General features: G+C 72.9%; 104 protein-coding genes, 2 tRNA genes, 1 pseudogene and 1 riboswitch (2 of these 108 running past the window's edge). Of the genes and pseudogenes, 46 read left to right on the plus strand and 61 right to left on the minus strand.

Annotated features, from left to right (window positions below; translation table 11 throughout):
- On the minus strand, positions 1 to 1361 hold the 5' portion of the coding sequence (locus tag ASC60_RS07125) for a glycoside hydrolase family 3 protein (RefSeq protein ID WP_055547925.1). Its footprint begins 211 nt before the window's first position; 1361 of the gene's 1572 nt are visible here — the first part of the coding sequence; it begins with the start codon at positions 1359 to 1361; the stop codon falls past the left edge of the window.
- 353 nt (positions 1362 to 1714) lie between these two features.
- Here ASC60_RS07125 and ASC60_RS07130 point away from each other — a divergent pair, with 353 nt between their 5' ends.
- From ASC60_RS07130 to ASC60_RS07145, 4 genes are all read left to right on the plus strand, one after another.
- A complete protein-coding gene (locus tag ASC60_RS07130) occupies positions 1715 to 2488 on the plus strand; it encodes a GntR family transcriptional regulator (protein ID WP_055547927.1) in 774 nt (257 codons plus the stop codon).
- Positions 2489 to 2656: 168 nt separating this feature from the next.
- On the plus strand, positions 2657 to 2911 hold the full coding sequence (locus ASC60_RS07135; RefSeq protein WP_055547929.1) for a DUF3311 domain-containing protein: 255 nt from the start codon (positions 2657 to 2659) through the stop codon (positions 2909 to 2911).
- Positions 2908 to 4539, plus strand: a complete 1632-nt coding sequence (gene mctP, locus ASC60_RS07140; RefSeq protein ID WP_055547931.1) for a monocarboxylate uptake permease MctP — start codon at positions 2908 to 2910, stop codon at positions 4537 to 4539. Before ASC60_RS07135 ends, mctP begins: the two co-directional genes overlap by 4 nt.
- A 259-nt stretch (positions 4540 to 4798) precedes the next feature.
- A complete protein-coding gene (locus ASC60_RS07145) occupies positions 4799 to 5332 on the plus strand; it encodes a hypothetical protein (RefSeq protein WP_055547933.1) in 534 nt (177 codons plus the stop codon).
- A 154-nt stretch (positions 5333 to 5486) separates the two neighbouring features.
- Here ASC60_RS07145 and ASC60_RS07150 read toward each other — a convergent pair whose 3' ends face one another.
- Positions 5487 to 6368: an IPT/TIG domain-containing protein gene (locus ASC60_RS07150; protein ID WP_055547934.1), complete on the minus strand. Its 882-nt coding sequence runs from the start codon at positions 6366 to 6368 to the stop codon at positions 5487 to 5489.
- Positions 6369 to 6768: 400 nt separating this feature from the next.
- Between ASC60_RS07150 and ASC60_RS07155 the strand changes: the two genes are divergently transcribed.
- From ASC60_RS07155 to ASC60_RS07160, 3 genes are read left to right on the plus strand one after another with little or no spacing between them, the layout of a single operon-like run.
- On the plus strand, positions 6769 to 7056 hold the full coding sequence (locus ASC60_RS07155; protein ID WP_055547936.1) for a hypothetical protein: 288 nt from the start codon (positions 6769 to 6771) through the stop codon (positions 7054 to 7056).
- Positions 7057 to 7071: 15 nt separating this feature from the next.
- A complete protein-coding gene (locus ASC60_RS42085; protein WP_199830886.1) occupies positions 7072 to 7233 on the plus strand; it encodes a hypothetical protein in 162 nt (53 codons plus the stop codon).
- A gap of 37 nt (positions 7234 to 7270) precedes the next feature.
- Positions 7271 to 7771, plus strand: coding sequence for an N-acetyltransferase (locus ASC60_RS07160; protein ID WP_055547938.1), 501 nt, complete (start codon positions 7271 to 7273; stop codon positions 7769 to 7771).
- Positions 7772 to 7790: 19 nt separating this feature from the next.
- Here the strand turns inward: ASC60_RS07160 and ASC60_RS07165 are convergent, their stop codons facing one another.
- From ASC60_RS07165 to ASC60_RS07175, 3 genes are read right to left on the minus strand one after another with little or no spacing between them, the layout of a single operon-like run.
- Entirely contained in the window at positions 7791 to 9245 is a 1455-nt protein-coding gene (locus ASC60_RS07165) for an FGGY-family carbohydrate kinase (RefSeq protein ID WP_055547940.1), read from the minus strand.
- Between the two features lie 47 nt (positions 9246 to 9292).
- Positions 9293 to 10072 carry a DeoR/GlpR family DNA-binding transcription regulator gene (locus ASC60_RS07170; protein ID WP_055547943.1) on the minus strand — a complete coding sequence of 260 codons (780 nt, stop codon included), beginning with the start codon at positions 10070 to 10072 and terminating at the stop codon, positions 9293 to 9295.
- Positions 10069 to 10701, minus strand: a complete 633-nt coding sequence (locus ASC60_RS07175) for a histidine phosphatase family protein (RefSeq protein ID WP_055547945.1) — start codon at positions 10699 to 10701, stop codon at positions 10069 to 10071. Before ASC60_RS07175 ends, ASC60_RS07170 begins: the two co-directional genes overlap by 4 nt.
- A gap of 112 nt (positions 10702 to 10813) precedes the next feature.
- Here ASC60_RS07175 and ASC60_RS07180 point away from each other — a divergent pair, with 112 nt between their 5' ends.
- The 4 genes from ASC60_RS07180 (at position 10814) to ASC60_RS41515 (ending at position 16358) form a co-directional block, all read left to right on the plus strand.
- Positions 10814 to 12283, plus strand: coding sequence for an FGGY-family carbohydrate kinase (locus ASC60_RS07180; protein WP_055547947.1), 1470 nt, complete (start codon positions 10814 to 10816; stop codon positions 12281 to 12283).
- Positions 12284 to 12380: 97 nt separating this feature from the next.
- A riboswitch (cobalamin riboswitch) is annotated at positions 12381 to 12521 on the plus strand.
- 126 nt (positions 12522 to 12647) lie between these two features.
- Positions 12648 to 15044, plus strand: coding sequence for a ribonucleoside-diphosphate reductase subunit alpha (locus ASC60_RS07185; RefSeq protein ID WP_055547949.1), 2397 nt, complete (start codon positions 12648 to 12650; stop codon positions 15042 to 15044).
- Positions 15045 to 15061: 17 nt separating this feature from the next.
- Positions 15062 to 16093, plus strand: coding sequence for a ribonucleotide-diphosphate reductase subunit beta (locus ASC60_RS07190; RefSeq protein ID WP_234356833.1), 1032 nt, complete (start codon positions 15062 to 15064; stop codon positions 16091 to 16093).
- A 100-nt stretch (positions 16094 to 16193) separates the two neighbouring features.
- On the plus strand, positions 16194 to 16358 hold the full coding sequence (locus ASC60_RS41515) for a hypothetical protein (protein ID WP_159043218.1): 165 nt from the start codon (positions 16194 to 16196) through the stop codon (positions 16356 to 16358).
- A gap of 56 nt (positions 16359 to 16414) precedes the next feature.
- On the opposite strand, the gene def is transcribed toward ASC60_RS41515, so the two are convergent.
- From def to ASC60_RS07230, 8 genes are all read right to left on the minus strand, one after another.
- The gene (gene def, locus ASC60_RS07195) at positions 16415 to 17047 is read right to left on the minus strand and encodes a peptide deformylase (RefSeq protein WP_055547953.1); all 633 of its coding nucleotides are present in this window, start codon (positions 17045 to 17047) and stop codon (positions 16415 to 16417) included.
- Between the two features lie 106 nt (positions 17048 to 17153).
- Positions 17154 to 18140, minus strand: a complete 987-nt coding sequence (locus ASC60_RS07200; protein WP_055547955.1) for a hypothetical protein — start codon at positions 18138 to 18140, stop codon at positions 17154 to 17156.
- A gap of 239 nt (positions 18141 to 18379) precedes the next feature.
- Positions 18380 to 19642, minus strand: a complete 1263-nt coding sequence (locus tag ASC60_RS07205) for an HD-GYP domain-containing protein (RefSeq protein WP_055548742.1) — start codon at positions 19640 to 19642, stop codon at positions 18380 to 18382.
- A 287-nt stretch (positions 19643 to 19929) separates the two neighbouring features.
- Entirely contained in the window at positions 19930 to 21387 is a 1458-nt protein-coding gene (locus ASC60_RS07210; RefSeq protein ID WP_055547957.1) for an HD-GYP domain-containing protein, read from the minus strand.
- 172 nt (positions 21388 to 21559) lie between these two features.
- Positions 21560 to 21895 (minus strand): mycothiol system anti-sigma-R factor, encoded by a 336-nt coding sequence (gene rsrA, locus ASC60_RS07215; RefSeq protein WP_055547959.1) that lies wholly within the window; start codon positions 21893 to 21895, stop codon positions 21560 to 21562.
- Positions 21892 to 22584, minus strand: coding sequence for a sigma-70 family RNA polymerase sigma factor (locus tag ASC60_RS07220; protein ID WP_055548745.1), 693 nt, complete (start codon positions 22582 to 22584; stop codon positions 21892 to 21894). The genes rsrA and ASC60_RS07220 overlap by 4 nt, the downstream gene beginning before the upstream one ends.
- Positions 22585 to 22859: 275 nt before the next feature.
- A complete protein-coding gene (locus ASC60_RS07225) occupies positions 22860 to 23528 on the minus strand; it encodes an alpha/beta family hydrolase (protein WP_055547961.1) in 669 nt (222 codons plus the stop codon).
- Positions 23528 to 24367: an SOS response-associated peptidase gene (locus ASC60_RS07230; RefSeq protein ID WP_055547963.1), complete on the minus strand. Its 840-nt coding sequence runs from the start codon at positions 24365 to 24367 to the stop codon at positions 23528 to 23530. The genes ASC60_RS07225 and ASC60_RS07230 overlap by 1 nt, the downstream gene beginning before the upstream one ends.
- Before the next feature lie 48 nt (positions 24368 to 24415).
- Here ASC60_RS07230 and ASC60_RS07235 point away from each other — a divergent pair, with 48 nt between their 5' ends.
- The 4 genes from ASC60_RS07235 to ASC60_RS07250 all read left to right on the plus strand — a co-directional run bounded on the left by ASC60_RS07235 (position 24416) and on the right by ASC60_RS07250 (position 28101).
- Positions 24416 to 25129 carry a M50 family metallopeptidase gene (locus tag ASC60_RS07235; protein WP_055547965.1) on the plus strand — a complete coding sequence of 238 codons (714 nt, stop codon included), beginning with the start codon at positions 24416 to 24418 and terminating at the stop codon, positions 25127 to 25129.
- 115 nt (positions 25130 to 25244) lie between these two features.
- Positions 25245 to 26621, plus strand: coding sequence for a 3-phosphoshikimate 1-carboxyvinyltransferase (gene aroA / locus ASC60_RS07240; RefSeq protein WP_055547967.1), 1377 nt, complete (start codon positions 25245 to 25247; stop codon positions 26619 to 26621).
- Positions 26622 to 26633: 12 nt separating this feature from the next.
- The gene (gene rsgA / locus ASC60_RS07245) at positions 26634 to 27641 is read left to right on the plus strand and encodes a ribosome small subunit-dependent GTPase A (protein ID WP_055547969.1); all 1008 of its coding nucleotides are present in this window, start codon (positions 26634 to 26636) and stop codon (positions 27639 to 27641) included.
- Positions 27642 to 27777: 136 nt separating this feature from the next.
- A complete protein-coding gene (locus ASC60_RS07250; protein ID WP_055547971.1) occupies positions 27778 to 28101 on the plus strand; it encodes a multidrug efflux SMR transporter in 324 nt (107 codons plus the stop codon).
- Here the strand turns inward: ASC60_RS07250 and ASC60_RS38875 are convergent.
- Positions 28058 to 28733, minus strand: a pseudogene (locus tag ASC60_RS38875) (TetR/AcrR family transcriptional regulator). The gene ASC60_RS07250 and the pseudogene ASC60_RS38875 overlap by 44 nt on opposite strands.
- Positions 28734 to 28837: 104 nt before the next feature.
- Between ASC60_RS38875 and hisN the strand changes: the two are divergent.
- Both hisN and ASC60_RS07260 read left to right on the plus strand, forming a co-directional pair.
- A complete protein-coding gene (hisN, locus tag ASC60_RS07255; RefSeq protein ID WP_055547973.1) occupies positions 28838 to 29629 on the plus strand; it encodes a histidinol-phosphatase in 792 nt (263 codons plus the stop codon).
- A gap of 189 nt (positions 29630 to 29818) precedes the next feature.
- Positions 29819 to 30211: a cyclic nucleotide-binding/CBS domain-containing protein gene (locus ASC60_RS07260; protein WP_055548747.1), complete on the plus strand. Its 393-nt coding sequence runs from the start codon at positions 29819 to 29821 to the stop codon at positions 30209 to 30211.
- A gap of 98 nt (positions 30212 to 30309) precedes the next feature.
- Here ASC60_RS07260 and ASC60_RS07265 read toward each other — a convergent pair whose 3' ends face one another.
- Positions 30310 to 31776, minus strand: coding sequence for a catalase (locus ASC60_RS07265; RefSeq protein WP_055547975.1), 1467 nt, complete (start codon positions 31774 to 31776; stop codon positions 30310 to 30312).
- 142 nt (positions 31777 to 31918) lie between these two features.
- Here ASC60_RS07265 and ASC60_RS07270 point away from each other — a divergent pair, with 142 nt between their 5' ends.
- Positions 31919 to 32332, plus strand: a complete 414-nt coding sequence (locus ASC60_RS07270) for a Fur family transcriptional regulator (protein WP_055547977.1) — start codon at positions 31919 to 31921, stop codon at positions 32330 to 32332.
- Positions 32333 to 32446: 114 nt separating this feature from the next.
- On the opposite strand, the gene ASC60_RS07275 is transcribed toward ASC60_RS07270, so the two are convergent.
- From ASC60_RS07275 to ASC60_RS07290, 4 genes are all read right to left on the minus strand, one after another.
- Positions 32447 to 32520: transfer RNA gene (locus ASC60_RS07275), tRNA-Met, on the minus strand.
- A gap of 69 nt (positions 32521 to 32589) precedes the next feature.
- Positions 32590 to 34413: a tetratricopeptide repeat protein gene (locus tag ASC60_RS07280; protein ID WP_107097002.1), complete on the minus strand. Its 1824-nt coding sequence runs from the start codon at positions 34411 to 34413 to the stop codon at positions 32590 to 32592.
- 170 nt (positions 34414 to 34583) lie between these two features.
- Positions 34584 to 34657, minus strand: a tRNA-Met gene (locus ASC60_RS07285).
- 68 nt (positions 34658 to 34725) lie between these two features.
- Positions 34726 to 37656 (minus strand): UPF0182 family protein, encoded by a 2931-nt coding sequence (locus ASC60_RS07290; RefSeq protein WP_055547982.1) that lies wholly within the window; start codon positions 37654 to 37656, stop codon positions 34726 to 34728.
- A 154-nt stretch (positions 37657 to 37810) separates the two neighbouring features.
- Between ASC60_RS07290 and ASC60_RS07295 the strand changes: the two genes are divergently transcribed.
- Positions 37811 to 38377: a PPA1309 family protein gene (locus ASC60_RS07295; RefSeq protein ID WP_055547983.1), complete on the plus strand. Its 567-nt coding sequence runs from the start codon at positions 37811 to 37813 to the stop codon at positions 38375 to 38377.
- Positions 38378 to 38492: 115 nt separating this feature from the next.
- Here ASC60_RS07295 and ASC60_RS07300 read toward each other — a convergent pair whose 3' ends face one another.
- From ASC60_RS07300 to ASC60_RS07315, 4 genes are all read right to left on the minus strand, one after another.
- The gene (locus ASC60_RS07300; protein WP_055547985.1) at positions 38493 to 39581 is read right to left on the minus strand and encodes a PDZ domain-containing protein; all 1089 of its coding nucleotides are present in this window, start codon (positions 39579 to 39581) and stop codon (positions 38493 to 38495) included.
- Between the two features lie 65 nt (positions 39582 to 39646).
- Positions 39647 to 39826 carry a hypothetical protein gene (locus ASC60_RS07305; protein WP_055548749.1) on the minus strand — a complete coding sequence of 60 codons (180 nt, stop codon included), beginning with the start codon at positions 39824 to 39826 and terminating at the stop codon, positions 39647 to 39649.
- 360 nt (positions 39827 to 40186) lie between these two features.
- Positions 40187 to 40645 carry a molybdenum cofactor biosynthesis protein MoaE gene (locus ASC60_RS07310; protein ID WP_055548751.1) on the minus strand — a complete coding sequence of 153 codons (459 nt, stop codon included), beginning with the start codon at positions 40643 to 40645 and terminating at the stop codon, positions 40187 to 40189.
- 230 nt (positions 40646 to 40875) lie between these two features.
- Positions 40876 to 41985, minus strand: coding sequence for an NAD-dependent epimerase/dehydratase family protein (locus ASC60_RS07315; protein WP_055547987.1), 1110 nt, complete (start codon positions 41983 to 41985; stop codon positions 40876 to 40878).
- 191 nt (positions 41986 to 42176) lie between these two features.
- On the opposite strand from ASC60_RS07315, the gene ASC60_RS07320 reads away from it, so the two are divergent.
- On the plus strand, positions 42177 to 43643 hold the full coding sequence (locus ASC60_RS07320) for a zinc-dependent metalloprotease (RefSeq protein ID WP_055547989.1): 1467 nt from the start codon (positions 42177 to 42179) through the stop codon (positions 43641 to 43643).
- Entirely contained in the window at positions 43640 to 44167 is a 528-nt protein-coding gene (locus tag ASC60_RS07325; protein WP_055547991.1) for an NUDIX hydrolase, read from the plus strand. Before ASC60_RS07320 ends, ASC60_RS07325 begins: the two co-directional genes overlap by 4 nt.
- A 48-nt stretch (positions 44168 to 44215) precedes the next feature.
- Here the strand turns inward: ASC60_RS07325 and ASC60_RS07330 are convergent, their stop codons facing one another.
- The 4 genes from ASC60_RS07330 to ASC60_RS07345 form a co-directional block, all read right to left on the minus strand.
- A complete protein-coding gene (locus tag ASC60_RS07330) occupies positions 44216 to 44974 on the minus strand; it encodes an AIM24 family protein (protein WP_055547993.1) in 759 nt (252 codons plus the stop codon).
- 15 nt (positions 44975 to 44989) lie between these two features.
- Entirely contained in the window at positions 44990 to 45673 is a 684-nt protein-coding gene (locus tag ASC60_RS07335; RefSeq protein WP_055547996.1) for an AIM24 family protein, read from the minus strand.
- 11 nt (positions 45674 to 45684) lie between these two features.
- On the minus strand, positions 45685 to 47319 hold the full coding sequence (locus ASC60_RS07340) for a TerD family protein (protein WP_055547998.1): 1635 nt from the start codon (positions 47317 to 47319) through the stop codon (positions 45685 to 45687).
- Positions 47320 to 47421: 102 nt separating this feature from the next.
- The gene (locus ASC60_RS07345) at positions 47422 to 48033 is read right to left on the minus strand and encodes a M48 family metallopeptidase (protein ID WP_055548000.1); all 612 of its coding nucleotides are present in this window, start codon (positions 48031 to 48033) and stop codon (positions 47422 to 47424) included.
- 211 nt (positions 48034 to 48244) lie between these two features.
- Here ASC60_RS07345 and ASC60_RS07350 point away from each other — a divergent pair, with 211 nt between their 5' ends.
- Together ASC60_RS07350 and ASC60_RS07355 are read left to right on the plus strand one after the other, a co-directional pair.
- The gene (locus tag ASC60_RS07350) at positions 48245 to 49390 is read left to right on the plus strand and encodes a ThiF family adenylyltransferase (RefSeq protein ID WP_055548002.1); all 1146 of its coding nucleotides are present in this window, start codon (positions 48245 to 48247) and stop codon (positions 49388 to 49390) included.
- 75 nt (positions 49391 to 49465) lie between these two features.
- Positions 49466 to 50917, plus strand: a complete 1452-nt coding sequence (locus ASC60_RS07355; RefSeq protein WP_055548004.1) for an AarF/ABC1/UbiB kinase family protein — start codon at positions 49466 to 49468, stop codon at positions 50915 to 50917.
- 102 nt (positions 50918 to 51019) lie between these two features.
- On the opposite strand, the gene ASC60_RS07360 is transcribed toward ASC60_RS07355, so the two are convergent.
- The 4 genes from ASC60_RS07360 to ASC60_RS07370 all read right to left on the minus strand — a co-directional run bounded on the left by ASC60_RS07360 (position 51020) and on the right by ASC60_RS07370 (position 54453).
- The gene (locus tag ASC60_RS07360; protein WP_055548006.1) at positions 51020 to 51271 is read right to left on the minus strand and encodes a hypothetical protein; all 252 of its coding nucleotides are present in this window, start codon (positions 51269 to 51271) and stop codon (positions 51020 to 51022) included.
- Positions 51268 to 51633 carry a WhiB family transcriptional regulator gene (locus ASC60_RS07365; protein WP_055548008.1) on the minus strand — a complete coding sequence of 122 codons (366 nt, stop codon included), beginning with the start codon at positions 51631 to 51633 and terminating at the stop codon, positions 51268 to 51270. The genes ASC60_RS07360 and ASC60_RS07365 overlap by 4 nt, the downstream gene beginning before the upstream one ends.
- A 116-nt stretch (positions 51634 to 51749) precedes the next feature.
- Positions 51750 to 52025: a hypothetical protein gene (locus ASC60_RS38880; protein ID WP_079038238.1), complete on the minus strand. Its 276-nt coding sequence runs from the start codon at positions 52023 to 52025 to the stop codon at positions 51750 to 51752.
- 142 nt (positions 52026 to 52167) lie between these two features.
- Positions 52168 to 54453, minus strand: coding sequence for an ATP-dependent DNA helicase UvrD2 (locus ASC60_RS07370; RefSeq protein WP_055548011.1), 2286 nt, complete (start codon positions 54451 to 54453; stop codon positions 52168 to 52170).
- A 157-nt stretch (positions 54454 to 54610) separates the two neighbouring features.
- Here ASC60_RS07370 and ASC60_RS07375 point away from each other — a divergent pair, with 157 nt between their 5' ends.
- Positions 54611 to 54853: a mycoredoxin gene (locus tag ASC60_RS07375; RefSeq protein WP_037952302.1), complete on the plus strand. Its 243-nt coding sequence runs from the start codon at positions 54611 to 54613 to the stop codon at positions 54851 to 54853.
- A gap of 29 nt (positions 54854 to 54882) precedes the next feature.
- Here the strand turns inward: ASC60_RS07375 and nudC are convergent, their stop codons facing one another.
- The 5 genes from nudC to ASC60_RS07400 form a co-directional block, all read right to left on the minus strand.
- Positions 54883 to 55818 carry an NAD(+) diphosphatase gene (gene nudC / locus ASC60_RS07380; RefSeq protein ID WP_055548013.1) on the minus strand — a complete coding sequence of 312 codons (936 nt, stop codon included), beginning with the start codon at positions 55816 to 55818 and terminating at the stop codon, positions 54883 to 54885.
- A 51-nt stretch (positions 55819 to 55869) separates the two neighbouring features.
- Positions 55870 to 57273 carry a dipeptidase gene (locus ASC60_RS07385; protein WP_055548015.1) on the minus strand — a complete coding sequence of 468 codons (1404 nt, stop codon included), beginning with the start codon at positions 57271 to 57273 and terminating at the stop codon, positions 55870 to 55872.
- Positions 57274 to 57347: 74 nt separating this feature from the next.
- On the minus strand, positions 57348 to 60896 hold the full coding sequence (locus tag ASC60_RS07390; RefSeq protein WP_055548017.1) for an ATP-dependent DNA helicase: 3549 nt from the start codon (positions 60894 to 60896) through the stop codon (positions 57348 to 57350).
- A 38-nt stretch (positions 60897 to 60934) separates the two neighbouring features.
- A complete protein-coding gene (locus tag ASC60_RS07395) occupies positions 60935 to 64237 on the minus strand; it encodes an ATP-dependent DNA helicase (RefSeq protein WP_055548019.1) in 3303 nt (1100 codons plus the stop codon).
- 87 nt (positions 64238 to 64324) lie between these two features.
- Complete coding sequence (locus ASC60_RS07400; RefSeq protein WP_370592899.1) at positions 64325 to 64747, minus strand: MGMT family protein; 423 nt, start codon at positions 64745 to 64747, stop codon at positions 64325 to 64327.
- A 188-nt stretch (positions 64748 to 64935) separates the two neighbouring features.
- Between ASC60_RS07400 and ASC60_RS07405 the strand changes: the two genes are divergently transcribed.
- The 3 genes from ASC60_RS07405 (at position 64936) to ASC60_RS07415 (ending at position 71071) form a co-directional block, all read left to right on the plus strand.
- Entirely contained in the window at positions 64936 to 67749 is a 2814-nt protein-coding gene (locus tag ASC60_RS07405) for a lysylphosphatidylglycerol synthase transmembrane domain-containing protein (RefSeq protein WP_055548023.1), read from the plus strand.
- Positions 67750 to 67821: 72 nt separating this feature from the next.
- On the plus strand, positions 67822 to 69363 hold the full coding sequence (locus ASC60_RS07410) for an alpha/beta hydrolase (RefSeq protein ID WP_055548025.1): 1542 nt from the start codon (positions 67822 to 67824) through the stop codon (positions 69361 to 69363).
- Between the two features lie 79 nt (positions 69364 to 69442).
- On the plus strand, positions 69443 to 71071 hold the full coding sequence (locus tag ASC60_RS07415) for an alpha/beta hydrolase (RefSeq protein ID WP_055548027.1): 1629 nt from the start codon (positions 69443 to 69445) through the stop codon (positions 71069 to 71071).
- A gap of 53 nt (positions 71072 to 71124) precedes the next feature.
- On the opposite strand, the gene moeZ is transcribed toward ASC60_RS07415, so the two are convergent.
- From moeZ to ASC60_RS07450, 7 genes are all read right to left on the minus strand, one after another.
- Positions 71125 to 72303 carry an adenylyltransferase/sulfurtransferase MoeZ gene (gene moeZ / locus ASC60_RS07420; protein WP_055548029.1) on the minus strand — a complete coding sequence of 393 codons (1179 nt, stop codon included), beginning with the start codon at positions 72301 to 72303 and terminating at the stop codon, positions 71125 to 71127.
- 87 nt (positions 72304 to 72390) lie between these two features.
- On the minus strand, positions 72391 to 73161 hold the full coding sequence (locus ASC60_RS07425) for a spherulation-specific family 4 protein (protein WP_370592891.1): 771 nt from the start codon (positions 73159 to 73161) through the stop codon (positions 72391 to 72393).
- Positions 73149 to 74174 carry an NAD-dependent epimerase/dehydratase gene (locus tag ASC60_RS07430; RefSeq protein ID WP_055548031.1) on the minus strand — a complete coding sequence of 342 codons (1026 nt, stop codon included), beginning with the start codon at positions 74172 to 74174 and terminating at the stop codon, positions 73149 to 73151. Before ASC60_RS07430 ends, ASC60_RS07425 begins: the two co-directional genes overlap by 13 nt.
- Complete coding sequence (locus ASC60_RS42090) at positions 74171 to 75463, minus strand: hypothetical protein (protein WP_063787082.1); 1293 nt, start codon at positions 75461 to 75463, stop codon at positions 74171 to 74173. The genes ASC60_RS07430 and ASC60_RS42090 overlap by 4 nt, the downstream gene beginning before the upstream one ends.
- Entirely contained in the window at positions 75460 to 77175 is a 1716-nt protein-coding gene (locus ASC60_RS07440; protein WP_063787083.1) for a DUF3492 domain-containing protein, read from the minus strand. Before ASC60_RS07440 ends, ASC60_RS42090 begins: the two co-directional genes overlap by 4 nt.
- 204 nt (positions 77176 to 77379) lie before the next feature.
- Positions 77380 to 78825: a DUF3152 domain-containing protein gene (locus tag ASC60_RS07445; RefSeq protein ID WP_063787098.1), complete on the minus strand. Its 1446-nt coding sequence runs from the start codon at positions 78823 to 78825 to the stop codon at positions 77380 to 77382.
- Positions 78818 to 79897 (minus strand): alpha/beta fold hydrolase, encoded by a 1080-nt coding sequence (locus tag ASC60_RS07450; RefSeq protein ID WP_055548033.1) that lies wholly within the window; start codon positions 79895 to 79897, stop codon positions 78818 to 78820. Before ASC60_RS07450 ends, ASC60_RS07445 begins: the two co-directional genes overlap by 8 nt.
- A 132-nt stretch (positions 79898 to 80029) precedes the next feature.
- Between ASC60_RS07450 and ASC60_RS07455 the strand changes: the two genes are divergently transcribed.
- From ASC60_RS07455 to ASC60_RS07470, 4 genes are all read left to right on the plus strand, one after another.
- Positions 80030 to 80260 (plus strand): hypothetical protein, encoded by a 231-nt coding sequence (locus tag ASC60_RS07455; RefSeq protein WP_055548036.1) that lies wholly within the window; start codon positions 80030 to 80032, stop codon positions 80258 to 80260.
- Between the two features lie 134 nt (positions 80261 to 80394).
- Complete coding sequence (locus ASC60_RS07460) at positions 80395 to 81036, plus strand: TetR/AcrR family transcriptional regulator (RefSeq protein WP_055548757.1); 642 nt, start codon at positions 80395 to 80397, stop codon at positions 81034 to 81036.
- A 115-nt stretch (positions 81037 to 81151) separates the two neighbouring features.
- Entirely contained in the window at positions 81152 to 81379 is a 228-nt protein-coding gene (locus ASC60_RS07465; RefSeq protein WP_055548038.1) for a DUF3107 domain-containing protein, read from the plus strand.
- 197 nt (positions 81380 to 81576) lie between these two features.
- Positions 81577 to 81846, plus strand: coding sequence for a hypothetical protein (locus ASC60_RS07470; RefSeq protein WP_055548040.1), 270 nt, complete (start codon positions 81577 to 81579; stop codon positions 81844 to 81846).
- A gap of 107 nt (positions 81847 to 81953) precedes the next feature.
- On the opposite strand, the gene ASC60_RS07475 is transcribed toward ASC60_RS07470, so the two are convergent.
- The gene (locus tag ASC60_RS07475) at positions 81954 to 82688 is read right to left on the minus strand and encodes a ferritin-like fold-containing protein (protein WP_055548041.1); all 735 of its coding nucleotides are present in this window, start codon (positions 82686 to 82688) and stop codon (positions 81954 to 81956) included.
- Between the two features lie 459 nt (positions 82689 to 83147).
- On the opposite strand from ASC60_RS07475, the gene ASC60_RS07480 reads away from it, so the two are divergent.
- Positions 83148 to 85043 carry a DEAD/DEAH box helicase gene (locus ASC60_RS07480; protein WP_234356836.1) on the plus strand — a complete coding sequence of 632 codons (1896 nt, stop codon included), beginning with the start codon at positions 83148 to 83150 and terminating at the stop codon, positions 85041 to 85043.
- A gap of 121 nt (positions 85044 to 85164) precedes the next feature.
- The gene (locus ASC60_RS07485) at positions 85165 to 86028 is read left to right on the plus strand and encodes an alpha/beta fold hydrolase (protein WP_055548043.1); all 864 of its coding nucleotides are present in this window, start codon (positions 85165 to 85167) and stop codon (positions 86026 to 86028) included.
- Here ASC60_RS07485 and ASC60_RS07490 read toward each other — a convergent pair.
- Entirely contained in the window at positions 86025 to 86954 is a 930-nt protein-coding gene (locus ASC60_RS07490; RefSeq protein ID WP_055548044.1) for an NYN domain-containing protein, read from the minus strand. The two genes, ASC60_RS07485 and ASC60_RS07490, sit on opposite strands and share 4 nt — an antisense overlap.
- A 220-nt stretch (positions 86955 to 87174) precedes the next feature.
- On the opposite strand from ASC60_RS07490, the gene ASC60_RS41520 reads away from it, so the two are divergent.
- Positions 87175 to 87330 carry a hypothetical protein gene (locus tag ASC60_RS41520; protein ID WP_159043219.1) on the plus strand — a complete coding sequence of 52 codons (156 nt, stop codon included), beginning with the start codon at positions 87175 to 87177 and terminating at the stop codon, positions 87328 to 87330.
- Between the two features lie 69 nt (positions 87331 to 87399).
- Here ASC60_RS41520 and ASC60_RS07495 read toward each other — a convergent pair whose 3' ends face one another.
- The 3 genes from ASC60_RS07495 to ASC60_RS07505 all read right to left on the minus strand — a co-directional run bounded on the left by ASC60_RS07495 (position 87400) and on the right by ASC60_RS07505 (position 89740).
- Positions 87400 to 88275, minus strand: coding sequence for a PHP domain-containing protein (locus ASC60_RS07495; RefSeq protein WP_055548045.1), 876 nt, complete (start codon positions 88273 to 88275; stop codon positions 87400 to 87402).
- Between the two features lie 134 nt (positions 88276 to 88409).
- Positions 88410 to 89048 carry a DUF6758 family protein gene (locus ASC60_RS07500; RefSeq protein ID WP_055548047.1) on the minus strand — a complete coding sequence of 213 codons (639 nt, stop codon included), beginning with the start codon at positions 89046 to 89048 and terminating at the stop codon, positions 88410 to 88412.
- A gap of 89 nt (positions 89049 to 89137) precedes the next feature.
- Positions 89138 to 89740 (minus strand): suppressor of fused domain protein, encoded by a 603-nt coding sequence (locus ASC60_RS07505; protein ID WP_055548048.1) that lies wholly within the window; start codon positions 89738 to 89740, stop codon positions 89138 to 89140.
- Positions 89741 to 90195: 455 nt separating this feature from the next.
- On the opposite strand from ASC60_RS07505, the gene ASC60_RS07510 reads away from it, so the two are divergent.
- Together ASC60_RS07510 and ASC60_RS07515 are read left to right on the plus strand one after the other, a co-directional pair.
- On the plus strand, positions 90196 to 91296 hold the full coding sequence (locus tag ASC60_RS07510) for a magnesium and cobalt transport protein CorA (RefSeq protein WP_055548049.1): 1101 nt from the start codon (positions 90196 to 90198) through the stop codon (positions 91294 to 91296).
- A 104-nt stretch (positions 91297 to 91400) separates the two neighbouring features.
- Positions 91401 to 91964 (plus strand): hypothetical protein, encoded by a 564-nt coding sequence (locus ASC60_RS07515; RefSeq protein ID WP_234356837.1) that lies wholly within the window; start codon positions 91401 to 91403, stop codon positions 91962 to 91964.
- A 250-nt stretch (positions 91965 to 92214) separates the two neighbouring features.
- Here the strand turns inward: ASC60_RS07515 and ASC60_RS07520 are convergent, their stop codons facing one another.
- On the minus strand, positions 92215 to 92928 hold the full coding sequence (locus ASC60_RS07520) for a hypothetical protein (RefSeq protein ID WP_055548759.1): 714 nt from the start codon (positions 92926 to 92928) through the stop codon (positions 92215 to 92217).
- 205 nt (positions 92929 to 93133) lie between these two features.
- Between ASC60_RS07520 and ASC60_RS07525 the strand changes: the two genes are divergently transcribed.
- The 3 genes from ASC60_RS07525 to ASC60_RS07535 are packed head-to-tail and all read left to right on the plus strand — an operon-like array spanning position 93134 to position 96108.
- A complete protein-coding gene (locus tag ASC60_RS07525) occupies positions 93134 to 94417 on the plus strand; it encodes a magnesium transporter MgtE N-terminal domain-containing protein (protein ID WP_055548051.1) in 1284 nt (427 codons plus the stop codon).
- Entirely contained in the window at positions 94407 to 94910 is a 504-nt protein-coding gene (locus tag ASC60_RS07530) for a DUF1003 domain-containing protein (protein WP_055548052.1), read from the plus strand. Before ASC60_RS07525 ends, ASC60_RS07530 begins: the two co-directional genes overlap by 11 nt.
- Positions 94911 to 94953: 43 nt before the next feature.
- Complete coding sequence (locus ASC60_RS07535; RefSeq protein WP_055548053.1) at positions 94954 to 96108, plus strand: Mrp/NBP35 family ATP-binding protein; 1155 nt, start codon at positions 94954 to 94956, stop codon at positions 96106 to 96108.
- A gap of 47 nt (positions 96109 to 96155) precedes the next feature.
- Here the strand turns inward: ASC60_RS07535 and ASC60_RS07540 are convergent, their stop codons facing one another.
- The 5 genes from ASC60_RS07540 to sigE form a co-directional block, all read right to left on the minus strand.
- Positions 96156 to 96815, minus strand: a complete 660-nt coding sequence (locus ASC60_RS07540) for a hypothetical protein (protein WP_055548054.1) — start codon at positions 96813 to 96815, stop codon at positions 96156 to 96158.
- A 118-nt stretch (positions 96816 to 96933) separates the two neighbouring features.
- Positions 96934 to 97404: a sec-independent translocase gene (locus ASC60_RS07545; protein WP_055548056.1), complete on the minus strand. Its 471-nt coding sequence runs from the start codon at positions 97402 to 97404 to the stop codon at positions 96934 to 96936.
- Between the two features lie 462 nt (positions 97405 to 97866).
- Positions 97867 to 99483: a S1C family serine protease gene (locus ASC60_RS07550; protein WP_055548057.1), complete on the minus strand. Its 1617-nt coding sequence runs from the start codon at positions 99481 to 99483 to the stop codon at positions 97867 to 97869.
- 226 nt (positions 99484 to 99709) lie between these two features.
- Positions 99710 to 100621, minus strand: coding sequence for an anti-sigma factor (locus ASC60_RS07555; protein ID WP_055548058.1), 912 nt, complete (start codon positions 100619 to 100621; stop codon positions 99710 to 99712).
- Positions 100618 to 101421 carry an RNA polymerase sigma factor SigE gene (gene sigE / locus ASC60_RS07560; protein WP_079038243.1) on the minus strand — a complete coding sequence of 268 codons (804 nt, stop codon included), beginning with the start codon at positions 101419 to 101421 and terminating at the stop codon, positions 100618 to 100620. Before sigE ends, ASC60_RS07555 begins: the two co-directional genes overlap by 4 nt.
- 131 nt (positions 101422 to 101552) lie before the next feature.
- Here sigE and ASC60_RS07565 point away from each other — a divergent pair, with 131 nt between their 5' ends.
- A complete protein-coding gene (locus ASC60_RS07565; RefSeq protein WP_055548063.1) occupies positions 101553 to 102221 on the plus strand; it encodes an O-methyltransferase in 669 nt (222 codons plus the stop codon).
- Between the two features lie 133 nt (positions 102222 to 102354).
- On the opposite strand, the gene ASC60_RS38885 is transcribed toward ASC60_RS07565, so the two are convergent.
- Entirely contained in the window at positions 102355 to 102522 is a 168-nt protein-coding gene (locus tag ASC60_RS38885; protein WP_003966491.1) for a DUF3117 domain-containing protein, read from the minus strand.
- Positions 102523 to 102747: 225 nt separating this feature from the next.
- Here ASC60_RS38885 and ASC60_RS07570 point away from each other — a divergent pair, with 225 nt between their 5' ends.
- Complete coding sequence (locus ASC60_RS07570; protein WP_055548067.1) at positions 102748 to 103566, plus strand: enoyl-CoA hydratase/isomerase family protein; 819 nt, start codon at positions 102748 to 102750, stop codon at positions 103564 to 103566.
- Here ASC60_RS07570 and ASC60_RS07575 read toward each other — a convergent pair.
- Together ASC60_RS07575 and ASC60_RS07580 are read right to left on the minus strand one after the other, a co-directional pair.
- Positions 103553 to 104191 (minus strand): DNA-3-methyladenine glycosylase I, encoded by a 639-nt coding sequence (locus ASC60_RS07575; protein ID WP_063787084.1) that lies wholly within the window; start codon positions 104189 to 104191, stop codon positions 103553 to 103555. The genes ASC60_RS07570 and ASC60_RS07575 overlap by 14 nt on opposite strands.
- Positions 104188 to 104547 carry a DivIVA domain-containing protein gene (locus ASC60_RS07580; RefSeq protein ID WP_055548071.1) on the minus strand — a complete coding sequence of 120 codons (360 nt, stop codon included), beginning with the start codon at positions 104545 to 104547 and terminating at the stop codon, positions 104188 to 104190. Before ASC60_RS07580 ends, ASC60_RS07575 begins: the two co-directional genes overlap by 4 nt.
- 136 nt (positions 104548 to 104683) lie before the next feature.
- Between ASC60_RS07580 and folP the strand changes: the two genes are divergently transcribed.
- Complete coding sequence (gene folP / locus ASC60_RS07585; protein ID WP_055548072.1) at positions 104684 to 105544, plus strand: dihydropteroate synthase; 861 nt, start codon at positions 104684 to 104686, stop codon at positions 105542 to 105544.
- Between the two features lie 25 nt (positions 105545 to 105569).
- Here the strand turns inward: folP and ASC60_RS07590 are convergent, their stop codons facing one another.
- Entirely contained in the window at positions 105570 to 106316 is a 747-nt protein-coding gene (locus tag ASC60_RS07590; RefSeq protein WP_055548074.1) for a TIGR00730 family Rossman fold protein, read from the minus strand.
- 181 nt (positions 106317 to 106497) lie between these two features.
- A complete protein-coding gene (gene dapE, locus ASC60_RS07595) occupies positions 106498 to 107568 on the minus strand; it encodes a succinyl-diaminopimelate desuccinylase (protein ID WP_055548076.1) in 1071 nt (356 codons plus the stop codon).
- 108 nt (positions 107569 to 107676) lie between these two features.
- Between dapE and ASC60_RS07600 the strand changes: the two genes are divergently transcribed.
- Both ASC60_RS07600 and ASC60_RS43975 read left to right on the plus strand, forming a co-directional pair.
- On the plus strand, positions 107677 to 108594 hold the full coding sequence (locus ASC60_RS07600; protein WP_107097005.1) for a hypothetical protein: 918 nt from the start codon (positions 107677 to 107679) through the stop codon (positions 108592 to 108594).
- 214 nt (positions 108595 to 108808) lie between these two features.
- The gene (locus ASC60_RS43975) at positions 108809 to 109387 is read left to right on the plus strand and encodes an ATP-binding protein (RefSeq protein ID WP_370592892.1); all 579 of its coding nucleotides are present in this window, start codon (positions 108809 to 108811) and stop codon (positions 109385 to 109387) included.
- A gap of 63 nt (positions 109388 to 109450) precedes the next feature.
- On the opposite strand, the gene dapC is transcribed toward ASC60_RS43975, so the two are convergent.
- Both dapC and fdxA read right to left on the minus strand, forming a co-directional pair.
- Complete coding sequence (gene dapC / locus ASC60_RS07610) at positions 109451 to 110572, minus strand: succinyldiaminopimelate transaminase (RefSeq protein WP_055548079.1); 1122 nt, start codon at positions 110570 to 110572, stop codon at positions 109451 to 109453.
- A 181-nt stretch (positions 110573 to 110753) separates the two neighbouring features.
- Entirely contained in the window at positions 110754 to 111080 is a 327-nt protein-coding gene (fdxA, locus tag ASC60_RS07615) for a ferredoxin (RefSeq protein ID WP_014054705.1), read from the minus strand.
- Between the two features lie 112 nt (positions 111081 to 111192).
- Between fdxA and ASC60_RS07620 the strand changes: the two genes are divergently transcribed.
- Positions 111193 to 112218: a GNAT family N-acetyltransferase gene (locus ASC60_RS07620; RefSeq protein WP_055548081.1), complete on the plus strand. Its 1026-nt coding sequence runs from the start codon at positions 111193 to 111195 to the stop codon at positions 112216 to 112218.
- Positions 112215 to 112508: the beginning of a transglutaminase-like domain-containing protein gene (locus ASC60_RS07625; RefSeq protein ID WP_055548083.1), read on the plus strand. Its footprint extends 534 nt past the window's final position; 294 of the gene's 828 nt are visible here — the first part of the coding sequence; the start codon lies at positions 112215 to 112217; the stop codon falls past the right edge of the window. Before ASC60_RS07620 ends, ASC60_RS07625 begins: the two co-directional genes overlap by 4 nt.

Below are 112508 nucleotides of genomic sequence, written 5' to 3' on the forward strand. Positions count from 1 at the left end.
TGGACGTCGCGTACCACAGCGACGATCCTACGGTCCGCCGCGGCGTCGAGCATCTGTGCGACCACGGCGGCCGCCCCCCGGCCGGCGACGTCCTCGGGGCCGTAGGCGGTGGTCGTGGTGCCGGGGAGCAGCCGGATCAGCTCGGCGGCGACGCCCCAGGGGGTCTCGTCGCCGACGGCGATGCCGGCCACCGGGGTGAGGGCGGCGACGAGGACGGGCCCGGTCGGCGGCACGTACGCGTCCTCCGCCGGGGTGATCCGCAGGGCGCGGCGGGCGGCGGTGAGCCCCGCCTCCGGGGCGGGCGCGATCCGCCGCGCCGCGTCCGGCCCTCCGGCGGACTTCGCCCACTCCCCCAGGGCCCGGACCCGCGCCGCGGCCTCGGCCAGCCGCTCCTCGGCGAGCCGTCCGTCCGTCACGGCCGCGACCAGCGCGTCGCGCAGCCGCAGCACGGTGTCCTCGTCGGCCAGGCCGCCGCCGACGCAGATCGCGTCGGCACCGGCGGCGATCGCCAGCACGCTGCCCCGCTCGATGCCGTACGCGTCGGCGACGGCCCGCATCTCGATGCCGTCGGTGACGATCAGGCCGTCGAAGCCGAGCCCGCCCTCGTCGGCCGGGGCGCGCAGCAGCCCGTGCAGGGCGGCGCGGCTGAGGGTGGCGGGCCGGGCCGGGTCGAGGGCGGGCAGCAGGATGTGCGCGCTCATCACGGCCTTGGTGCCGGCGGCGACGGCCGCCCGGAAGGGCACCAGTTCGCGGACGGCCAGGGTGTCGGGGCCGGCGTCGATCCGCGGCAGGGCGTGGTGGGAGTCGACGGCGGTGTCGCCGTGCCCGGGGAAGTGCTTGGCGCAGGCGGCGACCCCGGCGCCCTGCAGCCCCTCGATCCAGGCGGCGGTGTGCCGGGCGACGAGCGGGGGCGAGGCGCCGAAGGAGCGGACGCCGATCACCGGATTGTCCGGGTTGGAGTTGACGTCGGCGGACGGCGCCCAGTTGAGGTTGACGCCGCAGGCGGCGAGCCGGCGGCCGAGTTCCCGGGCGACGGCGTGGGTCAGCCCGGTGTCGTCGACCACGCCGAGGGCCAGATTGCCGGGGAAGGAGGAACCGCCGCGTACCTCCAGACGGGTGACGTCGCCGCCCTCCTCGTCGATCGCCACCAGCACGTCGTCGCGTTCGGCGCGCAGCCGGGCGGTGAGCGCGGCGAGCTGTTCGGGCGAGGCGATGTTGCGGCCGAACAGCCCGACGCAGGCCAGCCCCTCGCCGAGCCGGCGCAGCAGCCAGTCGGGGGCGGAGGTGCCGGTGAAGCCGGGCTGGAGGACGGTGAGGGCGTCCCGGGTGAGGGTGGCCGGTTCGCGCGCGAGGGTCGTCATGGACGTGGATCTTCCCTTCACCGCGCCCGGGGCGAGGCGACCGACACCGGCGGCGCCGCGACACCCGTCGCCGCCACGCGCGCACACTTCACGGCCGCCTACTCCCCACATCGCCGAATGAGAGGTTTAATGGTTTAGACCACTTTACGCAGCGTGGCTCTCGACCTGGAAGGGTGTCAAGGGTGGACAAGGCCGCTTCCGGCTCCGTTACCGGACCGACATCTCTCGACATCCGGTCGGGGAAGCCACCACGGACCCAGGCCGTGCCACGATGTGAGCCGCTGAAAACGTCAGAGGCCGGTCACGGCAGCAGACCAGACGTCGGAAAGGGCGCGATGGAGACCGAGGGGGCAATGGCGGCGACGGCCACGACGGCCGCCGCCGAGAGCGGCAACAGCTCCGGCGGGGCGCGCACCGCGCGCGTCCCGAAGTACTACCGGCTCAAGCGCCACTTGCTGGAGATGACCGAAACCCTGCCGCCCGGCACCCCGGTTCCCCCGGAGCGCACCCTGGCCGCCGAGTTCGACACCTCCCGCACCACCGTGCGGCAGGCGCTCCAGGAGCTGGTCGTCGAGGGACGGCTGGAGCGGATCCAGGGCAAGGGCACCTTCGTCGCCAAGCCCAAGGTCTCCCAGGCCCTGCAACTCACCTCGTACACCGAGGACATGCGCGCCCAGGGCCTGGAACCCACGTCCCAGCTGCTGGACATCGGCTACGTCACCGCCGACGAACGGCTCTCCGCGCTGCTGGACATCGCCACCGGCGGCCGGGTGCTGCGCATCGAGCGGCTGCGGCTGGCCAGCGGTGAGCCGATGGCGATCGAGACCACCCACCTGTCGGCCAAGCGGTTCCCCGCGCTGCGCCGCAGCCTGGTCAAGTACACCTCGCTCTACACCGCCCTGGCCGAGGTGTACGACGTGCACCTGGCCGAGGCCGAGGAGACGATCGAGACCTCCCTGGCCACTCCGCGCGAGGCCGGGCTGCTGGGCACCGACGTCGGCCTGCCGATGCTGATGCTCTCGCGCCACTCGCTGGACGCGGCGGGCGAGCCGGTGGAGTGGGTGCGCTCGGTCTACCGCGGCGACCGCTACAAGTTCGTGGCCCGGCTCCAGCGCCCGAACGGCTGAACCGGACGCCCGACTTCGCTTCTTTCTCATACCGATATGCGGACGGGTAGTGACGACCGCCGGTCCACGGGCTTAGATTCCTGCGCGTCGCACAAATGATCAGCACCGGTGATCAGCACGGATGCGCCGATCAGCACGGATGCGCCGAGGGGACGGGAGCCCGCAGCCATGTCAGACACGTCCGCGGACAGGAGACCGGTCGTCACGCCCTCGCGTGTCGTGGCCGCCCTCTGTCTCATCGCGCCCTTCGTGGCGATGCTGTGGGTCGGCTCGTACGCGAAGATCGAGCCCACCTTCATCGGCATACCGTTCTTCTACTGGTACCAGATGCTCTGGGTGCCCATCTCGGCCGCGCTGACGACGCTCGCGTACATCCTGGTCCGCCGTGAGCAGCGGGCACGCAAGGGAGGCGGTTCCGCATGAAGGACGGCGTGAACGGCGTCGCGCTCGCCGTCTTCATCATCTTCTTCCTCGCCGTCACGGTGATGGGCTTCCTCGCCGCCCGCTGGCGGGCCGCGGAGAACGCCGACAACCTCGACGAATGGGGGCTCGGCGGCCGCAGCTTCGGCACCTGGATCACCTGGTTCCTGCTCGGCGGCGACCTCTACACCGCGTACACCTTCGTCGCCGTCCCGGCCGCCATCTACGCGACGGGCGCGGCGGGCTTCTTCGCGGTGCCGTACACGATCCTCGTGTATCCGCTGATCTTCACCTTCCTGCCCCGGCTGTGGTCGGTGTCCCACAAGCACGGATACGTCACCACCTCGGACTTCGTCCGCGGCCGCTTCGGCTCCAAGGGGCTCTCGCTGGCCGTCGCGATCACCGGCATCCTCGCCACCATGCCGTACATCGCCCTCCAGCTCGTCGGCATCCAGGCGGTGCTGGACGTCATGGGCGTGGGCGGCGGCGAGGACACCAACTGGTTCGTCAAGGACCTGCCGCTGCTGATCGCCTTCGGTGTGCTCGCCGCGTACACCTACTCCTCCGGGCTGCGCGCCCCCGCGCTCATCGCCTTCGTCAAGGACACCCTGATCTACATCGTCATCGCGGTGGCGATCATCTACATCCCGATCAAGCTGGGCGGCTTCGACGACATCTTCGCCAAGGCGGGCCACGCCCTGTCGCAGCCGGGCCCGACCGGCGCGCCCAAGGGCGCGCTGGCCAGCGGGGACAAACAGCAGTGGGGCTACGCCACCCTCGCCCTCGGCTCGGCGCTGGCGCTGTTCATGTATCCCCACTCGATCACCGCCACGCTCTCCAGCCGCAGCCGCGAGGTGATCCGCCGCAACGCCACCATCCTGCCGCTGTACTCGCTCATGCTCGGCCTGCTGGCGCTGCTCGGCTTCATGGCGATCGCGGCGGGCGTGAAGGTGGACAACGGACAGCTGGCGATCCCCCAGCTCTTCGAGGACATGTTCCCCGACTGGTTCACGGGGGTCGCCTTCGCCGCCATCGGCATCGGCGCCCTCGTCCCGGCGGCCATCATGTCCATCGCCGCGGCGAACCTGTTCACCCGCAACATCTACAAGGACTTCCTGCGGCCGGACGCCACCCCGGCACAGGAGACGAAGGTCTCCAAGCTGGTCTCGCTGCTGGTCAAGGTCGGCGCGCTGGCCTTCGTCCTGACCATGGACAAGACCGTGGCCATCAACTTCCAGCTGCTGGGCGGCATCTGGATCCTGCAGACCTTCCCGGCCCTGGTGGGCGGTCTGTTCACCCGCTGGTTCCACCGATGGGCGCTGCTCGCCGGATGGGCGGTCGGCATGCTCTACGGCACGCTCGCGGCCTACGGCGTGGCCAGCCCCACCCAGAAGCACTTCGGCGGCAGCTCGGACGAGATCCCCGGCATCGGCGAGATCGGCTACATCGGTTTCACCGCCTTCGTCCTCAACGTCGCGGTCACCGTGGTGCTCACGGTCGTGCTGCGGGCCCTGAAGGCCCCCGACGGCATCGACGAGACGTCCCCGGCCGACTACACGGCGGACGCGGGCGACCCGGGCGTCCAGGCCGACCTCCCCCCGGCCACGGCGGGCGCCCCCGGCGGCCACTGATCCCGGCAGCGTCACATGACAGGGCCGCCGTCTCCCCCACGGGAGGCGGCGGCCCTCTCATGCCGCTCAGTGCCTCAGCTTCAGGCCCACGTCTCGTCGTGACCGGGTACGACGCGCTCGTCCGGGGTGCCGGGGACACCGCGCCCCGGCCTGACACCGGGCCGGGGCGACCGGGCGTGGCTGGTTGAGGTGGTGGTGGATGGGCACTCCGTAGGGGCGCGTCGGCCGGTACGACGTTGCCCGATCCGGGAGGGCGATCATGAGCGAGCCCAGGACGAGCCCCCACATGCTCGGCATCTACCTCAACGACCACCTGGCGGGAGCGACGGGCGGAGCGGAGCTGGCCCGTCGGATGGCCCGGCAGCTCCGGCGGTCGGCCATCGGCGCCGGCCTGGAGAACCTCGCCGTGCAGATCATGGAGGACCGGGAGGCGCTCCGGACCGTCATGGCCGCCCTCGAGGTGCCCGTACGCCGCTACAAGCTCTGCGGTGGCTGGCTGGGCGAGAAGGCCGGGCGGCTGAAGCTCAACGGCCGGGTGCTGCGTCGTTCGGGGCTCAGCACGCTCATCGAGCTGGAGGGGCTGCGGATCGGGGTCGAGGGCAAGGCGATGCTGTGGCACACGCTGCTGGTCGCGGCGGGCCAGGACGCACGTCTGGAGCCCGACCGGCTCACCGAGCTGCTGGACCGGGCGCGGCGGCAGCGCACGGCGCTGAAGTCGCTGCACGACACCGCGGCCGCCGCGCTGTTCGCCACCGCACGGCCGGAGGAGCGGGAATCAGTGGTCGGCCCGTGACGGCTCCGCCGGACGGCGCGGCCGGGATCCTCTTCGTCGGCAACGCCACGCTCCTCATCCGCGTACGAGATTCCGGTCAGGGCGACGGTGTCATCCAGGTCATACGTGACACCGGCAGCCCGGGGGCGCACCCGGGCTGCCGGTGCCGTACGGATCACGTGTAGATGAATCCGCCGGGGACGGTAGTGGTTCCGGTGGCCGTCACCAGGGTGACGGTCGCGGGGCCGACCAATCCGGGCGGAGTGACGCCGGTGACCGTGCCGGCGGTGGCGACCACGGTGGTGGCGGGGACGCCGTTGAACAGCACACCCAGGACGCCGCCGAGGTTGGTGCCGTTGATGGTGAACGCCGTACCCCCGGCGGCCGGTCCGGTGTGGGGAACGATGTTCGTGGCCACCGGCGGAGGCGGCGCCACGAAGTAGGTGAAGCCGCCCGGAACGGTGACCGCACCACCGGGGCCGGTGACGACCACGGCGGCGGTGCCGGGCGAGCCCGCCGGGGTGACGCCGACCAGTTGGGTCCCCGCGGGGTTCACGGTCACGATGGTCGCGGGGACGCCGGCGAAGGTGACGCTGGTGACGGTGTTCAGATTGGTGCCGTTGATCAGGAACACCGTGCCGCCGGTGGTCGGGCCGAAGGCCGGGGTGATGGAGGTGGCGGTCGGCGGGGGCGGCGCCACGTACGTGTACGGCTGGCTGTTGCTGGTGCCGGCGGTGGTGGTGACGAGGACCTGGACGGACCCGGCCGCGTGCGGCGGGGCGATCACCACGGCGACGTCGGTGGTGGGATACCCCGGCCAGCCGCCGCCCCAGTCACCGCCGCCCGAGGAACTCTGGCTGACGATGGTGGCGGGGACGCCGCCGAAGGTCACGCTGATGACGTTGCGCAGGTTCTGCCCGGTCAGCTGGACGAGGTTGCCACCGCTGGTGGGGCCCGAGTTGGGCACCACGGACAGCAGCAGCGGCGGGCCCACCGGCGTCGGGGGCCAGTAGCCCGCGCTGGGCGCGGCAGTGGACACGAGATCGGTCGAGGTCATGATCGGTCCTCCCGGGGAGGGATGGGGTGAGGTGCGCCGGTCGGCGTACAGGCTCACGCGGACCGGCAGCGAGAAAAGGGAAAGCTGGTGGGACCGCCGAGCAGAGTGCGGAAGCGGTGCACGGGGCGCGGCGGAGAAAACGGGGCGAACGCCCGACTCCTGGTGGCTGACGAGGTATGGGGCGGCCCCGGCAGCCACGTTTCCAGTTATCCAGGCACCTTCGCGTCGCTCAAGACCCGGGAATCGCCATCACTCGTTTGGCGTATCCCAGCGCATCTGGCGACACATTCATATGACGAACGCTCGGCTATTCGGGGGAACCCGCTCACGGAGTATCGCCCAGGGCCGCCTGTCGTGCCTGTAATGAAAGGCATCGATCGAACCGACGGGGAACGATCCGATGAGCCTTGAAGCGTTCCTTCTCGCCCTCGGCACCACCTGCCGCGTCACCCGCTTCATCACCAAGGACACCCTGGCGGCGGGTTTTCGGATGTGGATCGCCGACCGCTTCGGTGATGATTCTCCCGCCACCTATCTGGTCAACTGCGGCTGGTGCACCAGCACATGGGTGGCCGGAGTCACCGCCGTCTACGCCTTCTCACTGGACACCACCGCCTGGTTCCAGATCCCGGCCACCGCCCTGAGCCTTTCCTATCTCGCCGGTGTGGCCTCGCGGTGGCTCGACTGAAAGGAAAAAGCAGCCATGGCCTGCAACTGTGCTGGAACAACACCTCAACCCGTCGTCGTCCTCTACCAGTTGACGCTGCCGGACGGCACCGTCCGGCGCTACGTCACCTACAGGGAAGCCGAGGCGGCCAACAAGCGCGCCGGTTCCACCGGAGTGATCAGCACCGTCACCCGGTGACGGCCCGGCTGTCGGTGCCGTCCGGCAGACTGCGGCCATGGATGTCACGATCAGACGCGCGCGGGACGAGGAACTGGACGACATCGGTGAGCTCACCGCCCGGGTGTATCTCGAGGACGGGCTGCTGGACTTCGGGGACGACGACCCCTACCTGGCCACGCTGCGCGATGCCCGGCGGCGGGCCGCGGAGGCCGAGGTGCTGGTCGCGGCGGACGCGGCGAGCGACGCGGTGCTGGGGGCGCTGGCCTTCGTCGTGCACGGCGGGGCGTACGCGGAGCTGGCCCGTCCGGACGAGGCCGAGTTCCGGATGCTGGCCGTGCGGCCCGAGGCGCGGCGGCGCGGCGCGGCCGAGGCCCTGGTGCGGGCCTGCATGGACCGGGCGCGGGAGCTGGGGCTGCGGCGGATCGTGATCAGCAGCCACCGGAAGATGACGGCCGCCCACCGGCTGTACGGGCGGCTCGGCTTCGTCCGGGCGCCGGAGCGGGACTGGGAGCCGGTCCCGGGGATCACGCTGTGGGCGTTCACCGTGGAGATATAGCGCGGCTCACCGGTTGACGTCACGGCAGCCAGCCGCGTGCCCGCAGGGCGGCGGTGAACGTGGCGTACGAGGCGTCGAGGGCGGCCTTCTCGCGCGCGTCCGGCTCGACGTCCCGGCCGGGGCGGACCATCGTGGCGGCGCTCGCCGTGAGGTCCGGATGGAGGGTCCCGGAGGCGGCCAGCAGGGCGGCGCCGAACGCCGTTTCGGCGTGCTCGGCGACGCGCAGCGGGCGGCCGAGGACGGTGGCGCGGATGCGGGACCACAGCGGGCTGCGGCTGCCGCCGCCCGCGGCCCACAGCGGGCCCTCGACCGTCACGCCCAGCTCCGCCACCCGCTCCAGCGCGAGGCGTTCCAGGAAGGCCACGCCCTCCAGCGTGGCGCGGTGCCGGTCGGCGTCGTCGGCCGGTGTGCCGAGGACGAAGCCCCGGGCCGCGCCGCTGACGAACGGGAACCGCTCGCCCTCACCCCTCAGCAGATACGCGACCACCGAGGCCGGGCCGCGCTCCGCGGCGGCGCGGTCGAGCGCGGGCAGCCGCTCGGACGGGAGGTGGGCGACGGCCTCGCCACCGGTGTTGGAGGCGCCGCCCGGCAGCCACCAGCCGTCGGGGTGGCGGTGGCTGTAGAGCGCGCCGGAGGGGTCGGCGATCAGGTCGCGGGTGACGCCCTTGAGGACGTACGTGGTGCCGAGGATCCCCACGAACTGCCCGGGCCGCACGGCCCCGGTGGCGAGTTGCCCGGCGCAGCCGTCGGTCATGCCGAGACGGACCGCGCAACCGGTGGGCAGCCCGGTCTCCGCCGCGGCGTCCGCGCACACCGTGCCGGCCGGGGTGGCCGGTGCCCGGACGGACGGCAGCCACCGGGCCGGTACGCCGAGCGCGTCGAAGACCTCGTCCGGCCACTCCCCGGCGCGCGCGTCGTAGCCGCTCTTGAGCGCGTGCGACCAGTCGGTGGCGACGGGCCCGCCGGTGAGCCGCCATCCGACGAGGTCGGGGGTGTGGAGGAGGTGGCGGCCCCCGTCGTGGGCCGCCGGACCGCCGCCCGCCAGCCAGGCGATGCGGCCCAGGGCGGCGGTCGGGCCGACCGACAGGCCGAGGGCCCGCCAGCGCCCGGCGCCCGCCTCCTGGGCCCGGGCGTTGAGCGCGGCGGCGCGGCGGTCGTCGTACATCAGGGCGGGGCCGAGGGGTTCGCCCCGGCCGTCCGCGAGGACGATCGTGCCGGAGGTGGCGGCGACGGCCACCGCCACGACCTCGCGGCCGCCCGCCGGAAGCGCCCCGGTGGCCTGGCGCAGGGCCGCCGCGACGGCGGGCCACCAGGCCGTGGCGTCCTGTTCGCTGTGGCCGCCCGCGCCCCGGCGCGGGGGCGGGAGTTCCGCACCGCCCCGCGCCCGTACACGCCCTTGTGCGTCGGCGCACACCACGCGCACGGCCGCCGTGGCGATGTCGATTCCCGCGACGACCTCGGGCCGGTCGGACATCACGTATCACGCCCCTCATGCGTGGAGTTAAGTTAACACCAATGGCGTTAAGAAGGTCCGGGCGCGATCCTCACGTCCGTACGCTCCCGCCACTCCCCCACCAGCCGGGCGTCCGCCGCGCCGTCCACCACCAGATGGTCGAAGTCGGCCAGCGGGCGCAGCCGGTGCAGCGCCGTGCGCCGGGTCTTGGACGCGTCCATCAGCAGCGCCGTGCGGGCGGCGGCGGCCAGCATGGCGCGCTTGACCAGCACCACGTCCTGCTCCTGGTGGTACGTGGTCGCCGCGTCCATGGCCGAGGTGCTGACCAGGGCCAGGTCCACCGAGAGCGCCGCGATCGCCTCCGCGCACGGCACGCCGAGGAAGGAGTCATGGGTGTGCGAGTACTCCCCGCCGAGCCCGATCAGCCGGATCCGGGGCACCCCGGCGAAGACCTCGATCACCCGCCGGGCGTTGGTCACCACCGTCAGCGGGGCGGACTCCACCAGCAGCCGGGCGAGCGCGAGGACGGTCGTGGAGTCGTCCAGCATCACCGACATCCCCGGCTCGACCAGCTGCGCGGCGGTGGCGGCCACCGCCTCCTTCTCGGCCCGGTGGGCGCCCATCCGGTAGGCGAGGCTGGACTCGAAGACCGACGAGGGCAGGGCCGAGACCCCGCCCCGGAACTTGCGCAGCACGCCGAGCCGGGCCAGCTCGTCCAGGTCCCGGTGCACGGTCATCAGGCTGACCCCGGTCAGGTCGGCCAGCTCCGCCGCGGTGGCGGTGGAGCGCGCGAGGACGTGCTCGGTGATGGTCTGCCGGCGGGCGTCCTGGGAGCGGACCGTGGTCATGGGCGGGGACCTCCCGCGGCGCCGTCCGTGGGCACGTTCAGGGAGCGCAGCGCCGTGCGGTCGCCGTCGACCCCGATCTCGGTCACCGCCGCGTTGTCCAGCCGGGGGAAGACCGCGCGGTAGCGGCCGACCGGGATGCCCAGCAGGGTGCACAGCGCCACCCGCAGCAGACTGTTGTGCGCGACGACGAGCACGGTGCGGTCCGGATGCGCGGCGGCCAGCCGCCGCAGCGCGGCGACGGCCCGGGCCGCGGCCTCGCCGGGCCGCTCCGAGCCGGGGAAGGCGCCGGACTCCGGGTCGTCGCGGAACGCCCGGACGGCCGCCGGGTCCTCCGCCTCCATCTCGGCGAGGGTGCGGCCCTCGCCCCAGCCGAAGTCCATCTCGCGCAGGTCCTCGACGACTTCGGGGGCCAGGGACAGGGCGGTGGCGGCCGGTTCGGCGGTGTGCCGCGCCCGGCCGAGCGGCGAGCAGGCCACCGCGTCGATCCCGCGGCCCCGCACCCACTGGGCGAGGGCCCGCGCCTGCCGGTGGCCGCGCTCGGTCAGCGCGATGTCCGAGGTTCCGGCGTACCGGTTCTCCGTATGCCACACGGTCTCCCCGTGGCGTACGAGCAGCAGTCGGGCGGTCATCCGGGGCCTTTCGATGCGTCAGCCATTGCCTGATCTCGTCTCAGATGTTAAATCTAGCATCGCTCATGTGATGGAGTGCCGGGGTTCCGAGGTTTCCGGAGGACAGCAGGCCATGCGCGTGATCATCGGAGTGGATGTCGGCACCTCCGTCACCAAGGCCGTGGCCTTCGGCCCCGACGGGGCCGCGCTCGCCTCCGCGGCCCGCCCCAGCCGGCTGAACCGGCTGCCCGGCGGCCGGGTCGAGCAGGATCTGGAGAACGTGCTCGGCACGGTCGCCGAGGTGGTGCGCGAGGTGGCCGCGGCGCTCCCCGGCCCGCCCGCCGCGCTCGCGCTCACCGGCCAGGGCGACGGACTGTGGCTGCGCGACGAGGCGGGCCGGGCGGTCCGTCCGCCGATCTCCTGGCTGGACGGGCGGGCAAGCGGGACCGTCACCCGTTGGCGCGCCGACGGCACGCTCGCCGCCCTCCACGCCCTCACCGGCTCGGGGTTGTTCCCGGGCTGCCACGCCCCGCTGCTGCGCTGGCTGGCCCAGCACGAGCCGCGGGCGCTGGAGCGGGCCGCGGTCGCCGGCTACTGCGTGGACGCGGTGGCCCAGCGGCTGACCGGCGTCATCACCGTGGACGCCTCCGACGCCTCCCTGCCGTTCCTCGACGTCACCGCCCGTACGTACGTGCCGGGCGCCCTGGAGCTGTGCGGGCTGGCCGAGCACGCCCGGCTGCTGCCCCCGCCCGCCGCGCCCGGCACCGTCCTCGCGCTGGACGAGGAGGGGGCCCGGCTGACCGGGCTGCCGCCCGGACTGCCCGTCGTCTCCGGCCCGTACGACCTTCCGGCGTGCGCCATCGGCAGCGGGGTGCGGGACGTCGGTGACGGGCTGCTCATCGTCGGCACCACACTGGCCTGTCAGGTGCTCACCGACCGCGCGGTGGTGGACCCGGCCGCCGATCCGGCCGGCATGTGGCTGTGCACCCCCGACCCGGACCGCTGGCTGCGCGCGATGCCCGCGATGGTCGGCACCGCCGCCCTGGAGTGGGTGCTCGATCTCACAGGGACGACCACGGCCGCCCTGGACACCCTGCTCGGCCAGAGCCCGCCGGGCGCGAACGGCGTGACCGCGCTGCCCTTCCTGTCCGGCGCCGGGGAGCGCGCCCCGTTCGTGGAGCCCGCCGCCCAGGGGCGGTTGGACGGCCTCACCCTCGCCTCCACCCGCGCCGACACCGTACGGGCCGTGTGCGAGTCCGTCGCCTACGCCGCCCGCCACTGCCTGGAGGCGGCCGGGCTCTCGGGGCGGCTCGCACTGTGCGGCGGTGGCGTGCGCTCCGCCGCCTGGACCGAGATCTTCGCGAGCGTCATCGGCCGCCCGGTGGCCATTCCCGACGAGCCGGAGGTCGGCGCGCGGGGCGCGGTCGCGGTCGCCCGGCGGTCGCTCGGCGGCCCCGGGGACGCGTCCCGCCGGCGCGCGGCGTCCCGTACCGTCGAACCCCGAAGCGGGCTTCGCGACGCCTACGAGGACGGCTACGCCGACTACCGCGCCCGCCTCGCCCGTGCCCTCGACGAATGGCGGGCGAGCGGCCCGGGAAGCTAGTTTTCCCTGGGATTCCGGCGTGCCCAAAGCCCATCGTGACGAGCACATCCATACGAATTCGCCCAGCTGACGACACAACATCTGGGGGCGCGTGCGCAGCACGACACAAGATGTATGCTCGTCCTCGCTGTCGCCGCAGGGGAATCCGGTGTGAATCCGGAACTGTCCCGCAACGGTGTACGTGTGCGCTTTTGCGTACCCGTGAGTCCGATGACCTGCCGATGGCCGTCTGCATACGTCCGGGCCCCGCGGGTTGGGTCGATGGACGCTGCGTGGAGTGCCGTGGAGCGGAATCGGCATGCCCGTGAGCGGCCATCGCGCTCCGCCCTCGAAGGCCCCCAGCCGAGCGAGGGAGAACACTTCAGTGACCATCGCGCCCGCCGATCCGGTTTCAAAGGCAGCGGATTCATCGGCAGCGGCCGACGCGCCCGGGACCGCCCTGCTGCGGACCCTGACCGCGCTCACCGCCGATCTGCCCGCCACCGACCCCGGCAAGGTCGCGGCCGCCGCCCTGCGCGGCCGCCATCCCGGTTCGGACGAGGCGGAGTTGCGCTCCCTGGCGACCGAGGCGGCGGCCGGACTCATCGGCGAGGAGCCGGAGTACTCCAGGCTCGCCGCGCGGCTGCTGACCCGCGCGATCGCCGAGGAGGCGGCTGGGCAGGGCGCGGACTCCTTCTCCGCCTCCGTCGCCGTGGGCCACCGCGAGGGCCTGATCGCCGACTCCACCGCCGAGTTCGTGACCGCCCACACCGCCCGGCTGGACGCGCTGGTCGAGCAGGCCCTGGCCGACGGCGCCGACGACCGCTTCGGCTACTTCGGGCTGCGCACCCTGCACAGCCGCTATCTGCTGCGCCACCCGATCACCCGTCAGGTGATCGAGACCCCGCAGCACTTCCTGCTGCGGGTGGCCTGCGGGCTCGCCGAGGACCTGTCGGAACGGGCGCTGGCGGACGTCGCCGAGCTGTACCGGATGACCAGCACGCTGTCGTACCTGCCCAGCTCTCCCACGCTGTTCAACTCCGGCACCCGGCACCCGCAGATGTCGTCCTGCTATCTGCTGGACTCGCCGCTGGACGAGCTGGACTCGATCTACAACCGCTACCACCAGGTCGCGCGCCTGTCGAAGCACGCGGGCGGCATCGGCCTGTCGTACTCCCGCATCCGCGCCCGCGGTTCGCTGATCCGCGGCACCAACGGGCACTCCAACGGCATCGTGCCGTTCCTGCGCACGCTCGACGCCTCGGTGGCGGCCGTCAACCAGGGCGGCCGGCGCAAGGGCGCGGCCTGCGTGTACCTGGAGACCTGGCACGCGGACATCGAGGAGTTCCTGGAGCTGCGGGACAACACGGGCGAAGAGGCCCGCCGCACCCACAACCTCAACATCGCGCACTGGATCCCGGACGAGTTCATGCGCCGGGTCGAGGCGGACGCCGACTGGTCGCTGCTCTCGCCGGTGGACGCGCCCGAGCTGGTGGACCTGTGGGGCGAGGAGTTCGACGCCGCGTACCGCAAGGCCGAGGCCGAGGGGCGGGCGGTCAAGCAGGTCCCGGCGCGCCAGCTGTACGCCCGGATGATGCGCACCCTCGCGCAGACCGGCAACGGCTGGATGACGTTCAAGGACGCCGCCAACCGCACCGCCAACCAGACCGCCGAGCCGGGCCGGGTGGTCCACTCCTCCAACCTGTGCACCGAGATCCTGGAGGTCACCGACGACGGCGAGACCGCCGTGTGCAACCTCGGCTCGGTCAACCTCGCCGCCCACCTCGGTGAGGACGGCCGGATGGACTGGGAGCGGCTGGACCGCACCGTCCGCACCGCCGTGACCTTCCTCGACCGCGTGGTGGACATCAACTTCTACCCCACCGACGAGGCCGGGGCCTCCAACTCCCGCTGGCGCCCGGTGGGGCTCGGCCTGATGGGCCTGCAGGACGTCTTCTTCCGGCTGCGGCTGCCGTTCGACTCCCCCGAGGCGCAGGCCCTGTCCACCCGGATCTCCGAGCGCATCATGCTCGCCGCGTACGAGGCGTCCTGCGACCTCGCCGAGCGCCACGGCCCGCACCCGGCGTGGGCCGAGACCCGCACCGCGCGCGGCGTGCTGCACCCGGACCACTACGCCGACGCCCAGGTCACCTGGCCCGAGCGCTGGGAGGCGCTGCGGCGGCGGATGGCCACCACCGGCATGCGGAACTCGCTGCTGCTGGCGATCGCGCCGACCGCCACCATCGCCTCCGTCGCGGGCGTGTACGAGTGCATCGAGCCGCAGGTCTCCAACCTCTTCAAGCGCGAAACGCTCAGCGGCGAGTTCCTCCAGGTCAACAACTACCTGGTGAACGACCTGAAGAAGCTCGGCGTCTGGGACGCCCAGACCCGTGACGCGCTGCGCGAGGCCAACGGCTCGGTCCAGGACTTCTCCTGGGTGCCCCAGGAGGTACGGGACCTGTACCGGACGGCGTGGGAGGTCCCGCAGCGCGCCCTGATCGACATGGCGGCGGCCCGTACCCCGTACCTCGACCAGAGCCAGTCGCTGAACCTCTTCATGGCGGCGCCGACCATCGGCAAGCTCAGCTCGATGTACGCGTACGCCTGGAAGCGCGGCATCAAGACGACGTACTACCTGCGCTCCCGCCCGGCGACCCGGATCGCCCAGAGCGCCCGCGGGGGCGCCGCCACGGCCACCGTCCCCGCTCAAACGGCGCCCGCCGACGACGACGCGGTCGCCTGCTCCCTGGAAAACCCCGAGTCCTGCGAGGCCTGCCAGTAATGCCCACCGCATCCGAGATGACCACCGTGAACACCGCGCCGGGCCATACCAAGAACCTGCTGGACCCCGGGTTCGAGCTGACCCTGCGGCCGATGCGGTACCCGCAGTTCTACGACCGCTACCGGGACGCGATCAAGAACACCTGGACCGTGGAGGAGGTCGACCTCCACTCGGACGTCGCTGACCTCGCCAAGCTCTCCCCCGGGGAGCAGCACCTGATCGGCCGCCTGGTGGCGTTCTTCGCGACCGGCGACTCGATCGTGTCCAACAACCTGGTGCTGACGCTCTACAAGCACATCAACTCCCCCGAGGCGCGGCTGTACCTGTCGCGGCAGCTCTTCGAGGAGGCCGTGCACGTCCAGTTCTATCTGACGCTGCTGGACACCTACCTGCCCGACCCGGACGACCGGGCGGCGGCCTTCGCGGCGGTCGAGAACATCCCCTCCATCCGGGAGAAGGCGGAGTTCTGCTTCCGCTGGATGGACTCGGTGGAGAAGATCGACCGGCTGGAGTCCAAGGCCGACCGGCGCCGCTTCCTGCTCAACCTGATCTGCTTCGCGGCGTGCATCGAGGGGCTGTTCTTCTACGGCGCCTTCGCGTACGTGTACTGGTTCCGCTCGCGCGGTCTGCTGCACGGCCTGGCGACCGGCACCAACTGGGTGTTCCGCGACGAGTCCATGCACATGGAGTTCGCGTTCTCGGTCGTGGACACCGTCCGCGAGGAGGAGCCCGACCTCTTCGACGACGAACTGGAGCAGCAGGTCACCGACATGCTGAAGGAGGCCGTCGAGGCGGAGCTGCAGTTCGCCCACGACCTGTGCGGCGACGGGCTGCCGGGCATGAACACCGAGTCGATGCGGGCGTACCTGGAGTGCGTGGCCGACCAGCGCCTGAAGCGCCTCGGCTTCCCCGCGGTCTTCGGCTCGGAGAACCCGTTCTCCTTCATGGAGCTGCAGGACGTCCAGGAGCTGACCAACTTCTTCGAGCGCCGCGCCTCGGCCTACCAGGTCGCGGTCGAGGGTTCGGTCTCCTTCGACGACGACTTCTGACCGTCGCCCATTCCCCCCTGGCTTCCAGCCCACGGTCGCGCTCCCCGGAGCGCGACCGTGTCGTCGCACCATGGCACGAGCGCCGCGCGCCCATCCTGAAGTGGCTGCCAAGGCGGACCGGTTCGCCCGCTTCGCGAACGACCAGTACCAGGATCTGACGGCGCTGCTCGCCGCGCTTTCCACACGCCTGCGGGAGACCGGCGGCAGCTACGTCGACTTCGACGGAGATGTCGCGGACGGCCTCATGAACGCCCTCCTGGAATGACGTACGTCGCGCAGTACTACCCCCAGGCAGCGAACGGCTCCTGACCCGCGCTGACGTCAGTCGTTCGGCACCGTCTCATAGCGCGCCGTGCCCTCGGCCATCTGCCGGAGCACGTCCTTGCGGTCGCGCTTGGAGAGCCGGTCGATGTAGAGGTAGCCGTAGAGGTGGTCGGTCTCGTGCTGCAGGCAGCGCGCGAAGTAGCCGGTGCCGCGCACCGCGATCGGCTTGCCCTCGGCGTCCTGGCCGCGCACCACCGCGTAGTCCGGGCGGGCCAGCTCGCAGTAGGCGGTGGGGACCGACAGGCAGCCCTCGTTGGAGTCGTCCAGCACCCGGCGGTCGGCGGGCAGCTCCTCCAGCACCGGGTTGCAGACCACGCCGACGTGGCGCACGCCCTCGTCGTCCAGGCAGTCGTAGACGAAGACCTTGAGGTCGACGCCGATCTGGTTGGCGGCCAGGCCCACGCCCTCCGCCGCCCGCTGGCTGGCGAACATGTCGTCGATCAGCGCCGCCAGCTTCTCGTCGAACTCGGTGACGTCCTTGCACTCCCTGTGGAGCACCGGATTGCCGACCACGGTGATCGGGCGGGCGGTGCCGCGCTCGCGATAAGCCCGCTCGCGCTCCTCGCAGTCCTCCGTGTCCACGACGAACTCGTCGTCCACCTGCTGCTTCGTGGTCCCTTGCTGCGACATCGTCCGCCGTACGCCTTCCCTGTAACCGTGATGCGTCGCCCTACAGGGTACGGCCCACCCGGAAGGCAGCGGGATCAGCGCCCGGTCAGCCGCCTTCCCCGGGCGTTCAGCAGACCTCCTCCAGGTCCCGCCACTCCCGGGTGTCCGGGCTGTCGGCGACCCAGCCGTCCAGCAGCCCCCGCACCAGCCCGCTGGGCGCCGCGATCCCGCATTCGCGCTCGGCGACCCACAGCGAGCCCGAGCCCGCCGTACGGTGCCCCAGCGGCCCGGGGTGGCCCGGCTCGCTGTGGTCGTGCGGGTCCAGGTGCTCGCCCTCGCCCTCGTCGCTCGGCATCCGGCTCTCCGAACAGGAGCGGCACAGCAGCCGCACCGACGACGACCAGTCCTCGGCCGCGAAGCCCGCGTCCGCCGCCAGCCGCTCCAGGGCGTCCCGGTCGGCCTCGGTGGCCGCCTCCAGCAGCACCACCCAGGTCGGCACCGGGGACGGCGCCCACAGCTCGATCTCGTCGAACACCGGATACGCGGGCCCGGCGGCGGTGACGCGCTCCCCGTGCGGAACGCCGTCGTGCAGCACCACCTCGCCCCAGCGCCGCCCGGAGGACGGCAGCGGGATGGACAGCACCTCGATCCGGGCCGGGTCCAGCCGGCGGCCCCACACCACCTCGGCCTCGCCCTCCGGCGACAGCCGCACCGCCGCGCTGCCCAGCTCCATGCCGAGCGGCTCACCGGACGCGGACGCCTCCCCGGGCACCTTCAGCCCGTACGCCTGCCAGGCGCGGCGGGCCAGCGGCCAGTCCTGGAGGGCGGTCGCGGCGATGCCCACGTTCCACCAGTCGGGAGCGCCCGCCTCGCGGTCCAGCAGCGCGACCGCGCGCAGCCCGGCGGCCCGGGCCTGCTCCCAGTCGTGCCGGAACTTGTGCAGCAGCGCGAGGTTGAACCAGGACTCCGACAGCCACGGCTCCAGATCGGCGGCGCGCGTCAGCAGCGCGCCCGCGTCCTCGTACCGGCCATCGCCGATGAGCGTGAACGCACGGTCCGTGGCCTGCCGCCATGAGGCGGATGGCCGGTGCCGTACCTTGCCGAAGATCTTCACGATTCCCGCCTGCCGGTATCGAAGTAGTCCCGTACCAGAACCTTGCGCGGACGGCGTCGCCCTCCCTGGGAGACAACCTGCCACACATCCGCGGACATCTCAGCCCAGCCCCTCACCCTTCGGCCGGGGGACGATGCCCACCACACCTCCTTGCCACCGGCCATCGGCCCGACACCCCTCTCTCGCATCCAACCATGCCTTTTGGGAGACCCGCTCATTACCCGCGAGTTCCGGGTTCCTCACCGGGGACGGTCGTACGCCGGGCGGGACAGCACCGTCGCCAGCGCCTCGACCACCGCCGGGTCGAAGTCCCGCGCGGTGCCCAGCCGCAGCCGCTCCAGGGCGCGCAGCGGGGCCGCTCCCCCCTGTCCACCGGCCGCCGGACCGCCCGCCGCCTCGGTGTACGCGTTCACCGCGCGCACGATACGCGCGGGCAGCGGCTGTTCGCGGTACGGGTCCGCCTGCCGTTCGACGATCACCGCGACCTCCGCGGGGACCCCCGTCTGCCGTACCACGGCGCCGCCCAGCCGCGCGATCCGCCGCTGCTCGGCGCGGGACAGCGGCTCGGTCGCCCCGGCCGGGACCGGGTCCACCAGGGACAGCTGCCCGATGTCGTGCATCAGCGCCGCGTATTCCAGCACAGTCAGGGCGGGCTCGGAAAGCCCCAGCTCACGACCGACCGCCCGGCTGAGCCCGGCGACCTTGCGGGCGTGTCCGGCCGGGGTGTAGCCGGCGATCTCGGTCGAGCGGGCCAGGGAGGCGATGGTCTGGCGGCGGGTGGCCCGGATCGCGGCGTAGCGGCGGAACGAGTACTGGATCAGCAGCGGCGGCAGCGCCAGCACCGGCAGCGCCCACAGCCCGGCGACGGCCACCGTGAGCGCCATCACCACCCCGGTCGCACAGATCGCCGGCCCTATGCCGGTCAGCGCCCGCAGCTCGTCGCGGAGCAGCGGGCCGTACGGCCAGCCGGTGCGGGCGCGGGCCAGGGCGGCGGCGAGCACCGCGTCGCACAGCGCGGTCAGGGCCAGCACGCCCAGCAAGTAGCCGACGAGGGCGGGGCCGTGCCCCAGCCAGGAGGCCAACCGGCCGGTGTGGTGCAACGGTTGGAAGCAGGTGGCCGCGAATCCCACGGTCAGCACGCGGCGGGCGGTGTGGCCCGGGTCGGCCGGGCGCCCGAGCGCCATGCGCGGCGCCAGACCCGTCAGCGAGGCCGCCACGACGACGGTGACGACCTGGAGCACCCCATGGCCGGTGGGTTCCCCGCCCAGCCGCCCCAGCAGGGCGTACCCGAGGGCGCCCGCGGCGGCGAGGGGCGTCGGCTCGCCGCGCTGCTCGTGCGCCCCGCTCGCGCGCGGGAGCGCGGCCGGGGTGTCGCAGCACCGGATGGCCTCCCCGAGGGCGATGAGCAGCCCGAAGGCGAGCGCCGCCCCCGGCTCGCGTATCCCGTGCCACTCCGTCCAGGCCAGCGCCACCACGGCGAGCGCCCCGGCGGCGCCGTACACGGCGCCGAGGACGCCCCCGCCGGCCCGCCGGGACCCGGGGCGCCCGCTCCCGCCCCGGGTCCGGCGCGCGCGCCGGACCACCCGCGCGTGCGCCTCCGCGAGCCGCCGGAGCCCGCCGGGCGGCCCGCCGGACCGGCTGCCGGGGCGGCCGGGCACACCCGCGTCCCCGCCCGGCCCGGCGCGGCGGGGCTCATGCGGGCCACGGCCCGCCCTCGCCGCGGCCCCCACCGCCGCGTTCCGGTCCCGGCCCGGACCCGGGCCGGGCGCGCCGGGGCGCCGGGCGGGGGTCACGGGGCGCCGCCGGGGCGCGGGGGTTCCGGAGGCGGCGGGGTGCCGCCGGGGGCGCGCGGGGCGGTGGCGGCGCGTACGAGCGGGGGCGGCGGGACGTTTCCGCGCTCGTCGGCGGCGGGCGCGGCGCCCGTCACCGCCCCCGTAGGAGCTTCCGTACGGGCCTCCGTAAAGGCCTCCGCACGGGCGTCCGCGGTGACCGCCGCGTGCCAGCCATGCCGGTCCAGCGCGCGGGCCAGGGCCCGCACCATGCGCGGGTCGAACTGCGTGCCCGCGCACCGCTTCAGCTCCCGCACGGCCGTCTCCACCGGGCGGGCCCGGCTGTACGTACGCGTCGAGGTCATCGCGTCGAAGGCGTCCGCGACCGCCACCACCCGCGCGAACTCCGGGATCTGGGACCCGGCCAGCCCGTACGGATAGCCGCTGCCGTCCAGCCGCTCGTGATGGTGCAGGATGGCCGTCCGCGCCTCGCCCAGGAAGCGGATGCCGCGCACCATCTCATGGCCGTATTCGGGGTGCAGCTCGATGACGCGGCGCTCCTCGGGGGTCAGCGGACCGTTCTTGCGCAGCAGCCGGGTGGGGACGCCGAGCTTGCCCACGTCGTGCAGGATGCCCGCGATGCGCAGGGCCTCCAGCCGGTCGCCGTTCATGCCCAGCTCGCGGGCGATCATCACGGAGGCGCGGCCGACGCGCTCGCTGTGGCCCCGGGTGTAGCGGTCCTTGATGTCGACCGCCTGGACGAGGGCGCGGATGGTGGCCTGGTGGGCGGCGCGCTCGCGGTGACAGAGCGCGAAGACGCACGCGCAGACGTACATCGGCAGCAGCACCAGCAGGGCCGCCGCCGGTCCGTACGGGCTGCGCCACAGCACCGCCATGGCGAGCCCGGCGGGCCCGTGGACCAGCTGGGGCGCCAGCGCGCTCAGGGGCCGGCCGCGCCAGGCGGCACGGGCCGGGCGGCGCTCGGCCAGGACCAGCACCCCGACCTCCAGCGCGGCGGTGACCAGCCCCAGCACGAGCGCGGCGGCCGGCGCGGCGGCCAGGGCCCGCGGAAAACCGGGCACACCGGGGTTCTCGGCGGCGCGCAGCGCGTACGGGCCGCAGAGCGCCCGGAAGGCGTACGCGGTGGCCCAGACGGCCAGGGAGAGCTGTGCGGCGCGCCAGGCGCGCCGCACCGGCGCGGGGTGCCGCTCGACCCGGCCCAGCAGCGCCCCGGGCACCGCGACGAGCGCCGCGGCGGCGGGCGGCAGCAGAAAAGCCCCGGCCAGCAGGACGGGGCCGCACCACTCGGGGGACGGGGCCCGCACCGTACGGGACCCCACCGCGTACACCGCGGCGAGCAGGATCACCGTGGTCCAGGGGACGGCCGTGTGGGGACGCAGCACCGGGGCGGCGCACAGCGCCCCGGCGAGCACGGCGCTCAGTACATAGGCGCGCGCCCCGAGAGGAAGTGCCCGCAACGACCGCCCTCCTCCCCATCCGCATCCGGTCGCCGCCCCACGTCAGGGGCGGGTCAGATTGGGGAGAATAGGGCCGCATGAGGCGGGCGGGAGCGGAGGGACCGCCCGATTGCACCCCTTCGGGTGATGATCGGACCTTCGGTGCACACCGCCCGCGTCCCGCGGGCCAGGGTCACTCCTGGGCGGTGGTGGGCGTACGCGCCTCGGGGGAGTCCGCCGTCTCCGCGGTCAGCTCACGCTCCGGCACGGCTTCCCCCGCCCGGATCAGCTCGATGCGGCCCATGACCTTCGAACGGAGGTCGCTGGGCACGTCGTCATGCCCGCAGCACCGCTTGACCAGCTTCTTCACGGCCTGCTCCAGGCCGTACTTCTCCAGGCAGGGGGAGCACTCGTCGAAGTGCATCTCGAATTTGGCGCAGTCGCCGTCGGGCATCTCGCGATCGAGGAACTCGTAGAGATGGTCGAGGACCTCGGAGCAATCCGTCTCGTGCGGCTCTCCGCAGCTCATGAGTCCGCGCCTTTCCGATCGTGCGACTCGTCCGCCACCGCACCGGACGCGCCCGCCGGGACGAGCCCGCGCCCACGGGCATAGTCCTCCAGCATGCCGCGCAGCTGACGGCGCCCACGGTGCAGGCGGGACATCACCGTACCGATGGGTGTCCCCATGATGTCGGCGATCTCCTTGTACGCAAACCCTTCGACATCCGCGAGGTAGACCGCGATCCGGAACTCCTCGGGAATGGCCTGAAGGGCCTCCTTGACATCCGAATCCGGAAGGTGATCCAGGGCCTGGGACTCGGCGGACCGCAGACCGGTCGACATGTGCGACTCGGCGCGGGCGAGCTGCCAGTCCTCGATCTCCTCGGCCGCGCTGCGCTGGGGTTCGCGCTGCTTCTTGCGGTACGAGTTGATGAACGTATTGGTGAGGATGCGGTACAGCCACGCCTTGAGGTTGGTGCCCTCGCGGAATTGGTGGAAGGACCCGTACGCCTTCGCGTACGTCTCCTGCACGAGGTCCTCTGCGTCGGCCGGATTACGGGTCATCCGCAGCGCGGCAGAGTACATCTGGTCGAGAAACGTCAGGGCGTCCCGCTCGAAGCGCGCGTTGCGCTCGGCGGACGTCTCCTGCCGCTGCTCGGCCGGCTCTCCCTCGATGACGCCGTCGGTCTCTGCGTCGGTCCCAGTGACCTGACCCACCTCCTCCGTTTCCGCGGCGGGGCCGGATGCGGACCCGCTCGAATCGGAGAATAGACGACGATCCGGTCCGCCCGCCGCCTCGATCTTCGCGGTCTGCTCCGCCTCCAGCTGACGCCAGTCCAGGTCAGCCGCCTGCGGGCGGGCCGGGCAAGCAAGCGAACCCATGCGGGGAACTCCCTCTCCTCGTGCTGGTGCCTCGTATCGCGGTCAGTACCTACGAGCCGTATAACACCAGCCCCCCACCCCGCATTCCCGTGACCTCGCGCACACGGCGCTCAGCCCGCGAGCCGCGTCAGCCACTCCCCCACCGCTTCGGTGATCACGGCAAGGGCTTCGGGTTCGGTGACGTCCGCCGACTTCGGCACGGCGAAGCCGTGGTCACCGTGCTCCACCTCGACCAGCTCCGTGCCCTCCGGCAGCGCCGGGAACTCCCCGGGGCGGCCGAAGGGGTCGCGGCCGCCCTGGACGACCAGCGTCGGCAGGCGCGTGGACAGCAGCTCCTCGGCGCGGGACTTCTCCGGCTTGCCCGGCGGGTGCAGCGGGAAGGACAGCGCCAGCACCGCGCGGGCACCCAGCTCCGCCCCCGTACGGCAGGCCACCCGCGCCCCCGCGCTGCGGCCGCCCGCGACGAGCGGCAGGCCGGGCCGCTCCAGCGCGGGCCACAGCGCGCGCCAGCCGCTGTCGAGGGTCTTGGGGGCGGGCGCGACCTTCTTGCCCGCCACCCGCCACGGCTGCTCCACCAGCGCCACGCTCACCCCCAGCGGCGGCAGCGCGGCGGCCAGCGCCCGCAGGTCGCGCGCCTCGATGCCGCCGCCCGCGCCGTGCGAGACGGCCAGCACGGTGTGCGCGCCGGAGGCGTGGTGCCAGGTGATGCGGGCGTCGCCGGCCGGGGTCGGCACGGTCTCGGCGGTGGGCGTGGTGCCGGGCACAGGGGTACGCGTCATCAGAACAGGGTGCCCTCTTCCGGAGCCTCCAGCTCCGTCAGCAGCTCCGGTCCGTTGTTACGGACATCACTCACCCCGGTCGCGACGGGGTACGCGCGCAGCAGCCCCGCGGGCGGCGGCGCCAGCAGCGGACGCAGGTCCTCGGGGTCGGTACGGGCGGGATCCAGCCAGGAGTCCCAGCGGTCCTCGGTGAGCACGAGCGGCATCCGCGGATGGATATCGGCCAGCGAGCCCGGGCCCTCGCCCTCGGCGCCGACGCCGCCGCCTGCGAACGGCTCCCGCTCCGCCTCGGTGGTGATCACCGTGCAGGTCACCCACCAGGCGCGGGGGTGCTCGTCGGGCAGCGTACGGTCCCGCCAGAACTCGTACAGCCCGGCCATCGCCATGACCGAACCGTCCACCGGGGTGACGAAGTACGGCTGCTTGCGCGGCCGTTTGCGCTTCCCCTTCTCCTCCAGCTGCCGCTCCCCCGAGCCGGTGACCCACTCGTAGTAGCCGTCGGCGGGCAGGATGCAGCGGCGCGAGGCGAACGGGCGCCGGTACGAGGGCTTCTCGTGCACGGTCTCGGCCCGGGCGTTGATCATCTTCGGGCCGCCCTCCGGGGACTTCGCCCAGGACGGGACGAGGCCCCACTTCAGCGCCCGCAACTGGCGGACCGGCCGCGGCCCGGCGGCTTCGGCCTCGGGGCCCTTGAGCGGGCGTTCCAGCACCGCGTACACGTCCTTGGTGGGCGCGACGTTCCAGTCCGGCGCCAGAGTCTCCTCCGGCTCCCACTTCTCCACCCCGAAGAGCCCGACGAGATCCTCAGGTCTCCGGCTCGCTGCGTATCGACCGCACATAGGTGCCACACTGCCACGACGCAAACCGACGCGAGGAGCCGCCCGCACATGGACGCAACGAACGCCACCGATCTGTGGGACCGGGTCGTGGGAGCCCAGCCCGACCCCACGCTGTGGCTGGTCGCCTCCACCGGAGTGATAGCCCTCGCCGTCGTCGTCTTCCGCACCTCCTGGCGCATATCCCGCAACGCGATCACGATCGCCCACGAGGGCGGTCACGGACTGGTCGCGCTGCTCAGCGGGCGGCGGCTGGACGGCATACGGCTGCACTCGGACACCTCGGGGCTGACCGTCTCGCGCGGCAGGCCCACCGGCATCGGCATGGTGCTCACGGCGGCAGCCGGGTACACCGCGCCCTCCCTGATCGGGCTGCTCGGCGCCTGGCTGCTGGCCGCGAACCACATCACCGCGCTGCTGTGGGGCACGACGGCGCTGCTCGCCGCGATGCTGGTGATGATCCGCAACGCGTACGGCGTGCTCACGGTCGTCACCGCCGGGGCCGCCTTCTTCCTCGTCTCCTGGCTGACCGAGCCGGACGTCCAGGCCGCGTTCGCCTACGGCGTGGTGTGGTTCCTGCTGATCGGCGGCGTCCGTCCGCCGTTCGAACTCCAGGGCAAGCGGCGGCGCGGCGGGGCGTACGACTCCGACCCCGACCAGCTGGCCCGGCTCACCAACGTGCCGGCCGTGGTGTGGCTGCTGCTCTTCCACGTCGTCTCGCTGTGCTCACTGATCGGCGGCGGCCGCTGGCTGCTGCGGCTGTGACCCGTACACACCCTCGGCACACCCCTCCACCGTCTGTACCAGCGCTGTGTTTCGACTGGGTTTCGCCACTTTTGATCAAGATTCGCACTCTCGGTGAGCCACTAAAGTGAGACCCATGACCGGCATTGAGACTTCCCCGGGCGACCACACCGCCCTCTGGCCCGCCCCGACCGCTGACGGGGCGGTCGACGCGACCGTCACCGTGCCCGGATCGAAGTCCGTCACCAACCGCGGGCTGATCCTGGCCGCGCTCGCCGCCGAACCCGGCTGGCTGCGCCGGCCGCTGCGCTCGCGCGACACCGTGCTGATGGCCGACGCGCTGCGCGCGATGGGCGTCGGCATCGAGGAGACGGTCTCCGACGGTGCCTTCGGCGCGGGCGGCTCCTCCGGCGGCGGCGAGGCGTGGCGGATCATCCCCTCCGGACTCCACGGCCCGGCCACCATCGACGTCGGCAACGCGGGCACCGTGATGCGCTTCCTGCCGCCCGTCGCCTCCCTCTCCGACGGCCCGGTCCGCTTCGACGGCGACCCGCGCTCGCACGAGCGCCCGCTGCACGGCGTGATCGACGCGCTGCGCGCGCTCGGCGCCCGCATCGACGACGACGGCCGCGGCGCGCTGCCGCTGACCGTGCACGGCGGCGGGGCGCTGGACGGCGGCCCGGTGCGCATCGACGCCTCCTCGTCCTCCCAGTTCGTCAGCGCGCTGCTGCTGTCCGCGCCGCGCTTCAACCAGGGCGTCGAGGTGCGCCACATCGGCTCCGCACTGCCCTCCCTGCCGCACATCCGGATGACCGTCGACATGCTGCGCGCGGCGGGCGCGCGGGTCGACACCCCGGAGGCGGGCGGCGAGCCGGGCGTCTGGCGGGTCGCGCCGAGCGCGCTGCTCGGCCGGGACCTGGTCGTCGAGCCCGATCTGTCCAACGCGGCGCCGTTCCTGGCGGCCGCCCTGGTCACCGGCGGCCGGGTGACCATCCCGGACTGGCCCGAGCACACCACCCAGCCCGGTGACGCGCTGCGGCAGATCTTCACCGACATGGGCGGTTCCTGCGAGCTGACCGACGCCGGGCTGACCTTCACCGGCACCGGCCGGATCACCGGCATCGACGCCGATCTGCACGAGGTCGGCGAGTTGACCCCGGTGATCGCGGCGGTCGCGGCGCTGGCCGACTCCGGGTCCGTCCTGCGCGGCATCGCCCATCTGCGGCTCCACGAGACCGACCGGCTGGCCGCCCTCACCAAGGAGATCAACGAACTCGGCGGCGACGTCGCGGAGACCGAGGACGGCCTGCGGATCAACCCGCGCCCGCTGCACGGCGGGATCTTCCACACCTACGAGGACCACCGGCTGGCCACCGCCGCCGCGGTCCTGGGCCTGACCGTCGAGGGCGTCCAGATCGAGAACGTGGCGACCACGGCCAAGACCCTGCCGGACTTCCCCGGCCTGTGGACCGGGATGCTCGACGCGACACCATCCGCGGCGCGGGGAGCCTGAGGGCGTTCCGCCATGCGCCGCTACGGCAAGCACACCGACGAGGACGACGTACGGGTCCGCCCGAACCGCAAGGGAAACCGTCCGCGCACCCATATCCGCCCCAAACACGAGGACGCCTCCGAGGGCATGGTCCTGACCGTCGACCGCGGCCGGCTCCATGTCCTCGTCGGGGACCGCACCATCATCGCCATGAAGGCCCGTGAACTGGGCCGCAAGGGCGTCGTGGTCGGCGACCGGGTCGCGGTCGTCGGCGATCTGTCCGGCGCCAAGGACACCCTCGCGCGCGTGGTGCGCGTCGAGGAGCGGTCCTCGGTGCTGCGCCGGACCGCCGATGACGACGACCCGTTCGAGCGGGTGGTCGTCGCCAACGCCGAGCAGCTGGCCATCGTCACCGCCCTCGCCGACCCCGAGCCCCGGCCGCGGCTGATCGACCGCTGCCTGGTGGCCGCGTTCGACGCCGGGCTCGAACCGCTGCTCGTCCTCACCAAGTCCGATCTGGCACCCGCCGACGACCTCCTGGAGACCTACCGGACGCTCGGCGTGCCCTACGTCGTCACCAACCGCGACGAACTGGCCGACGGACAGGCCGCGGACCGGGTGCGGGAGCGGCTGGCGGACCGGACCACGGTCTTCGTCGGCCACTCGGGGGTCGGCAAGACCACCCTGGTCAACGCCCTGGTGCCGGAGCGCAAGCGGGCCACCGGACGGGTGAACGCGGTCACCGGCCGCGGCCGCCACACCACCACCTCGGCGCTCGCGCTGCCCCTTCCGGACGACAAGGGATGGGTGATCGACACGCCGGGCGTACGGTCCTTCGGGTTGCACCATGTGGACCCGACGCGGGTCATCCACGCCTTCCCCGATCTGGAGCCCGGCACCGACGACTGTCCGCGCGCCTGCAGCCACGACGAGCCGGACTGCGCCCTGGACCAGTGGGTGGCCGACGGCCACGCCGATCCGGCCCGGCTGTACTCCCTGCGGAGGCTGCTCTCCACCCGCGAGCGGCGGGAGGGCGACTGACCCGGCCCGGGCCACCGCCGACGGCCACGTTTGCCGCCCACTCGGTGAGGTAAAGGGATAATCGCACCACCGAGACAACCCGGGCGAACAACAACCAGGCGAAGGCAGCCGTCGGACGGTACGGGAGGACACCTGCATGGCGTGGCTGCTGGTCGTGGTCGCCGGGATTCTGGAAACGGGCTTCGCCGTCTGCCTCAAGCTCTCGCACGGCTTCACCAGGCTCTGGCCGACGGTCGCGTTCTGCGCGTTCGCGCTCGGCAGCTTCGGACTGCTGACGCTGTCCCTGAAGAAGCTCGACGTGGGGCCCGCGTACGCGGTGTGGACGGGCATCGGGGCGGCCGGGACGGCGATCTACGGCATGGTCTTCCTCGACGACCTGGTCTCCGTGCTGAAGATCGCCTCCATCACGCTGGTGATCATCGGCGTGGTGGGCCTCCAGCTCTCCGGCTCGGGGCACTAGCGCCGGTCAGGTCCCGGGCGCCGAGCGCGCCGCGTACCGCGCCGGCCTCCTCCACGGCGGGCGCGGGCGCGATGAGGTACGACAGCGCCAGCCGCGCGGCCGTGTCGCAGGCCCGGGCCAGCGGGACCGGCCCGCCCGGCGGCCACTCCGCCGCCAGCAGCCGCACCGTCCGGTCCCGCGCCTGGGCCAGCAGATCGACGGGCGAGGGCGGCGGCTCGACGGCGGCGGCGCGGCGCGAGCGCGGCGGGCCGCCGAGCGGGGCCGGGCGCGCCGGCGACGGCAGCCGTTCGTTCCAGCAGCCGTTCGTTCCAGCAGCCGGTGAGCACCGCCCGCACCAGCGGGTTCTCGGTCCCGGCCCGAACGGTCCACACGGCCGCCGCCGCCAGCCGCTCACCGGGCCCGGCGGCGCCCGGCACCCCGGTCAGGGCCCGCTCGACCCCGCTCAGATATGCCTCAGCCTCGCGCCGCACCAGGGCGCGCGCGAGGCCGTCCTTGCCGCCGAACTCGTTGTAGAGGGTCTGCCGCGACACCCCGGCCGACGCGGCGACATCCGTCATCCGGATCCTGGCCCACGGGCGGCGCGCGAGGGCCGCGAAGGCCGCGTCGAGCAAGGCTTCACGCACTGCGGACATCGTCGCCTCCCAGGCCTTTTAAGCGTGCACAGAATTGACGGCCCGCCAGACACTGTCAAGGGCCTCCGGTGGATCGCCCTGGTGCGGATCGATACTGTTCGGCCATGGCCGACTACCACGATGACCTGCGATTCGCCCATGTACTGGCCGACGCCGCCGACGCCGCGACCATGGAGCGCTTCAAGGCGCTCGACCTCAAGGTCGAGACGAAACCCGACATGACGCCGGTGAGCGAGGCCGACAAGGCGGCCGAGGAGCTGATCCGCTCCCAGCTCCAGCGCGCCCGTCCGCGGGACGCGGTCCTCGGCGAGGAATTCGGCAGCGAGGGCACCGGCCCGCGCCGCTGGGTGGTCGACCCGATCGACGGCACGAAGAACTATGTGCGCGGGGTTCCGGTCTGGGCCACCCTGATCGCGCTCATGGAGCGCGGCGCGGGCGGCGACCGGCCGGTGGTCGGCGTGGTCTCCGCACCGGCGCTGGGCCGCCGCTGGTGGGCCGCCGAGGGGCTCGGGGCATACAGCGGCCGGAGCCTGACCTCGGCGCACCGGCTGCACGTCTCGAAGGTGGCCGAGCTGAGGGACGCGTCGTTCGCGTACTCCTCGCTCAGCGGCTGGGAGGAGCGCGGCAAGCTGAACGGCTTCCTCGATCTGACCCGCGCCTGCTGGCGCACCCGGGGCTACGGCGACTTCTGGCCATACATGATGGTCGCCGAGGGGTCGGTGGACCTGTGCGCCGAGCCGGAACTGTCGCTGTGGGACATGGCGGCGAACGCGGTGATCGTCCAGGAGGCGGGCGGCCGCTTCACCGGGCTCGACGGCGTACCGGGTCCGAACAGCGGCGACGCGGCGGCGTCCAACGGGCTGCTGCACGGCGCCATGCTGGATTACCTGCGGTAGTGACCGGGAGCCGTACGGCTGTCAACCGGAGCGTATGGGCGCGCGCCAAGCGGTAGATCGGCTTCCGCGCGCCCTTGTTGGGCCCACCGGAGCATGTGAACATGAGAATCCAGAGCCTTGTGAACTTGTGAATCCGTTCTCGAACGCGACGCGCGGATTCCCCCCAAGGAGGTGGCCACGTCCATGCCCCTGCACGTGCGAGACGCCATGAGCTCGGTGGTCCTCACCATCGGCCCCGCGCATACGCTCCGTCAGGCCGCCCGGCTGATGTCCGCGCGCCGGGTCGGGTCGGCCATCGTGCTCGACCCCGACACCAGCGGCCTCGGCATTCTCACCGAACGGGACATCCTCAATTCCCTCGGCGCGGGCCAGGACCCGGACCATGAGACCGCGCACGCCCACACCACCGCCGACGCCGTCTTCGCCACCCCCGGGTGGACCCTGGAGGAGGCGGCCCACACGATGAGCCGGGGCGGCTTCCGCCACCTCATCGTGCTGGAGGCGGACGCCCCGGTCGGGGTGGTCTCGGTGCGCGACATCATCCGCTGCTGGTCCCCGGCCCCGCAGCCCGCGCCGGCCTGACGCCACGGGCGCCACGGGCGCCACGGGCGCCACGGGCGCCACGGAGAGGCCGGAGCCCCCTGGCGTCCGGCCTCTCCGGTTCGTACGGCAAGCGGCCCTCAGCCGCGCAGGGCCTGAACCGCGACCTCCAGCCGCTTGCCGTAGTCCTCGTCCGCCTTGCGGAAGTTCCCGATCGCCCGCTGCGCGATGTCCTCGCGCGAGACCCGGGCGATGAAGCCCGCGAGGTTGGCGATCAGGCGCCCCTTCTCCTCCTCCGACATCAGCCGGTAGAGGGCGCCCGCCTGGCCGAAGTCGTCGTCCTCGGCGTGCGAGGGCGCCTGGTGGTCACCGGTGACACCGCCGACCGGGGACGGCTGCCACAGCGGCCGGCCGGTCTGCGCCGGGCCGCCGAAGCTGTTCGGCTCGTAGTTCCTGGCGCCCGCGTGCCGGCCGTCGTACAGGAAGCCGTCGCGGCCGTGGGTGCGCGCCTCGGTGGCGTGCGGGCGGTTCACCGGCAGCTGGTCGGCGTTGATGCCGACGCGGTAGCGGTGGGCGTCGCCGTACGCGAAGAGACGGCCCTGCAGCATCTTGTCCGGGGACGGGCCGATGCCGGGCACCAGATGGGCCGGGGAGAAGATCGACTGCTCGACCTCGGCGAAGACGTTCCGCGGGTTGCGGTTCAGCTCCAGCGTGCCGATCTCGATGGGCGGGTAGTCCTCGTGCGGCCAGACCTTGGTCAGGTCGAACGGATTGAAGCGGTAGTGCGCCGCGTCCCGCTCGGGCATGATCTGCACCTGCACGGTCCAGGTCGGAAAGTCACCGCGCTCGATGGCCTCGCGCAGGTCGCGCTGGTGGCTGTCCGGGTCCTTGCCCGCGAGCAGTTCGGCCTCTTCCGAGGTCAGGTTCTTGATGCCCTGGTCGGTCTTGAAGTGGTACTTGACCCAGAAGACCTCGCCCGCGGCGTTGTTCCACTGGTAGGTGTGCGAACCGAAGCCGTCCATGTGGCGATAGGAGGCGGGGATGCCGCGGTCGCCGAAGAGCCAGGTCACCTGGTGGGTGGACTCGGGCGACAGGCTCCAGAAGTCCCAGACGCTGTCGGCCTCCTGCGAGCCCGTGTACGGGTCGCGCTTCTGGGTGTGGATGAAGTCCGGGAACTTGATGGCGTCCTTGATGAAGAACACCGGGGTGTTGTTCCCGACCAGGTCGTAGTTGCCGTCCTCGGTGTAGAACTTCAGCGCGAAGCCGCGCGGGTCGCGCACCGCGTCCGCCGAGCCGAGGTTGCCCGCGACCGTCGAGAAGCGCAGGAACGTCTCGGTCCGCTTGCCGAGCTCGGAGAGGAACGCCGCGCGCGTCCACCGGGAGACGTCCCGGGTCAGCGTGAAGGTGCCGTACGCACCGGCGCCGCGCGCGTGCACGACCCGCTCCGGGATCCGCTCGCGGTTGAAGCGGGCGAGCTTCTCGATCAGATGCTGGTCCTGGATCAGGACCGGACCGGCGGCGCCCGCCGTCTGGCTGTTCTGGTTGTCCGCCACCGGAGCCCCGGACTCCGTGGTCAGCGGACCCGTGATGTTGTCCTGGACCGTCACGTGCGCCTCCTCGGTGAATCGATCGGACTTAATCCTACATTGGACTTTGTCCAAGTCAAGAAGAGCTGGAGACTGATACCCGTTCCGGTCATGGATCCGGCCACTGCTACCCTTGTCCTTATCTGACTGATAGGTGAATGGCATGAGTGACCTGCTGAAACGACTCCGGGGACGCGGCTGGCGGCTGACCGCGCAGCGGCGCGTCGTCGCCGAGGTCCTCGACGGGGACCACGTGCACTACACCGCCGACGAGGTCCACGCGCTGGCGGCCGACCGCCTGCCCGAGATCTCCCGCGCGACGGTGTACAACACCCTCGGCGAGCTGGTCTCGCTCGGCGAGGTGATCGAGGTCAGCACGGACGGCAGGGCGAAGCGTTACGACCCCAACGCGCACCACGCGCACCAGCACCTGGTGTGCGCGCGCTGCGGCACGATCCGCGACGTCCACCCCGTCGGCGACCTGCTGGCCGGCCTGCCCGCGGGGGAGCGCTTCGGCTTCGCGGTCTCCTCGGCCGAGGTGACCTACCGCGGGGTCTGCCCCGACTGCGCGGACTGACCACGCCAAGGGCGCCACCCGGCGTGGCGCCCTCCGGCCCGCGCACGGCCGTCCGTACGTATCCGCACATGACGAAAGGCCCGGATCCTTGAGGATCCGGGCCCTTCGCTCTCGTAGCGGGGACAGGATTTGAACCTGCGACCTCTGGGTTATGAGCCCAGCGAGCTACCGAGCTGCTCCACCCCGCGTCGGTGTGAAGCAACATTAACCCGAGGCCAACGCCAGAAGCAAACCGGTTACCCGGGGGCCTGCCGGAGTTACGCGGTCAGCTCCTGCTGCAGCGCGTCCCGCAGCCGGGCCGCCCGCTCGGCGACCTCCGCCGGGCCCAGCTCGACTGCCCGGGCGCACCACCGCTGCCCCTCGGCCAGCGCGCCGCGGCGGGCCGCGAGCAGCGCCAGGCGCAGCGCGGCGCGGCCGTGCCCGGCCCCGGCCGCGCGCGTCCACCACAGGGCGGCCTCCGGCTCGCTGCCCTCGCGGGCCAGCAGCAGCCCCAGGTTGAACGCGCCGTTGCTGCTGCCCGCCTCGGCGGCCATCCGATACCAGCGGGCGGCCTCGACCACCTCGCCCCGGGCGGCCGCGAGCATGCCGACGCGCACCTGGGCGCGCCGGTGGCCCTGGCGGGCGGCCCGCTCGTACCACTCCTCGTACTCGGGCACGGAGCCGTCATCCGGCGCGACCGGGAACCGCGTCCCGGAGCCGAAGCCGGTGCCGGTCGCCGCGGGGTCGCCGCCGACCGACGAGCGGTCCAGCAGCGCCGCCAGCCGGAAGGCGGCCTCGGCGCTTCCGCCGCCCGCGGCGCAGCGCAGATGGCGCTCGGCCGCCTGGTGGTCGCCCTCCCGCAGCAGGGCGATGCCGACCTGGAGGGCGGCCTCGGTGTGCCCGGCGGCCGCGGCCCGCTCGTACCACTGCCGGGCGGCCCGCTCCTCGTCCCGGCCCGCGTACAGGATGCCCAGGTTGAACGCGGCGTCCACGCTGCCCGCCTCGGCCGCCTTGGAGAACCACGGCTCGGCGCCCGCCGCGTCGCCGCGCTGGAGCAGCAGCACGGCGACCGCGTTGGCGGCCTCGCGGTGCCCGGCGTAGGCGGCGCGGCGGTACCACTGCTCGGCCTGGGTGGTACGGCCCTGCTCGGCGCAGAGCAGGCCGAGGTTGTACGCGCCGTTGATGTCCCCGGCGTCCAGGGCGGCCCGGTACCAGCGCTCGGCGGTCTGGGTCTCGCCGCGGTCGGCGTGCAGCGCGCCCAGGGCGTTCGCCGCGTTGCCGTCACCGTCCTGGGCGGCGCGGTGCCACCAGACGGCGGCGCTGTCGGTGTCGCCCGCGTCGCGCAGCAGGAAGGCGAGCGCGCAGGCGGCGCGCGGCTCGCCGTCCTTGGCGGACGTCAGGTACCAGCGGCCCGCCTCCTGGATCTCGCCGCGCTTCTCCAGCAGCGTGCCGAGGCGCAGCGCGGCGCGCCGGTGGCCGCGCGCGGCGGCCTGCCGGTACCACTGCTCGGCCTCCTCCGGCTCCGCGTCGGCGGCGGCCCGGCCGCGCTCCTCGCCGCTCTCGTCGTCGGTGTGGTCGAGGATCCGGGCGAGGCGGTAGGCGGCCTCCCGGTGGCCGCGCTCGGCGGCGGCGCGAAACCACCGCTCGGCGCCGATGTCGCTGCGGTGTTCGAGCAGGTCGGCGAGGGCGTACGCGCCCAGGGTGTGGCCGGATTCGGCGGACTGGCGCAGCCAGTACTCGGCGGCCGGTTCATCGCCGCGCTCACGGTGGTGGCGGCCGAGGGCATGGGCGGCGGCGGCGGAGCCGGCGACGGCGGCGATGCGCCACCAGCCGGCCGCCTCGTCGGCGTACCCGCGCTGATGGAGGAGGACGCCGAGGTTGTTGGCCGCGGCGCGGTCGCCCGCGGCGATGGCCCCGCGCAGATACGGCTCGGCGCCGTCGAGGTCGCCGCGCCGCAGCAGGAGCGCGCCGAGCGCGCTCATGGACGCCGTATCGCCGGACTCGGCCGCACGGCGGTGCCGTGTCTCGTCCTCGGCATCGTCATGCGTGTGCGCAAAACGCCCTGTCTCCAACAGACTGACCCTGTCCCCCATAAATTCCATCGTGGCATCACCCGCATCCGGCGTACACCTGGTATACCGCAGCCAGTGAGGTCACTTCAGCGTTTTGTCGACTTGCCCACAGAGAGACAACCCAAACGCTTGTATCCCGAATCGTTGAGTAGACACACAACAAGGCCCGGATCCTTGCGGATCCGGGCCTTGTCTGTCAGTAGCGGGGACAGGATTTGAACCTGCGACCTCTGGGTTATGAGCCCAGCGAGCTACCGAGCTGCTCCACCCCGCGCCGTCGTGTCACTACCGTACCACGGCGCGGGGCACCCTCTTCTCGGCCGTTTCCCCTGGTCGGGGGCGTCAGCCGGCCTTGTTGTCGCCGCTCTGGCTCCGCGGCTGGTTCTGCTTGCCGGCCTGCTTGTCGGCGGCCTTCTGCTCCGCCTTGGCCGCCTTGTCCAACGCGTCCTTGAGGTCCTCCTGGGCCCTGCCGTACGCGTCCCAGTCCTGCGGCTTCTGCTCCAGCGCCTTCTGGCTGTCCTCCCAGGCCGTCTGGGCGTCCTTCAGCGCCTCCTGCACCGTGGGGTCGGCGCTCGGCTTCCCGGTGCTGTCGTCCGGCGGCTGCTGCCCGTCGGATGCCTCCTCCCCGAAGACGGCGTCCAGCGCCTCGGGCAGGGTGTTCTTGAAGGCGGGCTCGTTGCCGTTGTAGGAGACGCCCACCTTCTTCAGCAGCGGGTAGTTGGAGTTGCCGCCGCGCGCGTACACCGGCTCGATGTAGAGGAAGCCCCCGTTGAACGGCACCGTCAGCAGGTTGCCGTACTCGATGTCCGAATCGGTGCCCCGGAGGTTCCGCACGAACTCGGCCACTTCGGGGGTGCCGTTCAGCTTGCTCTGCACCTGCTGTGGACCGGGTACGTCATTGGTGACCTTCAGCATCCTTATCGTGCCGTAGTCCTTGCTCTTGGCATCGGCATCGACGGACATGAACGCCCCGAGCGTGGGCCGCCCGTTGGGGGTGAAGGTCGTCGTCAGCGAGAAGGCCTGCTTCTGCTGGTCCGGCATCTTCATGCTCAGGTAGTACGGCGGGACCGCGCTGCCGTCCTTGCGGGTCGGGTCGTCCGGCACCTGCCAGGCGTCACTGCCGCTGTAGAACTGCTGCGGGTCGGTGACGTGGTAGCGGGTCAGCAGCTCGCGCTGGACCTTGAACAGGTCCTGCGGATACCGCAGATGCTCCTTCAGCTGGCCGCTGATGGCGCTCTTCGGCTTGACCGTGCCCGGGAACGCCTTCTCCCAGGTCTTGAGCACCGGGTCCTTGGTGTCCCACTCGTAGAGGTTGACGGATCCGTCGTACGCGTCGACGGTCGCCTTCACCGAGTTCCGGATGTAGTTGACCTTGTTCTGCTGGGCGACCACCGAACGGTCCTGGCCGCTCAGCGAGTCGGCCGTGCTGTCGCCCAGGGTGGTCCGCGACGCGTACGGATAGCCGTTGGTGGTGGTGTAGGCGTCCACGACCCACTTGATGCGGCCGTCGACCACCGCCGGGTAGGCGTCCCCGTCGATGGTCAGCCACGGGGCGACCTTCTCGACGCGCTCCTTGGGCGTGCGGTTGTACAGGATGCGCGAACCCTCGCCGATGGCGCCGGAGTAGAGGATCTGCGGCTCGGCGAACGCCACCGCGTAGGCGGCGCGGTTGACCGGGTTGGAGAGGCTGACCCCGCTCTTGCCCTTGTAGCTGGTGGTCTTCTCGCCGTTGTCCTCGTAGTCCAGCTCCTTCTGCGGGCCGCCCACTATCGAGTACTGGTTGGTCTTCTCGCCGTAGTAGACCTGCTGGCGGTAGCGCCCGGAGCCCACCCCTTCACCGCTGGTGGGCAGCCCGGCCTCGGTGAAGTCCGGGGCGCCCTGCTGGTCCGCCTCGGGGTCCGGGGTGGTGCCCTTGGCCGCGATCATGCCGTAGCCGTGGGTGTAGGTGAAGTGGTCGTTGATCCAGTTCCGCTTGGGCACACCGGCGAGGTTCAGCTCGCGCACACCGACGACGGTGTCCTGGTCCTTGCCGTCGGCGTCCTTGTAGCGGTCGACGTCCAGGGTCGACGGGAACTGGTAGTACTTACGCTTCTGCTGGAGCTGCTGGAAGGTCGGCGAGACCACGCTCGGGTCGATCAGCCGGTAGCTGGCCGTCGAGTCGGCGGTCTGCCGCAGCGCGGCGCCGCCCTTGTCGTCGGTCTTGCCGGTGTAGTCCGCCACCTTGGAGTCGTCGATGCCGTACGCCTTGCGCGTGGCCTCGATGTTCTTCTTGATGTACGGCGACTCCTTGGCCTGCTCGTTCGGCTGGACCTGGAACTTCTGCACGATCGCCGGGTAGAGCCCGCCGATCAGGATCGCCGACAGCACCATCAGCCCGAAGCCGATCACCGGAAGCTGCCAGGTGCGCCGCCACAGCGTCGCGAAGAACAGCAGCGCGCAGATGACCGCGATGCAGAAGAGGATCGTCTTGGCGGGCAGATAGGCGTTGGCGTCGACGTAGCGCAGACCGGTCCAGTTGTCCGTCGCCTTGAAGTCACTGGACTTCACCGCCAGGCCGTACCGGTCCAGCCAGTACGCCACCGCCTTCAGCGCCACGAAGACGCCCACCAGCACCGACAGATGGCCGGTGGCCGCGCCGGTCGCCCGGGCCCCCGGGCTGGTGACGCGCAGGCCCCCGTAGAGGTAGTGCACCAGGGCGGCGGCGATCAGGGAGAGCACCGTGGCCGCGAAGCCGAAGCTCAGCAGGAAGCGGTACCAGGGCAGGTCGAAGGCGAAGAAGGACACGTCCTTGTGGAACTCCGCGTCCTTCTGGCCGAAGGGCACGCTGTTGATCCACAGCAGCCACAGCCGCCACTGACCGGCCGCGGAGGCCCCGGCGACCAGCCCGACCAGCGCGGTGACCGCGAGCAGCACCCACTTCTTGAACGGGGCGATGCCCATCCGGTACCGGTCGAGGCTCTGCTGCTCCATCGACATCGCGCTCAGCGGCGGCCGCAGCCGGTGCGCCAGCCAGATGTTGACCCCGACGGCCGTGGACATCAGCAGGCCGAAGACGAAGAACAGCCCGATCTTCGTCCGCAGGGTGGTGCTGAAGACCGATGAGTAATGAAGCGAGCGATACCAGAGCCAATCCGTCCAAAATCCCGCGAACATGACGAAGAGCATGGCCAGCACAGCCAGCACACCCAGGGTCATGAACAGGGTCCGGACGCGCCGGGACGGCCGGCCGACTCTGATCCGCGGTCCCGTGGGGCCTCCGCCGCGGTCCGGCATCTGGAAAGCCAAGGTGCGCACCTCGAAGTTCGCTGTTGTCTGTGTTGTCTGTACGGGCTCTGTACGGGCCCGGACAGGAGGGCCCACCTGATGCAACTTACTCAGGCTTTACTCAGTTCCCGATTCCGGGTCCGATCAGGGCACGATATGAAGCATGTCCAACGCAACCCCCGGTACCGGCCCTCTTGCCGCGAATCCGCTCACCCGCGCCGTCCTGGAAATCGACGAGTACGCCGCCGGGCTCGGCTGGGATCAGCCCGCCCGGCTCTTCGCCCTCGTCGACACCGCCCAGCTGCGCGCCCAGGAGCCCGAGCTGGCCGGCCAGCTCGGGCTCGACGAGGCCGGTGACGAGCCCGCGGCGTCCCTCACCCCCATCGAGCAGGACGAGCTGCCCTCCCATGCCCCGCTCGACGAATTCCTGGCCACCATCGCCTGGCCCGACGCCGTGATCGGCTGCGCCATGACCGTGGAGCGGCTGATGCTGCCGCCGTCCGCCGAGTCCTCCGTACCGAAGGACCTGGACGACACCCGGCTGGCGGCCTGGGTCGCGGAGCACCCGGAGCGCCAGGAGGTCCGCATGACGGTCGCCGTGCTGCGGGACGGGAAGCGCGAGTCGGCGGTGCGGCTGCGCGAGAAGGACGCCACGACGGAGGTGCTGACCGGGGCCGGACTGGTGCCGGGTCTCGCCGACGCGCTGGCCGCCACCTTCGCCACCGACTGACGCCGGGCCGTCCCGGACGTGAGGCGGCCGCCGGACCAGGTGTCCGGCGGCCGCCTCACGTCGTACCGCCCCGTGCCGTGCTTCGCGGGGCGCCTTCTTGTGCCGTGCGGGCCACTCAGCTCGCGGCGCAGCGGGGCAGACCTGCGGTGTCCCCCGAGCGGATCTTCTTGAGGGCCTTCATCGCGTCGTCGATGGTGTGCACCTTCACCAGCCGCAGGCCGTCCGGCACGTCCTTGGCCGCCGCCGCGCAGTTCTCCTTGGGGGTGAGGAAGAACTGGGCACCGGCCTCGCGGGCGCCGATCGTCTTCATCTCGATCCCGCCGATCGGCCCCACGACGCCCTTGTCGTCGATGGTGCCGGTGCCCGCGATGAACTTCCCGCCGGTCAGGTCGCCCTCCTTGGACACCCGGTCCACGATGCCGAGAGCGAACATCAGACCGGCGCTCGGCCCGCCGACGTCGGCCAGCTTGATGTCGATCTTGAACGGGAAGGTGTAGTCGATCCCGGCCTGGATGCCGACGATGGCCCGGCCCCCGGCCTTCTTGGTGGTGATCGCGATCCGCTTCTCCTCAGTGGGCCGCTTGCCGCTCTTCTCCGCGGCCACGGCCACCTTGGCCGGGACGATCGAGAAGGCCACCTGCTCGCCGGGCTTGTGCTTGGTCACCAGCTTGGCGACGTCGTCGGGCTCGCGCACGGCGGTGCCGTCCACCGACTTGATCACATCGCCCGCGTGCAGCGTGCCCTGGGACGGGCTGCCCTTCACCACGGCGCCCACGATCACCTGGGAGGAGACCTTCTTGTGCAGCACCCTGAGCGCCGCGACCTTGGCGCTCTCCTGGGACTGGCTGAATTCCTCCGCGTTCTGCTGGTTCACCTCGTCCGGAGTTTTGTCGTCCGGGTAGAGGGTGTCGTGCGGCACCACCACATTGTCGTGGGAGAGCCAGCCGTAGACGGCCTCCACCAGATTCATCCGGTACTCGGATCCGGTGACCCGGACCGTCGTCATATTGAGGTGGCCCCCGGTGGTCTCACAGCCCTTGTGGCCGGAGATCTGCAGCACGCACTCGCCGTTGTGTTCGCCCAGCGTGTTGTACGTCGGCCCCGGTGACATCTCCGCGTACGGCACCGGGATCAGCACACCGGCGCACAGCAGCGCGATCAGCATCAGCAGGGAGGCGAGCATCGTCGCGGTGCGGCGTGGCATGGAACGACAGTACGGGACGCGTACGGCAGCCCACTCCCGGGGCCGTCCGTACGAGGGGCCGGACCTCAGGCGGCCGCGTCCGTATCCGTGCGCGTGCGTTCCATCGCCTCTCGGAACCGCGTATATCCGGCCAGTTCCTCGACGTCCCCCACGGTCTTGCGGTTGTTGCGCGCTGCCCAACCGGCATAGAGCATGGCGGCTATCGCCGCGAGAACGGGAATGAGCAACCAGAGAAGCGCTCCCATAGCGGCCTCCCGACCCCTGATAAGCACCGCGACTGACAGATGAGCAGATTAATCCTCCGCGAGGTCAACGCTCACGGCAGGGTGGGGGTTACGCAAGTGGAGTACACCATTCCGAGTGGACTCCATGGCGTAACTGTTATACCGGCCCGCCGAGCACTGTCAGTTTCGCGTGCCCTCCAGATCCCACCCGCCCTCAACGAGGCGCTACGCGCCCACCCGCCCTCCCGTCGCCCGACCACCACCCCTCAACGAGGCGCTACGCGCCCACCCGCCCTCCCGTCGCCCGACCACCACCCCTCAACGAGGCGCTACGCCCCCACCCGCCCTCCCGTCGCCCGACCACCACCCCTCAACGAGGCGCTACGCGCCCACCCATTCCTCGGTACCGTCCGCGAACGTCTGGTGCTTCCAGATCGGGACCTCGCTCTTGAGGTCGTCGATCAGTCGGCGGCAGGCGGCGAACGCCTCCGCGCGGTGCGGACAGGAGACCGCCACGACGACGGCCAGGTCGCCGATCACCAGATCGCCGACCCGGTGCACGGCGGCCAGCGCGCGCACCGGGAAGTCGGCCGCGACCTTCTCGGCCACCCGCCGCAGCTCGGCCTCGGCGCTCGGATGGGCGGAGTACCCGAGGGCACCCACGTCCGCGCCCCCGTCGTGGTTGCGCACGGTGCCCACGAAGAGCGCCGTACCGCCCGCCGCGGCGTCGCCGACCGCCCCGAACACCTCGTCCACCGACAGCGGGGTCTCGCGGACCGCGAGCAGGCGGATGGGGTCGGCTGCCGCGCCCTCGCCAGGATGATCGTGCGTATGTGCCATGTGGTCCATCGTGCCGTATGCCGTCCCGTGGTGGTGGACTACCGGATCGCGCCCAGGAGCGCCTGGCCAAGGGCTGTCCCGTCATCCCAATGGATCGGCGAGCGGCGTCGGACGCGGTCAATCGCAAGGCGGAGGGGTGCCCTCGTACCGGTCGTACTCGGGCGATCCCGACAACGCGGCGAGTGGCCGTAGCCGGCGTCGGGAGCCCGCCGGGGATGACGGGACAGCCCTTAGGCGCGGCGGCGCGCCTTGCGGGCGCGGCGCACGATCGCGGCGGTGCCCACCAGGGCGACGGTCGCGCCCGCCGCGCCCAGCGTGGTGGCGTCCTTGCGGCCCAGCCGCCGCCCGGCGACCGTATGCCGCCCGGCGACCTCCTCCAGCAGCTCGGCCAGCACCTCCTCGTTGGTCCACCGGGGCCGCCAGCCCGCCGCGTGCAGCCGGCTGCCGCTGACCGCCCAGGGGTGCATCGTGTACGTGAGGTCCCCGGCCGGGGACGGCGTCAGGCCCAGCCGGTGCAGCCGGGAGGCGGCGCCGAGGGCGACCGCCGACGGCAGCTCCATACGCCGGATTCCGGACAGCTCCTCGACCTCGTCCTGCTCCAGCCAGCCGTCGCAGCCGACCGCCAGCTCCCCCTCGACCTTCTCCAGCGCGGCGTACTCCAGCGCGCTGACCAGGTCTTCCATATGGCAGAACTGCCAGGTGGGACGGGATCCGGCGACCACCAGCAGCCGCGGCGACTCGAAGTAGCGGGTGAGCGCGGTGTCCGTGCCGCCGACCAGGACCGCGGGGCGCACGACGGTCACGTTCAGCCCCGGATGTGCCCGGGGCGCGCGCTCCCCCAGCCGTTCGATCTCCAGCAGGTCACCGACGCCGGTGGCCTCGGCGGTGGCCCGCAGCTCCGCGTCCTCGGCGAGCGGAACGTCGTTGTCGGCGAGCGCGCCGTAGACCATCGCGGAGGTGCACAGCACCACCCGGCGCACTCCGGCGGCCGCGGCCGCGGTCAGCACGGTCTGGGTGCCGCGCACGTTGTAGGCGGTGCGCGCGGCGGGGTCGGTGCCCAGATCCAGGTCGACGGCGAGATGCACGACGACATCGACGCCGCGCAGCTTCTCGGCGATGACCGGATCGCGCACGTCCAGCACATGCCACTGCGCCTCGGTCACCTCGCCGCGCCGCTCGTCGAGGGCCAGCACCTGTTTGATCTCTTCGGACTCCGCGAGCCGCTGCGTGAGCAGGGCGCCGGGGCCCGAGGCGGCACCGGTGACCGCCACGACGGGTCGCCGTGCGGTACGGGCCGTATCGTTTCGCGCAGCGCGAACTTCTCGGTCTGGGGAACTCACCGGGCGTCTCCAGCGGTTGTCTTCAGTACGCGGCGCGTGCACACGTACGTACCAGGTAACGCCCATCCTGCCGCAGCGCGGCGATCAGCGAAGCACTGAGCCCGGAAACCGGCGAGGTGTCTAGGCTGGGTGGTGATGTCGGGCATCCGCCGCCGGCCAGTGGCCGGTGGCCCAACGAGCCGAGGAACCCCGTGAGTGACACCCCATTCGGATTCGGCCTTCCGCCGGAGGAGCCGGAGGACGGCGACGACGGTAAGAAGAAGGGCGGCCAGGGCGACGAGCAGGGCCCCGCGAATCCCTTGGGGTTCGGCGGCGGGGCGGGCGGCCCGGGCGGAGCAGGCGGCGCGGACAATCCGTTCGCTGCGATGTTCGGCTCGCTCAACCCGGGCGACCTGGGCGCCGCCTTCCAGCAGCTCGGGCAGATGCTCTCGTACGAGGGCGGCCCGGTGAACTGGGACATGGCCAAGGACATCGCGCGGCAGACCGTCGCACGCGGCACCGCCGACGGCACCAAGGACGAGAGCGTCGGCCCCGCCGACCGCGCCGCGGCCCAGGAGGCCGTGCGGCTGGCGGACCTGTGGCTCGACGGGGCCACGTCGCTGCCCTCGGGCTCGGGGACCGCCGTCGCGTGGAGCCGCGCCGAGTGGGTCGAGGCGACGCTGCCGGTCTGGAAGGACCTGGTCGACCCGGTCGCCGAGCGGGTCGGCGCCGCCATGGGCGACGTCCTGCCCGAGGAGATGCAGGCCATGGCCGGCCCGCTGCTCGGGATGATGCGTTCGATGGGTGGCGCGATGTTCGGCACCCAGATCGGGCAGGCGCTGGGCGTGCTGGCCGGTGAGGTGGTCGGCTCGACCGACATCGGGCTTCCGCTGGGCCCGGCGGGCAAGGCGGCGCTGCTGCCGGTCAACATCGCGGCGCTGGGCTCCGGCCTCGGCGTCCCCAAGGACGAGGTGCGGCTGTATCTGGCGCTGCGCGAGGCGGCCCACCAGCGGCTGTTCTCGCATGTGCCGTGGCTGCGCTCGCACCTGTTCGGTGCCGTCGAGGGATACGCCCGGGGCATCAAGGTGGACACGGCGAAGCTGGAGGACGCGGTCGGCCAGCTCGACCCGACCCACCCCGAGCAGCTGCAGGAAGCACTCCAGCAGGGCATGTTCCAGCCGGAGGACACCCCGGAGCAGAAGGCCGCGCTGGCCCGGCTGGAGACCGCGCTCGCGCTGGTCGAGGGCTGGGTGGACGCGGTGGTGCACGCCGCCGCCAAGCCCCATCTGCCGTCCGCGGACGCCCTGCGCGAGACGCTGCGGCGCCGCCGGGCGAGCGGCGGGCCCGCCGAGCAGACCTTCGCCACGCTGATCGGCCTGGAGCTGCGGCCGCGCCGGCTGCGGGACGCCTCGCGACTGTGGGCGTCGCTCACCGACGCGCGCGGCGTGGACGGCCGCGACGCGCTGTGGGAGCACCCGGACATGCTGCCGACGGCCCACGACCTCGACGACCCGGACGGCTTCGTCCACCGCGAGCAGCTGGACTTCTCCGAGCTGGACAAGATGCTCGGAGAGGCGGCGGGCGGTGAGGACCGTACGGAGGGCTCCGGCGGCAGCGCTTCCGGCGACCGTGCGTCCGGCGACCGTAAGGATGACGAGCGGGGCGACGGCGAGAAGTGAGCCTCCATAAGGACGCGGCGCGGGTCCTCGAGCAGTGGCCCGCGCCCGACGCCGACCAGGAGCGGCTGCGGCAGGCCTACGGCGACCATCTGGCCGCGTATCCCGACGGCATGTGGAAGGCGTGCGGCGACGGGCATCTCACGGCGAGCGCGCTGGTGATCGACCCGCCGCGGGAGCGCGTCCTGCTCACGCTCCACCGCAAGCTGCGGATGTGGCTCCAGATGGGCGGCCACTGCGAGCCGGGGGACGCCACGCTGGCGGACGCGGCGCTGCGGGAGGCCACCGAGGAGTCGGGCATCGCGGGGCTGACCCTGCTGCCGGGCGGGCCGGTGCGGCTCGACCGGCACCACACGCCGTGCGCCTGGCATCTGGACGTGCAGTACGCGGCGGTGGCCCCGCCGGACGCGGTGGCGGCGATCAGCGACGAGTCACTGGACCTGCGCTGGTTCGGATACGACGAGGTGGCGGACGTGGCCGACGCGTCGGTGCGCCACCTGGTGGCTCGTACCCGCGCGCTGGTCTGAGGAGCGCGCGGGCACGGACCGGATGACCGGGGGAGCGTCCGGCGGCCGTCAGTTGCTGAAGATGTTGCCCTGGTTCTGCCCGCGGGCCCCCTGCTGGCCCATGCCGAACTGGGCGGCCGCGCCGCCGCCGATCACCGCGTTCTGCGGCGGCAGCAGCTCGCTCGGCTGCACGAGGGCGTAACCCTGGCCCAGGAAGCTCAGCTCCCAGCCCTCACCGGTGCTGCCGCGGCGGCGCCACACCCCCGAGGAATGCGTCTGCGCCTGCATCTGGACGCGCAGCGAACTGGACCACGCGACGATCGCGTCCGCGTCGGCGTTGACGTACTTGTCCGGCGTCACCTGGAGCATCAGCGGCTGACCCGAGGTCATCAGCGCGACCTTGCCCCGGCCGGAGATGTTGAGGTTGTACTTGCCGGAACCGGTGATGCCGAACTGGCTGTCCACCGCGATCGACTCCCAGTGCAGCGTGGAGTCCAGCGCCAGCACGTACGCGCTGTCGACCGTCAGACCGTCGTGGTCCACGTCCATCACATGGACGTGCTGGGCGAGGTTGGCGAGGTAGACCGTGCCCTGCCCGGAGCAGCGCATCAGATCCAGGCCCTCGCCGGTGCGGGCGCGGGCGCGCCGCTGCCCGGCGCTCTGGTACTCGCCGTCGAACTCGATCAGCCCCTGATAGGCGACCATGCTGCCCTTGCGGGCGAGTACGTCCTCATGGCCGTTGAGCGCGACCCGCAGCATCTTGCGGTTCTGCAGCGCGTAACGGTCCTCGCTCTGGGTCTCGGTGAAGCCGAAAAGCGGGCTCTGCATGTGTCCTTCTCCCCCTCAGCCCCGGGCCCGGAGCCGGTCGGTGCTGTCCTCGCTGGGCTGTACGACGACGAAGCCCTGCCCGGAGAAGCCGAGCTGGTAGGCCTCGCCGCTGCCCCGGCCGATCAGGGACGACGCCTTGAAGCTGCGCTTGCCCTTGACCTTCAGACCGCTGGACCAGGCGACGAGCGCGTCCGGGTCCACATAGGTCTCGTCCTCGCCGCGGCCGCAGTCGACGACGATGGGGGTGCCGCGGGAGGTCAGGGCGACCCATCCGGTGCCGGAGACGCCCACGTTGAACAGGCCCTGCCCGGCGAACTTGGCGATGCCCTTGACCCGTTCGACACCCCACTGGAGGTGGGCGTCGAAGGCGAGCAGATTGGTGCCGTTGACGGAGAGCGCGTCGCCGTTGAGATTGATGCAGACGATGTTCGCCCCGTAGTCGGCGAGATAGAGCAGCCCGTCGCCGCTGCACCGCATGAGCGGCGCGCCCTCGCCGGTCAGCCACTGGGAGGCCATCTGGCGCACCGCGGGCGGGTTCGGCTCGTACTGCACGAAGCCCTCGTACGCCACCATCGAACCGGTGCGGGCGAAGAGGTCCTGGCCGCTTTGCATGGCGACCTTGAGCATGCTGCTGCCGTGGTTCTCCATGCGGGCCGCGACCGGGGTGGCTGCGAAGCCCGAGATCATTTGCTGGTCCATGACGGGCTCCCTCAGACCTCGTAGGGCTGGACGACGATGAAGTTGCCGGGCGCACCGCGGAACTGGAGGTTCACGGTCTCCCCGCTGTGGCCGGGATAGGCGCTGCGGCGCAGCCGCACCTGGCTGGAGATGATCACCTGGGAACCGGCGGACCAGGCCACGATGGCGTTGCTGTCGGCGAAGGTCGTCGGGGTGACGGGGAGCACCACCGGAGTGCCCTGGGTCTTCACCACGACCGTGCCGTTGCCCTGGAACTGCATCGTGAACAGCGCGCCGCCAGGGATGCCGTGGCCCTCGATCCGGCGCACCTCGTGCTGCAGCGACTCGTCGAACGCGAGCACGTTCTCGGCGGAGACGCAGATCGCGTCGCCCTGCAGCTCGATCGGGTGCAGCTCGGCGGCGTTCTCCGCGAGGAAGACCTGGCCCTGGCCGGTGCAGCGCATCAGCTGCATCTCCTGGCCGGTCGCGTTGCCGACGATCCGGCCGCGGACACCCGCGCCCTTGTAGCTGAAGTCGACCTTCCCCTGGTAGAGCACCATGCTGCCCTGGCGGGCGAGCACCGGCTGACCGTCGACGCCGAGGTCGACCCGCATCATCCGCGGGTTCTGCGGCGTCCAGCGCTGGCCGGTGGCCGACTCGCGGTATTCGGCGAGCGCGGCCTGCACCCCGGGCGCCCCGCCCTGGGGTGCGGCCATGCCGTGGGGCTGGCCGTACGGGGCGGGCGGCGTCTGGCCCGGCGTCTGGCCGAACTGCGGCTGCTGGCCGGGGTACGGCTGGCCGGGCGGGCCCGGAGGCGGCACCGGGCCGGGTGGCGGCGCCTGACCCGGCGGCACGATCGGCGCGGCGAGCGTGGGCGCCGCGTGCACCTGCGGTGCGCCCGGCGCGGGCTGCGGGGCCGGGGGCTGCTGAGGCGTGCCCTGCGGCGGGGTGCCTTGGGGCGGGGTGCCTTGGGGCGGGGTGCCCTGGGGCGCGCCGAAGCCGGGGGCCGGGGCGGGTGCGGGCTGCTGCGGCTGCGGGACGGGCGGGGCCGCGAAACCCGGGGCGGGGGCCGCCTGGCCGGGCGGCGCGAAACCGGGCACACCACCCTGCGCGGGCGCCGGCGCGGGCGCGGGCTCCTCCTCGGCGACCTCGCCGCCGAAGTTCTTGAGCAGCGCCTCGAGTCCACCGTCGAAGCCCTGGCCGACGGCGGCGAAGCGCCAGACGTCCTTGAGGTAGAAGTCGCCCAGCATCACCGCGCGCTCGGTGCTGAACTCCGTCCCGTTGAAGGAGTACCGGGCCACCTCCTCGCCGCCCGCGACGATCCGGATGTAGCCGGGTCCGATCTGCGACATCTGGCCCGCGCCGTCGAGGGTCGCGGTGAAGGAGAGCTTCTGGATGGTCGGCGGAATGCTGTCGAGCGTGACCCGGAACGACTCGGTGTCACCGGCCTGCGCGCCGAGCTGCTGTATCGCTTCTTCAGGTGATTTGGGCTGATTGAAGAAGATGAAGTAGCGGTCGTCCGACAGTCGTTCGTCCGCGTCGAGGCCGAAGCAGCTGATGTCGAAGGACAGCCCCGGCCCGGCGATCTGCACACCGACGTACAGATCCCTCCCGGCGGTCAGATCGCTGATCTTGGCCTTGTGGCCGCGCTGGAATTCCCTGGCCATACGTAACGACCGTCCCCCATCCCGAAACCGGTGAGTGCATTGCGCGCCAGGCTAGCCGCTGCCGCCGACTCTGAACGACGCCGGGGAGCGCGGTGCGGTTCCTCAGCCGGATTCCGTTTCGGCGCCCGTCAGATGCGGCAGCCGCCCGGCGGCCACCACGCCCTCCAGATAGCCCCGGGCGCGCTCGGTGCGCGGATACGCCTCCAAAAGCTCCCAGAAGCGGCGGCCGTGACCGGGCACCAGCAGATGGGCCAGCTCATGGACGAGGACGTAGTCCACCACGTACTCCGGCATGCCCTTGAGCCGGTGGGAAAGCCGGATGCTGCCCTCGGCCGGGGTGCAGGACCCCCAGCGGGTGTTCTGGTTGGTGACCCAGCGGACCGAGGCGGGCCGGGCCCGGCCGCCCAGATACTGCTCGGACAGCCACTCCGCGCGCGCCGCCAGCTCCGTATCGCCCAGCATCCGCTTGCTCTCCTGCGCGGCGAGCTTCTCCAGCATGACCCCGACCCAGCGCTGTTCCTCCGCTTCCGACATCCGGGCGGGGATGAGGACGATGGTGCGGTCGCCCTCGCGGTACGCGGAGACGGTCCTGCGCCGGCGCGAACTCCGGCGGACCTCGACCGCGCTCGTGCCCGGGCCCCGGTTCTGCGGGCTTGGCGGACTCGGCGGGCTCGTCGGGATCGGGGCGGTGCGCGGGGAAGGATCGGCGGGCACGCCCCGACGTTACCCGCTGGCAGCCGGGGAAGTCCTGCCCTCGCGCCCGGTCTCCGGGCGAACCACTCCCCGGCGTGGACGGCTTGTACGACTATCAACACAGGCTGTGGATAACTTTCGGCGGCGAGTGGGCGGCGGGGCGCATGCTGTGAACCGTTCGACGAGGCGATGCGGCACCGGCGGGTGCCGCACATCGACGAAGGGGGCGGCGATGCATCCCATGCTCAAGCCCGCGCTGCGGCGCGGCTGGCGGAGCCGGGACACGGTGCAGTTCGGGGTGGCCCGGGCGCATGCGGTGGTGGTGGGCCCGCTGGACACGGCGACGGGCAGCTTTCTGGAGCTGCTCGACGGCACCCGCGGGCTGCCCCTGCTGCGGCAGGAGGCCCAGGCCCTCGGGCTGCCGGAGGGGCGGGCCGATGAGCTGCTGGACCGGCTGACGGCGGCCGGGCTGCTGGACGATACGAGACCCGGCGGCCCGCTCGCCGCCGCGGCGAGCGGCCCCGGCCCGGCCCTCGACCGGCTGCGGCCGGACGCGGCGGGGCTGTCGGTGCTGCATCCGGAGCCGGGGGCGGCGGCGCGGCTGCTCGCCGCGCGGCGGGCGACGCGGGTGCAGGTGCGCGGTGCGGGGCGGGTCGGGGCGGCGGTCGCCGCGGTGCTGTCCGCCTCGGGGGTCGGGCAGGTCGATGTGGTGGACGGGGGCTGTGTCGAGCCGTGGGACGTGGCGCCCGGCGGGCTGTCCGCGGAGCAGATCGGGGAGCGGCGGGAGGTGGCCGCCCGCCGGCTGGTGCGCCGGGCGGCGCCGGCCCCGCGGCCGCGCCCGCGGGCCGGGGAGCCCCCGCCCGGCGGGGAGCCGGGGCTGGTCCTGGTGGTGATCGCCCCGCGCGACGGGCTCGCGGCGTACGCACCGGATCCCTCGGCGGCCGGGCCGCTGCTCGCCTCCGGCACCCCTCATCTGTACGCGGGGGTGATCGAGGCCACCGGGGTGGTGGGGCCGCTGGTCCTGCCGGGCCTCACTCCCTGCGCCGGCTGCGCCGCGGCGGCCCGCGCCGAGCGGGAGCCGGTGTGGCCGCGGATGCTGGCCCAGTGGCGCTCCGGCCGCCGTGGATCCGCGCCCGCCTGTGACACGGCGCTGGCCGCGGTGGTGGCCGGGCTCACCGCGTCCCGGGCGCTGGCCTTCCTCGACGGCGGACCGTCCGGGGGTGCCGCGGCGGCCCGCTGGGAGCTGGCGCTGCCGGCCCTGTCCTGGCAGGCCGAGCGCGTCGAGGCGCATCCCGGATGCGAGTGCGGAGCGGCCGGGCGAGATGATGCGGTATACGCCTCGGCCGCGGAGAGACCGCACGCCACAATGTGCGGGTGACCGACGTCCGCGGAGTGGGCGACGGGGGTCCGGGAGGCTGCCTCCCGGGATGGCTCAGCTGTACTTGGAGGGCGCATGTCCGATCTGCCGCGCAAGGCGATCACCCGCACCGCCAAACTGGCGGCGCTGCCCTTGGGATTCGCGGGGCGCGCCACCTGGGGGCTGGGGAAGCGGATAGGAGGGCGACCGGCGGAGATCGTCGCTCGCGAGATGCAGCAGCGCACCGCCGAGCAGATGTTCAAGGTCCTCGGCGAGCTCAAGGGCGGGGCGATGAAGCTCGGCCAGGCGATGTCGGTCTTCGAATCGGCGCTGCCCGAGGAGATCGCGAAACCCTACCGGGCGGCCCTCACCAAGCTCCAGGAGGCCGCGCCGCCCATGCCCACCAGTACGGTCCACGCGGCGCTGGAGGAGCGGCTCGGCCCGGACTGGCAGGAGCTGTTCCTGGAGTTCGAGGACAAGCCGGCGGCGGCCGCCTCGATCGGCCAGGTGCACCGGGCGATCTGGCACGACGGGCGCGAGGTCGCGGTCAAGGTGCAGTACCCGGGGGCGGGTGAGGCGCTGCTGTCCGACCTCGCCCAGCTGAGCCGGTTCGCCCGGATGCTGGGGCCGCTGGTGCCGGGCATGGACATCAAGCCGCTGATCGCGGAGCTGCGCGACCGGGTGGCCGAGGAGCTGGACTACGAGCTGGAAGCCGAGTCCCAGCGCGCCCATGTGACGGAGTATGCCGAGGACACGGAGATCGTGGTGCCCGAGGTGGTGCACCAGAGCGATCAGGTGCTGATCACCGAATGGCTGGAGGGCATACCGCTCTCCGAGGTGATCGCCGAGGGCAGGCCCGAGGAGCGTGACCGGGCCGGTCAGCTGCTGGCCCGCTTTCTGTTCTCGGGGGCGTCCCGCACCGGTCTGCTGCACGCCGATCCGCACCCCGGTAACTTCCGGCTGCTCACCGGGGATGCCCCGGACGGGCCGCCGGAGAAGTGGAAGCTGGGCGTCCTGGACTTCGGCTCGGTGGACCGGCTCCCCGGCGGGCTGCCCGAGCCCATCGGCATCGCGCTGCGGATGGCGCTGGAGGGTGACGCCGCGGGGGTCTACGACCTGATGCGGGGTGAGGGCTTCGTCAAGCCGACGATCGAGCTGGATCCGGACGCGCTGCTGGAGTTCCTGCTGCCGATGCTCGAACCGGCCCAGGTCGACGCGTTCCACTTCGAGAGGCAGTGGATACGGCGCCAGGCGGCCCGGATGGCGGATCGCAGTTCACCCGTCCACGAGCTGGGCAACCAGCTCAATCTGCCGCCCGCCTATCTGCTGATCCACCGGGTGACGCTGAGCACGATCGGGGTGCTGTGCCAGCTGGGTGCCACGGTGCGGCTGCGGGATGAGCTCGAAGCCTGGGTGACCGGCTTCGCCGAGCCGGACGAGACCGATGAGCCGGACGAGACCGCCGAGCCGGATGAGACCGAGGAGACCGGCGAGGCGGAGGAGACCGAGGGCGTCCAGAAGGCGGAGGACGCGGGGACCTCGGCCTGATCACGGGGACGGCCGAAGGGCCGGTCCGCATCGGACCGGCCCTCGTATCCCTTGGTATTCCTTCGTATCCCTAGGGGCCCCTGGTCCCGGCGCGTGGCCGCGTCAGGACATGACCGCGGTGGCCAGCGCCCGCCGGGCGCGGAGCGAGGCCCGCTCCGCACGGCGCTGCAGGCGCATATGCGCACGCGCCAGGGCTTCTGGGATGAGTTGCATCTCTCGGGTCCTGTTCTGGCGCGACTCGGGCGCACCGGAGTGAGGGCGTGTGGGTGTGTCGGAGACCGGTGGGGTCATCGTCGGGACCTGTTTCATGGGGTCGTGCGTCGCTGGGCGATCGATGGTGCCGGGGGTGCTCATGCCGCGACCGGGTTCTTGCGCGGGCGGCCACGCGGCCGCTTGCGGGCCACGACGACGCCCTGGACGAACAGCTCGCCGCCCCAGACGCCCCACGGCTCGCGGCGGTCTTTCGCACCGGCGAGGCAGGCCTCGCGCAGCGGACAGGTCTGGCACAGCGACTTGGCGTACTCGACGTCGGCCGGCGACTCCGCGAAGAAGACCTCCGGGTCGTAGGAGCGGCACGGGACGGCTACGCCCAGGTTCTCGATGGCCTCGTCGAGCTCGGTGAGGGCGGTGAGCGGGGTGGTCAAGGGGTCCTCCGAGGAGTCAGGCGGGCGGTTCAGGTCGGTCTCTGCGGACGGGGCGTGCGTGTTGAGTTGCACGGTGGTGTGTTCCTCGTCTGTTCGGTCCGGCTCGTGGCCGGGCGCTGGCAAATCAAAAGGACCGCGGATCCCGGTGTGGGTTCCGCGGCCCTGGAAGGTGCCGACCTGATCCTGAATCAGGCTGGATAACTCCAGGGTTCGAGCCTGCGGAAGGCCCACGTGTCGTGGTGCTGCTGCGTCGTCCGGGATCCGGCACCATTGGCCGCCAGGGCATAGGCGAATGCCCGTGCCGCTGCCGCTACCGCAGGTGCCTGGATCGGTCGCCCACTGCGCTCGCTGAGACGCGCTTCATTGGCGCCGGGCATACCGGTGCCGGGAAGCGAGGAGCCGAGCGGGCAGGCGGCGACGACCGATCGATCGGTCATTTTGATGGTCTCCATGAAGCTGATCATTGGTCTTCGCCTCCTCTCGGCGTCTCAGGGACCAGGGGGAACCGGTCCGGACTTACGTAGTACAACACGGATTCCTCGGTTCCCGGAAGGGCCGCTGTCTCCGTGCTGGGAAGGCTATGGGTATGCCGTCCGCGCGCGCAAACTATTTTTCCGTCGAGTTTTCCGCGGGGTCACCCGGTTGGGTTCCCTCGCCCTCGGTGCTCTCGTCACCGTCGTGCGCCGAGGGCAGTTCCCGGCCCGCGCACAGCGCGAGAACGTCGGCGCCGAACCTGCCGAGTTTCCGTCTTCCGACACCGGAGATGCCGGACAGCTCCGATTCGGTTCCCGGCACGGCCTCGGCAATGGCGAGCAGGGTCTTGTCGGTGAAAACGCAAAAGGCCGGCTGGCCGAGTAGCCCGGCCTGCTCGGCCCGCCAGTCACGCAGCCGCTCGTACAGCGCCTCGTCCAGCTCCGAGGGGCAGTCCTCGCAGCGCATCAGCTTCATCTCGCCCGCGTCGGTCAGCGTCCTGCCACAGACCCGGCAGTGCACCGGGGCGCGCCGCTTGCGCACCGGGGCGCCCGGCCCGGAGCCGCGCTCGATTCCGCCGCCCCCGCCGGGCATCCGGGCGGCGGGCGCCGCGGAGCCGGGCCGCAGCCCATTGAGAAAGCGGGTGGGCCTGCGGGAGGCACGGCCGCCGGGCGCCCGCGAGAGCGCCCACGACAGGCTCAGATGGCGGCGGGCCCGGGTGACGCCCACATAGAGGAGCCGCCGCTCCTCCTCGATCTGCTGATCGGTCTTGGCGTAGGTGATCGGCATCATGCCCTCCGTCAGCCCCACCAGGAACACCGCGTCCCACTCCAGGCCCTTGGCGGCGTGGAGTGAGGCGAGCGTCACACCCTCCACGGTCGGGGCGTGCTGGGCGGCCGCCCGCTCGTCCAGCTCCGCCACCAGATCGGAGAGGGTGGCCCCGGGCCTGCCCCGGACGAAGTCCTCCGCGAGCCGCACCAGGGCGGCCAGCGACTCCCAGCGGTCGCGGACCGCTCCGGAGCCCGCGGGCGGCTCGGCCGTCCAGCCGCGGGTGCCGAGCACGGCCCGCACCTGGGACGGCACGTCCTCGTCCGACAGCACCGGGTCGGCGCTTCCGGCGCGCGCCGCGCCGCGCAGCAGCATCCCCGCCTCGCGGACCTCGGGCCGCTCGAAGAACCGCTCGGCGCCGCGCAGCTGATAGGGCACCTGGGCGTCGGCCAGCGCCTGCTCGTACAGCTCGGACTGGGCGTTGACCCGGTAGAGGACCGCGACCTGGCTGGGCGGGACGCCGGCGCCGCCCTGCCCGGCCGGGGTGATCAGCTCGCGGATCCGGCGGGCGGTGCCCTCGGCCTCGGCGGGCTCGTCGGCATAGGCGGTGTAGACCGGCTCGGGGCCCGGGTCGCGCTGCGAGACCAGCTCCAGCCGGTGCTCCGCGGCCCGGCCGCGGGCCTGGGACAGCAGCCCGTTGGCCAGGTGCACGACCTGGGGGGTGGAGCGGTAGTCCCGGATGAGCTTGACCACCGTGGCGCCGGGGTGGCGGGTGCGGAAGTCCAGCAGGTGGTCGGGGGTGGCGCCGGTGAAGGAGTAGATGGTCTGGCTGGCGTCGCCGACCACGCACAGGCTCTGCCGCTCGCCGAGCCACAGCTCCAGCAGCCGCTGCTGGAGCGGGCTGACGTCCTGGTACTCGTCGACCACGAAGTGCTGGTACTGGCGGCGCACCTGATCCGCGATGTCCGGCCGCTCCTCCAGTACGCCGACCGTGAGCAGCAGCACATCCTCGAAGTCGATCACGCCGCGGTCGCGCTTCAGCTGCTCGTACCCGGCGTAGATCCGGCCGATCTCGACCGGGTCGCGGGGGGCTTCCCGGCCGGCCTTGGCGGCCGCCGCCGGATAGTCCTCGGGCACGGTCTGGGTGACCTTCGACCATTCGATCTCGCCGGTCACATCCCGCAACTCATTACGGTCCAGCCGGACCCGGCAGCGCGCGGCGGCCTCGGCCACCAGCTGCACCTTGCGCTCGGCCAGCCGCGGCACCTCGCCGCCGACCGCCTTGGGCCAGAAATACTGGAGCTGGCGCAGCGCGGCCGAGTGGAAGGTGCGCGCCTGCACTCCGCCCGCGCCGAGCTGCCGCAGTCGACCGCGCATCTCGCCCGCCGCGCGGTTGGTGAAGGTGACGGCCAGCACGCTGGCGGGCTGGAGGATGCCCGCCCGCACCCCATAGGCGATCCGGTGGGTGATCGCCCGGGTCTTGCCGGTGCCCGCCCCGGCCAGCACACACACCGCCCCGTGCAGGGCCGTCGCCACCTCGCGCTGCTCGGGGTCGAGCCCCTCGAGCACCGCGTCGGCGTCACGCGGCGTGGCCTCGTAGGCGCCCGGCGTGGAGACCTGCGGGAAGAGAGTGGAGTGCGTTGCTGGTGTCACCCCGCCATGCTGCCAGGTCCCCCGGGACCACCGCGCCGGTTGTCCACAGCCGTGACCATGCGGTCATATGAACGCCGGGAACGCCGGGAATGAGCGGCGGAAGGTGAACGTTCACCCTGTGCCCACCACGACACGACCCCGAGGAGAGCGAAGACCGATGTCCGGCACTGTGACGATGTACAGCACCACCTGGTGCGGCTACTGCCGCCGGCTCAAGGGCCAGATGGACCGCGAGGGGATCGCGTACACCGAGATCAACATCGAGCAGGACCCGGAGTCCGCGGCCTTCGTCGAGAAGGCGAACGGCGGCAACCAGACGGTCCCCACCGTTCTCTTCCCCGATGGTTCGACCCTCACGAACCCCTCCCTCGCCCAGGTGAAGGCCAAGGTCGGGGCCTGACAGGCCCGTAGCCGGGCACGAAACGGCGGTCAGCCGCGCGGCAGCGGCTCGCCGTACCACAGCTCGATCAGGCGGGCCGCGATCGAGATGCCGGACGGGGGCAGCACCTCGCCGGACTCGATCGCGGTGCGCAGATCGTCCCGGGAGAACCAGCGCGCCTCGTGGATCTCCTCACCGTCCACCTGGATCGTCGAGGACGTGGCCCGGGCCATGAAGCCGAGCATCAGGCTGGACGGGAACGGCCAGGGCTGGCTGGCGACGTACTCGACCTCCCCGACCCGGACGCCCGCCTCCTCGGCCACCTCGCGGACCACCGCCTGCTCGATCGACTCCCCCGGCTCCACGAAGCCCGCGAGCGTCGAGAAGCGCCCCTCCGGCCAGTGCACCTGACGGCCCAGCAGCGCACGGTCCAGCTCGTCCGTCACCAGCATGATCACGGCCGGGTCGGTGCGCGGGTAGTGCTCGGCGCCGCAGGCCGGGCAGCGGCGGATGTGGCCCGCCGCCGCGATGACCGTGCGCTCGCCGCAGCGGGAGCAGAAGCGGTGCAGCCGCTGCCAGTTCTCCAGCGCGACCGCGTGCACCAGCAGCCCCACGTCGCGCTCGGACAGCAGCGAGCCCGCCTCACGCAGCCCCGCGGGGCGCGCGGACTGGTCCATGCGGCCCGGCAGGGTGTCCTTCTGCAGGGCGAAGTAGCGCACCCCGTCCTCGTCGGTGCCCAGGAAGTAGCGGTGGGTCTCGGTGGGCGGGGCCTCGAAGGCCGGCGTCATGACCAGCTCGGTGCGACCGTCCGGGGTGTCGTCGACCAGGGCCTGGCCTCCGGAGACCACGAAGACCCGCGTCGTCGGGTGGCTCCACGCCGCGGCCAGCCATGCCTCGTCCAATCGGTGGTGCGCCGCGCGGTCGACGCCGCTCGGGGCGCTGAGCGTGATCGGCCGGGTGGCGGCGCGCTCGGTCCAGGTGGTCACGGCTGCTTCCAACTTCCCCTGCGAAACGGGTGGTTTACGGACATGTGAGGGCTATACGGGTCCATTCTCCGCGAGATCGGCCCAGAGGTGGGCGGCCGTCTCGGCGCCCTTCACGAGCAGGTCCAGTTCGACCTTCTCGTTGGGCGCGTGCCAGCCGTCGGACGGCACCGAGATGCCCAGGAAGAGCACCGGGGCGCCCAGGACGTCCCGCAGGTCGGCCGCCGGTCCCGATCCGCCCTCGCGGGTGAAGCGGATCTTCTGGTCGAACGCCCGCCCCATGGCCCGTACCAGGGACTGGAGGGCGGGGTGGTCCAAAGGGGTCAGGCAGGGGCGGGTCGCGCCCCAGAAGGTGATCTCGTGCCGGATCCCGGCCGGGAGGGACGCGGCGGCCCACTCCCGCACGGACTGCTGGACCTTCTCCGTGTCCTGACCGGCCACCAGCCGGAAGGACAGCTTCAGCCGGGCGGTGGACGGCACGATGGTCTTCCCGCCCGGCCCCTGGTAGCCCCCGCCGATGCCGTTGACCTCCGCGGTCGGGCGGGCCCAGATCCGCTCCAGGGTGGTGTACCCGGCCTCTCCGAGCAGGCCGTGCGAATGCGCGGTGCGCAGCCAGCCCGCCTCGTCGAAGGGCAGTTCGGCGAACAGTTCGCGCTCGCGGTCGGTCAGCTCCAGCACACCGTCGTAGAAGCCGGGGACGGCCACCGTGCGGTCGTCGTGGTGCAGCGCGGCGGCCAGCCGGGCGGCCTCGGTGGCCGGGTTGGGCACCGCGCCGCCGAACGAGCCGGAGTGGATGTCCTGGTCCGGCCCGTACAGGTCGATCTGGCAGTCGGTGAGGCCCCGCATGCCGGTGCAGACGGTCGGGGTGTCCTCGGACCACATGCCGGTGTCGGAGACGATCACGGTGTCGCAGGCGAGCCGCCCGGCGTGTGCCCGGATCAGCTCGGGGAAGTGCGGGGATCCCGACTCCTCCTCGCCCTCGATCAGCAGCTTGAGGTTGACGGCGGGCGCGGAGCGGCCGGTCGCGGCCAGATGGGCGCGCACCCCCAGGGTGTGGAAGAGGACCTGCCCCTTGTCGTCGGCGGCGCCGCGCGCGTACAGCCTGCCGTCCTTGACGACCGGGTCGAACGGGTCGGTGTGCCAGCCGTCCTCGCGGGCGGCGGGCTGGACGTCGTGGTGCCCGTAGACGAGCACCGTGGGGGCCTCCGGGTCACCGGACGGCCACGCGGCGAACACCGCCGGGGCGCCGGGCGTCTCCCAGATCTCGACCTCCGGGAAGCCGGTCGCGGTGAGGTGCGACGCGAGCCACTGGGCGCTGCGGCGGACGTCACCGGCGCGCGCGGGGTCGGCGGATACGGAGGGTATGCGCAGCCACGCGCCGAGCTCGTCGAGGAAGGCGGCGTACTCGCGGGCGACGAAGGCGCGGACGGCGTTGTCCGTGTCCGGGGCGGTGCTCATGGATGTGAGCCTATCCGGCGCGCGAAAGGACGAGAGCCCCGGTCTCCGGGCCGCTCATCCGCGGTCGCCCTCGGTCATGGTTCGACGTCGGTGAAAGCCTTACGGACATCTTCGGCAGCGCCGTCGGCCGTCCCGGCCTCCGGTTCGCCGGTCAGGATGCGTTCCAGCTCCGCCCGGCCGGGCAGCTCCGCCGGGCGCACGATCTCCCCGCTGCGCACATGGAGGAACGCCGCCGAGACCGCCGACAGCGGCAGATCGTGCTGTTCGGCCCAGGCCAGCCGGTAGATGGCCAGCTGGAGCGGGTCGGCGTCCCTGGACCGGCCGGTCTTCCAGTCGATGATCTCGAAGCGGTGGCCGCCCCCGGCGCCCGCCGCGGCCTCCCGGTAGACGGCGTCGATCCGGCCGCGCACGGTCCGGCCCGCCAGGGTCAGCTGGAACGGCACCTCGACGCGGTACGGGGTGCGCCGGGCGTACGGCGTGCGCGCGAACGCCTCCTTGAGCGCCGCCAGGTCCCGTTCGTCCGCGATCTCCGGCTCGTCGTCCTCGCCGCCCGGCAGCTCGTCCGGGCCGAGGAACGGCAGCGGCAGCGCCTCGAAGCGGGACTCGACCCAGGCGTGGAACCGGGTGCCGCGCCGGGCCGCGGCGGGCCGCGGCGGGCGCGGCATGGGGCGGGCCAGCTCCCGCGCGAAGCCGTCCGGGTCGGCGGCGAGCCGCATCAGCTGGGTGGCGGTCAGGGTCCGCGGTACGGGCACCTCGTGCACGGTCGCGCGGGCGCGCCGCAATTCCCCGGCGAGCGCGTCGAGATCGCGGTCCCAGGAGTCGGCCAGCCGCGCCTCCTCGGGTGCCAGGCCGGCGTCCGGCCCGGGACCCGCGCCGGGGTACGCGGGCCCGGCGTCATGCGGGTCGCTGTACGGGTCGTCGTACGGATCGCCGCTCGGGTACGGGTGGTCTTCCTCGTACGGATACGGGTCGTCGTACACCTCGTCGTACGGGTACGCCTCCTCGTCCTCGTACGGGTACAGGTCGTCCGGGGGCTCCGGCCACACCGGGTCCTCGTCCGGAACCGGCTCGTGCGGGTCACCGGCATACGGGACGTCCGCCGCCTCCAGGCGGGCGAGGTGGGCCAGGACCGAGTCCGCGGCCCGGCGGCGGCGGGCCAGGGCGCCGGGGTCGAGCGGGAGCGGCCAGGCGCGGTCGGCGGCCGCCTCGCGCAGGGCCGGGTTCTCCGCGTCCTTCTCCGGCTCGTCCGCCCACGCCTCGACCTCGCCGTAACCGGCCTCACAGTGCGCGCGCAGCGCCTCCAGGAAGGAGGACGGGCCGCGGCGGCGCTTCTGCGACGGGCCCCACCAGTGCCCGGAGCCGAGCAGCAGCGAGCGGGGCCGGGTGAAGGTGACGTACCCCAGGCGGAGTTCCTCCGTCCGCTGGTGCTCCTTCATGGCGTCCTTGAAGGCGGTGAGCCCCTTGGCGTCCCAGGCGGTGACCTCCGGGAGGGTGTCGGCGTCGCCGCGCAGGGCGTGCGGCAGGACCCGGGCGTTCGCGGTCCAGGACTCGCGGCTCTGCTCGCTGGGGAACCGCCCCGCGACCAGTCCGGGCACCGCGACCACGTCCCATTCCAGGCCCTTGGACTTGTGCGCGGTGAGCACCTTGACCGTGTTCTCGCCGCCGGGGAGCGCGTTGTCGAGCCCCTTCTCGTACTGTGCGGCGGTCCGCAGGAAGCCCAGGAACGACTGCAGGGTGGCCTCGCCGTCCACGGCCGTGCCCGCCTGCGCGGCGAAGGACGCGGCGATGTCCAGGAAGTTGCCCAGCGTCTCGCGGCGGCGGGCGGCCAGGGCGTGCGGCGAGGCGGACAGCTCCACCTCCAGACCGGTGGTGGCCAGCACCCGGTGGAGGACGTCCATGAGCGGGTCGGCCAGCGAGCGCCGCAGCTCGCGCAGTTCGGCGGCGAGGCGGGCGAAGCGCACCCGGGCCTCGGCCGAGAACGGCAGCCCGTCGTCCCGGCCGCCGCCGGAGTCCAGGAAGGTGTCGAGGGCGTCGGCGAGCGAGATGATCTCCGACGGGTCGACGCCCTCGACGGCCTCGGCGAGCCGCCGGTCCGGGTCGTCCTCCGCGTCGCCCGGACGGCCGTGGGAGACGAGCGCGCGGGCACGGCGGCCGAGCAGCGCCAGGTCGCGGGGGCCGATGCGCCAGCGCGGGCCGGTGAGCAGCCGGACCAGCGCCGCGTTGGCCCCCGGGTCCTGCAGCACTTCGCAGACCGCCACCAGGTCGGCGATCTCGGGCAGGTGCAGCAGCCCCGACAGGCCCACGACCTCCACCGGAACGTCACGCTCCACCAGTGCGCCCTGGATCTCGGCGAAGTCACCGGCCGTACGGCACAGGACCGCGATCTCGCCGGGCGGGGTGCCGGTGCGCACCAGATGGGCGATCGAGTCGGCGAGCCAGGCCAGCTCGTCTGCGTGGGTGGGCAGCAGCGCGCAGCGCACCAGGCCGTCCCGCTCGGCGCCGGGCGCGGGGCGCAGCGCCTCGACGCCCTGGTGCATCGCGCGCAGCGGGGCGGCGAGCCCGTTGGCGAGGTCGAGCAGGCGGCCGCCGCTGCGCCGGTTCTCGCTGAGCGCGTAGCGGCGGGCGGGGCTGCCGTCCCGGTGCGGGAAGTGCGCCGGGAAGTCGTCGAGGTTGGCCACCGAGGCGCCGCGCCAGCCGTAGATGGCCTGGCACGGGTCGCCGACGGCGGTGACGGGGTGTCCGGTGCCGCCGCCGAACAGACCCGACAGCAGCATGCGCTGGGCGACGGAGGTGTCCTGGTACTCGTCCAGCAGGACGACCGCGTAATTCTCGCGCAGGATCCGGCCGACCTCCGGGCCGGTGCCGGCCAGGGTGGCGGAGAGCGCGATCTGGTCGCCGAAGTCGAGCAGGTCGCGGCGGCGCTTCTCGGCGCGGTACTCCTCGACGAGCCCGAGCAGCTCACGGCGCGCGCGGGCGGCCTCGGGCACCTTGCGCAGCGCGTCGTTGGTCAGCTTCACCCCGTCGAGGGTGTCCAGCAGCTCGGTGTCGTGACGGTGGAGCCGCTGCGCGGGGACCAGGTGCTCGGCCAGCTCGGCGTCGAGCGCGAGCAGGTCCGTCACCAGGTCGGCGAAGGGGCGGGTGAGCGCCGGGTAGGGGCCGGGGGCGGTGCGCAGCACGCGCGCGGCGAGCTGGAAGCGGGTGGCGTCGGCGAGCAGCCGGGCGCTGGGCTCCAGGCCGATGCGCAGCCCGTGCTCCTTGAGGAGCTGTCCGGCGAAGGCGTGGTACGTGGAGATCCCGGGCTCGCCCGCGGCCTCCTCGGCGGCCCCCGGATCCGGGTCGGGGTCCACGACGCCCGCCTTGACCAGCGCCTTCCGCACCCGCTCGGCCAGTTCGCCCGCGGCCTTGTTGGTGAACGTGAGGCCCAGCACCTGGTCGGGCGCGACCTGGCCGGTGCCCACCAGCCAGACGACGCGCGCGGCCATCACCGTGGTCTTGCCGGAGCCCGCTCCGGCGACGATCACCTGCGGGGCGGGCGGCGCGGTGATGCACGCCGTCTGCTCCGGGGTGAACGGGATCCCGAGCAGCTCCTTGAGCTCCTCGGGATCGGTGATGCGGGCTGACACTCCAGTGAGGCTATCGGTCGCCACCGACAACCAGTGGCTCACTCCACCACGTGGCGGCCCTCCGCGCGGGCGCTGCACGAGGCGCGGAACGCGCAGCGCTCGCAGTGCGCCCCGGTGCTCGGCGCGAAGCGCTCGTCGAGGACGCGACCGGCCGCGGTGGCGAGCAGTTCGCCGACCCACTCCCCCTCGGGCGGGTCCTGGGCCTGGACCTTGGGGACGGTCTCGCCCCCGTCCTTCTTGGCGGCGCCCTGCCGCAGCTGGACCAGCTCGGCGCCGCCCGGTTCGGGCCGGTCGCCGCCGAACAGGCCGTCGACGGCGCCCTCCCGCACGGCGAGCTGATAGACCGCCAGCTGGGGGTGGTGGGCGACCTCGCCGCGGGTCACGGACTGCTTGCCGGTCTTGAAGTCGACGACGTACGCACGCCCCTCGGCGTCCGCCTCGACGCGGTCCATGCTGCCGCGGATGCGCACCTGGTACGCGTCGGCCTCCAGGGTGACGTCGAAGCCGTGCTCGGAGGCGACCGCCCTGCGGCCACCGCGCTCCATCACGTGCCAGCGCAGGAAGCGCTCCAGGGCCGCCCGGGCGTGCTCCTTCTCCTGCCGCGACTTCCAGGGGGCGTCGAAGGCGAGCGCGTCCCATACGGAGTCCAGGCGCTCCATGAGGACCGCGAGATCGGCCGGGGTGCGCCCGGAGGCCACCTCGTCGGCGAGGACGTGGACGACGTTGCCGAAGCCCTGGGCGGCGGTCGACGGGGCGTCCGCCTTGACCTCGCGTCCCAGGAACCACTGCAGCGAGCAGGTGTTGACGAGCTGGTCGAGGGCGCTGCCGGAGAGCGCCACGGGCCGGTCGCGGTCGCGCAGCGGCACCTCGCTGTGCGTCGGCTCGTACAGGCCCCACCAGCCGGCGGGGTGGGCCGCGGGGACCAGCGGCCGGCCGTCCTCGTCGCGCAGCGCAGCGAGGCGGGCCAGCCGCTGCGCGGCGGCCTCCCGCAGGGCGTCCGAGGCGTCCGGGTCGACAGTGGTGGCGCGCAGCTCGGCGACGAGCGCGGCGACCGACAGCGGGCGGTGCGGCCGCTGGGTGACATCGACCGGGGTGACGCCCAGTTCGGTCAGGAACCGGGAGGGCTGGTCGCCGTCCTCGGAGGCCGCCTTGACGGCGGTGACCACCAGCCGGTCCCTGGCGCGGGTCGCCGCCACGTAGAACAGCCGCCGCTCCTCGGCCAGCAGCGCGCCCGGCGTCAGCGGCTCGGCGAGTCCGTCCCGGCCGATCCGGTCGGCCTCCAGGAGCGAGCCGCGGCGCCGCAGGTCCGGCCACAGCCCCTCCTGGACGCCCGCGACCACCACCAGGCGCCATTCCAGCCCCTTGGAGCGGTGGGCGGTCATCAGCCGCACGGCGTCGGTCCGGGCGAGGCGGCGCGAGAGGGTGTCGGCGGCGATGTCCTGGGCGTCGAGCTGGTCGAGGAAGTTGAGCGCGCCGCGGCCGCCGGTGCGCTCCTCCGCGCGCGCGGCGGTCTCGAACAGCGCGCACACCGCGTCCAGGTCGCGGTCGGCGTTGCGCCCGGCGCTCCCGCCGCGCTGCGCGGCGCCCTCCAGCCGCCCGGGCCAGGGCGTGCCGTCCCACAGCTCCCACAGCGCCTGCTCGGCGGTGCCGCCGCCGGCCAGCGCCTCCAGCGCCTTGCGCAGCAGCAGACCGAGCCGCTGGGCGCCGCGCGCGTACGCCGGGTCGTGGACGGCCAGCCGCTCGGGCGCGGCCAGCGCCTCGGTGAGCAGGACGTCGGAGGGGCGCGGCACGGCGTGGCCCGCGGCCCGCTCCTCCTCGCGCAGGGCGCGGCCGAGGCGGCGCAGATCGGCGGTGTCCATGCCGCCCAGCGGCGAGGTGAGCAGGGTGAGGGCGGTCTCGACGCCGAGGGCGGCGGACAGTCCGCCGGAGCCGGGCAGCGCGGCCGTGGCGGCGGCCCGCAGCGCCGTCAGCAGGGGGGCCACGGCGGGTTCGTGGCGCAGCGGGATGTCGTCGCCGTCCACCTCGATGGGCACCCCGGCGGAGATGAGCGCCCGGCGCAGACCCGGGAGCGAGCGCCCCCCGGCGCGCACCAGGACGGCCATCTCGCTCCAGGGCACCCCGTCCTCCAGATGGGCGCGGCGCAGGATGTCGGCGACGTTGTCCAGCTCGGCGCCCGCGGTGGGGTACGTGAACACCTCGACGCGGCCCCCGTCGCGGGCCGCCCTCAGCTCCCGGTGGGCGCGCACGGCGTGCGCCGGGAGGCGGGTGAGCGGCATCCGGCCGGTGACGAGCCGGGTCGCGGCGAGCAGCCGGGCGCCCGAACGGCGCGAGGTGGTGAGGACCTCCACGGGCGCCGGGCGGCCGTCCGCGCGCGGGAAGGCGTCCCGGAAGCCGAGGATGCCGTTCACATCGGCGCCCCGGAAGGCGTAGATCGACTGATCGGGGTCGCCGAACGCCACCAGCGTCCTTCCGCCGCCCGCCAGCGCGCGCAGCAGCCGCCCCTGGGCCACGTCCGTGTCCTGGTACTCGTCCACGAACACCGCGTCATAGCGGGCGGCCAGCTCCGCCGCTCCCTCCGGCCGCTCGGCGAGCAGCACCGCGCGGTGCACCAGCTCCGCGTAGTCCAGCACCCCCTGGGCGTCCAGGACGTCCAGATACTCGGCCAGGAAGGCCGCCGCCGCACCCCAGTCCGGGCGCCCGGTGCGGGCCGCGAACTCCCCCAGGGACCGCGGGCCGAGCCCCAGCTCCCGGCTGCGGGCGAGCACCGCGCGCACCTCGTCGGCGAAGCCGCGGGTGGTCAGGCAGGCCCGCAGATCGTCGGGCCAGCGGGCCGAGGCGCGCCCCGCGCGCTCCAGTTCGGCCTGCCCGGCGAGGAGTTCCCGTACGACGACGTCCTGCTCCGGGCCGGACAGCAGCCGCAGCGGATCGGCGAACAGGTCGACGTCCTGGTGGGCGCGGACCAGCGCGTAGCAGAAGGAGTGGAAGGTGGTGGCCCGCGGCCCCCTCGCGCCGCCCAGCCGCGCCGCCATCCGGTCGCGCAGCTCGACGGCGGCCTTGCGGCTGAAGGTGAGCACCAGGAGGCGCTCGGGATCCGCGCCGTCGCGCACCCGCCGGGCGACGGACTCCACGAGCGTCGTGGTCTTTCCGGTGCCCGGCCCGGCGAGCACCAGCAACGGACCGCCCTCGTGCTCGACCACGGAGCGCTGCCGTGCGTCCAGGACAGGAGAGACCACCGGATCCGGCCGACGGCGGACCAGACGGTACGAGCCCGGGGACGTCTGCCGCGGATGCGGCTGCCGCCCGCGCCGCTGCCGCGGCAGGGACGAGGAGGAGGAGCTCACGTGGATCGCCGGTCCTGGTGGGTCGACTGGGTGCCGCACAGCCTCTCATGTGCCATGGCGCGTCACCCGAATGGCTGTGGACAACCTCTATCCCGCCGCGGCGTCAGCACCCTCCGTACCCTCATGGCCCTCCGTGCCCCCAGCGCCCTCCACGCCGTCCCAGCGGGCCCGGCGCATGTCGATCCTCGGCACATGGCCCTCGGCGGAGCGCGGCGCCTCGCGCAGCGGAGTGCCCTCCGCGCGGTAGTGGTCCAGCGCCCGCAGCTCGCTGCCGGGCAGCAGCGCGCCGTCCGCGCGCACCACGCGCCACCACGGCACGGCGCCCCCGTAGAGGGCCATCACCCGCCCCACCTGGCGCGGGCCGCCCTCCTCCAGCCACTCGGCGATGTCCCCGTAGGTCATCACCCGGCCCGGCGGGATCAGCTCGGCGACGTCCAGCACCCGCTCCGCGTACGCGGGCAGCTCGTCGGCGGCCCGCCGCTCCTCGCTCTCCCGGCTCATCCCGCCCATCCTGCCCCACACCACCGACACCGCCCGCGCGGTACCGTCGAAGGTTCTGCGGACGACGGCAGGGGTTCGATCACTCATTGTGCGGGAACGCACTACAGGGCGTACGATCCGAGGCTCACATCCCCGAAATGCACCCTGATGCCCTCCTCCGCAGCCCGGGCATGCCACCATCTTCCGGGCGGTGACTGGTGATACGAGATCAAGAAGAGACGGCGAAGCAGCAGGGTGCGCAGCCTCCTGAAGAGGAGGCCCGCACCCCTGAGGCGCTGCCGCGCTCGGACGGCTCCGATGGCACCGACGGTCCGCACGGCCCCCAGGACCCCGGCGGCGCCGACGGCTGGGAAGAGCCGGAGGACCACGGCGGCTCCGACCGTCCGCAGGGGCACAACGAACGGGTCTCGGGCGACGAACCACTGCTCCCCGCCCGGGTCCACCGCCCCTCGGACCTGATGCGGCTGCTGCTCGGCGCGCTGGGCATCGGCATCGTCCTGGCCGTCGCGGCCTTCGCGCACGGCACCACCGCGGGATTGGAGAAGGACATCGGCCACGGCGCCAACCAGGCGCCCCCGCTGATGATCGACTTCGCGGGGCTGACGGCCAGCATCGCCGTGCTCGTCCTGCCGGTGGCGTTCGCGATCGAGCGGCTGATCAAACGGGACGGGCTGCGGATCGCGGACGGCGTCCTGGCCGCGGTCCTCGCCCACGGCATCTCCCTCGCCACCGATCTGTGGGTCGCCAGAGCCGCACCCGACTCGATCCGCGAGGCCCTCACCCAGCCCGCGCCCGGCGGCGCCCTGAGCGATCCCGTGCACGGCTATCTCGCCCCCGTCATCGCCTATATGACGGCCGTCGGCATGGCGCGCCGCCCCCGCTGGCGGGTGGCCATGTGGGGCGTGCTGCTGCTCGACGCGTTCGCGGTGCTCGTCGGCGGCTACACCACCCCGTTCTCGATCATCGTCACGGTGCTCATCGGCTGGACCGTCGCCTACGGCACGCTCTACGCCGTCGGCTCCCCCAACGTCCGGCCCACCGGCCAGCACCTGCTCGCCGGGCTGCGCCGGGTCGGCTTCAACCCGGTCAGCGCGGCGCGCGCCGAGGAGGCCGTCGACGAGCACGGCAACCACAGCGACCGGGGCCGCCGCTATATGGTCACCCTGGAGGACGGGCCGCCGCTGGACGTCACCGTGGTGGACCGCGAACAGCAGGCCCAGGGCTTCTTCTACAGCGTCTGGCAGCGGCTGACGCTGCGCACGATCACCCCGCCGCGCAGCCTCCAGTCGCTGCGCCAGGCGCTGGAGCAGGAGGCGCTGCTCGCGTACGCGGCGATCGCGGCGGGCGCCAACGCGCCGAAGCTGATCGCCACCTCCGAGCTGGGCCCGGACGCCGTGATGCTGGTCTACGAGCACATCGGCGGCCGCCCCCTGCACGCCCTGCCCGACCAGGCGATCACCGATGAGCTGCTGGCCGGGGCCTGGCACCAGGTGCAGGCGCTCCAGTCGCGGCGCATCGCCCACCGGCGGCTGGACAGCGACGCCCTGCTGATCGACCGCTCCGGCGCGGTCATCCTGACGGATCTGAGCGGCGGCGAGATCGCGGCCGGTGACGTGGTGCTGCGGATGGACATCGCGCAGCTGCTGACCACCCTGGGGCTGCGGGTGGGCGCCGAGCGCTCCGTGTCCGCCGCGGTCGACGTCATCGGCCCGGACGCGGTCGCCGACAGCCTCCCCCTGCTGCAGCCCCTCGCCCTGGGCCGGGCCACCCGGGCGACGCTGCGCCAGCTCGCCCGGGAGCGCGCCCAGCGGCAGCGGGAAGCGGTGCTGGAGGCGTCCCGGGCCGCCAAGGAGGCCAGGGCGCGGGAGGCCGAGGAGGCGCAGGAGGCGGCCCGGGGCGAGGCCGACGACGGGCGCAGGGCCGAACCGGCCGTCAGCGACCGCAAGACGGCCAAGGCCGAGAAGCAGGCCGAGAAGCGGGCGCTCGACGAGGCCCTGGAGGAGGCCCGCGAGGAGGATCTGCTCGCCCAGATCCGCCGCCAGGTGCTGCTGGTGCGGCCGCAGGCGCCGATCGAGCCGGTGCGGCTGGAGCGCATCAAGCCGCGCACCCTGGTCAGCTTCTGCGCGGGCGCCTTCGCCGCGTACTTCCTGCTGTCCCAGTTCACCCACCTCAAGCTGGGCGCCCTGGTCGGCGAGGCCAACTGGATCTGGGTGGTGTTCGCGCTCCTCTTCTCCGCGCTCACCTATATCGCCGCGGCCCTGAGCCTGCTCGGCTTCGTCCCCGAGAAGGTGCCCTTCGGGCGCACGGTGCTCGCCCAGGTCGCCGCCTCGTTCGTGAAGCTGGTGGCCCCCGCGGCGGTCGGCGGCGTCGCCCTCAACGCCCGCTTCCTGCAGCGCGCGGGAGTGCGGTCCGGGCTCGCGGTGGCCAGCGTCGGCGCCTCGCAGCTGTTCGGTCTGGCCAGCCACATCGTGCTGCTGGCCATCTTCGGCTACATCACCGGCACCGAGCGCACCCCGACGCTCTCACCGTCCCGGACCGTGATCGCCGGGCTGCTGACGGGCGCCGTGCTGACCCTCGTGGTCACCGCGGTGCCCGCCCTGCGCAAGTTCGTCTCCACCCGGGTGCGGTCGCTGTTCGCGGGCGTCGTACCGCGCATGCTGGACGTGCTCCAACGGCCCCGGAAGCTGCTCGCCGGCATCGGCGGCATGCTGCTGCTGACCGCGGCCAACGTGATGTGCCTCGACGCGTCGATCCGCGCGTTCGGCGGCGAGCTGAGCTACGCGAGCATCGCGGTCGTCTTCCTCGCGGGCAACGCCCTGGGGTCGGCCGCGCCCACCCCGGGCGGCGTCGGCGCCGTCGAGGCCGCCCTGATCGCCGGACTCACCTTCGCCGGGCTGCCGTACGAGACGGCCGCGCCCGCGGTGCTGCTGTTCCGGCTGATGGTCTTCTGGCTGCCGGTGCTGCCCGGCTGGGTGGCGTTCACCCACCTCACCCGCCGGGAGTCGCTGTAGACCCGCCGGTCGTCATACGGCCTCACCCGTACGCCCGCGCTGTGCGCGCGCTACCCCGCCGGGGCCCGCAGGATGGCGGTACGCCGCCACCCAGGGAGAGCCGCCGTGTCCCGACCCCTGCGCACCGGTGCGCTGTCCGCCGCCGCCCTGCTGCTCGCCGCCACCGCCGGATGCGGCGGCGACCCCGGCCGGCCGGACACCACCGCGAGCCAGAAGCTCCACTGGGCCGCCTGCCCCGTCCCCTCCGACAGCGAGGACGGGGCGACCACCAAGGCCCCGGGCCGGGAGTGGCAGTGCGCCACCCTGCACGTCCCGCTCGACTACAGCAAACCGCGCGGCGCCACCATCGGCATCGCGATGATCCGCGCCAAGGCCACAGGACCGGGCAGGCGGATCGGCTCCCTGATCTTCAACTTCGGTGGCCCCGGCGGCTCCGGCGTCACCACGCTCCCCGCCCTCGCGGGCACCTACAAGCAGCTGCGCACCCGCTATGACCTGGTCAGCTTCGATCCGCGCGGGGTCGGCCGCAGCAAGGGGGTGCGCTGTCTCGGCAACCGGCAGCTCGACGCCTTCTACGCGGCCGACGCCACCCCGGACGACTCCGCCGAGGTGACCTCCCTGCTGCACCGGGCCAAGGGCTACACCGCCGGGTGCGAGAAGCGGTCCGGTGCGGTGCTCCCGTACGTCGGCACCACCAACGCCGCCCGCGACATGGAGGTGATGCGCCGCGTCCTCGGCGACCGCGAGCTGCACTACTTCGGCGTCTCCTACGGCACCGAACTGGGCGGCGTCTACGCCCATCTGTACCCCAAGAAGGTGGGCCGGGCGCTGTTCGACGGGGTCGTGGACCCCGCCCAGGACCCCGAGCAGGGCGCCCTCGGCCAGGCGAAGGGGTTCCAGCTGGCACTGGGCGACTACCTGAAGGGGTGCCGCCCCACCGCCGGGGCCGGCTGCCCGACCCAGGCACGGATCCAGGCGCTGCTGAAGCGCCTGGACCGGCATCCGGTGGCGGGCAGCGGCAACCGGAAGCTCACCCAGTCGCTGGCCGACGGAGGCATCGCGCAGTCCCTGTACTCACGGGACTTCTGGCCGTACCTCACCCAGGCGATCGCGGCCGCCCAGCAGGGCGACGGCGGGATCCTGCTGGCCCTGGGCGACGCCATGAACGGGCGCGGCGAGAACGGCGACTACAGCACCCTGCAGTCCTCGCTCAACGCCGTCACCTGCGCCGACTTCAAACAGCGCTACAGCCTGGCCGACATCCGGCGGAAGCTGCCCGCCTTCCGCCAGGCGTCCCCGGTGTTCGGCGACTTCATGGCCTGGAGCCTCACCCAGTGCACCGGCTGGCCCGTCCGCGGCGCCTGGACCACCCCCGATGTCAGCGCCCGCGGCGCCGCCCCCATCCTCATCGTCGGCAATACCGGCGACCCGGCCACGCCGTACGCCGGGGCACGGAAGATGGCCGACGAACTCGGGCCCGGGGTCGGCGTCCAACTCACCTACAAGGGCGAGGGACACGGGGCGTACGACAGCGGCAGCCGCTGTGTGCGCACGACCGTGAACGCCTATCTGCTGAACGGCCGCGTGCCGGAGAACGGCAAGGTCTGCACCTAGCCGCGCCGCCGCCGCCGTGACGGTATGGACAACAAGCGCGCACACTCCCGCTCATACCATCCTCATAGGATCACCGACCATGTCGAGTTCCCTCCGCACCATACGGACCAGGGCGCTGGTCTCCGCGACCGCCGTGGCCGCCCTCCTCGCCGTCGCGGGCTGCGACGGCCAGGGGAAGGACCGGGGGAAGGCGTCGGCCACCCCGACGCCCGGCTCCTCCTCCAGCGCCCCGGCCACCGCCCCGGCCGCGCCCCCGGGCTCCTCCGGCCTGCCCCGCTCCCTCACGGGCCAGAAGCCGCGCTGGAAGGAGTGCGCGGCGCCCACCGCGCGGCAGGGCACCGGCAAGGCGCCGGGCGGCGACTGGGAGTGCGCCGGCCTCACCGTGCCGCTGGACTGGGCGAAGCCGGACGCAGAGACCATCGATCTGGCCATGATCCGCGCGAAGGCCACAGGACCGGGGAAGCGGATCGGCTCCCTGGTGTTCAATTTCGGCGGCCCCGGCGGCTCCGGCGTTTCCTCCCTGCCCGGTTTCAGCGGGGATTACGGAAAACTGCGCGCACGCTATGACCTGGTGAGCTTCGATCCGCGCGGGGTCGGCGAAAGCGAGGGCGTGACCTGCCGGAGCGACAAGGAGATCGACGCCGCGGAGGCGGTCGACGGCACTCCGGACGACGCCGCCGAGATCAAGGCGGCGACCGCGGACGCGCGGAAATACATCGCCGGATGCGAAAGGCGCTCCGGGAAGGTGCTCCCCCATGTGGACACCGTCAGCGCCGCCCGGGACATGGACCTCATGCGGCAGGTGCTCGGGGACCGGAAACTGTCGTATTTCGGCATCTCCTACGGCACCGAACTCGGCGGCGTCTACGCCCATCTGTACCCGCGGCATGTGGCGCGCGCGGTCCTCGACGCCGTGGTCGACCCGTCCGCGGACACCGAACAGGGCTCCCTCGCCCAGGCCAGGGGGTTCCAGCTGGCGCTGGACAACTACCTCCGGGACTGCGCCCGGAAGGGGCTCGCCTGCCCGGTCGGCGACGATCCCGAGGCGGGCGCCGAGAAGATCGTCACGCTGCTGAAGAAACTCGACAAGAATCCGCTGGAGACCGACAGCGGCCGCAAGCTCACGGAGGGCGGGGCGCTCGGCGGTATCGCCGCCGCGCTGTACTCCGAGGACAGCTGGAAATATCTGACGCTGGGCCTTCAGGAAGCGCTGACGCTCGGCAAGGGCAATCTGCTGCTCGCGATGTCGGATTCGATGTCCGGCCGCGACGAAAAGGGCCGCTACAGCAATATCAACGCGGCCAATGCGGCGATCAACTGCGCCGACGAGAAGAAGCGCTACACGGTGAGCGATGTGAAGGAGCGGCTGCCGCGGTTCCGCGAGGCGTCGAAGGTCTTCGGCGACTATCTCGCCTGGTCCCTGCTCGCCTGCACCGGCTGGCCGGTCGACGGCAGGACGGACACCCCGGACGTGAGCGCCGAGGGCTCCGCGCCGGTCCTCGTCGTCGGCAACACCGGCGACCCGGCCACCCCGTACGCGGGGGCCCGCACGATGGCCCGCGAACTCGGCCGGGGCGTGGGCGTCGAGGTCACGTACCGGGGGCAGGGCCATGGCGCGTACAACAGCGGCAACGCCTGCATGACGAAGACCGTCAACGCCTATCTGCTCGACGGGAAGGTGCCCGCGAGCGGCAAGACCTGCGGATGAGGGCCCGGACCGCTGGTGCGGCGGTCCGGGCCCTCTCGTTCGGTGAACCGGCGTCAGTAGACCGGCTTGTCGGGCTCGATCTGGTTGACCCAGCCGATCACGCCGCCGCCCACGTGGACGGCGTCGGAGAAGCCCGCGTTCTTCAGAACGGCCAGGACTTCCGCGGATCGGACACCCGTCTTGCAATGCAAGACGATCTTCTTGTCCTGCGGCATGTCCTGGAGGGCTGTGCCCATCAGGAACTCGTTCTTCGGGATCAGCCGGGCGCCCGGGATCGAGACGATCTCGTACTCGTTCTGCTCACGGACATCGATGATGTCGATGGCCTCGCCGTCGTCGATCCACTCCTTGAGCTGCTTGGGAGTGATCGTAGAACCGGCCGCCGCCTCCTGGGCCTCGTCCGAGACGACACCGCAGAAGGCCTCGTAGTCGATGAGCTCCTTGACCGTGGCGTTCGGGCCGCAGACCGCGCAGTCCGGGTCCTTGCGGACCTTGACCTGCCGGTAGCTCATCTCCAGGGCGTCGTAGATCATCAGGCGGCCGACCAGCGGGTCGCCCGCGCCGGTGAGCACCTTGATGGCCTCGGTGACCTGGATGGAGCCGATGGACGCGCACAGCACGCCCAGGACCCCGCCCTCGGCGCAGGAGGGGACCATGCCGGGCGGCGGGGGCTCCGGGTACAGGCAGCGGTAGCACGGGCCGTGCTCGGACCAGAAGACGGACGCCTGGCCGTCGAACCGGTAGATCGAACCCCATACGTACGGCTTGTTCAGCAGCACGCACGCGTCGTTGACCAGGTAGCGGGTGGCGAAGTTGTCCGTACCGTCGACGATCAGGTCGTACTCGGAGAAGATCTCCATCACGTTGTCGGCCTCGAGGCGGCCCTCGTGCAGCACGACGTTCGTGTAGGGGTTGATGCCGAGGACGGTGTCCCGCGCGGACTCCGCCTTGGAGCGGCCGATGTCCGCCTGGCTGTGGATGATCTGGCGCTGCAGGTTGGACTCGTCGACCTCGTCGAACTCGACGATGCCGAGGGTGCCCACACCGGCGGCGGCGAGGTACATGAGGGCGGGCGAGCCGAGACCGCCCGCGCCCACACAGAGCACCTTGGCGTTCTTCAGCCGCTTCTGGCCCTCCATACCGACATCCGGGATGATCAGATGGCGTGAGTACCTGCGGACCTCGTCGACGGTGAGCTCGGCAGCCGGCTCGACCAGGGGTGGCAGCGACACGGGGACTCCGTAGTAAGTAGGAGCGGGAGCGGTTCACCCCCGCGTGAGCGGGGAGGTTGTCTTCTCGTAACACTGCCACGCCCCATCTCATTCCATGACACACGGTCCGATGCGCGAGACGATGTCGTCCCAGTGTCCGGGCAGCGTCTCCCACAGGGCGGCGGAGCCCGCGCGCTGTCCCGGCCGGGCCGTGCGGTCCGTGAAGAAGACCGTGCCCGCCCCCTGCCAGCGGGCGATGCGCAGCGCCTCGTCCAGATGCGGCCGGGGCACCCCGTGCACCAGATGGCAGAACCGCTCGGGCGGATAGCCCGCCGTCCACTCCGCGACCTGGGACCAACGGTAGTCGGCCCACCTGCCGCGGAAGGTCACCAGCTGGTCGGCGATCTCCGCGTACTCCTGGTACGGATGGGTGTCCTGGCCCAGCACCGTGTACGCCCGGCCGCGCAGCGCCCGCAGCGTGGTGACGATCCGGCGGACCTCCGCCAGGCCCGGGCGCTCCGAGGGGCAGCGGTCCAGATAGAAGCCGTCGGGCCGGTACCAGTCCAGGTAGCGGCCCGCGTCCGCGACCACCTCGCCGAAGGGGCGGGTGCCGAACCTCACGTCCAGCCGCCCCAGCACCGTTACGCCCGCGGCACGCAGCCGGGCCACCGCGGCGGCGCAGTACGGGTCCGGGCACGAGCCGGGGCCGCGCGCGACGTCCAGGACCGCCCAGTGCACCGGGGTGCCGGGGCGGGTCAGCTCACCCCATTCGGCCGGTGCCACCAGGGGGTGCCCCCAGCCCGGCACCCCCAGGCCGAGACCGGCGGCGGGCGGCGGCGCCGGTCCTGGCCGGGGCCCCGGGGAGGTCAGATGCGACACGCGGCCTCCATCCAGATGTCGGCCAGGGACTCCTCCAGCGGGATGCGGGAGCGCCAGCCGAGCCGGTCGCGCGCGGTGCGCACATCGGCCTGCTGCCAGCTGCCGCAGCCGTCCGGGTAGGGGTACGCGGTGGCACCGCCGTGCTCCGCCGGTCCGGGGGCGTGACCGGGGGCGTGCGGGGTGGGCACCGGAGCGTGACCGGGGGCGTGCGCGGGGGCCGGGATATGGGCGGCCGGGTGCAGCGGATTCCGCCCGGGCGGGACGTCGACCTCGTGCAGGGTGCCGCCGAAGCCCGCCACCCGGGCCAGCACGGAGGCCGCCTCCCGCAGCCGGACGGCGCGCCCGGTGCCGATGTTGACGACGCCCTGGGCGGCCGACAGCGAGGCCGCGTGCACCGCCCGCGCCACGTCCCGTACGTCCACGAAGTCCCGCTGCACCCCCAGGCCGCTCAGCTTCAGCTCGCTGTCCCCGGACTGCATCGCGCGCCGCATCGTCTCGGCGAGCCGCCCGAGCGGGGATCCGGCCGGGGTGCCGGGCCCGACCGGCGAGAAGACCCGCAGCACCACCGCGTCCAGACCGGAGCCGAGCACCAGCTCGGTCGCGGCCAGCTTGCTCACGCCGTACGGACCGCCGGGGCGCGGCACGGCGTCCTCGGCGGTGGACGAGCCGGGCTGCGAGGGCCCGTACTCGGAGGAGCAGCCGATCTGGACGAGCCGGGCGCCGCAGCCGCTGCGGCGCAGCGATTCGCAGACGGTCGCGACGGCCACGGTGTTGTGCCGGGTCAGCTCGCGGGCGCCGCCGCGGGTCGCGCCCGCACAGTTGATCACCACACCGGGGTGGACCGCGTTCAGGAAGCGGGTGAGCGCGCCGGGGCTGCCGTTGGACAGGTCGAACCGCACGTCGGCGTCGTCGCCGCGGCCGAGCGCGGTGAGCTGGACGGCGGGGTCGGCCAGCAGGTGTTCGGCGACGTAGCGGCCCAGGTAGCCGCCGGAGCCGAGCAGCAGGACTCTCATCGTCGTGCCTCCCCGGGGGTGGCGTGTGGGGCGGTCGTCTCGTCGCTCATGGCTGTGCTCCTCGCAGGGATGGGAAAGGGAGACGTGATCTGCGTGATCGGTGTGGGGGGCGTGGTGGGGGCGGTGTGGGCCGAGGCGCGGGACAGCGCGGCGCACGCGTACACCAGCAGCGCGAGCGCGGCGGTCCCGCAGGCCACGGCGGGTACGGCGGCCGTGCCATGGGCGGCGGCCAGCCGCCGCACCGGCTCGCCGAGCGCCGCGCCGCCCGGCAGCCGGGCGGCCCCGGCGATGGCCGGCCCGGCGGCCTCGGCCACGCAGGCCACGGCGGTGCCGAGGGCCGCGGCGGCGCGGAAGCCGTGGACGGTGAGCAGCCGGGCGGCGAACAGCAGAGCGGCCAGCGCACCGGTGCCCGCCTCGGCGACGGGGTCAGGAGTGGCGCCGGGCACCGTCAGCCGGGCCGTGAGCACCAGCGGCGGCAGGGCGAGCAGGAAGGCCAGGACGGTGGCCGCGCACAGCGGCCGGACCCCCGCCGCGAACTCGTCCAGCCCGCTGCTCGCGGCCAGCCTGCGGCCCGCCCGTACGGCGAACCAGCGGGCCAGCCACGCGGCGGGAGCGACGGCGAGGCCGAGGACGACGGCGGCCTCGCAGGCCACCGCCGGGTCGTACGGGCCCGTACGGCCGGTGAGCCCGGTCAGCAGCCAGTCGCCGCAAGCGGCGTAGGCGAGCAGCCACCCTGTGCGCAGCGCTTCCGGCAGGCCCGCCCACCGGCTCGCGCACCGCGCACCGCGCCCGGCGGTGCCGAGCGGGCCCCGGCGCAGGCAGGGCCACAGCGCGCCCGCCGTCAGGACGGCACCGGCCGCGCCGACCGCGACGGCCCCTGCCCGGTACGCACCGGCGACGGTCGCCGCGGCCAGCGCACCGGGCAGCAGCCAGAGCAGTCCGAGCGCCGCCCGCACGCCCCGGGGCCGGGCCGGCGCGGCCTCGCCGGGCCGCGCGTCGTCCCCGGTGTCGCCGTCGCGCGGGACCCGGGCGTACAGCTCCTCGGCGAGCGAGAAGACGTCGCGGTGCCGGAAGCGGGCGGCGGTGCGGTCGGTCACCCCGTGGGCCTCAAGGCCGGCGGCGATCTCCAGCGGGTCGACGGCCCGGGCGCACAGCTCGCGGTGGCGGTGCATCAGCGCCCGCACCGGATCCACCGAGCCGCGCCGCGCCTTCGCGCCCCGCTCATGGGCGGACGCCGGGGCGCTCGGCTGTTCACGGCGCCCCCCGGACGTGCCCGTGGGCCCGGTCACGCGCCCTCCTCGGACAGGGCGGCCAGGGGCTGCCGCGGTGCCGGTCCGGGCCCTGCCCAGCGGGGGGTGCGCGCGAGGTGCCGGCCCGCGGTCCAGCGGCCCGGGACGCGGGCCTCGGCCGGGCGGGCGAACGGCAGGGGCGCGCCGTCCGCGCCGACCTCCTCGCGGCGCACCGGGCAGTGCGACATCAGCTCCAGGTAGATGCCCCGGAAGGCGACCACGTTCTGCTCGGCGGTGAAGAGTTCCAGCGCCCGGGCGCGCGCGGCGGCGCCCAGGCGGGCGCGGCGCTCGGGGTCGCGCAACAGCGCGAGGCACGCGTCGGCGAGCGCCCGGGGGTTGCGCGGCGGCACCACCAGACCGGTGCCGCCGATGGCCTCGCAGACGGCACCCGCGTCGGTCGAGACCGTGGCCCGGCCGCAGAACATCGCCTCGACCAGCCCCACCGGGAACCCCTCGACCACGCTGGACAGCACGACGACCGAACCCGCCGCGTACGCGTCCGCGAGGGTCGGCACCTCGGGGTCGCCGACGCGCTCGAAGGAGACCGGATTGTCGCCGGGCGTATGGGCGTTCGCGGCCTCGTCGGGGAAGAGGTGGGCGGCCAGCCCGCGGCAGTGGGCCGGGTAGCCGCCACCGGACGGGCCGTCGCCGGGCCGGGTCTCGATGACGCGCAGCCGCGTGTCCGGCCGCCACCGCCGCACCTCGGCGAAGGCGTGCAGCAGCGCGACGACGTCCTTGGCGGGTTCGAGCCGCCCCACCCACACCAGCGTCCGGTCGTCCGCTCCCCCGGCCGCCGCGCCACCCTCGCCGACCTCCGCGAAGCGGGCGGCGTCCATCCCGGGATGGACGGTGCGCAGCCGCTCCGGGTCGGCTCCGCACCGCTCCTGCCAGCGGCGGGCGTGCGTATTGCCGGGGGTGATGAGCGCGGCCCGCGCGTACGCCTCGGCGGCCAGCCTCCCCTGGAAGGCGGCCAGCAGGGCGCGGACCGGACCGGAGCGCTCGTCGCGGCCGGGCGGGCGCCGCAGATAGTGCTCGCGCAGCCGTACGCCGTACTCGGTGACCAGCAGCGGCGTGCCGAAACGGCGCTCGGCCAGCAGTCCCGGGAGCGCGGCCACGCCGCCCGACGTCGCGTGGCACAGGTCCACACCGGACAGCCCCGGGTCGCGGCCGCCGCCGTACCAGTCGAGCGACAGCGGGCGCAGCGCCCGCTCCAGCGCCTCGGTCACGGCCAGCAGGTCGGCGACCCGCGCCCGGTGGGCGGCGCGCGGCGCGCCGGGGGTGTGGCAGGCGCGCTCCAGGGTGCGGACGGCTTCCTCGGAGCGGAGCGCGGCGGGCAGCCCGCCGGTGTCCCGGGCGAGGTCGGCGAGGCCGTGGAGACCGCTGGCGAAACGGTCCGCCTGGGCGCCGTCCGGACCGCCCGGCACGCTGATCGCCACCGTCAGGTCCCCGAAGTGCTCGGCGAACCGCCGCCGCTGCCGCCGCCCGTACGACCGCCGCCGCCCGGCCGGTTCGCCCCACAGCGGCGCGGTGCGCACCCGTCGCACCTGCCCGGGCAGCTCCGTCCGGCCCCCGGCCTCCTGACGGGCGTCGCGGCTCAGCGCGTAGACCTCGAAGTCGTGCTGGTCCAGCCCGCGCACCAGCCGGTCGCACCACACCAGCGCCTCACCGGTCGCATACGGGTACCCACCCTCCGTAAGCAGTCCCACGCGCATGAGCGCACCCCCGATCTCCCCTGTGGGCAAGCCGTCATGCCGCGGTTCGGCACGTCGGGCAGCGGGAGCACGTTATGCGCGCATGGCCGTGGCGCGACGGACGGTTGTCCATCGCGCCACCGGAAGGGGTGAACGCCCGTGACCTTCCTGGATTTCAGGCGTTGTCGGGCGCTATAACGGGCGCGAGCCCCTGAGGATCGGGGATCAGCCCTTGGGGAACGGCCAGGCGTTGGGGCGGCACGTCACGCCGTCCGTCGCCAGGAACTTGGTCTGCTGCATCATCACCGGGGCGAGCGCGCCCTGCCTGGTGCACGTCTCGTGGTTGTGCCCGAGCCGGTGCCCGACCTCGTGGTTGATGAGCATCTGGCGGTATTCGTACATCTTGTCGTCGCCGAACGTACGGGCGCCCTGCGCCCACCGATAGGCGTTGATCATGACGCGCTGGGTGGACGCCGAGTCGCACGAGACGTTGTCCTCGGTCGTGTCGAGACCGGACTTCCGGCACCACACCGCGGTGGTGCCGGGGCTCGCCAGGGTGATGACGAAGTCGGGGCGTCCGGAGGAGACCCGCTCGAAGGTGCGGGTGCCGCCGTGGCCCCAACTGCGGTCGTCGTTGAGCGTCTTGTGCACCGCCTCGGCGAACAGCGAGCCGTCGAGCGGCAGCCCCTTTTCGATGTCCACCCGGTAGCGCAGGATCTGGCCCGTGCCGGGCGCCTTGTCCTGCCCGGGGACGGTCGTGAAGGCGCCCGAGCCCTTGAGCTTCGGATCGAGCGGATACAGGGCGGCCATCTTCTGTTGGTACGTGGCGAGTTCGGGGCTCGCGGAAGCGGACGGGGTGCCCCGGCCGTCCGTACGGGACGACGCTCCCCCGTCGCCGCGCTCCGGCCCGCCCTTGGACTGCGCCTTGCTGTCGCTCTGCGGGCCGCCTCCCACCTGCCCGGCCACCACGACGGCCAGCACGGTGGTCACGGCCGCCGCGGCGACACCGGTGAACGTACGCCCCTTGCCGCCCTTGCCGGCCTCTCGCGCGCCCTTGCCCTCGGGGTCGGGGCCGTCGGCCCCGGGGAGCCCGTCGGACGGCGAGGCGGTGCCCGGTCTGCCGGGGCCGCCGGGACCCCCGGGGCCGCCGCCGGCGCTCCCGCGGTCGTCGTCGGCCCCCGCGCCGGGGCGGGTACGGCGCGGCGCCGGCACCGTGCCGGGCGCACCGGCGGCGAAGGCGTCCTCGCCGGCGGTCTCCGGGGTCTCGGTGGTGTCGAACGCCTCCAGGTACTCCTTGCGCGGCCCGGGCATCAGCCCGCCCGCGCCGCCCCCGGGCGCACCACCGGCGGCGGAGCCGCCGGGGCGCTGCGGCGCGTTCATGGTGGCGGTGCCGAAGGCGCTCCAGCCACCGCCCGTCTCACGCTGCGCGGGGCGTCCGGGCGGCCCGGAGGGCCCGGGGTGGCCGGAGGGCCCGGGGTGGCCGCCCCTGGAGCGCGGCGGCGAGGCCGGTCCGTGGGCGGTCCGCGGGATGCCCTGCGGCGGCGTCACGCCCGGGTCCTGGGCGCCGGGCGCCGCCGAGCGCCGCCGACGCCCCGCACCGGGGCCGGAATCCGCCTCGGTGGACCCGGGATCCCGGTCCTCCTGGCTGCCCCGTGCGCTGTGCTTACCCACGCGCCGCACCGCTCCCGTCCGCTCCGGGCACCGGTACCCCCCGTGTCTTCCGGCTGTCCCGTCCGTCTGTCGCTTGTTGTTCGTGTCTCAGGTCGACGGCCCGCCCGCCGGCGGCTCGTCCCTCGACGTCGTCGAGCAGTTCGCGCATGCCGCGCGCCACCGCTCCGGGGTACTCCATCATCGCCACATGTCCGGCGTCCAACAGCGTCAACAGACGCGAGTCGCGGAAGGTTGCGCTCGCCCTGCGGGCCATGCGGATGGACACCAACTGGTCGCGCATCCCGTAGACGAGGAGCGTGGGCGCGAGGACCCGCTCGGCCTGCCGCCACAGCGAGTGCTGGCCGCCGAGGGCGTAGGAGTCGACCAGGCCGCGCGCCGAACGCGCGAGCGCGTCCCAGAAGTACGGGAGCGCGAGCCGCCGCTCGTACTCCTCGACCGCCAGCGCGAAGTCCTCCTGGGTGACCTGCCCGGGGTCGCCGTAGGTGAGCGCCAGCAGCTCCCGGGTGCGCCGCTCCGCGTCCCAGTCGCGGGTCGCGCGGCTGAAGAGGCGGGTCGCCCCGGGGATCGCGAGCAGCCCCGTGGGCACCGCGGTGCGCTGCGGGCGCCGCTCGGGCAGCGCGGGCGAGACCAGGGTGAGGCTGCGCACCAGGTCCGGCCGCACGGCCGCGACGCGGATGGCGACCGTGCCACCCATGGAGTTCCCGGCCAGATGCACCGGGGCGCGGCCGCTCGCGTCGAGGTGGCGGATGACGGCCCGGGCGTGGCCGGATATGGAGTAGTCGCCGTCGTCGGGCGGCGGGGAGTCGCCGAATCCGGGCAGGTCGGGGGCCTCGATGTCCAGCCGGTCGGCGAGCTGTTCCATCAGCGGCGACCAGTTCTGCGAACATCCGCCCAGCCCGTGGAGAAACACCGCGGGCGGCAGGCCTGAAACCACGGGCGGACGGGTACGCACGTTCAGCGTGAGACCGGGCAGGCTGGTGGTGCGGAGCTTTTCACCCGCCCCGACCCGCACGGGCCGCGCTGGGGACACCGCGGCGACGATGCGGGCTTCCGGCGGCTCGGTCGAAGACATGCCGCAATGTTACGAGACGATCACATGGCTGACCGTGTGTTCACGCTCACAGACCACGTAGCGTCCGAAAGTGACCTCTCCTAGGCTCGTACATACACAGAGGCGATCATCTGCCTCTGGGAAGGGGAGTACATGACCGTCGATCCGAGCGACCCCGAGACCTTCACGAACGCCCTCGAGAACAACGACGACCCCGCCCTCCGCAGCGTCGAGGCCCCCGAGGCGGACGCCGCTGAACAGCACCATGACCTCGTCCCCCACCGCGACGACCCTCGGACCGCCGACGAACCGCTGGAGGCCAATGAGGCCGACCGCGCGGAGCAGGCCCGGGTCGTCGAGGAGAACGAGGAGGACTACCGATGACCAGCACCCTTTGTGGGCTTTCATAGTGTCCAGTCCGTGAAAATCTCCGCACGGACGGCGCGCGGCCCTGTTACCCAAAAGTACGATGGCGGGCGCGGTGGACACCGTGCTCGGAACATTCAATGGGAGGCGGCGTGACAGCCATCGAGCAGACCGAGGCGCGCCCGCGGGGTACGCGCCTGCCGCGCCGAGCCCGACGCAATCAGCTCCTGGGGGCCGCCCAGGAGGTCTTTGTCGCACAGGGCTACCACGCGGCCGCGATGGACGACATCGCCGAGCGTGCGGGAGTCAGCAAGCCCGTGCTCTACCAGCACTTCCCGGGCAAGCTGGAGCTGTATCTCGCCCTGCTCGACCAGCACTGCGACGCCCTGCTGCAGGCGGTCCGCACCGCGCTCGCCTCGACCACCGAGAACAAGCAGCGGGTGGCCGCCACCATGGACGCCTACTTCGCGTACGTCGAGGAGGAGGGCGGCGCCTTCCGGCTCGTCTTCGAGTCCGACCTCACCAACGAGCCCGCCGTGCGCGAGCGCGTGGACCGGGTCTCGCTCCAGTGCGCCGAGGCCATCAGCGAGGTCATCGCGGAGGACACCGGGCTGTCCAAGGACGAGTCCATGCTGCTGGCCGTCGGCCTCGGCGGCGTCTCCCAGGTCGTCGCCCGCTACTGGCTCTCCAGCGGCAGCGCCGTCCCCCGGGACACCGCTATGCAGTTGCTCACCTCGCTCGCCTGGCGCGGTATCGCGGGCTTCCCGCTGCACGGAGCGGAGAGCGGGACGTAAGGCCTGTTCGCTGCGGGCTTGGCCCGCGCCGCCCAGCGGGCCCGGTTCCCGGGCTAATGTGTGCTGCGTACAGCGCGGACGCCGCGCACCAACTGACCGTCGGAGGGACAAGGCCGTGGAGGTCAAGATCGGCGTGCAGCACGCGCCCCGCGAGATCACCTTGGAGAGCGGGCAGTCTGCCGAGGATGTCGAGCGTGCGGTGGCCGCCGCGCTCGCTGGCAAGGCGCAGGTGCTGAGCCTGTCGGACGAACACGGCCGCAAGGTCCTGGTTCCGGCCGACCGTCTCGCCTACGTCGAGATCGGCGAGCCGAGCACCCGTAAGGTCGGCTTCAGCGCTCTCTGAGCGGATCACGCGCAACGGCGGCGGGGCCCGGTGGGATTTCTCTCACCGGGCCCCGCCGCCGTCGTGCGCCGTCGCGCCGCGGCCCGCTCTCCCGATCCCCCTCGATCAGGGTTGCCCCCGCCTGGCCCCGGGTAGGACCGGCACGACCGACGCGTGATCACGCTTCGGTCCCGATCCGCTCACGGGAAGGACGCGCCATGATCTTCTGGGAGGCGCTCGGCTCGGCACTGATCGGTCTCGCCATCGCGTACGGGGCGAGTCACCGGCTGTCCCGCCGACTGCCCGCCACGCCCCTCGTCCTGTCCACCGGCCCCGCCGCCGCGTTCTTCGGCGCGATGATCGCCCACACCGTGCTGGGCTCGGGCCACTCGGCGGTCGTGCTGATGGTCGCGCTCGGCTTCGCCGCCGCCCTGCTGTCGCTGCTCGTCCGGCCCCGGGCCGGACGCCGCCGGTCGGTCCCGGCCTGAAGCCACGGCTCAGGCACGGCCCGCCGAGGCGCGGTGCGCGAGGGCTCCGGGGTCCCGGAGCCCTTTCTCACGCCCCCGCGCAGGACCCAGGCCCTGGCCGGCGGATGTCAAGCGGCCAGGCCCAGCGCCGACATCCGCTTGGTGTGCGCCTCGGTGATCCGCGAGAACATCCGGCCGACCTCGGCCAGGTCGAAGCCGTCGGCCAGCCCGCCCACCAGCATCGTGGACAGCGCGTCACGGTCGGCGACCACCCGCTGCGCCTGGGACAGCGCCTCGCCCATCAGCCGCCGGGCCCACAGCGCCAGCCGCCCGCCGACCCGCGGGTCGGCCTCGATCGCGGCCCGCACCTTCTCCACCGCGAAACTCGCGTGGCCGGTGTCGTCCAGCACCTGGAGCACCAGGTCGCGGGTGTCCGAGTCGAGCCGGGCCGCCACCTCGCGGTAGAAGTCACTGGCGATCGAGTCGCCCACGTACGCCTTGACCAGGCCCTCCAGCCAGTCGGACGGCGCGGTCTGGCGGTGGAACCCGTCCAGCGCCGCCGCGAACGGCTCCATCGCCGCGGTCGGCTCCTCGCCGACCGCCGCCAGCCGGTCCCGCAGCCGCTCGAAGTGGTGGAACTCGGCCGACGCCATCTTCGCCAGCTCCGCCTTGTCCTCCAGCGTGGGCGCCAGCTTGGCGTCCTCAGCGAGCCGCTCGAACGCGGCCAGCTCGCCATAGGCGAGCGCCCCGAGCAGGTCCACCACCGCGGCCCGGTACTGCGGCTCGGCGGCGGCCGTCTCCCAGTCCTGGGCGGCGATCCCGGTCGGGGTCTTCTCGGTCTCAGGCGTATCAGACGTCTCCATGGAGCGCACAATAGTCCGCCGGACGGGGCGAGGAAGGCCCTGGTCAGCCAAGTCCCCCCACACCCCGGTTCGGGTTGCCCGGTCACAGATGCGCACTTCCGGGGTACAGTGGTATTTGCACCCGTCGAGTATCGGCGGGTCGTTCCACGAATGCGGATGCCCGGTCGGTGGCCCGATCGGCTCCAATACCCGACCGCTCTCCGCGCGGCGCGCATCTTCACATGTGCACGGCAGGAGGGAACCGCTCGCGGCGTGAGCGCTCGAGCGAGGGCAGTGGTCCCGCGCCGAACCGGCCAAGGCCGGTGTAACCGGGCGCAGTGCGACCCCCTTCGCCGCCTCCCGCCGCGTCTCACAGAAGAGGCAAGCATCCTGACCACTTTCCGAGAACTCGGGATCCTTCCCGAGACAGCCGAGGCCCTTGAGGCCGTCGGCATCACGTCCCCGTTCCCCATCCAGGAGATGACGCTCCCGGTCGCCCTCTCCGGCTCCGACGTCATCGGCCAGGCCAAGACCGGCACCGGCAAGACGCTGGGCTTCGGCCTTCCGCTGCTGGAGCGTGTCGTCGTCCCCGCGGACGTCGAGGCGGGCCGGGCCAAGCCCGAGCAGCTGACCGACGCCCCGCAGGCGCTCGTGGTCGTCCCCACCCGCGAGCTGTGCCAGCAGGTCACCAACGACCTGCTGACCGCCGGTAAGGCCCGCGCCGTCCGGGTGCTGTCGATCTACGGCGGCCGCGCGTACGAACCGCAGGTCGAGGCCCTGAAGAAGGGCGTCGACGTGATCGTCGGCACCCCCGGCCGGCTGCTCGACCTCGCGGGCCAGAAGAAGCTGCGGCTCTCGTCCGTCAAGGCGCTCGTCCTCGACGAGGCCGACGAGATGCTCGACCTGGGCTTCCTGCCCGACGTCGAGAAGATCATCAACATGCTCCCGGCCAAGCGCCAGACCATGCTGTTCTCGGCGACCATGCCGGGCGCCGTCATCGGTCTCGCCCGCCGCTACATGTCGCAGCCCACGCACATCCGCGCCACCGCGCCGGACGACGAGGGCCAGACGGTCGCCAACACGACCCAGCACGTCTTCCGCGCCCACTCCATGGACAAGCCGGAGGTCGTGTCGCGCGTGCTGCAGGCGGAGGGCCGCGGCCTCGCGATGGTCTTCTGCCGCACGAAGCGGACCGCCGCCGACATCGCCGACCAGCTCGCCCGCCGCGGGTTCGCCTCCGGCGCGGTCCACGGCGACCTCGGCCAGGGCGCCCGCGAGCAGGCGCTGCGCGCCTTCCGCAACGGCAAGGTCGACGTCCTGGTCTGCACCGATGTCGCCGCGCGCGGCATCGATGTCGAGGGCGTCACCCATGTGATCAATTACCAGTCCCCCGAGGACGAGAAGACCTATCTGCACCGCATCGGCCGCACCGGCCGCGCGGGCGCCTCGGGTACGGCCATCACGCTCGTCGACTGGGACGACATCCCGCGCTGGCAGCTGATCAACAAGGCGCTGGACCTGCCGTTCAACGACCCGGAGGAGACGTACTCGACCTCCGCGCACCTGTACGAGCTGCTGAGCATCCCGGAGGGCACCACCGGTGTCCTGCCGCGCGCCGAGCGCACCCGGGCCGGGCTGGCGGCCGAGGAGGTCGAGGACCTCGGCGAGACCGGCGGCCGCGGCCGCCGCTCCCCCGCCACGGAGGAGCGCCCCGCGCGCCCCACCCGCACCCCGCGGGTCCGCCGCCGCACCCGCGGCGGCCAGTCGGTGGACGGCTCGGCCCCGGCCGCCCCCGAGGCCGAGGGCGCCGAGTCCGCGACGGAGCCGCGCCGCCCGCGCCGCCGTCGCCGCACCCGGTCCGGTGCGGCGGCCGACGCGGACGCGGCGGCCGTCACCGCCGTCGACACGGCGGAGGCCCCTGCGGTGGAGGCCCCTGCGGTGGAGACCCCGGCGGCGGAGGCTCCGGCGGATGCCGCGCCGGAGGAGACCCCCGCCAAGCCCCGGCGCCGCCGCACCCGCGCCAAGGCCGACGCCGCCGAAACGGCCGTCGCCACCGCCGAGGGCACGACGGAGACAGCCGAGGAAGCCCCGGCCAAGCCCCGCCGCCGCACCCGGGCGAAGGCGGCCGAGACGGCCGAGGCCGGAGCCGAGGCGGCGGAGACCGCCACGGCCGCGCCGCGTCGCCGTAGCCGGGCCAAGGCCGCCACGGCCGAGACGGCGGAAGCGGAGGCCGAGGCCCCCGCCAAGCCGCGCCGTCGCACCCGTACGGCGGCCAAGGCCACGGAGCCGACCGCTCAGCCCGACGAGGCCGAGGCGAAGCCCGTACGCCGCCGCACCCGCACCCGCGCGGCGGCGGAAGCCACACCCGAGGCCTGACGGCCACAGCACCCGACGGGGCCTGATCCGCACACCGCGGATCAGGCCCCGGGCATGTGGGGCACCGGGCACAACGCCCCGTTCACGCCCCGTTCTCCGCGTCCTGTATAGCCTCGTCTCCATGAGCAGGCCGCCGTTCCTCACCCTCCCCTCGGGCGCCCGCGCCCTCCGGCTGTCGACCGCGCGCGGCGAGTTCGCCGTGCATGACGCACCACCGGGGCGCTCCGCGCGCGGGACCGTGCTGCTGGTGCCGGGGTTCACCGGGAGCAAGGAGGACTTCATCGCGCTCCTGGAGCCGCTGGCCGCCGCCGGTTTCCGGGCGGTCGCGGTCGACGGGCGGGGGCAGTACGAGAGTCCCGGGCCGCGCGACGAGGCCGCCTACGCGCAGGAGGAGCTGGCGCGGGATCTGCTCGCCCAGGCGGCGGCGCTGGCGGACGGCGCGGGGCCGGTGCATGTGCTGGGGCACTCGCTGGGCGGGCTGATCGCACGGGCCGCCGTGCTGCGCGACCCCGCCGCCTTCGCCTCGCTCACGATCATGAGTTCCGGTCCCGCCGCCATCGCGCCCCCGCAGCAGCAGCGCACCAAGCTGCTGATCGACGCGCTGAGCGTGATGGACATGGAGTCCGTCTGGCAGGCGATGCGCGAACTCGATCCGCCCGAGGCGGCCGATGAGGTGACGCCGCCCGGCGTACGGGACTTTCTGCACGCGCGCTGGATGGGCACCGTTCCGGAGCAGCTGATGGCCACCGGGCGGCAGCTGAACGGTGAGCCGGACCGGGTCGGGGAGCTGGCCGCGACGGCGCTCCCGAAGCATGTGCTGTCGGGAGAGGTGGACTACGCCTGGCCGGTGCGGCTGATGGACGCGATGGCGGAGCGGCTGTCCGCCCGCCGGACCGTGATCGAGGGCGCGGAACACTCCCCCAACGCGGAGCGGCCGCACCCCACGGCCGACGCGCTGATCTCCTTCTGGCAGGAGGCCGGCTAGTACTGCGCCTGCAGGTGCTCCCAGAAGCCGTCCCGCAGCGCCCGCCGCAGATCGGCGTGGGCACGCAGGGACAGCCGCAGCATCCCCTCCGCGTCGATCAGCAGCTCCTGGTCGACCGAGCCGGGCAGATAGGGGTGGCCGGGCAGCAGCTCGGCGAGACTTTCGCGGCCGCGCGCGGAGAGCCACTGGGCGGCGATCTGCGCGCCGATGAAGCGCACCTCGTCGCGGGAGGGCGCGGGCCCGCACAGCGGGCTGTCGCCGTTCGGCTCGTAGCCGGTCGCCCGCCGGGTGACGTACGGCTTGCAGAAGTCGAGGTCGAAGGTGCGCTGGCTGTCGACCTCCCACAGCAGCGGCTCGGCCTGGTTCCGCCCGTCGAGGGCCTCGATGCCCCACAGGTGGACGCGCGCTCCGTAGCCCTGCGCGGCCTCGACGGCGGAGACCAGGTCCTCGTCGCCGCCGATCAGCACGGCGTCGCCGATCGCCCGGTGCCGGGCGAGGGATTCGAGGTCGGAGCGGATGAGTGAGTCGACGCCCTTCTGCTGGTTGTTGGCGTTGAGGTTGCCCAGCCGGACCTTGACGTCGGGCAGCTCGGCGATGCTCTGCTGCTCGGGGGTGTGGATGCGGCGCCGGGCCCCGTCGAACCAGTAGACCCGCAGCAACCGGCTGTCCGGGAAGATCGTCCGGGCCTTGTCGATGAACGCCTCGATGATCCCTTCCGCGTCGAGCTCGAAGGCCCGGCGGTCCTCCGTCCCGGCGACGAGCCGCCCGGCGGCGGCGTAGACGTATCCGGCGTCCACGAAGATCGCATGAGTGGACGGCGTGGTCGCGACCTCGGCGAGCACGCGCTGCAGCAGCTCATTGGTGCGCTCGATGCCGTCGACGATCGAGGCGAGGTCTGGTTGGCCCGCAGGCATCACGTCACTCATACGCGGTTCATTCTCCGGGCCCCCGCGGGAGGGGCACAACCGGACTCCGTCTCATCGGCGCCCGACCAGGGAATACTTAGTTTGGCGAAAAATTTCATTAGCGTAGGGAATCTTTTCAGGGCATGCTTGGTTGAACAAGTTGTGGAAACACGGGGCAGTGAAGCCCCGTGTTCCGTATACACAAGTTCTCCAGCAGGAGGATCAGACGAAGGGAGAAGCCTTGCAGCGCTTCGAGATCATGCGCCTTGACGATGTCGACGGGAACGCCGTGGACAGCACCGTCGTGGACGCCGCCTCCGTCAATGGGATCGTGCAGCAGGCCGCCGCGATCGGCCAGCGCATCTACATCCGTCCAGCCGAAACCGCCGCCCGGTAGTACCACCGACGCAGAAGCAGCAGACAAAGACGCAGACGCCGGCGAGTCACCGACGAGAAGAGTGACGCGTCACCGCAGCCGCCCCCGTACGCCGCCGTACGGGGGCGCTTCGCGTGGGGCCAGCGCCGCCCGGCGCACGATCTCCGCGTAGACCTCGGGGTCGGTGGTGTACTCGCCGAGCCGACAGGTCTTACGGCTGCCGTGGTAGTCGCTGGAGCCCGTGGTCAGCAGCCCGTGCTCGGCGGCGATCGCGCGCAGCCGGGCCCTGGTGGCCTCGTCGTGGTCCATGTGGTCGACCTCGATGCCGTCGAGACCGGCCGCGGCCAGCTCCCCGATCGCGCTCTCCGGTACGCACTCGCCCCGCTTGACGGCCAGCGGATGCGCGAAGACGGCGACCCCGCCCGCGCCCTTGATCAGCCGGACCGCCTCGAAGGGGTCCAGCTCGTGCTTCTCCACGTACGCCCGGCCGCCGTTCGACAGCCACTCCGAGTCGAACGCGTCCGTGACGCTCTCGACCACGCCCGCCTCGACCATCGCGGTCGCGATGTGCGGCCGCCCCACGGCCCCGTCCCCGGCGATCTCCGCCACCCGCTCCCAGGTGACGGGCACGCCCAGCTCACGCAGCTTGCCCACCATCGCCTTGGCCCGGGGCACCCGGTCGTCGCGCACCAGCTCGCGCTCGCGCGCCAGCTCGGGCTCGGCCGGATCGAAGAGATACGCCAGCATGTGCAGGCTCACCCCGCCCAGACGGCAGGACAGCTCGGCGCCGGTGACCAGCGCCAGCCCGTCCGGCAGCGCCCCGGCCGCCTCCTCGTAGCCGCCGACCGTGTCGTGATCGGTGAGCGCGACGACGTCCAGACCGGCCGCGGCGGCATTGCGCACGAGTTCGGCGGGGGTGTCCGTACCGTCCGACGCGGTGGAGTGGGTGTGCAGGTCGATGCGCACGAACGCGGGCTCCCAGCGGTAACAGGGTGAACGGGCGGCCTGCTTCAGGGTAGCCGCAGTCCAGGGCATGCCCGCGTCAGGGGTGACCCGTGCGATCCGTACGGCCACCCGGCGTCAGGACCGCGCGCCCCGCGTCAGGACAGCAGCCGCGGCGACAACGCGCCGCACGGCACCAGATCCACCTCGGCGCCCGCGTCCCGCAGATCGGTGAGCACCATCTCGTCGTACATCAGCAGCCCGGTCTGCTCGGGCCAGACCACCGCCCACAGCCACAGCCCGCACGCCTCGCCCGCGAACACCGCGCGGTCGTCCGGGGTGCCCTCGACATGCCACAGCGGGGTGGGCCGCCCGGCGGCCAGCACCTTGACGTGCGGCGGCTTGTCCACCCGCATCCCGGGCCCGGGGTCGGGGCCGGGGATGCCCGCGTACCGCGCGCCGAGCCCCACGCCCAGCTCCTCCGCCACCAGCAGCAGCTCCCCCGGACCGCCCAGCGGGCCCGGGCCCGAGCAGGCCACGACCGTCGCGCGGCCGCCGCTGCGGTCGTCACCGGCGCACGCGACACCGGTGAACAGCCAGCCGACGGGCAGCGGCCACGGCATCCATACGGGCACCCGGGCGCGGTTGGTGACCACCACGAGTGCTTCCACGCTCGGTGGGACGACCGGCTGGACGGGGTGCACCGTGCCGTGCACACCGCACTGCCAGGAGTCGGCGAAGAGACCGGGCGCACGCACCCGGCCACCGCACTTCGGGCAACTGGGTTCGCCCCTCATAGGGCCCCACGGTCCTCCCCGCCCGTCCCCACGTCAAGGACGATCACCCGTGTGGAGGGGGCGGACCGGCCACGAGCCGGGGACGAGCCTCAGACGAGCGGCACACCGGATCTGGCCGGATCGCGCAGGTCCGTGCCGTGCCGCAGCCAGCGGTCCTGGAGCGCGCCGGCGCCGTGGACCCGCTTCCACGCCGCCTCGTTCCCGGTCATCGGCAGCAGCGGCAGGAAGCGCACCGGCTCCATCGGCGCGATCAGCTCCAAGTCCTCGACCAGACCCCCCGGTTCGCCGACGAGTACGGAGCTGAAGGGCGCCCCGGGCCACAGCGGACCGCCCAGGTCCAAGGACGCGCCCGGGGCCACCACCACGCCCTCGACCTGCGGCGAGGCGGCCAGCACGGCGAGCGGGCGCAGCACCTCGTCCAGGACGGCGGGGCCGGGCCCCGGCCCGCCGCTGCGCACGGTGAGGACCAGTTCGGCGCGCGGGCCGCGGAGGGGGTCGGCGACGGGGGCGGTGGGGTCGGTCATCGGATGGTCCGACATGCCGAGGGTGGCGTACCGGACGACGTTCCCGTCCGCGCGGAAACGCAGCACCTCGATGCGGTCCGTACCGACGAACGTGACGGCGGCGCGGGCGTCCGGCTCGCCCAGCGCGGCGATCAACCGGGCCTCGACCAGCTGCAGAACGTCTGACATGCGGTGAGCATAGATCGCGTATCGAACGGGCAAAGCGGCGGCCGGGCGGTTCTACCGGCTGATAGCCTTGCTGCCTGCCCAGGGAAATACGTAGTCCCCCAAGGGGGACCGGCCGGAGGAGGTGGGGCTGCGGTGGATCCTAGTCGACCGTGCAGTACCGACAGTTCTCCCGTCGTTTCCCCTTGGTATGCGGCTTCATGATCTGAAACCTTCCGTACCCCACCGCCTCGCGGTGAAACACGTGAAGTCTTCTCCCATCAAGGGCATGTGACGGCAGAGCGCCTTCGTATCGCATCTGTTCTGTTCTCCGCGAACTTCCGTCAGCGTCATCGCACGGAGCGCCGCCCGCTTTGCGGACGTAGGTACGCCTCAGGGACGTGCCGTACGTCCACCTTCCGGGCGCAGCGCTGCGCCGCGCGCCCACCGCTGACGGCCGGCCCGTGAAGGAGCCCGTCATGTCGATGATCCGTGACCTGCGCGCAGCCGTCCGCCCCGCCCTGCGCCGGACGCACAACACCAGCAACTACGACACCACCCGCGACCCGTCCGTCAACAGCGCGATCGTCGACTGCGCCGTCTACCGCGACGGGAAGCGGGTCAGCGACCACGTCAGCCCGGCGCAGGCCAAGGAGCGGGTGCGCGCGGAGGGCGGGTTCGCCTGGATCGGGCTGCACGAGCCGACCGAGCGTGAGTTCGCCGGCATCGCACAGGAGTTCGGGTTGCACCCGCTGGCCGTCGAGGACGCGGTGCAGGCGCACCAGCGGCCGAAGCTGGAGCGGTACGACGACAGCCTCTTCACCGTCTTCAAGACCATCCACTACGTGGAGCACGCCCAACTCACCTCGACCAGCGAGGTCGTGGAGACCGGGGAGGTGATGTGCTTCACGGGCCACAACTTCATCGTGACCGTGCGGCACGGCGGCCAGGGCTCGCTGCGCGCCCTGCGCCACCGCCTCCAGGAGGACCCGGAGCTGCTGGCCAAGGGCCCCTCGGCGGTGCTGCACGCCATCGCCGACCAGGTCGTGGACGGGTATCTCGCGGTCGCCGACGCCGTGCAGGACGACATCGACGAGGTCGAGATCGAGGTCTTCTCACAGGCGACCTCCCGGCGCGGCGGCGACGCGGGCCGTATCTACCAGCTCAAGCGCGAGGTGCTGGAGTTCAAGCGGGCCGTCTCGCCGCTGCTGCGGCCGATGCAGCTGCTGAGCGAGCGCCCGATGCGGCTGGTGGACCCGGACATCCAGAAGTACTTCCGGGATGTCGCGGACCACCTGGCCCGGGTCAACGAGCAGGTGCTGGGCTTCGACGACCTGCTGAACTCGATCCTGCAGGCGAACCTGGCGCAGGCGACGGTCGCCCAGAACGAGGACATGCGCAAGATCACCTCCTGGGCGGCGATCTGCGCGGTCCCGACGATGATCGCCGGGGTCTACGGCATGAACTTCACCTACATGCCCGAGCTGCACTGGAGGTTCGGCTACCCGACGGTGATGGCCGTCACCGTGGCGATCTGTGTCACGATCCACCGCGGCTTCAAGCGGAACGGCTGGCTCTAGCCGGCTCCGGGCAGCTCCGGGCGGCTCTGGGCGGCTCTGGGCGGAGTCGTTTCGCTGGACGGGATGCGCGGAGGGCACCGGACCCGCTGTCCTACGCTGTTCGCATGACGCAGACGCCGACGCCGCCACCGACGGACGCCATGGACCCGATCGACCGCGCCCTGGTCGAGGAGGCGGCGAAGAAGTCCGCCCTGGTCTGGGTGCAGGGCTCCGAGGGCGCCGCCCGCGCGCTGTGGCACATCTGGCACGAGGGTGCCGTCTGCCTCGTCGGGGACGGCCCCGACGAGCAGCCGCTGAAGGGGCTCGGGCTCGTGGACGGCGGCGCCGCGACGGTGACCGTGCGCAGCAAGGACAAGGGCGGGCGGCTGGTCGGCTGGCCCGCGCGGGTGGTCGAACTCACCCCGGACGGTGAGGCGTGGACGGCGGCCGTCGGCGAGCTGAAGGCCAAGCGGCTGAACGCGGCGGACGCGGACACGATCGCGGAGCGGTGGGCCCGGGAGTGCCGGGTGCTGCGGCTGGAGCCGGTGACCGACGGGCCGCTCGTGGCGGCGGAGACGGGTTCGCTCGCGGCGGCGCCCCTGCCGACCGCTGCCGTGACGCGGCGGGCGATGCCGGCGGGGCTGCCGAAGCTGATCGCCCGGGGCAAGCGGGCGCGCGGGGCGGGCTGAGTTCTCCCCGTCCCGCCCCTTCCCGAAACCGGGGGCAAGCCCCCGGCCCCCGATGCGGGGCTCCGCCCCGCGCCCCGCCGGGGCTCCGCCCCTGCACCCCGCTCCTCAAACGCCGGAGGGGCTGGGGGTGGGGCATCTCCGCCCCCGGCCCCGGGTGGGGGCTCCGCCCCCACACCCCCGCTCCTCAAACGCCGGAGTTGCTGGGGTATGCCGCCCGTGGCTGGGGTGCGCCGACCGGGTCGGCCTGGGGCTACGTCCCCGTGGGGATCTGCTGGCCGTAGTCGACCACGGCGTCCCTCTCCGGCGCGGTCAGCGGGAAGTCCTTGTTCCAGTCCGCCAGCCGGATCACCCCCGCGCCCCCGGCCCGCTGGAGCCGCAGCGGGTACGGGCGGCCCTCCAGGGAGACGTCGAGGGAGCCGCCATCGCCCTGGCCGCCGCGGATGCGGATCGTACGGATGCCGCCGACCTCGCCGCGGTCGCCCGCGGTGATGGTGCCGTGCAGGCCGAGCAGCCCGTCCAGCATGACGCTCTTCTCCGTGAAGCCGCTGAGCCTTTCGTAGGAGGGGTCCCCGGACGGCACCTTCACGTACTTGTCGTCGAGCTTGTCCGCCGCGGCCGCGTCGCCGCTGTGTCCGCCGCCGTCGGCGCCCTGGTGTCCCCAGAAGCCCGCGTCCGCCTTGAGGTACAGCTCCTCGCCCACCCGCAGCAGTTCGAAGCGGGTGCCCTTGGTGGAGACGACGCCGGTGCCGCCGTCGCCCTTCAGCTTCATGTCCACCTTGTAGGTGCGGCCCTTGGAGACGAGGCTGCCGGACAGATGGACCGCGTCCGCGCTCCCGGCCGCCGTCCGGGCCCTGCTCTGGATCTTGGTGGCGGGGAGCTTGCCCACGCCGTTGGTTCCCGCGTCGGGGTCCGTCTCCCCTTCGCCGCCGCACGCGGTGAGCGTCGCGGCCAATCCCGCGCACATCACCGCGACGAGAGCCGTGTTCCGGATGCGCACGTCCGCTCTGCCTCCTGATGCCGGTCCGGTGCAGTACGGCAGCGTACCGGTGCCGCGCGGGGGTGTGCGCGGGACGGCGGAGGCCGCTCGTCCGGCGGCGGGGCAGAACGGGGCAGGCTAGCCTGAACCCGGTGAATACGCACCGGTGCGTGGCGGGAAGGAGGCGCATGACATGCCGGCAGGCGCCTCGCGGATCTATGTCTCGCATCTGGCCGGCGTCGCCGTCTTCGACCCGAACGGCGACCACGTGGGGCGGGTCCGCGATCTGGTGGCGATGCTGCGGCTGGCCGGGCGGCCGCCGCGGGTGCTCGGGCTGGTCGTCGAAGTGGTCACCCGCCGCCGCATCTTCCTGCCGATGACGCGGGTGACGGGCGTGGAGTCGGGCCAGGTCATCACCACCGGCGTGGTGAACATGCGGCGCTTCGAGCAGCGCCCCACCGAGACGCTGGTCCTCGGCGAACTGCTGGACCGCACGGTGCGGCTGGTGGAGACCGGCGAGGACGTCACGGTCCTGGACGTGGCGATGGCACAGCTGCCCGCGCGCCGCGAATGGGAGATCGACAAGGTCTTCGTACGCCGCGGCAGAAGCGGCGCGCTGCGCCGCCGGGGCGAGACGCTGACCGTGGACTGGTCGGCCGTCACCGGATTCTCGCTGGAGGAGCACGGGCAGGGCGCGGAGAACCTGCTGGCCACCTTCGAGCGGTTGCGCCCCGCCGACCTCGCGAACGTCCTGCACCACCTCTCCGCCAAGCGGCGCGGCGAGGTCGCGGCGGCGCTGGACGACGAACGCCTCGCGGACGTCCTGGAGGAGCTGCCCGACGACGACCAGGTGGAGATCCTCGGCAAGCTCGAGGAGGAGCGCGCGGCCGACGTCCTGGAGGCGATGGACCCCGACGACGCGGCCGATCTGCTCTCCGAGCTGCCCGAACGCGACAAGGAGCGGCTGCTGGCCCTGATGCGGCCCAGGGAGGCCGCCGACATGCGGCGGCTGATGTCGTACGAGGAGGGCTCGGCGGGCGGGCTGATGACGACCGAGCCGATCGTGCTGCGGCCGGACGCCACGGTCGCGGACGCCCTCGCGCGGGTCCGCAACCAGGACCTCACCCCGGCGCTCGCCGCCCAGGTGTATGTGTGCCGGCCGCCCGACGAGACGCCCACCGGGCGCTATCTGGGCACCATCCACTTCCAACGGCTGCTGCGCGACCCGCCGTTCACCCTCGTCGGCTCGGCCGTGGACACCGATCTGCGGCCGCTGCGCCCGGAGACCCCGCTGACGGTGGTCGCGGGCCATCTGGCGACGTACAACCTGCTGGCGGCGCCGGTCGTGGACGAGGGCGGGTCGCTGCTGGGCGCGGTGACCGTGGACGACGTGCTGGACCATCTGCTGCCCACCGACTGGCGGGAGCGCGAGCTGCACGGCGGGGTGCCGATCCCGGAGGTGGGCGATGGACGGTGACGGCGGCCGTCTGGACCGGCCCAGGGAGCGCCGCCGCAGCCCGCTGCCGCGCTGGGACCCGGAGGCGTTCGGCAGGGCGTCGGAGCTGATCGCCCGCTTCCTGGGCACCGGCCGCTTCATCGCCTGGATGACGGTCTTCGTCGTCGCCTGGCTGGCCTGGAACACCCTCGCGCCGCGCCCGCTGCGGTTCGACCCGTTCCCGTTCATCTTCCTGACGCTGATGCTGTCGCTCCAGGCGTCGTACTCGGCGCCGCTGATCCTGCTCTCGCAGTACCGGCAGGCCGACCGGGACCGCGTCACGCTCGAGCAGGACCGGGCGCGGGACGAGCGGGCCATCGCCGACACCGAGTTCCTGACCCGGGAGATCGCGTCGCTGCGCACCGGACTCGGCGAGGTCGCGACGCGGGACTGGATCCGCTCCGAGTTCGAGGACCTGGTGCGGGAGCTGGACGAGCGGCGGCCCGCACCCTCGCATGAGGAACACGACCGCTGACGGGCTTTCCGGCGCGCCCCCGCGGCGCCGTACCATCTTTCGTATGGCTACCGACACTGTCCCGGCACCGAGCGAAGACGCGGTGCGCGCCGCGCTCGCCACGGTCAACGACCCGGAGATCCACAAGCCGATCACCGACCTCGGCATGGTCAAATCCGTCGAGATCGCGTCGGACGGCACGGTCGCGGTGGTGGTGTACCTCACGGTCTCCGGCTGTCCGATGCGGGAGACGATCACCAGCCGGGTACGGGAGGCGGTCGACCAGGTCGCCGGGGTGACCGGGGTCACCGTCGAGCTGGACGTCATGAGCGACGAGCAGCGGCGCGAGCTGGCCGCCTCGCTGCGCGGCGGTCAGGCCGAGCGCGAGGTGCCCTTCGCCCAGCCCGGCTCGCTGACCCGGGTGTACGCGGTGGCCTCCGGCAAAGGCGGCGTCGGCAAGTCGTCGGTGACGGTCAACCTGGCCGCCGCGATGGCCGACGACGGGCTCAAGGTCGGCGTCGTGGACGCCGACATCTACGGCCACTCGGTGCCGCGCATGCTGGGCGCCGACGGGCGGCCGACCCAGGTCGAGGACATGATCATGCCGCCGTCGGCGAACGGCGTGAAGGTGATCTCGATCGGGATGTTCACCCCGGGCAACGCCCCGGTGGTGTGGCGCGGGCCCATGCTGCACCGCGCCCTCCAGCAGTTCCTGGCCGACGTCTACTGGGGCGACCTCGACGTCCTGCTGCTGGACCTCCCGCCGGGCACCGGCGACATCGCGATCTCCGTCGCCCAGCTGGTGCCGGGCGCCGAGATCCTGGTGGTGACCACGCCGCAGCAGGCCGCCGCCGAGGTGGCCGAGCGGGCGGGCTCGATCGCCGTCCAGACCCATCAGAAGATCGTCGGCGTGGTGGAGAACATGTCCGGGCTGCCCTGCCCGCACTGCGACGAGATGGTCGACGTCTTCGGCACCGGCGGCGGGCAGAGGGTCGCCGAGGGGCTGTCCCGGACCACCGGGACGACGGTGCCGGTGCTGGGCTCCATCCCGATCGACGTACGGCTGCGCGAGGGCGGCGACGAGGGCAAGCCGGTCGTGCTGTCCGACCCCGACTCCCCCGCGGGCAGCGCGCTGCGGTCGATCGCCGGCAAGATCGGCGGACGGCAGCGGGGCCTGGCGGGCATGTCGCTGGGCGTCACACCGCGCAACAAGTTCTGAGGCGGATGCGGCAGGGGCGGCCCCGCGGGGCCGCCCCTGTGCCATGTCTACGCGTCGTAGCCGGCGATGTCCTTGATCACCGAGAAGCCCAGGCCGTAGGCGCTCATCCCGCGCCCGTACGCCCCGATGTGCACGCTCTCGCCCGCCGACCCGGCCAGCACCCAGCCGTACTCGGACTCGCGGTAGTGGAAGTCGGTCGGCACGCCGTCCACCGGCAGCGACAGCTGGGACCACTCCTCGCCGTCGAGGACGTCCGCCAGATCCCAGGCGATCGCGGTCTGCTGGTCCAGCCAGTCCTGGCGCAGCCCCCGCTCCATGCGGGTCGGCCAGGTGCATGACAGCAGGCCCGAGCCCGCCAGCCAGGCGGCCGAGGAGACCGAGGTGGCCTCCAGCTTGCCCGTGCCGTCCGCGCTGTCCCGTACGGGGCGGCCGCCGACCGTCACCACCACCGTGAAGCGCTGCTGGTCCATATCGGTCTCGACACGCAGCGACGGCTCCTCGCCGTGCCCGGTCGAGCCGTACTCCACCCGGCCGTCGGCGGCCGCACCCACCTGCATGAGCCAGCGCGGCCCGGTGAACGCCTCGTCAAGGCCGTACCAGGGGAAGGCGGCCATCAGATAGCCGTCGACGCTCCGCCGAGCCTCAGCGGGCATCCCCTGTACCGAACCGTCCACCCCATGCACCCCTAGCCGACTCGTCGTGCCCATGTGCGCGGAGCCTCCTCGTTGCCCTTCGTCGTGGGCGGCCCGCCCCCCTTCGGGCGACCTCACCCCGGACAAAGGGAGGATAGCCATACGGGTCAACCAGCCCGGGCATAAGGGGGGATCAAGTGGCGTCGGAGTCGAAAGGCGGGCGGTCCTCACGGGGCTGGTCATCGCGCTTGCGCAGCAGGTCAGGGGTGCCGGAGTCGCCCTTGGACAGGGACGGCGGGGTGGTGCCGGAGCCCCCTGAAGAGCCGTGTGCGACGTCACTCTCCCGGCCGTTCACGGAGTCGGCGACCTCGGCCATCTCCTTGCGGAGGTCGAAGCCGGACCTGATCTCCTTGAGGCCCAGCTCGTCGTTGTCGAGGACGTGCTTGCGCACGAACGTCTTGGGGTTCAGGTCCTCGAACTCGAAGTCCTTGAACTCGGGCCCCAGCTCGGAGCGGATGTCCTCCTTGGCGCTGTCGGAGAACTCCCGGACCTTGCGGATGAACTGCGACACGTCCCGGATGACCTTCGGAAGCTTTTCCGGGCCGAAGATGAGCACCGCAAGGACAACGAGCGCGACAAGCTCGAGAGGTCCTATGTCCAACACCCTGCAGCTCCTAGAAGACGTCCGAAACCCTTGAGTGGGCCACTCGACACCGTACCTGTCGGCGGGCCCGGCGCGGGAGACGCCCGGGCCAACATCGGGCGTCGGGGCGGGCCTGCCCTCCCCTCAGGATTGGCCAGGTCCTGTCCGGCGGATCTTCGTGGATCAGCCCGCGGCGTCTGGGGTGGCGCATCGCGAGGCGGAAGGTCGCCCTCGTACCAGGTCGTACCCGGGCGATCCCGACAACGCGGCGAGGTGCCGCGCCAGGCCTCGCGGGCCCGCGAAGATCCGCCGGACAGGGCCTAGTGCCGCGTCAGCCAAGGTTCACCCCGCTCGCCGCCCTGGCACGGCCATCTGCGGCGTTGCCGAATCGACCGAGTAGGCCCACTACGAGGCCGATCCGGCGCCTTGCATCTGACCGCACCAGGACGCCTCGCTACCGGGCAAACCTTGGCTGACGCGGCACTAGCCCTCGCTGCTCGCCGAGCCCAGCGTCAGCCCCACGGTGCGCTCGTCGCCGTCCCGCTTGACGGTCAGCCGGAGCCGGTCGCCGGGACGGTGACTGCGGACCTTGACGATCAGCTCCTGGCCGCTGTGCACCCGGACGCCGTCCACCTCGGTGATCACATCACCGGCCTTGATACCCGCCTTGTCGCCCGGGCCGTCCGGGGTGACCGGCGGGCCGTCGGCACCCTTGCCGTTCACCCGGGCGCCGTCGCCCGTGTACTCCATGTTGAGCGTGACGCCGATCACCGGGTGGGTGGCCTTGCCGGTGTTGATCAGCTCCTCGGCGACCCGCTTGCCCTGGTTGATCGGGATCGCGAAGCCCAGGCCGATGGATCCGCCCTGACCGCCCAGCTCGGCGCCGTCGTCGGCGGCCCGGATGGCGCTGTTGATCCCGATGACCCGCGCCTTGCCGTCGACCAGCGGGCCGCCGGAGTTGCCCGGGTTGATCGGGGCGTCGGTCTGCAGCGCGTCGACATAGGAGATGTCGCTGCCGTCCTCCTTCTCGCCGCCCGCGGTGATCGGACGCTCCTTGGCGCTGATGATGCCGGAGGTGACCGTGCCCGCCAGGTCGAACGGGGCGCCGATCGCCACCACCGGGTCGCCGACCCGGACGGAGTCGGAGTTGCCCAGCGCCAGCGGGCTGAGCCCGGAGACGCCCTCGACCCGGATGACCGCCAGGTCGTACCCGGCGTCCCGGCCGACCAGCTCGGCGCGGGCGGTCTGGCCGCCGTTGAAGGTCACCGATATGTCGCCGTCGGAACCGGCGGGCGCCACGACGTGGTTGTTGGTGAGGATGTGACCCCGCTTGTCGAGGACGAAGCCGGTGCCGGTGCCCTCCTCGGAACTGCCGCTGACATGGATGGTCACCACGCCCGGCAGCGCGCTGGAGGCGATGCCCGCGATGCTGTCCGGGTCCCGGGTGCCCTTCTCCAGCGGAGCCTGCGGAAGCTTCACGTCGACGCCCCCGGAGGCCCGGTCCCGCTCGACGTACGCGCCGATCCCGCCGCCCAGGCACCCCGCGATCAGCGCGATCAGCAGGACGGCGACGAACGCGCGGCTACGGGAGACCACCTTGCGCTCGGCGGGCGGCCGGGCCACGGTCCAGGGGTCGTAGCTCTGCCACTGGGCGGGAACCGGCGCGCCATGGCCCCCGGGCGGCAGCTGGGTGCCGTGCGCCGGGGTCACCATCCCTGGTTGCGGAACCCCTGGTTGCGGAACCCCGGGCTGCGGGACGGCGCCGGGCGGCAGGTTCGTACCGTGCGCCGGGGTCGTGCCCGGATGTTGTACGGGCGGGGCCGGGGCCCAGGGCCCGGGGCCGCCGTAGGGCGGGGTGCTGTACGGATCGGGCTCGTGCAGCGGCCGCCCGGCGCCCGCGCGGGCCGCGGCCGCCGCCTCGCGGGCGTCCCCGGCGGCGGGTGGCCGCTCGGCCGCCGGCTCCGCCACGGCCTCCGCCGCGGTCTCGGCCGACGGCTCCGTGCCGGTCTCCGCCGCCGCGTCCGGCTGCCGGTCGCCGGGTCGTGCGACCGGACGGCTCCACCACTTCGGCTTGGGCCCGGGGGCCTTCCGCTCGTCCATGATCTCCCCAAGTTCCCGCAAGCGGACGCCTACCGCGCCGCCCGGGTCGTACGTCACCGCGACTCTTCGGCTCGCCCACGGCCACCGTCGGGGGTGCCCCCGACAGGGCAGGGCTGCCCGGAAGCGATTCAATCAGTCCACCCGGGCCCGCGTGCGCGGAACGAGCGGAACGACCGGACGTATGAGCGATTTGGCGCAGAATCCCCGGATCGCCGGGACGGCACACCTAGGGCGGGGGCGTGCCGAACCCGAGGTAGGGGGTGCTCGACGCCGGCTGGGTCGGGCCCTCCAGCTGGGTCGGCGCGGGCGCCGCCGGTGTGGAGGTCGGGGTCCGCAGCAGGTCCCTGACCGACAGGGCCGGCTGTATCAGCGGGTTCACCGCGGCGCCGGAGGGCCGGCTCAGCAGCGGGTGGCTCGGGGTCGCGCTCGGGGAGGGAAGCCCGGCGGGCCGGGTCTCGGTGGTGGCCAGCAGCCCCACCTCGCCGCCGGTCCGCTCACGGGTGCCGGTGCCGACGGTGTCGGCACGGACCGGGGTGACCGTGGTGTCCGAGCCGTCCGTCCGGGGGCCGGGGTCGACCGCCGCCTCCAGCGGCAGGGTGGCGCCGAGCGCGAAGGCGGCCAGGGACACGGCGCCCGCGGCCGCGAAGGCGAAGCGGCGGCGCGGCCCGGGGCGCTCGACCTCATGGATCCGGAAGCCACGCTCCCGGTGCGCCGAGATGGCGGCGACCGGGTCCACCGGCGCCACCGCGGGCAGATACGCGAACGTCTGCTCCCGTCTGCGCTCCGATGCCCGCACGTCCGGGGCGTCCTCCCGTACGCTCCGCGCGCCGCCGCGCAGGCCGAGGACGCCCGGGTCCGCGAAGGGGGAACCGCTTCCCGGGCCGTCGTCCTCACCGCCGATGGCCGGGAGGCCCTGCAGACGGGCCAGGAAGCCTTCGGACGGCGCCGGGGGCGCCGTCTCGGCGAACACGCTCTTCAGCCGCCGCTGCGCGTCGGCCTCCGCCTTGCACTTACAGCACGTCGCCAGGTGTGCGAGCACGCGCTCACGCGCGTCATGCCCGAGTTCGCCGTCGACCAGAGCCGCAAGGCGGTCGCCGAGATGCTGCTCGGCGGGGGACGGACCGCCTGATCGGGTCACGCGATCCCGACCTCCCCGCTCAGCCGCGGTCCGGAGACCCGCGGCGCCACCGCGGCGACCTCGCGCTGCTGCTCGGCGCGCGCCCCCGCCGGGGCGCGGTGCTGCAGCGCCTTGCGCAGATGCGAGCGGCCACGGTGGATCCGGCTGCGCACGGTGCCCAGCTTGACGCCGAGCGTCGCGGCGATCTCCTCGTACGACAGGCCCTCGATGTCGCAGAGCACGACGGCCGCGCGGAACTCCGGGGCGAGGGTGTCCAGCGCCTGCTGCACATCGGCGTCGAAGTGGGTGTCGTTGAAGTGCTGCTGGGGGGAGGGCTCACGGCTGGGGAGCCGCTCGGCCGCGTCCTCGGCCAGGGCGTCGAAGCGGATGCGCTGACGACGGCGGACCATGTCGAGGAAGAGATTGGTGGTGATGCGGTGCAGCCAGCCCTCGAACGTGCCGGGGGTGTACGTCGACAGCGAGCGGAAGACGCGGACGAACACCTCCTGGGTGAGGTCCTCGGCGTCGTGCTGGTTACCGGTGAGCCGATAGGCGAGGCGGTAGACCCGTGCGCTGTGCGTGCTGACGATCTCCTCCCAGGTGGGAGGCGTCCACGCCGGAGCATCCCCCTCCGCACCGAACGACGCGGTGGTGGCAAAGGTCGCGGTGGTGGAGTCGGCGGAACGGGAACGGTCAGCGGTGTCGGTCACGGATCTCGGCTCGCCCGCTGACCTGCGAAAGCGCCTCAGCACTCGCCGGTCACCGGTCGCAGCCGCACCTCCCCTGTCGGCTCTGGTGGTGTCCAGTAGAGCCCCTACCATATCCACCTCGCCCGTTAGCTGCGGATAAGTATTTTTGACCTGCATTTGGTCGTGATCCATACGGTCCCCCCTCCCCTCCATAACGCCCGGTCCCATCTGCGGGTTCCCGTGCGCAGCGGATACAGTCACCGTTGCGCCAACTACGGGGACAGGAGAGGGTCATTACCGGCAACCGGCAGACGAGCTGGGCGTTCGCCGACGCGTTCGTCGCCGAGGACGAAGCCCTTCACTGGGCCCGTGACCGGGCCCGGGAGGCAGGGCTGCGCTCGGTGTCCGCGGGCACCGGCGCCGCGCTGCGCCTGCTCGCCGCCGCCGCGGATGCCAAGGCCGTCGCCGAGATCGGCACCGGGACCGGCGTCTCCGGCATCCATCTGCTGCACGGCATGCGCCCCGACGGCGTGCTGACCACCGTGGACACCGAACCCGAGATGCAGCAGTTCGCCCGGCAGGCCTTCCGGGCCGCCGGTTTCGCCGGGAACCGGGCGCGCTTCATCCCCGGCCGCGCCCTGGACGTCCTCCCCCGGCTCGCCGACGGCGGCTACGACCTGGTGTTCTGCGACGGCGACCGGCTGGAGTGCCTGGACTACCTGGAGGAGGCGCTGCGGCTGCTGCGCCCGGGCGGCCTGGTCTGCTTCGAGGGGGTCTTCGCCAATGGGCGGACCGTGGACTCCGCCGCCCAGCCCGCCGAGGTGCTGCGGCTTCGGGAGCTGCTGCGCACCGTACGCGAGTCCACCGTGCTGCAGTCCTCGCTGCTGCCGGTCGGGGACGGCCTGCTCTGCGCCGTCAATCGCGGCGGCTGAGACCGGCCGGCTCTTCCCCGCCGCACCGGCCCTCCCCCGCGACACAAGACTGCCCGCGCACAGCACCGCCCCGGCGTCCGGTACCTCGTACCGGACGCCGGGGCGGAACTCGGGTGATGGTGGGGCCGGTGGCTCAGCCGACAACCTTCTTCAGCGCGTCGCCGAGCGCGTCGGCCTCATCGGGTGTCAGCTCCACGACGAGCCGACCGCCGCCTTCGAGCGGAACGCGCATGACGATGCCCCGCCCCTCCTTGGTCACCTCGAGCGGGCCGTCGCCCGTCCGCGGCTTCATGGCCGCCATGCTCGTTCCCCTTCCTGAAACCAGCTCATCGCAGCCGACAACCCAGGCGTCACCGGCATCGAACACGTTGCTTCTCTGTCATTATCCCGCATGCCATGACCCGATGACCAACATCGGTCGGCAACCCCCGCGTGGAGCGGTCCCCCAAAACCACTCAATTCGGGGAGGCGATCGCGATAGCGTACGCCCGCCGCCACCGAACATCTGCCCACGGGAGGGCCGCCCATGACCGACACCGTGCTCTACGAGCAGGCCGACGGGCTCGCGACGATCACCCTGAATCGTCCCGACGCCATGAACGCGCTCAACATCGACACCAAGGTGGCGCTGCGCGACGCGCTGCTGCAGGCCGCCGAGGATCCGGCGGTGCGGGCCGTCCTGCTCACCGGCACCGGGCGCGCGTTCTGCGTCGGGCAGGACCTCAAGGAGCACATCGGGCTGCTGGCCGCCGACCGCGAGGCGCAGACCCGGGGGGACCGGTCCGAGGGCTCGACGATGAGCACCGTCTCGCTGCACTACAACCCGATCGTGACCGCGATCGCCGGGATGCCGAAGCCGGTGGTCGCGGCGGTGAACGGGGTCGCGGCCGGGGCCGGGGCGGGATTCGCCTTCGCCGCCGATTACCGGATCGTGGCCGACACCGCCTCGTTCAACACCTCGTTCGCCGGCGTCGCGCTGACCGCCGACTCCGGCGTCTCGTGGACCCTGCAGCGCCTGATCGGCCATGGCCGGGCCGCCGACCTGCTGCTCTTCCCGCGCGGCGTCAGCGCGGCGGAGGCGCTGGAGCTGGGCATCGCCAACCGGGTCGTCCCCGCCGCCGACCTGCCCGCCGAGGCGGCGGCGATCGCCCGGCGGCTGGCCGAGGGCCCGACCGCCGCCTACGCGGCGATCAAGGAATCGCTCTCCTACGCGGCCGGGCACGGCCTCACCGACTCCCTGACCAAGGAGGACGAGCTGCAGCGCCGGGCGGGCTCCTCGGAGGACCACCGCATCGCGGTGGACGCCTTCGTCGAGAAGCGGCAGCTGCGGTTCACAGGCCGCTGACCTGAGGCGACGCCCCGGATCCTGACGGCCGGACGAGGTCGCGGACATGGCAGTCGGCCAGGTGGTCGTTGACCAGGCCGCAGGCCTGCATCAGGGCGTAGGCCGTGGTGGGGCCGACGAAGCGGAAGCCGCGCTTCTTCAGCTCTCGGCTGAGCGCCGTGGACTCCGGGGTGATCGCCGGGACGTCGGCGAAGGTGCGCGGGACCGGGCGGGTGGCCGGGTCGGGGGCGTAGGACCAGATCAGCTCCTCCAGCTCGCCCTCCGCCAGCTCCGCCGCCGCCCGCGCGTTGCCGATCGTGGCCGTGATCTTGGCCCGGTTACGGATGATGCCGGGGTCGGCGAGCAGCCGCTGCTCGTCGGCCTCGGTGAACTCCGCGACCGCCTTGATCCGGAAGTCGGCGAAGGCGGCCCGGAACCCCTCCCGGCGGCGCAGGATCGTCAGCCAGGACAGCCCGGACTGGAACGCCTCCAGGCAGATCCGCTCGTACAGCGCGTCGTCGCCGCGGACCGCACGGCCCCACTCCGTGTCGTGGTAGACCCGGTAGTCCGCCATGGACTCGGCCTCCAGCCCCCACGGGCAGCGCGCCAGGCCGTCCGCTCCGACGACCGCCCCCTGACCGCTCACGATCCGCTCCCCTCGAAATCGGCCTGGCCCCCGGCGGCCTCGCCGTCGTCATAGCCCGGGGTCCGCGCGCCGGCCAGGGCCTCCTCCAGCTCGGCGATCCGGGCGTCCCGCTCGGCCAGCTCGGCGCCCAGCCGCCCCAGCACATCGTCCACGTCCGCCATCCGGTAGCCGCGCAGCGTCATCGGCAGCCGCAGCGCCTCGACGTCCTCCCGGTCCAGCGGCCGGTCGGCGGGCAGCGGGTCGTCCAGCCGGTCGGGCGGCGCCTCGGCGAGCTGGCCGCCGTCGCCGCCGCCGACCACGGCGAGGGTGACGGCGCCGACCACGACGACCAGCGTGATCAGCAAGAACAGGAACACGGTGATCGTTCTCCTCGGCTAGGGCGGCTCGGCCGTGACATCACGCGTGACGTCGGCCCCGTCAACTGTCTGACCCGATCGTGCCATGCCCCACCGACAGTTATCGTCGCTGCCGGACACCTGAGAGGAAGTACGCATGCTGCGGCTGGGCCGACGCGAGTTCGACGAGAACGAGCGAGTGATCATGGCGATCGTCAACCGGACTCCGGACTCCTTCTACGACCAGGGTGCGACCTTCCACGACGAGCCCGCGCTCACCCGCGTCGAGCAGGCCGTCGCGGACGGCGCGGCGATCATCGACATCGGCGGGGTGAAGGCCGGACCCGGGGAGGAGGTCGGCGCCGCCGAGGAGGCGCGGCGCACGGTCGGCTTCGTGGCCGAGGTGCGGCGCCGCCATCCGGACGTGGTGATCAGCGTGGACACCTGGCGGCACGAGGTGGGCGAGGCGGTCTGCGCGGCGGGCGCGGACGTGCTCAACGACGCCTGGGGCGGGGTCGACCCGAAGCTTGCCGAGGTCGCCGCCCGGTACGGCGCCGGGCTGGTCTGTACGCACGCGGGCGGGGCCGAACCGCGCACCCGGCCGCACCGGATCGGCTACGACGACGTGGTGGCGGACATCCTGCGGGTCACCCTGGGGCTGGCGGAGCGCGCGGTGGAGCTGGGCGTCCGGCGCGACGGGATCATGATCGACCCGGGCCATGACTTCGGGAAGAACACCCGCCACTCGCTGGAGGCCACCCGGCGGCTGGGGGAACTGAGGGAGACCGGCTGGCCGGTGCTGGTCTCGCTGTCCAACAAGGACTTCGTGGGCGAGACACTGGACCGCCCGGTCAAGGAGCGGGTGATCGGGACGCTCGCGACGACCGCGGTCTCCGCCTGGCTGGGCGCCCAGGTCTACCGGGTGCACGAGGTGGCCGAGACCCGTCAGGTGCTGGACATGGTGTCGTCCATCGCGGGCCACCGGCCCCCGGCGGTCGCCCGCCGGGGACTGGTCTGAGGCCCGGTGCGGCTCCCGCGCCGGGTCAGCCGGACTCCTTGGTCACCAGGTCGACCACCTCGTCGATGTCGTCGGTGAGGTGGAACAGCTCCAGGTCCTGCTGGGACGCCTTGCCCTGGGCGATCAGCGTGTTCTCCAGCCAGTCGACCAGACCGCCCCAGTAGGAGCTGCCGAAGAGGACGATCGGGAACTGGGTCACCTTCTTCGTCTGCACGAGGGTCAGTGCCTCGAAGCACTCGTCGAGGGTGCCCAGCCCGCCGGGCAGCACCACGAACCCCTGGGCGTACTTCACGAACATCGTCTTCCGCACGAAGAAGTAGCGGAAGTTCACGCCGATGTCGACATACGGATTCAGCCCCTGCTCGTACGGCAGCTCGATACCGAGGCCGACGGAGACGCCGCCCGCCTCGACCGCGCCGCGGTTGGCGGCCTCCATCGCGCCGGGGCCGCCACCGGTGATCACCCCGAACCCGGCCTCGGCCAGGGCCCGTCCGATCTTCACCCCCGCCTCGTACTCCGGTGACCCCTCGGGCGTACGGGCGGAGCCGAACACGCTCACCGCCCGGCCGAGTTCCGCCAGCGTGCCGAAGCCCTCGACGAACTCCGACTGGATGCGCATCACCCGGAACGGGTCCTCGTGCACCCAGTCGGTGGCTCCCCGGGTGTCCAGCAGCCGCTGGTCGGTCGTGCCGGGCCGCATCTGGTGGCGACGGCGCACGACCGGGCCCAGACGCTGCTCGTGCAGCGCTCGCTCTTCCTCGGCGTTGCCCATCTATGTGCTCCCTTCGCCAAGATCTGCCAAAGATCTGTGCATCAGCGTAGGCCCACCGGACGGCGAAAGTCCGAAATCCGCGCCACGCTCATCTGTTCCTGATCTGCGAAGAAGCGGACGACGGCGTTCGACGGGCGACCGGGCCGGGCGGCTCGCCCGCTCGGGACGGCGGCGCTGCGGCTCAGCCGGTCAGCCAGACCCGCAGCCGCTCCTCGGCCTCCAGCACCAGCGCGGTGTCCACGTGCTCCTCGCGCGTATGGGCCAGCTTGGGATCGCCGGGGCCGTAATTGACGGCGGGCACGCCGAGCGCGGAGAAGCGGGCGACGTCGGTCCAGCCGAACTTGGGGGCCGCCTCGCCCCCGATCGCCGCCACGAAGGCGGCGGCCGACGGGTGGGAGAGACCTGGCAGGGCGCCGGGCGCGGAGTCGGTGACGGTCACCTCGAAGCCGTCGAAGACCTCGCGGACGTGGGCGAGCGCCTCGGCCTCCGAACGGTCCGGCGCGAAGCGGAAGTTCACGGTCACGGCGCAGGCGTCGGGGATGACGTTGCCCGCGATCCCGCCTTCGATGCCCACCGCGTTCAGCCCCTCGCGGTAGACGAGCCCGTCGATGTCCACCCGCCGCGGCTGGTAGGCGGCCAGCCGGTCCAGGATCGGGGCGGCCTTGTGGATGGCGTTCTCGCCGAGCCAGCTGCGCGCGGAGTGCGAGCGGTGCCCTCCCGTGGTCACCCGCACCCGCAGCGTGCCCTGGCAGCCGCCCTCGACCTTGCCCTCGGTGCCCTCCAGCAGCACGGCGAAGTCGGCGGCAAGCCACTCCGGGTGGTGTTCGGCCAGCCGCTTCAGGCCGTTCAGCTCGGCGGCGACCTCCTCGTGGTCGTAGAAGACGAAGGTGAGGTCGCGGTTGGGCTCGGGCACCGTCGCGGCGATGCGCAACTGCACGGCGACGCCGGACTTCATGTCGGAGGTGCCGCAGCCCCACAGCGTGCCGTCCTCGTCCAGCCGGGAGGGCACATTGTCGGCGATCGGCACGGTGTCCAGGTGACCGGCCAGCACGACCCGTTCGGCACGTCCCAGGTTCGTACGGGCGACGACGGCGTCCCCGTCCCGGTCGACGGTCAGGTGCGGCAGGGCGCGCAGGGCCTGCTCGACGGCGTCGGCGAGCGCCTTCTCGTCGCCGCTGACCGAGGGGAAGTCGACGAGCCGGGCGGTGAGCCGGGCCGCGTCCTGGGACAGATCGAGTGCTGGGTGTGCCATACCGGCGACCCTAGCCCGTCCGTCCCGGTGGCCCGGCGGCGGACTCGGGGCGTGGGCTTTCCCACCCTCCGCCCCTGAGCGGCACCGGGCCCGGGGCCACCCAGTAACGTGTGCCGCGTGCCCCGGTCCGTCTTCTCCAGCCGTCCTCGCCTGCTCCGTGCCGCGGTCGCGTGCGCCGTCCTGCTGGGGCTCGTCGCGTACGTATCGGCGCACCTGCTGACCGGTGGCGGCGGGCCGCCGCGCTGCGTCGCGCGGGCGGAGGGCGGCGATGTGCCGCTCGACCCCGAACAGGCCGTGAACGCCGCCACGATCGAGGCCGTGGCCGCCTCCCGCGGCCTGCCGGAGCGGGCCGTCACGATCGCGCTCGCCACCGCGCTGCAGGAGTCGGGGCTGCGCAACATCACCCACGGCGACCGGGATTCGCTCGGGCTGTTCCAGCAACGCCCCTCGCAGGGCTGGGGTACGGCGCGGCAGATCCAGGATCCGGTGTACGCGGCCGGGAAGTTCTACGACCACCTGGTGAAGGTGCCCGGCTACTCGCGGCTGCCGCTCACGGTGGCCGCGCAGCGCGTGCAGTACAGCGGCTTCCCGCAGGCGTACGCGAAGCACGAGACGGAGGCCGTGGTGCTGACCGCCACCCTCACCGGGCGTTCGGCGGCCGCCTTCAGCTGCCCGGGGCCGCCGGACGACGGGAAGGCGGGCGATCCGGCGCGCGTGAGGACGGCACTGAAGCGGGAGTTCGGGTCGGACGCCCGGTCGCGGCTGGACGTGACCGGGCAGGGCGGCGGCAAGCACGCCGCGGTCCCCCGGGAGGTGCTGGTCCCGGTGGCGGACACCTCGGCCCGGGGCGGCCCGGAGCAGCGCGGCTGGGAGCTGGCCTATTGGGCGGTGGCTCACTCGGACGAGTTGCGCATCGAACGGGTCTCTTACGGCAAGCACGTATGGAGCGCGCGGAATTCAGGGGGCGGCTGGCGCACGTCCGACAAGAGTTCCGGGCCGGATATACGCCTCACGCTCATGCGATAACGGGATAGATCGCCGCAGCTCAGCGCCGTTGACGGGGCACTGGGCGGCCCTTGTGGACGCATGGTGTGCGCGTGACCGGATAATGCGACACATTATCAATTCTTTACCCTGGGGCACCGCAACCTTCGCGCGGCTCACGCGATATTCACTGCGTCCGATCGCTGTCCGATCGCTGGACGCTTCACCGCATTTGTCCCCCCGTCAAAGGAGAACCATGTCCCTCCCTCTCACGCGTCGGATCGCCCGGGCCGCGCTGCTGGTAGCGGCGAGCGCGACTCCCGTGGTCGGTGCCGCCGGCGCCACGAGTGCGGCGGATCCGGCCCTGCCGCACACTCCCAAGCTGGGCGGGCTGAGCGCGCTGGACCCCTCCTCCGTCGGTGAGCTGGCCGACGTCGCCTCGCAGCAGGCCGGGCGGACCGTCAAGGAAATTCTCCCCGCCAAGGCCGCCCCGGCGCGGACCACCCCGGGCAAGAGCGCACCCGCCGAGGCCGCGCCCGCCAAGCCCGCCACGGCCAAGGGCAAGGGCGGCGCCCACGCCAAGGGCAAGGGCGGCCTGCACGCCAAGGGCAAGGGCAAGGGCAAGGCGGTCCTGAGCAAGGGCCTGGCCAAGGGCAAGGGCGTCCACGCCAAGGGCGCCCCGGTACACCCCGCCCCGGCCCCGGTCCCCGCCCCGGCGCCCGTACCGGCCGCCGCCCCGGCTCCGCAGCAGCCCGCGCCCGGCACCCCGCAGCAGGCCGACGAGCTGCCGGTCAAGGGCCTGCCGTCGGTGAAGGGACTCCCGCTGCTCGGCTGAGCCCCCTGATGTCAGGTGCCCCCGGCCGCCACAGCGGCCGGGGGCACCCTCGGTTTCGTCGCGTCAGGCGGTCAGGCGGCGCACCGCCGCCGCCACGCGCTCGTCCGTCGCGGTGAACGCGACGCGCACGTACGCCCCGCCCGCCGGGCCGTAGAACTCGCCGGGCGCCACCAGGATGCCCAGCTCCGCCAGCGCGCCGACGGTGTCCCAGCACGGCTCGTCGCGCGTCGCCCACAGGTACAGCGACGCCTCGCTGTGCTCGATGCGGAAGCCGTGCCCCCGCAGCGCGCCGCGCAGCGCGGCCCGCCGCGCCTCGTACACCGCGCGCTGCTCCACGACGTGCTTGTCGTCACCGAGCGCGGCGACCGTGGCGGCCTGCACCGGCGCGGGCACCATCATCCCGCCGTGCTTGCGGATCTTCAGCAGCTCGCCGAGCACGCTCGCGTCACCGGCGAGGAACGCCGCGCGGTAGCCCGCCAGGTTGGACCGCTTGGACAGCGAGTGGACCGCGACCAGCCCGTCGAAGCTCCCGCCGGAGATGTCCGGGTGCAGGACCGACATCGGGTCCGCCTCCCAGCCCAGCTCCAGGTAGCACTCGTCGCTGACCAGCAGCACATCGTGCGCCCGGGCCCACTCCACCGCGGCCCGCAGCTCGCCCGGGGACAGCACCCGGCCGGTGGGGTTGGACGGGGAGTTCAGCCACAGCAGCTTCAGCCCCGCCGGGTCCAGCTCCGCACCCGCGGCGCCGGCCGCGAATGTCTCCGTGTCGTACGGCACCGGCTCGGCGCCCGCCAGCCGCGCGCCCACCTCGTACGTCGGGTAGGCCAGCCGCGGGAAGGCGACCTTGTCGCCGGGGCCGAGGCCGAGCTGCGCGGGCAGCGAGGCCACCAGCTCCTTCGAGCCGATCACGGGCAGCACCTGGGTGTGGGTGACCCCTCGCGCGCCCAGCCGCCGCTCCACCCACCCGGTCAGCGCGTCCCGCAGCGCGGGGGTGCCCCAGACGGTCGGATAGCCGGGGCTGTCCGCGGCGCCGGCCAGCGCGGTGCGGATCAGCTCGGGGACCGGGTCGACGGGGGTGCCCACCGAGAGGTCGACGATGCCGTCCGGATGGGCGGCGGCGGTCGCCTTGTACGGTTCGAGCCGGTCCCAGGGGAAGACCGGCAGGCGGGCGGAGACGGGTGGCACGGGGTGGCTCGCTTTCTTCGAAACAGCCCGGGGCGCACGGGGATGTCCGGCACCCCAAAAAGGTGTCCGGCCCCCGCCGGGCCCCGGGAATCCCGGGTGGATTCCCGGGAACAGCCCGGTCCCGCAGGCCGCATGCCATACGGGACCGAAGGCCGCGCCGGGTCTCAGTTCCCGGGCAGGGTCACTCGTCGTGCTCCTGCGGCGGAAGCGCGGCGATGAAGGGGTGGTCGCGCTCGATCAGGCCGAGCTTGCTCGCACCGCCGGGCGAACCGAGCTCGTCGAAGAACTCGACGTTCGCCTTGTAGTAGTCCTTCCACTCCTCCGGAGTGTCGTCCTCGTAGAAGATCGCCTCGACCGGGCAGACCGGCTCGCAGGCCCCGCAGTCGACGCATTCGTCCGGGTGGATGTACAAGGACCGCTGGCCCTCGTAGATACAGTCGACGGGGCACTCCTCGATGCACGCCTTGTCCTTCAGGTCGACACAAGGCTGCGCGATGACGTAGGTCACGCTGTCGTTCCTCCTCTTAGGGCTGTATCGCGCGGGAGCGCGGCGTCGTCGATGCCCGCACCTAGTATCTCCGTTCCGGGGCACCGGACGCACATGAGGGGTTGGCAGAGCAGTGGATTTCACCACCGGCGGACGGCTAGAGGTCCGGATCACCCCCGATGACGTGCGGAAACGAGTGTCCGTCAGACTACTCACCGGCGACCGGAGCGGCCCGGAGAGGTTCACGGACGTGGTCGGCGTTCTCACATCGTGGACCGAAGGTGTGCTGCACATCACCCGCCGCACCGGAGAGTCCGTCCGGATAGAGGAGTCCTCGCTGGTCGCGGGCAAGGTGGTGCCCGCCGCGCCGGCTCGCCGCCGGGGCCCGGCGGCGAGCGCGCACGAGCTGGACCGGGTCGCCGCCCGCGGCTGGCCGGCGACGACGAGCGAGCGGCTGGGCGAGTGGGAGCTGCGCGCCTCCGGCGGGTTCACCCGCCGCGCCAACTCCGTCCTGCCGCTCGGCGACCCCGGCCACGGTCTCGACGAGGCGCTGCGCCGGGTGGCCGGCTGGTACGCCGAGCGCGGGCTGCCCGCGTACATCCAGGTCAGCACGGGCGCCGAGGGCACCCAGGAGCCGCTGGCCGCGGAGCTTCAGGCGCGCGGCTGGACCCGGGAGGTCTCCGCGCAGGTGCGCATCGCGGCCCTGGCCCCGATCGCCGACCAGGACGCCGACGTCTCCGCGGTGACCCTCTCCCGGCGGATCGACGACGCCTGGCTGGCCCGCTACCAGCGCTCGGCGCGGCCCACCCCCGAGGCGCTGGCGGTGCTCTCCGGCGGCCCCTCGGTGTGGTTCGCGACGATACGCGGAGAGCCGGGGGAGGCTGCCGAAGAGGCCCCGGCCGCGATCGGGCGCTGTGTGGTGGACGGCCGCTGGGCCGGTTTCGCGGCGGTCGAGACCGCCCCGGAGCGGCGCCGCCAGGGCCTGGCCCGGGCCGTGATGACCGCGCTGGCCCGCCGGGCGCTGGACGAGGGCGCCTCGGCCGCGTACCTCCAGGTCGAGACGGACAACAGCGGCGCCCACGCCCTCTACGACGGCCTGGGGTTCGCCCTCCACCACAGCTACCACCACTGGCGCGCGCCCAGCACCGATAGCGCATGAACGAGACGTCACCACGCCGCAGGTTCGCCGACGAGGCCCGTGAGGAGCGCCCCGACCTGGCACTGCTGTGCCTGCTGATGGGCATGGAGGCCGACGACGGGCTGGACGAGGCCGGGATCGACGCGGCGCAGATCGAACTGGACCGGCTGGCCGGGGAGGTTCCGTTCTCCCCCGGCGGGCCCGCCGCCTGGGCCGACGCGCTCGCCCGGGTGCTCGGCGAGCGGTACGGCTTCCGGGGCGCCGCCGCCGACTACCGGCGGCTGGAGTCCTCGCTGCTGCACCAGGTGCTG

The sequence above is a fragment of the Streptomyces sp. NBRC 110028 genome, from assembly GCF_001417735.1.
Classification (GTDB): domain Bacteria; phylum Actinomycetota; class Actinomycetes; order Streptomycetales; family Streptomycetaceae; genus Streptomyces.

Coding starts and splice junctions, on each gene's coding strand:
- ASC60_RS07130 (WP_055547927.1), top strand. CDS start 1,715: ATGGCGGCGACGGCCACGACGGCCGCCGCCGAGAGCGGCAACAGCTCC.
- ASC60_RS07135 (WP_055547929.1), top strand. CDS start 2,657: ATGTCAGACACGTCCGCGGACAGGAGACCGGTCGTCACGCCCTCGCGT.
- mctP (WP_055547931.1), top strand. CDS start 2,908: ATGAAGGACGGCGTGAACGGCGTCGCGCTCGCCGTCTTCATCATCTTC.
- ASC60_RS07145 (WP_055547933.1), top strand. CDS start 4,799: ATGAGCGAGCCCAGGACGAGCCCCCACATGCTCGGCATCTACCTCAAC.
- ASC60_RS07150 (WP_055547934.1), bottom strand. CDS start 6,368: ATGACCTCGACCGATCTCGTGTCCACTGCCGCGCCCAGCGCGGGCTAC.
- ASC60_RS07155 (WP_055547936.1), top strand. CDS start 6,769: ATGAGCCTTGAAGCGTTCCTTCTCGCCCTCGGCACCACCTGCCGCGTC.
- ASC60_RS42085 (WP_199830886.1), top strand. CDS start 7,072: ATGGCCTGCAACTGTGCTGGAACAACACCTCAACCCGTCGTCGTCCTC.
- ASC60_RS07160 (WP_055547938.1), top strand. CDS start 7,271: ATGGATGTCACGATCAGACGCGCGCGGGACGAGGAACTGGACGACATC.
- ASC60_RS07165 (WP_055547940.1), bottom strand. CDS start 9,245: ATGTCCGACCGGCCCGAGGTCGTCGCGGGAATCGACATCGCCACGGCG.
- ASC60_RS07170 (WP_055547943.1), bottom strand. CDS start 10,072: ATGACCACGGTCCGCTCCCAGGACGCCCGCCGGCAGACCATCACCGAG.
- ASC60_RS07175 (WP_055547945.1), bottom strand. CDS start 10,701: ATGACCGCCCGACTGCTGCTCGTACGCCACGGGGAGACCGTGTGGCAT.
- ASC60_RS07180 (WP_055547947.1), top strand. CDS start 10,814: ATGCGCGTGATCATCGGAGTGGATGTCGGCACCTCCGTCACCAAGGCC.
- ASC60_RS07190 (WP_234356833.1), top strand. CDS start 15,062: ATGACCACCGTGAACACCGCGCCGGGCCATACCAAGAACCTGCTGGAC.
- def (WP_055547953.1), bottom strand. CDS start 17,047: ATGTCGCAGCAAGGGACCACGAAGCAGCAGGTGGACGACGAGTTCGTC.
- rsrA (WP_055547959.1), bottom strand. CDS start 21,895: ATGAGCTGCGGAGAGCCGCACGAGACGGATTGCTCCGAGGTCCTCGAC.
- ASC60_RS07225 (WP_055547961.1), bottom strand. CDS start 23,528: ATGACGCGTACCCCTGTGCCCGGCACCACGCCCACCGCCGAGACCGTG.
- ASC60_RS07230 (WP_055547963.1), bottom strand. CDS start 24,367: ATGTGCGGTCGATACGCAGCGAGCCGGAGACCTGAGGATCTCGTCGGG.
- ASC60_RS07235 (WP_055547965.1), top strand. CDS start 24,416: ATGGACGCAACGAACGCCACCGATCTGTGGGACCGGGTCGTGGGAGCC.
- aroA (WP_055547967.1), top strand. CDS start 25,245: ATGACCGGCATTGAGACTTCCCCGGGCGACCACACCGCCCTCTGGCCC.
- rsgA (WP_055547969.1), top strand. CDS start 26,634: ATGCGCCGCTACGGCAAGCACACCGACGAGGACGACGTACGGGTCCGC.
- ASC60_RS07250 (WP_055547971.1), top strand. CDS start 27,778: ATGGCGTGGCTGCTGGTCGTGGTCGCCGGGATTCTGGAAACGGGCTTC.
- hisN (WP_055547973.1), top strand. CDS start 28,838: ATGGCCGACTACCACGATGACCTGCGATTCGCCCATGTACTGGCCGAC.
- ASC60_RS07270 (WP_055547977.1), top strand. CDS start 31,919: ATGAGTGACCTGCTGAAACGACTCCGGGGACGCGGCTGGCGGCTGACC.
- ASC60_RS07280 (WP_107097002.1), bottom strand. CDS start 34,413: ATGGAATTTATGGGGGACAGGGTCAGTCTGTTGGAGACAGGGCGTTTT.
- ASC60_RS07290 (WP_055547982.1), bottom strand. CDS start 37,656: ATGCCGGACCGCGGCGGAGGCCCCACGGGACCGCGGATCAGAGTCGGC.
- ASC60_RS07295 (WP_055547983.1), top strand. CDS start 37,811: ATGTCCAACGCAACCCCCGGTACCGGCCCTCTTGCCGCGAATCCGCTC.
- ASC60_RS07300 (WP_055547985.1), bottom strand. CDS start 39,581: ATGCCACGCCGCACCGCGACGATGCTCGCCTCCCTGCTGATGCTGATC.
- ASC60_RS07305 (WP_055548749.1), bottom strand. CDS start 39,826: ATGGGAGCGCTTCTCTGGTTGCTCATTCCCGTTCTCGCGGCGATAGCC.
- ASC60_RS07310 (WP_055548751.1), bottom strand. CDS start 40,645: ATGGCACATACGCACGATCATCCTGGCGAGGGCGCGGCAGCCGACCCC.
- ASC60_RS07330 (WP_055547993.1), bottom strand. CDS start 44,974: ATGCAGAGCCCGCTTTTCGGCTTCACCGAGACCCAGAGCGAGGACCGT.
- ASC60_RS07335 (WP_055547996.1), bottom strand. CDS start 45,673: ATGGACCAGCAAATGATCTCGGGCTTCGCAGCCACCCCGGTCGCGGCC.
- ASC60_RS07340 (WP_055547998.1), bottom strand. CDS start 47,319: ATGGCCAGGGAATTCCAGCGCGGCCACAAGGCCAAGATCAGCGATCTG.
- ASC60_RS07350 (WP_055548002.1), top strand. CDS start 48,245: ATGCATCCCATGCTCAAGCCCGCGCTGCGGCGCGGCTGGCGGAGCCGG.
- ASC60_RS07355 (WP_055548004.1), top strand. CDS start 49,466: ATGTCCGATCTGCCGCGCAAGGCGATCACCCGCACCGCCAAACTGGCG.
- ASC60_RS07360 (WP_055548006.1), bottom strand. CDS start 51,271: ATGAGCACCCCCGGCACCATCGATCGCCCAGCGACGCACGACCCCATG.
- ASC60_RS38880 (WP_079038238.1), bottom strand. CDS start 52,025: ATGATCAGCTTCATGGAGACCATCAAAATGACCGATCGATCGGTCGTC.
- ASC60_RS07375 (WP_037952302.1), top strand. CDS start 54,611: ATGTCCGGCACTGTGACGATGTACAGCACCACCTGGTGCGGCTACTGC.
- ASC60_RS07385 (WP_055548015.1), bottom strand. CDS start 57,273: ATGAGCACCGCCCCGGACACGGACAACGCCGTCCGCGCCTTCGTCGCC.
- ASC60_RS07400 (WP_370592899.1), bottom strand. CDS start 64,747: ATGGGCGGGATGAGCCGGGAGAGCGAGGAGCGGCGGGCCGCCGACGAG.
- ASC60_RS07410 (WP_055548025.1), top strand. CDS start 67,822: ATGGCGGTACGCCGCCACCCAGGGAGAGCCGCCGTGTCCCGACCCCTG.
- ASC60_RS07415 (WP_055548027.1), top strand. CDS start 69,443: ATGTCGAGTTCCCTCCGCACCATACGGACCAGGGCGCTGGTCTCCGCG.
- ASC60_RS07430 (WP_055548031.1), bottom strand. CDS start 74,174: ATGAGAGTCCTGCTGCTCGGCTCCGGCGGCTACCTGGGCCGCTACGTC.
- ASC60_RS07440 (WP_063787083.1), bottom strand. CDS start 77,175: ATGCGCGTGGGACTGCTTACGGAGGGTGGGTACCCGTATGCGACCGGT.
- ASC60_RS07450 (WP_055548033.1), bottom strand. CDS start 79,897: ATGTCTTCGACCGAGCCGCCGGAAGCCCGCATCGTCGCCGCGGTGTCC.
- ASC60_RS07455 (WP_055548036.1), top strand. CDS start 80,030: ATGACCGTCGATCCGAGCGACCCCGAGACCTTCACGAACGCCCTCGAG.
- ASC60_RS07470 (WP_055548040.1), top strand. CDS start 81,577: ATGATCTTCTGGGAGGCGCTCGGCTCGGCACTGATCGGTCTCGCCATC.
- ASC60_RS07475 (WP_055548041.1), bottom strand. CDS start 82,688: ATGGAGACGTCTGATACGCCTGAGACCGAGAAGACCCCGACCGGGATC.
- ASC60_RS07480 (WP_234356836.1), top strand. CDS start 83,148: ATGACGCTCCCGGTCGCCCTCTCCGGCTCCGACGTCATCGGCCAGGCC.
- ASC60_RS07485 (WP_055548043.1), top strand. CDS start 85,165: ATGAGCAGGCCGCCGTTCCTCACCCTCCCCTCGGGCGCCCGCGCCCTC.
- ASC60_RS07490 (WP_055548044.1), bottom strand. CDS start 86,954: ATGAGTGACGTGATGCCTGCGGGCCAACCAGACCTCGCCTCGATCGTC.
- ASC60_RS07500 (WP_055548047.1), bottom strand. CDS start 89,048: ATGAGGGGCGAACCCAGTTGCCCGAAGTGCGGTGGCCGGGTGCGTGCG.
- ASC60_RS07505 (WP_055548048.1), bottom strand. CDS start 89,740: ATGTCAGACGTTCTGCAGCTGGTCGAGGCCCGGTTGATCGCCGCGCTG.
- ASC60_RS07510 (WP_055548049.1), top strand. CDS start 90,196: ATGTCGATGATCCGTGACCTGCGCGCAGCCGTCCGCCCCGCCCTGCGC.
- ASC60_RS07515 (WP_234356837.1), top strand. CDS start 91,401: ATGACGCAGACGCCGACGCCGCCACCGACGGACGCCATGGACCCGATC.
- ASC60_RS07520 (WP_055548759.1), bottom strand. CDS start 92,928: ATGTGCGCGGGATTGGCCGCGACGCTCACCGCGTGCGGCGGCGAAGGG.
- ASC60_RS07525 (WP_055548051.1), top strand. CDS start 93,134: ATGCCGGCAGGCGCCTCGCGGATCTATGTCTCGCATCTGGCCGGCGTC.
- ASC60_RS07530 (WP_055548052.1), top strand. CDS start 94,407: ATGGACGGTGACGGCGGCCGTCTGGACCGGCCCAGGGAGCGCCGCCGC.
- ASC60_RS07535 (WP_055548053.1), top strand. CDS start 94,954: ATGGCTACCGACACTGTCCCGGCACCGAGCGAAGACGCGGTGCGCGCC.
- ASC60_RS07540 (WP_055548054.1), bottom strand. CDS start 96,815: ATGGGCACGACGAGTCGGCTAGGGGTGCATGGGGTGGACGGTTCGGTA.
- ASC60_RS07550 (WP_055548057.1), bottom strand. CDS start 99,483: ATGGACGAGCGGAAGGCCCCCGGGCCCAAGCCGAAGTGGTGGAGCCGT.
- sigE (WP_079038243.1), bottom strand. CDS start 101,421: ATGGTAGGGGCTCTACTGGACACCACCAGAGCCGACAGGGGAGGTGCG.
- ASC60_RS38885 (WP_003966491.1), bottom strand. CDS start 102,522: ATGGCGGCCATGAAGCCGCGGACGGGCGACGGCCCGCTCGAGGTGACC.
- ASC60_RS07570 (WP_055548067.1), top strand. CDS start 102,748: ATGACCGACACCGTGCTCTACGAGCAGGCCGACGGGCTCGCGACGATC.
- folP (WP_055548072.1), top strand. CDS start 104,684: ATGCTGCGGCTGGGCCGACGCGAGTTCGACGAGAACGAGCGAGTGATC.
- ASC60_RS07590 (WP_055548074.1), bottom strand. CDS start 106,316: ATGGGCAACGCCGAGGAAGAGCGAGCGCTGCACGAGCAGCGTCTGGGC.
- dapE (WP_055548076.1), bottom strand. CDS start 107,568: ATGGCACACCCAGCACTCGATCTGTCCCAGGACGCGGCCCGGCTCACC.
- ASC60_RS43975 (WP_370592892.1), top strand. CDS start 108,809: ATGTCCCTCCCTCTCACGCGTCGGATCGCCCGGGCCGCGCTGCTGGTA.